General features: G+C 52.7%; 85 protein-coding genes, 2 tRNA genes and 2 pseudogenes (1 of these 89 running past the window's edge). 46 read left to right on the forward strand and 43 right to left on the reverse strand.

The window, feature by feature from the left end; translation table 11 throughout:
* Positions 1 to 1,272: 1,272 nt before the first annotated feature.
* The 4 genes from EDD53_RS00005 to EDD53_RS00020 form a co-directional block, all read right to left on the reverse strand.
* Positions 1,273 to 2,658: a phosphomannomutase gene (locus EDD53_RS00005; protein WP_123791163.1), complete on the reverse strand. Its 1,386-nt coding sequence runs from the start codon at positions 2,656 to 2,658 to the stop codon at positions 1,273 to 1,275.
* A 225-nt stretch (positions 2,659 to 2,883) separates the two neighbouring features.
* Complete coding sequence (locus EDD53_RS00010; RefSeq protein ID WP_123791164.1) at positions 2,884 to 3,894, reverse strand: GDP-mannose 4,6-dehydratase; 1,011 nt, start codon at positions 3,892 to 3,894, stop codon at positions 2,884 to 2,886.
* A 16-nt stretch (positions 3,895 to 3,910) separates the two neighbouring features.
* Positions 3,911 to 5,077 (reverse strand): nucleotide sugar dehydrogenase, encoded by a 1,167-nt coding sequence (locus EDD53_RS00015; RefSeq protein WP_123791165.1) that lies wholly within the window; start codon positions 5,075 to 5,077, stop codon positions 3,911 to 3,913.
* A gap of 292 nt (positions 5,078 to 5,369) precedes the next feature.
* Positions 5,370 to 6,815 (reverse strand): mannose-1-phosphate guanylyltransferase/mannose-6-phosphate isomerase, encoded by a 1,446-nt coding sequence (locus tag EDD53_RS00020; protein WP_123791166.1) that lies wholly within the window; start codon positions 6,813 to 6,815, stop codon positions 5,370 to 5,372.
* Positions 6,816 to 7,090: 275 nt separating this feature from the next.
* On the opposite strand from EDD53_RS00020, the pseudogene EDD53_RS15090 reads away from it, so the two are divergent.
* Positions 7,091 to 7,222 (forward strand): annotated as a pseudogene (locus EDD53_RS15090) (IS30 family transposase); the annotation flags it as partial.
* 647 nt (positions 7,223 to 7,869) lie between these two features.
* On the opposite strand, the gene EDD53_RS00025 reads toward EDD53_RS15090, so the two are convergent.
* Positions 7,870 to 8,331 (reverse strand): Lrp/AsnC family transcriptional regulator, encoded by a 462-nt coding sequence (locus tag EDD53_RS00025; protein ID WP_123791167.1) that lies wholly within the window; start codon positions 8,329 to 8,331, stop codon positions 7,870 to 7,872.
* A gap of 167 nt (positions 8,332 to 8,498) precedes the next feature.
* On the opposite strand from EDD53_RS00025, the gene EDD53_RS00030 reads away from it, so the two are divergent.
* From EDD53_RS00030 to EDD53_RS14930, 8 genes are all read left to right on the forward strand, one after another.
* The gene (locus EDD53_RS00030; RefSeq protein WP_123791168.1) at positions 8,499 to 11,942 is read left to right on the forward strand and encodes an indolepyruvate ferredoxin oxidoreductase family protein; all 3,444 of its coding nucleotides are present in this window, start codon (positions 8,499 to 8,501) and stop codon (positions 11,940 to 11,942) included.
* A 12-nt stretch (positions 11,943 to 11,954) separates the two neighbouring features.
* Positions 11,955 to 13,118: an isovaleryl-CoA dehydrogenase gene (locus EDD53_RS00035; protein WP_123791169.1), complete on the forward strand. Its 1,164-nt coding sequence runs from the start codon at positions 11,955 to 11,957 to the stop codon at positions 13,116 to 13,118.
* Positions 13,118 to 14,725, forward strand: coding sequence for a carboxyl transferase domain-containing protein (locus EDD53_RS00040; protein ID WP_123791170.1), 1,608 nt, complete (start codon positions 13,118 to 13,120; stop codon positions 14,723 to 14,725). The genes EDD53_RS00035 and EDD53_RS00040 overlap by 1 nt, the downstream gene beginning before the upstream one ends.
* 10 nt (positions 14,726 to 14,735) lie before the next feature.
* Positions 14,736 to 16,739, forward strand: a complete 2,004-nt coding sequence (locus EDD53_RS00045) for an acetyl-CoA carboxylase biotin carboxylase subunit (RefSeq protein ID WP_123791171.1) — start codon at positions 14,736 to 14,738, stop codon at positions 16,737 to 16,739.
* Positions 16,732 to 17,589 (forward strand): hydroxymethylglutaryl-CoA lyase, encoded by an 858-nt coding sequence (locus EDD53_RS00050; RefSeq protein ID WP_123791172.1) that lies wholly within the window; start codon positions 16,732 to 16,734, stop codon positions 17,587 to 17,589. The genes EDD53_RS00045 and EDD53_RS00050 overlap by 8 nt, the downstream gene beginning before the upstream one ends.
* Positions 17,586 to 18,392 carry a crotonase/enoyl-CoA hydratase family protein gene (locus EDD53_RS00055; protein WP_123791173.1) on the forward strand — a complete coding sequence of 269 codons (807 nt, stop codon included), beginning with the start codon at positions 17,586 to 17,588 and terminating at the stop codon, positions 18,390 to 18,392. Before EDD53_RS00050 ends, EDD53_RS00055 begins: the two co-directional genes overlap by 4 nt.
* A gap of 308 nt (positions 18,393 to 18,700) precedes the next feature.
* Entirely contained in the window at positions 18,701 to 18,844 is a 144-nt protein-coding gene (locus EDD53_RS15015) for an SRPBCC domain-containing protein (protein WP_281277939.1), read from the forward strand.
* Positions 18,845 to 18,853: 9 nt separating this feature from the next.
* A complete protein-coding gene (locus EDD53_RS14930) occupies positions 18,854 to 19,141 on the forward strand; it encodes an SRPBCC family protein (RefSeq protein ID WP_246002112.1) in 288 nt (95 codons plus the stop codon).
* A 299-nt stretch (positions 19,142 to 19,440) separates the two neighbouring features.
* Here the strand turns inward: EDD53_RS14930 and EDD53_RS00065 are convergent, their stop codons facing one another.
* Positions 19,441 to 21,768 (reverse strand): hybrid sensor histidine kinase/response regulator, encoded by a 2,328-nt coding sequence (locus EDD53_RS00065; RefSeq protein WP_170162645.1) that lies wholly within the window; start codon positions 21,766 to 21,768, stop codon positions 19,441 to 19,443.
* 211 nt (positions 21,769 to 21,979) lie between these two features.
* Positions 21,980 to 22,450, reverse strand: a complete 471-nt coding sequence (locus EDD53_RS00070) for a putative pterin-binding protein (protein WP_123791175.1) — start codon at positions 22,448 to 22,450, stop codon at positions 21,980 to 21,982.
* A gap of 221 nt (positions 22,451 to 22,671) precedes the next feature.
* Here EDD53_RS00070 and EDD53_RS00075 point away from each other — a divergent pair, with 221 nt between their 5' ends.
* The 17 genes from EDD53_RS00075 to EDD53_RS00160 all read left to right on the forward strand — a co-directional run bounded on the left by EDD53_RS00075 (position 22,672) and on the right by EDD53_RS00160 (position 57,477).
* Positions 22,672 to 23,292 carry a response regulator transcription factor gene (locus EDD53_RS00075; protein ID WP_123791176.1) on the forward strand — a complete coding sequence of 207 codons (621 nt, stop codon included), beginning with the start codon at positions 22,672 to 22,674 and terminating at the stop codon, positions 23,290 to 23,292.
* Positions 23,293 to 24,062: 770 nt separating this feature from the next.
* Positions 24,063 to 24,476 carry a hypothetical protein gene (locus tag EDD53_RS00080; RefSeq protein ID WP_246002113.1) on the forward strand — a complete coding sequence of 138 codons (414 nt, stop codon included), beginning with the start codon at positions 24,063 to 24,065 and terminating at the stop codon, positions 24,474 to 24,476.
* 51 nt (positions 24,477 to 24,527) lie between these two features.
* Positions 24,528 to 27,134 (forward strand): beta strand repeat-containing protein, encoded by a 2,607-nt coding sequence (locus EDD53_RS00085; protein WP_246002116.1) that lies wholly within the window; start codon positions 24,528 to 24,530, stop codon positions 27,132 to 27,134.
* A gap of 140 nt (positions 27,135 to 27,274) precedes the next feature.
* Positions 27,275 to 32,965, forward strand: coding sequence for a hypothetical protein (locus tag EDD53_RS00090; RefSeq protein ID WP_246002118.1), 5,691 nt, complete (start codon positions 27,275 to 27,277; stop codon positions 32,963 to 32,965).
* Between the two features lie 216 nt (positions 32,966 to 33,181).
* Positions 33,182 to 33,946 (forward strand): lysozyme family protein, encoded by a 765-nt coding sequence (locus tag EDD53_RS00095; RefSeq protein WP_123791179.1) that lies wholly within the window; start codon positions 33,182 to 33,184, stop codon positions 33,944 to 33,946.
* A gap of 324 nt (positions 33,947 to 34,270) precedes the next feature.
* The gene (locus EDD53_RS00100; protein ID WP_170162646.1) at positions 34,271 to 35,884 is read left to right on the forward strand and encodes a calcium-binding protein; all 1,614 of its coding nucleotides are present in this window, start codon (positions 34,271 to 34,273) and stop codon (positions 35,882 to 35,884) included.
* Positions 35,885 to 36,332: 448 nt separating this feature from the next.
* On the forward strand, positions 36,333 to 39,293 hold the full coding sequence (locus tag EDD53_RS00105) for a GEVED domain-containing protein (protein WP_123791181.1): 2,961 nt from the start codon (positions 36,333 to 36,335) through the stop codon (positions 39,291 to 39,293).
* A gap of 219 nt (positions 39,294 to 39,512) precedes the next feature.
* A complete protein-coding gene (locus EDD53_RS00110; RefSeq protein ID WP_123791182.1) occupies positions 39,513 to 45,362 on the forward strand; it encodes a DUF11 domain-containing protein in 5,850 nt (1,949 codons plus the stop codon).
* Positions 45,363 to 46,981: 1,619 nt separating this feature from the next.
* The gene (locus EDD53_RS00120) at positions 46,982 to 47,926 is read left to right on the forward strand and encodes a hydroxymethylglutaryl-CoA lyase (RefSeq protein WP_123791184.1); all 945 of its coding nucleotides are present in this window, start codon (positions 46,982 to 46,984) and stop codon (positions 47,924 to 47,926) included.
* A complete protein-coding gene (locus EDD53_RS00125; RefSeq protein ID WP_123791185.1) occupies positions 47,919 to 48,665 on the forward strand; it encodes an enoyl-CoA hydratase/isomerase family protein in 747 nt (248 codons plus the stop codon). Before EDD53_RS00120 ends, EDD53_RS00125 begins: the two co-directional genes overlap by 8 nt.
* Positions 48,662 to 49,852 carry a CaiB/BaiF CoA transferase family protein gene (locus tag EDD53_RS00130; protein WP_123791186.1) on the forward strand — a complete coding sequence of 397 codons (1,191 nt, stop codon included), beginning with the start codon at positions 48,662 to 48,664 and terminating at the stop codon, positions 49,850 to 49,852. Before EDD53_RS00125 ends, EDD53_RS00130 begins: the two co-directional genes overlap by 4 nt.
* Positions 49,849 to 50,628: an enoyl-CoA hydratase/isomerase family protein gene (locus EDD53_RS00135; protein ID WP_123791187.1), complete on the forward strand. Its 780-nt coding sequence runs from the start codon at positions 49,849 to 49,851 to the stop codon at positions 50,626 to 50,628. Before EDD53_RS00130 ends, EDD53_RS00135 begins: the two co-directional genes overlap by 4 nt.
* Positions 50,625 to 52,244 (forward strand): AMP-binding protein, encoded by a 1,620-nt coding sequence (locus EDD53_RS00140; RefSeq protein ID WP_123791188.1) that lies wholly within the window; start codon positions 50,625 to 50,627, stop codon positions 52,242 to 52,244. Before EDD53_RS00135 ends, EDD53_RS00140 begins: the two co-directional genes overlap by 4 nt.
* Complete coding sequence (locus EDD53_RS00145; RefSeq protein WP_123791189.1) at positions 52,241 to 53,242, forward strand: NAD(P)H-dependent flavin oxidoreductase; 1,002 nt, start codon at positions 52,241 to 52,243, stop codon at positions 53,240 to 53,242. Before EDD53_RS00140 ends, EDD53_RS00145 begins: the two co-directional genes overlap by 4 nt.
* A gap of 25 nt (positions 53,243 to 53,267) precedes the next feature.
* Positions 53,268 to 54,404: a TAXI family TRAP transporter solute-binding subunit gene (locus EDD53_RS00150; RefSeq protein WP_123791190.1), complete on the forward strand. Its 1,137-nt coding sequence runs from the start codon at positions 53,268 to 53,270 to the stop codon at positions 54,402 to 54,404.
* 56 nt (positions 54,405 to 54,460) lie between these two features.
* Entirely contained in the window at positions 54,461 to 56,398 is a 1,938-nt protein-coding gene (locus EDD53_RS00155) for a TRAP transporter permease (RefSeq protein ID WP_123791191.1), read from the forward strand.
* Positions 56,395 to 57,477 carry a mandelate racemase/muconate lactonizing enzyme family protein gene (locus tag EDD53_RS00160; RefSeq protein ID WP_170162647.1) on the forward strand — a complete coding sequence of 361 codons (1,083 nt, stop codon included), beginning with the start codon at positions 56,395 to 56,397 and terminating at the stop codon, positions 57,475 to 57,477. The genes EDD53_RS00155 and EDD53_RS00160 overlap by 4 nt, the downstream gene beginning before the upstream one ends.
* Positions 57,478 to 57,523: 46 nt before the next feature.
* Here the strand turns inward: EDD53_RS00160 and EDD53_RS00165 are convergent, their stop codons facing one another.
* The 15 genes from EDD53_RS00165 to EDD53_RS00235 all read right to left on the reverse strand — a co-directional run bounded on the left by EDD53_RS00165 (position 57,524) and on the right by EDD53_RS00235 (position 73,024).
* Complete coding sequence (locus EDD53_RS00165; RefSeq protein ID WP_123791193.1) at positions 57,524 to 58,069, reverse strand: MarR family winged helix-turn-helix transcriptional regulator; 546 nt, start codon at positions 58,067 to 58,069, stop codon at positions 57,524 to 57,526.
* Positions 58,070 to 58,268: 199 nt separating this feature from the next.
* Positions 58,269 to 60,455 carry a molybdopterin-dependent oxidoreductase gene (locus EDD53_RS00170; protein WP_123791194.1) on the reverse strand — a complete coding sequence of 729 codons (2,187 nt, stop codon included), beginning with the start codon at positions 60,453 to 60,455 and terminating at the stop codon, positions 58,269 to 58,271.
* A gap of 71 nt (positions 60,456 to 60,526) precedes the next feature.
* Positions 60,527 to 62,020, reverse strand: coding sequence for an ABC transporter substrate-binding protein (locus EDD53_RS00175; protein ID WP_123791195.1), 1,494 nt, complete (start codon positions 62,018 to 62,020; stop codon positions 60,527 to 60,529).
* Between the two features lie 43 nt (positions 62,021 to 62,063).
* Entirely contained in the window at positions 62,064 to 62,975 is a 912-nt protein-coding gene (locus EDD53_RS00180; protein ID WP_123791196.1) for an ABC transporter ATP-binding protein, read from the reverse strand.
* Positions 62,972 to 63,982, reverse strand: a complete 1,011-nt coding sequence (locus tag EDD53_RS00185; RefSeq protein WP_123791197.1) for an ABC transporter ATP-binding protein — start codon at positions 63,980 to 63,982, stop codon at positions 62,972 to 62,974. Before EDD53_RS00185 ends, EDD53_RS00180 begins: the two co-directional genes overlap by 4 nt.
* Position 63,983: 1 nt before the next feature.
* Positions 63,984 to 65,174 (reverse strand): M24 family metallopeptidase, encoded by a 1,191-nt coding sequence (locus tag EDD53_RS00190; protein WP_123791198.1) that lies wholly within the window; start codon positions 65,172 to 65,174, stop codon positions 63,984 to 63,986.
* On the reverse strand, positions 65,171 to 66,028 hold the full coding sequence (locus tag EDD53_RS00195) for an ABC transporter permease (protein WP_123791199.1): 858 nt from the start codon (positions 66,026 to 66,028) through the stop codon (positions 65,171 to 65,173). Before EDD53_RS00195 ends, EDD53_RS00190 begins: the two co-directional genes overlap by 4 nt.
* Positions 66,029 to 66,039: 11 nt before the next feature.
* Entirely contained in the window at positions 66,040 to 66,960 is a 921-nt protein-coding gene (locus EDD53_RS00200; RefSeq protein ID WP_123791200.1) for an ABC transporter permease, read from the reverse strand.
* A complete protein-coding gene (locus EDD53_RS00205) occupies positions 66,954 to 67,820 on the reverse strand; it encodes an alpha/beta fold hydrolase (RefSeq protein ID WP_123791201.1) in 867 nt (288 codons plus the stop codon). Before EDD53_RS00205 ends, EDD53_RS00200 begins: the two co-directional genes overlap by 7 nt.
* Positions 67,817 to 69,280, reverse strand: coding sequence for an NAD(P)-binding domain-containing protein (locus EDD53_RS00210; protein ID WP_123791202.1), 1,464 nt, complete (start codon positions 69,278 to 69,280; stop codon positions 67,817 to 67,819). Before EDD53_RS00210 ends, EDD53_RS00205 begins: the two co-directional genes overlap by 4 nt.
* Position 69,281: 1 nt before the next feature.
* A complete protein-coding gene (locus EDD53_RS00215) occupies positions 69,282 to 70,217 on the reverse strand; it encodes a LysR family transcriptional regulator (RefSeq protein ID WP_123791203.1) in 936 nt (311 codons plus the stop codon).
* A 223-nt stretch (positions 70,218 to 70,440) separates the two neighbouring features.
* Positions 70,441 to 71,574 (reverse strand): PLP-dependent cysteine synthase family protein, encoded by a 1,134-nt coding sequence (locus EDD53_RS00220; protein ID WP_123791204.1) that lies wholly within the window; start codon positions 71,572 to 71,574, stop codon positions 70,441 to 70,443.
* 1 nt (position 71,575) lies between these two features.
* On the reverse strand, positions 71,576 to 71,962 hold the full coding sequence (locus tag EDD53_RS00225; protein WP_123791205.1) for a Rid family detoxifying hydrolase: 387 nt from the start codon (positions 71,960 to 71,962) through the stop codon (positions 71,576 to 71,578).
* A 13-nt stretch (positions 71,963 to 71,975) separates the two neighbouring features.
* Positions 71,976 to 72,548, reverse strand: a complete 573-nt coding sequence (locus EDD53_RS00230) for a peroxidase-related enzyme (protein ID WP_123791206.1) — start codon at positions 72,546 to 72,548, stop codon at positions 71,976 to 71,978.
* The gene (locus EDD53_RS00235; protein ID WP_211331571.1) at positions 72,545 to 73,024 is read right to left on the reverse strand and encodes a hypothetical protein; all 480 of its coding nucleotides are present in this window, start codon (positions 73,022 to 73,024) and stop codon (positions 72,545 to 72,547) included. The genes EDD53_RS00230 and EDD53_RS00235 overlap by 4 nt, the downstream gene beginning before the upstream one ends.
* Positions 73,025 to 73,128: 104 nt before the next feature.
* On the opposite strand from EDD53_RS00235, the gene EDD53_RS00240 reads away from it, so the two are divergent.
* The gene (locus tag EDD53_RS00240; protein ID WP_170162648.1) at positions 73,129 to 74,043 is read left to right on the forward strand and encodes a LysR family transcriptional regulator; all 915 of its coding nucleotides are present in this window, start codon (positions 73,129 to 73,131) and stop codon (positions 74,041 to 74,043) included.
* Between the two features lie 121 nt (positions 74,044 to 74,164).
* Here EDD53_RS00240 and EDD53_RS00245 read toward each other — a convergent pair whose 3' ends face one another.
* The 8 genes from EDD53_RS00245 to EDD53_RS00275 form a co-directional block, all read right to left on the reverse strand.
* Positions 74,165 to 74,509, reverse strand: a complete 345-nt coding sequence (locus EDD53_RS00245) for a hypothetical protein (RefSeq protein WP_170162649.1) — start codon at positions 74,507 to 74,509, stop codon at positions 74,165 to 74,167.
* A 65-nt stretch (positions 74,510 to 74,574) separates the two neighbouring features.
* The gene (locus tag EDD53_RS00250; RefSeq protein ID WP_123791209.1) at positions 74,575 to 75,393 is read right to left on the reverse strand and encodes a MipA/OmpV family protein; all 819 of its coding nucleotides are present in this window, start codon (positions 75,391 to 75,393) and stop codon (positions 74,575 to 74,577) included.
* 355 nt (positions 75,394 to 75,748) lie between these two features.
* Positions 75,749 to 76,858, reverse strand: coding sequence for a Hint domain-containing protein (locus EDD53_RS00255; protein WP_123791210.1), 1,110 nt, complete (start codon positions 76,856 to 76,858; stop codon positions 75,749 to 75,751).
* 62 nt (positions 76,859 to 76,920) lie between these two features.
* Positions 76,921 to 77,109: a hypothetical protein gene (locus tag EDD53_RS14705; protein ID WP_148087087.1), complete on the reverse strand. Its 189-nt coding sequence runs from the start codon at positions 77,107 to 77,109 to the stop codon at positions 76,921 to 76,923.
* Between the two features lie 153 nt (positions 77,110 to 77,262).
* Entirely contained in the window at positions 77,263 to 77,868 is a 606-nt protein-coding gene (locus tag EDD53_RS00260; protein WP_123791211.1) for a protein-methionine-sulfoxide reductase heme-binding subunit MsrQ, read from the reverse strand.
* Positions 77,869 to 77,942: 74 nt separating this feature from the next.
* Positions 77,943 to 78,443 (reverse strand): cytochrome b, encoded by a 501-nt coding sequence (locus tag EDD53_RS00265; RefSeq protein ID WP_123791212.1) that lies wholly within the window; start codon positions 78,441 to 78,443, stop codon positions 77,943 to 77,945.
* A gap of 9 nt (positions 78,444 to 78,452) precedes the next feature.
* Positions 78,453 to 79,340 carry a VOC family protein gene (locus EDD53_RS00270; protein ID WP_123791213.1) on the reverse strand — a complete coding sequence of 296 codons (888 nt, stop codon included), beginning with the start codon at positions 79,338 to 79,340 and terminating at the stop codon, positions 78,453 to 78,455.
* Between the two features lie 65 nt (positions 79,341 to 79,405).
* A complete protein-coding gene (locus tag EDD53_RS00275) occupies positions 79,406 to 79,834 on the reverse strand; it encodes a DoxX family protein (protein WP_123791214.1) in 429 nt (142 codons plus the stop codon).
* 118 nt (positions 79,835 to 79,952) lie between these two features.
* Here EDD53_RS00275 and EDD53_RS00280 point away from each other — a divergent pair, with 118 nt between their 5' ends.
* The 3 genes from EDD53_RS00280 to EDD53_RS00290 all read left to right on the forward strand — a co-directional run bounded on the left by EDD53_RS00280 (position 79,953) and on the right by EDD53_RS00290 (position 85,737).
* Complete coding sequence (locus EDD53_RS00280) at positions 79,953 to 80,849, forward strand: LysR family transcriptional regulator (protein WP_123792335.1); 897 nt, start codon at positions 79,953 to 79,955, stop codon at positions 80,847 to 80,849.
* Between the two features lie 548 nt (positions 80,850 to 81,397).
* Entirely contained in the window at positions 81,398 to 82,621 is a 1,224-nt protein-coding gene (locus tag EDD53_RS00285) for an efflux RND transporter periplasmic adaptor subunit (RefSeq protein WP_123791215.1), read from the forward strand.
* Positions 82,618 to 85,737 carry an efflux RND transporter permease subunit gene (locus tag EDD53_RS00290; protein WP_123791216.1) on the forward strand — a complete coding sequence of 1,040 codons (3,120 nt, stop codon included), beginning with the start codon at positions 82,618 to 82,620 and terminating at the stop codon, positions 85,735 to 85,737. Before EDD53_RS00285 ends, EDD53_RS00290 begins: the two co-directional genes overlap by 4 nt.
* A gap of 470 nt (positions 85,738 to 86,207) precedes the next feature.
* On the opposite strand, the gene EDD53_RS00295 is transcribed toward EDD53_RS00290, so the two are convergent.
* Positions 86,208 to 86,281 (reverse strand) — tRNA-Cys (locus EDD53_RS00295).
* 330 nt (positions 86,282 to 86,611) lie between these two features.
* On the opposite strand from EDD53_RS00295, the gene EDD53_RS00300 reads away from it, so the two are divergent.
* The 3 genes from EDD53_RS00300 to EDD53_RS00310 all read left to right on the forward strand — a co-directional run bounded on the left by EDD53_RS00300 (position 86,612) and on the right by EDD53_RS00310 (position 90,079).
* Positions 86,612 to 87,265, forward strand: a complete 654-nt coding sequence (locus EDD53_RS00300; RefSeq protein WP_123791217.1) for a protein-L-isoaspartate O-methyltransferase family protein — start codon at positions 86,612 to 86,614, stop codon at positions 87,263 to 87,265.
* Between the two features lie 51 nt (positions 87,266 to 87,316).
* Complete coding sequence (locus EDD53_RS00305; protein WP_246002119.1) at positions 87,317 to 88,720, forward strand: TolC family outer membrane protein; 1,404 nt, start codon at positions 87,317 to 87,319, stop codon at positions 88,718 to 88,720.
* A gap of 117 nt (positions 88,721 to 88,837) precedes the next feature.
* On the forward strand, positions 88,838 to 90,079 hold the full coding sequence (locus tag EDD53_RS00310; protein ID WP_123791218.1) for a hypothetical protein: 1,242 nt from the start codon (positions 88,838 to 88,840) through the stop codon (positions 90,077 to 90,079).
* On the opposite strand, the gene EDD53_RS00315 is transcribed toward EDD53_RS00310, so the two are convergent.
* The 3 genes from EDD53_RS00315 to EDD53_RS00325 all read right to left on the reverse strand — a co-directional run bounded on the left by EDD53_RS00315 (position 90,080) and on the right by EDD53_RS00325 (position 92,548).
* Entirely contained in the window at positions 90,080 to 91,531 is a 1,452-nt protein-coding gene (locus EDD53_RS00315; RefSeq protein WP_123791219.1) for a cobyric acid synthase, read from the reverse strand. It lies immediately after the preceding gene.
* Positions 91,532 to 91,588: 57 nt separating this feature from the next.
* Complete coding sequence (locus EDD53_RS00320) at positions 91,589 to 92,107, reverse strand: cupin domain-containing protein (RefSeq protein ID WP_123791220.1); 519 nt, start codon at positions 92,105 to 92,107, stop codon at positions 91,589 to 91,591.
* A 120-nt stretch (positions 92,108 to 92,227) separates the two neighbouring features.
* The gene (locus EDD53_RS00325) at positions 92,228 to 92,548 is read right to left on the reverse strand and encodes a DUF6280 family protein (protein ID WP_123791221.1); all 321 of its coding nucleotides are present in this window, start codon (positions 92,546 to 92,548) and stop codon (positions 92,228 to 92,230) included.
* A 212-nt stretch (positions 92,549 to 92,760) separates the two neighbouring features.
* Here EDD53_RS00325 and efp point away from each other — a divergent pair, with 212 nt between their 5' ends.
* Together efp and EDD53_RS00335 are read left to right on the forward strand one after the other, a co-directional pair.
* Positions 92,761 to 93,324, forward strand: coding sequence for an elongation factor P (gene efp, locus EDD53_RS00330; protein WP_123791222.1), 564 nt, complete (start codon positions 92,761 to 92,763; stop codon positions 93,322 to 93,324).
* Positions 93,325 to 93,402: 78 nt separating this feature from the next.
* A complete protein-coding gene (locus EDD53_RS00335; RefSeq protein WP_123791223.1) occupies positions 93,403 to 94,023 on the forward strand; it encodes a DNA-3-methyladenine glycosylase I in 621 nt (206 codons plus the stop codon).
* Here EDD53_RS00335 and ygfZ read toward each other — a convergent pair.
* On the reverse strand, positions 94,007 to 94,753 hold the full coding sequence (ygfZ, locus tag EDD53_RS00340; protein ID WP_246002121.1) for a CAF17-like 4Fe-4S cluster assembly/insertion protein YgfZ: 747 nt from the start codon (positions 94,751 to 94,753) through the stop codon (positions 94,007 to 94,009). The genes EDD53_RS00335 and ygfZ overlap by 17 nt on opposite strands.
* A gap of 79 nt (positions 94,754 to 94,832) precedes the next feature.
* On the opposite strand from ygfZ, the gene EDD53_RS00345 reads away from it, so the two are divergent.
* Positions 94,833 to 95,522, forward strand: coding sequence for a TIGR04283 family arsenosugar biosynthesis glycosyltransferase (locus EDD53_RS00345; protein WP_123791225.1), 690 nt, complete (start codon positions 94,833 to 94,835; stop codon positions 95,520 to 95,522).
* Positions 95,523 to 95,763: 241 nt separating this feature from the next.
* Here EDD53_RS00345 and EDD53_RS00350 read toward each other — a convergent pair.
* The 3 genes and pseudogenes from EDD53_RS00350 to EDD53_RS00360 form a co-directional block, all read right to left on the reverse strand.
* Positions 95,764 to 97,290: pseudogene (locus EDD53_RS00350) on the reverse strand (ABC transporter ATP-binding protein); the annotation flags it as partial.
* Positions 97,291 to 97,389: 99 nt separating this feature from the next.
* On the reverse strand, positions 97,390 to 98,079 hold the full coding sequence (locus EDD53_RS00355; protein ID WP_170162650.1) for a tyrosine-protein phosphatase: 690 nt from the start codon (positions 98,077 to 98,079) through the stop codon (positions 97,390 to 97,392).
* Between the two features lie 127 nt (positions 98,080 to 98,206).
* Complete coding sequence (locus tag EDD53_RS00360; RefSeq protein WP_123791227.1) at positions 98,207 to 99,313, reverse strand: pyridoxal phosphate-dependent aminotransferase; 1,107 nt, start codon at positions 99,311 to 99,313, stop codon at positions 98,207 to 98,209.
* A 97-nt stretch (positions 99,314 to 99,410) separates the two neighbouring features.
* Between EDD53_RS00360 and EDD53_RS00365 the strand changes: the two genes are divergently transcribed.
* Positions 99,411 to 99,584, forward strand: coding sequence for a Tat pathway signal protein (locus tag EDD53_RS00365; RefSeq protein ID WP_123791228.1), 174 nt, complete (start codon positions 99,411 to 99,413; stop codon positions 99,582 to 99,584).
* An 86-nt stretch (positions 99,585 to 99,670) separates the two neighbouring features.
* Here EDD53_RS00365 and EDD53_RS00370 read toward each other — a convergent pair whose 3' ends face one another.
* Positions 99,671 to 102,697: a valine--tRNA ligase gene (locus EDD53_RS00370; RefSeq protein WP_123791229.1), complete on the reverse strand. Its 3,027-nt coding sequence runs from the start codon at positions 102,695 to 102,697 to the stop codon at positions 99,671 to 99,673.
* 163 nt (positions 102,698 to 102,860) lie between these two features.
* On the opposite strand from EDD53_RS00370, the gene EDD53_RS00375 reads away from it, so the two are divergent.
* A complete protein-coding gene (locus tag EDD53_RS00375; RefSeq protein ID WP_170162651.1) occupies positions 102,861 to 104,057 on the forward strand; it encodes a serine hydrolase domain-containing protein in 1,197 nt (398 codons plus the stop codon).
* 60 nt (positions 104,058 to 104,117) lie between these two features.
* On the opposite strand, the gene EDD53_RS00380 is transcribed toward EDD53_RS00375, so the two are convergent.
* Positions 104,118 to 104,549 carry an Lrp/AsnC family transcriptional regulator gene (locus EDD53_RS00380; RefSeq protein WP_123791231.1) on the reverse strand — a complete coding sequence of 144 codons (432 nt, stop codon included), beginning with the start codon at positions 104,547 to 104,549 and terminating at the stop codon, positions 104,118 to 104,120.
* Positions 104,550 to 104,827: 278 nt separating this feature from the next.
* Here EDD53_RS00380 and EDD53_RS00385 point away from each other — a divergent pair, with 278 nt between their 5' ends.
* The gene (locus EDD53_RS00385) at positions 104,828 to 106,006 is read left to right on the forward strand and encodes a type III PLP-dependent enzyme (RefSeq protein ID WP_123791232.1); all 1,179 of its coding nucleotides are present in this window, start codon (positions 104,828 to 104,830) and stop codon (positions 106,004 to 106,006) included.
* 121 nt (positions 106,007 to 106,127) lie between these two features.
* On the forward strand, positions 106,128 to 107,168 hold the full coding sequence (locus EDD53_RS00390; RefSeq protein ID WP_246002123.1) for a DUF2235 domain-containing protein: 1,041 nt from the start codon (positions 106,128 to 106,130) through the stop codon (positions 107,166 to 107,168).
* A gap of 50 nt (positions 107,169 to 107,218) precedes the next feature.
* Here EDD53_RS00390 and metF read toward each other — a convergent pair whose 3' ends face one another.
* Complete coding sequence (gene metF, locus EDD53_RS00395) at positions 107,219 to 108,061, reverse strand: methylenetetrahydrofolate reductase [NAD(P)H] (protein WP_123791233.1); 843 nt, start codon at positions 108,059 to 108,061, stop codon at positions 107,219 to 107,221.
* A gap of 95 nt (positions 108,062 to 108,156) precedes the next feature.
* On the opposite strand from metF, the gene EDD53_RS00400 reads away from it, so the two are divergent.
* The 3 genes from EDD53_RS00400 to EDD53_RS00410 all read left to right on the forward strand — a co-directional run bounded on the left by EDD53_RS00400 (position 108,157) and on the right by EDD53_RS00410 (position 110,376).
* Positions 108,157 to 109,062 carry a LysR family transcriptional regulator gene (locus tag EDD53_RS00400; RefSeq protein WP_123791234.1) on the forward strand — a complete coding sequence of 302 codons (906 nt, stop codon included), beginning with the start codon at positions 108,157 to 108,159 and terminating at the stop codon, positions 109,060 to 109,062.
* Between the two features lie 108 nt (positions 109,063 to 109,170).
* Complete coding sequence (locus EDD53_RS00405) at positions 109,171 to 109,959, forward strand: inositol monophosphatase family protein (protein WP_123791235.1); 789 nt, start codon at positions 109,171 to 109,173, stop codon at positions 109,957 to 109,959.
* A 192-nt stretch (positions 109,960 to 110,151) separates the two neighbouring features.
* Positions 110,152 to 110,376 carry a hypothetical protein gene (locus tag EDD53_RS00410; protein WP_342772274.1) on the forward strand — a complete coding sequence of 75 codons (225 nt, stop codon included), beginning with the start codon at positions 110,152 to 110,154 and terminating at the stop codon, positions 110,374 to 110,376.
* A gap of 14 nt (positions 110,377 to 110,390) precedes the next feature.
* On the opposite strand, the gene EDD53_RS00415 is transcribed toward EDD53_RS00410, so the two are convergent.
* Entirely contained in the window at positions 110,391 to 111,137 is a 747-nt protein-coding gene (locus EDD53_RS00415; RefSeq protein WP_123791236.1) for a rhomboid family intramembrane serine protease, read from the reverse strand.
* A gap of 170 nt (positions 111,138 to 111,307) precedes the next feature.
* Between EDD53_RS00415 and EDD53_RS00420 the strand changes: the two genes are divergently transcribed.
* A tRNA-Leu gene (locus EDD53_RS00420) sits at positions 111,308 to 111,393 on the forward strand.
* A gap of 303 nt (positions 111,394 to 111,696) precedes the next feature.
* Positions 111,697 to 112,989, forward strand: a complete 1,293-nt coding sequence (locus EDD53_RS00425) for an NCS2 family permease (protein ID WP_123791237.1) — start codon at positions 111,697 to 111,699, stop codon at positions 112,987 to 112,989.
* Between the two features lie 78 nt (positions 112,990 to 113,067).
* On the opposite strand, the gene metG is transcribed toward EDD53_RS00425, so the two are convergent.
* A complete protein-coding gene (gene metG, locus EDD53_RS00430; RefSeq protein ID WP_123791238.1) occupies positions 113,068 to 114,786 on the reverse strand; it encodes a methionine--tRNA ligase in 1,719 nt (572 codons plus the stop codon).
* A 216-nt stretch (positions 114,787 to 115,002) separates the two neighbouring features.
* Between metG and EDD53_RS00435 the strand changes: the two genes are divergently transcribed.
* A protein-coding gene (locus EDD53_RS00435) for an aldo/keto reductase (protein WP_123791239.1) crosses the window boundary here: on the forward strand, positions 115,003 to 115,343 show its 5' portion. Its footprint extends 700 nt past the window's final position; the window shows 341 of its 1,041 coding nt (coding positions 1–341); its start codon is at positions 115,003 to 115,005; the stop codon falls past the right edge of the window.

The following is a 115,343-nucleotide window of genomic DNA, read 5'->3' on the forward strand; positions in this document are numbered from 1 at the left end:
ACTATAAAAACTTCTTGATTACTGAACATTGCTAACGCAATGCCCCGTGCATGAAAATCATGCACTCGGGGGCGTCCAGGCAAATCATAATCCCGAATACAAACGTAACCGACACCCCGCCCGTAAAACAGCGGGTGTTCTCGTTTCTGGGGGGGGATAACTCCAAAATCTCTGCCAATTCACCAGATAACATAGCCAAGCCTTATGACCTGCGATGCCAAGCTCACAGCCAACCTTTAAGCGCAAAACGACATCACACATGTTCAGCTGCGAAATAGCTGATGTAAATTCTCACTTCGATCGTTCAGCTACCGCTCGGTGGTTGGCTGGCGTCCAGCGACCGGACGTCTCTATGCAGAGTTTTAGGACGGCAGTTTTGAAGAGGTCCGGCAAATTTGGGCAGCGTGGTAAGGTGTATCCAACACGATTGAATGAATACGGGAATGAGAAAGCAACGGAACTTGTCAGACAAGTTTAAGGCTGCTGTAGCGCTTGAAGCGTTGCGCGGTGATAAGACGGTGCAGAAGATCGAAGCGAAGCGCCAACTTCATCCTAGGCGGGTGAGCACGTGGAAACGGCAGGCGATTGCAAAGCATGGCCAATGTCTTCTCGGACAAGGTCAAGAAGGCTGAGAACAAAGACGGTGAGATCAAAGATCTTCATGCCAAGATCGGCCAACTTGCAGTGGAAAATCATTTTTGTCACAAGGGCTAAGGCGATGAGCCCATCTGAACGCCGTGAGATGATCCGGAAGGACAACACCGACCTTAGCCTGACGCGTCAGTGCAAGCTGCTCAATATCAGCCGTTCCTCACTCTATTACACGCCCGTCGGCTTTGATCAGGCCATCTACAAAGGGCCCAACTCCAACAAGACGCACCCGCAGCATAAGATCTGGTCATACTTATAGAGAAAGATTTTGATTACGCGGCCCAACCATGTTTGGTGCAGCGACATTACCTACATTTCAGTGAAAAACGGCTTCCTGTATCTGGTGGCAAACATGGATTGGGCAACACGAAAAGCGGCGTGAGCATAAACCCGATGCATCTAAGCAAAGCCGCAAACCTGTACTAAAAAGCAGGACCACTTCAGTCAAAACAAGAAGATGTAAGGTTTTAAAGTTTTAGAGCAGACAGATAAAATCCGGATTTTTTCAGCTATTTAAAAGTTGATTTTTTACAACAATTTTTATGCCTCAACAGTGATGCAGAATTATAGATAAAGTTTTTCGACACGACAGTTCTCCACAAAATTGAGCCATTCAGCGCATCAGTTAAGATTGCCACACCGTTTTTTGGTCTGCGCGACTATATCCCACACCCGCGTTTCCGAATTGGACTGCGCATAAATACGAAACTCTGGCGCGTTGCCTGAGAGGCGCAGATGCACCACATCGCCATTGGTAAAATCTGCCCGCAACCCATCGGTTAGATCGATTGAAGCAATCGCCCCAAACGGTTTAAAAAAAGCTGCACGTATAGGTTCATCTTCGATCAAACGCGACAAGAATACAGCGGCTTGCGCACGATCAATATTTTGCAGACGATCAGCCGCAGTAAAGCATGCAGGCAAATCTGCAATCAATTCAGCAAGGCTTTGACCCGACGTTTTCGCAGCGTACAACGAAGCAATCATTGGCAACATACAATCGCGCGTGGGCAGGGGGCTGAGAGAGCCTTTAATCATTGCCTCGAACCCTAAAAGAAAACCGCCATTGGCCTCGAACCCGACAACATCAGGGTGATCTGTGCGCAATTGATCCATACCCGCAATCACAAAAGGCGACCCGATCTCGGTCAATTGCACGGCTTCGAAATCAGGCAAACGCCGCACCATGTCGTTGGATGACACTGGCGTAACGACTGCTTTTGCATTCAACACCTGCGCAGTTAACACTCCTAGCACATCGCCAGCAATCACCTTGCCAGTCGCATCGGTTAGCATTGGACGGTCTGCATCACCATCAGTAGATGCAATGGCATCCAGTCCATTGTCCCGACACCAATCCGCCAGTTTGGCACGTGTATCCGCATCCACAGCTTCTGTATCAACAGGAATGAAAATATCAGAATGGGCAAGGGGAACGATTTCAGCCCCGAGGCCTGTAAAAATATGTTCCATCGTATCACGTGCGACCGAAGAATGGCGGTAGATACCAATGCGCAGGTCAGCCAAAACATCTGCGCCAAAAGCGTCAATGTAGCGCGAGATATAACGGGGTTCTGCTGTGGTGTTTTTCGTATAGCTGCCCCTTGCCCCAACAAAACGCTCACGGGCATCATAGGCTGCAGTAATCGCGGCCTCATCTGCTTTAGAAATTTCACCATCCGGTAAATAGAATTTCAGTCCGTTGCGGTCTGCTGGAATATGGCTGCCCGTGACCATGATAGCTGCAGCACTGGCCCCCATGGATGCGAGTGCCAACGCAGGTGTGCCAAGCGCGCCGCAATCGATGACATCCACCCCAGCATGTTCAGCAACGCGGCAGATAACCTTAGAAATATCAGGCGAGGAGGGACGCAGATCCCGCCCAACATACAGGGTTTCGCCTGCGTCTAAAGTCGACAGAAAGGCATGCACATAATCTGCGACAAGCTCAGGTGTTAATTCGGAGACAAGCCCACGTAATCCGCTCGTACCAAAAGAAGGAGCCATACTAAAATCTTTTCATCACAGTTATTGAAACTCTACCTCAAGCCTCATTCAGATAGGACACGGTAGGCGTTTCGCGGTTATTTCAGAAAATGTTTCGGACGCGAAACATTTTAGTGCTTAGAAAGCATTACCTCGTTTACCCCTGCCAGCCTGCATCTCGTAGCAAGGCTGCAAACCTGTACTAAAAAGCAGGACCACTTCATGACGTTGATATGGGGCGCGCACTTAGCTTTGATAATAATCTTTATACCAGTCCACGAACTTTGCGACGCCTTCTGGCACGGCGGTTTTAGGGGTGTAGCCTGTCAAGGATTTCAGCAGGTCTGCGTTGGCCCAAGTGGCGGGCACATCGCCGGCTTGCATGGGCATTAGGTTGCGTTTGGCGGTCTTGCCTGTGGCGGCCTCGATGGCTTCGATAAAATCGACCAATTGCACGGCGTCTGAGTTGCCGATGTTGACCACACGATGCGGGGCAACGGGCGACAAGCTGTCGCCATCCGCCACAACGCCATCTTCAGGGCGCACAGGCGGGGTGTCGATCAACAGGCGAATGGCATGGACAAGGTCTTCCACATAGGTGAAGTCGCGCTTCATGTCGCCGTGATTGTAGACATCGATCGGGGTGTCTTCCAAAATGGCTTTGGTGAACTTGAACAGCGCCATATCAGGCCGCCCCCATGGGCCGTAAACGGTGAAGAACCGGAACATTGTGATCGGCAGATCAAACAAATGCGCGTAGGAATGCGCCATGTTTTCGGTCGATTTCTTGGTCGCTGCATAAAACGACATCTGGTGATCAGCCTTGTCGGTTTCCGCGTAAGGCATCTGGGTGTTGGCGCCAAAAGCAGACGATGTGGACGCCAGCAACATGTGCGCGGGCGGGTAGGCGCGCGCTGCCTCGAGCAATTCAAACGTGCCGATGATGTTGCTTTCCAAATAGGATCGCGGGTTCTCGATCGAATAGCGCACGCCAGCTTGCGCTGCGAGATGCACAACGACATCAGGTTTTTCATCGGCAAACAGCGACATCAAGAGGTCAGGCGTCTCAACCTTATCTTCAACAAAGCGATAGTTTTCGGACTGCAAAAGCTGCGCATTGCGGCGCTCTTTTAGGGCCACGTCATAGTAATCAGACATGCAATCGACACCGATTACGCGAAATCCATCGTCTAGGAGGCGGCGACAAACGAAAGAGCCGATAAAGCCGGCTGAGCCCGTGACAAGTGCTGTACGCATTTGAGAAGTCCTTAGATCAGTCCGCACCAAACAGGTCGCGGGTAAAGATTTTGTTGGTGACGTCTGAAATGTCATCGGTCACGCGATTGGCGACGATCACATCGGCCTCGGCTTTAAATGCCTCCAGATCGTTCACAACCCGCGAGCCAAAGAAATCGGGATCCGTCATCACCGGTTCATAAACGATGACCTCGATGCCCTTGGCTTTGACGCGTTTCATGATGCCTTGGATTGATGATTGGCGGAAATTGTCGGAGCCCGCTTTCATCACCAAGCGGTAGACGCCCACGATTTTCGGTTTGCGGGCGATGATTTGATCGGACAGAAAATCTTTGCGGGTGCGGTTGGCGTCGACGATGGCACGGATCAAGTTTTGCGGCACTTCAGAGTAGTTCGCCAGCAATTGCTTGGTGTCTTTTGGCAGACAATAGCCACCGTAGCCAAAGCTTGGATTGTTGTAATGGTCGCCGATGCGTGGATCCAAACCGATGCCTTCGATGATCTGTTTGCTGTCCATGCCGCCCGCCATGGCGTAGCTGTCGAGTTCGTTGAAAAACGCCACACGCATCGCCAGATAGGTGTTGGCGAACAGCTTGATCGCCTCGGCTTCATCGGCGTCCGTAAACAAAATATCGACGTCTTTTTTCACCGCCCCCTGCAGCAGCAAATCCGCAAAGACCTTTGCGCGCTCAGATTGCTCGCCGACGATGATACGGCTGGGGTGCAGGTTGTCGTAAAGCGCACGGCCCTCGCGCAAAAACTCAGGGCTAAAGATCACTTGAGTGGTGTCATAGTCTTCACGAATACGATTGATAAACCCAACAGGCACGGTGGATTTCACCACGATCGTCGCCGTGTCATTGACCGAAATCACCATTTGAATTACTTGCTCCACCAAAGAAGTGTCGAAGTAATTGGTGTCGGCGTCATAGTTCGTCGGCGCAGCGACAATCACGAAATCCGCGTCTTTATACGCCGCAGCCCCGTCCAAAGTCGCGCTTAGACGCAATTCCTTTTCGGCCAAAAACTGTTCAAGCTCGGCATCTACAATCGGACTCTTGCGCGCATTGAGCATCTCAACGCGCTCAGGTGAAATATCGACAGCAACAACATCATTGTGCTGCGCCAAAAGAACAGCATTCGACAGGCCCACATAGCCAATTCCTGCAACAGCGATTTTCATGCAAGTTTCCTTTATCCTTTGGTGACACCAATCCATATAATCGGATCTGAATGGTGTTAATTCTCAAGAGGTCTTCAACACGAGCAATGTGAGTGACTATATACGGCTGTTTCGACCAACAATTGTATTATAGACCCCTATATCTAGTCTGCGGCATCCGCCCAACCTTAAAACGCGCCTGTTGCGAAAATTTCATGCAACGGCTCAATATTTAGACTCTCTGCGCTTGCTAGAATGCAGTATCGGTTTTTGGTAAATGTTGGTGAAATAAGGGGCGGTAAGGGCCAAAGGTCTACCCTTTGGGGCCTTGCCCGCGATAATAGATGTCCTCATATCGAATAATATCATCCTCCCCGACGTAAGATCCTGTTTGCACTTCGATCAAAACCATTGGCACTTTTCCAGGGTTTTCCAGACGATGAACGCAACCTAGAGGTAAATAGACAGATTGGTTTTCGGTAACGAGTTTTATTTCATCATCGACGGTGACGCGTGCCGTGCCTTCAACCACGATCCAATGTTCTGACCGGTGAAAATGGCTTTGTAGAGACAATGCCGCGCCAGGATGCACGTGAATACGCTTCACTTGGAAGCGGTCGCCGATAACAAGACTTTCAAACCACCCCCATGGACGGTGATCTTTCGGGAACATCGTTGCTTGTGCAGATCCTTTGGCCTTAAGGGCTGCAACAGCTTTTTTCACGTCTTGGGCGCGCGACATATCAGCGACAAGAACCGCATCATTCATCGCGATAGCCATCACGTTCTTTAGGCCGATGCCGACAATTTCTAGGTTTTCGCTGTCAGAGCGCAAAAGGCTGTTTTCACATTCAATTGCAGTCGCATCGCCAGAGGTCACAACCCCATCGGCATCGGGGCCAAGATCGCGCCAAACCGCGTCCCAACCACCCAGATCGGACCAGCCGCCATCAAAGGGTACAACAGCCAAATTGGCCGCACGTTCCATCACGGCGTAGTCTATGGAAATATCTTCCGCTTGGGCCCAAGCATCCGGATCAAGGCGCAAGAAACCAAGATCAATCTGCGCCGCATCAATAGCGTCTGTTACAGGCTTTGTAAGGCTGGGGGCGTGTGCCGCAAAAGCCGCAATAATGTCTTTGGCCTTGAACAAGAAAATTCCAGCGTTCCACATAAATGTGCCTGCATCCACCATTTCGGCGGCACGCGCGGTATCTGGCTTTTCAACAAACTGCTTGAGATCAACCGCAGCACCTGACGTATCTGGTTGAGCCGCCAATTCCAAATATCCGTAGGCCGTTTCGGGATGCGTTGGCTTGATGCCAAAGGTCACGAGTTTACCTGCCTCAACAGCGGCAAGACCCTTGCTGATGGCCGCATGAAAAGCTTCGGTGTCAGGCACCACATGATCCGAAGGTGCAACAATCATGATCGCTTCAGGATCCGTCGCCATCAAATGCAAGGCGGCGGCAAGAATTGCGGGCGCTGTATTGCGCCCTTCAGGCTCGATTAAAATAACCCCTGGATCAATGCCGATGGCAGCCAACTGCTCGGTCACGATGAACCTAAAATCCGATCCGGTCAAAACAGCAGGGGCAGCAAAAGATAGAGCATCAGTCGTACCGCTCAACCGTTTGGCTGAAGCCTGAAATAAAGTTTCGTCTCCAACCAAAGGAACAAACTGTTTTGGATAAGATTTGCGAGATAGAGGCCAAAGGCGCGTGCCAGAGCCGCCACACAGTATAACAGGAGTAATCATAAGTTAGTATAGCCCTTAGTTATCCGTTACCCCATATACAGACCCTAATCGTAACTTACCATGAATATCTATTTGTTGGGCAAACTCTGAATGGTCCCTTATGCAGACTTGTCGCGGTTTAGTTTTGGTTTATGTCGAACAATATCGTCTCACTATGGACAATCCGTTCGGGTTTCTACCGTTATCCCATTCCGCTAGGGCATTTTTATTTGGTGGATGGATTCATCCGGTCACTGCAACACAGTGTAGAACTTTGAATTTGAAAGATTGTATTGGTGACCAAACCAAGACCGATGGTCGAACAAAGGAAATCCGTAATTTGGCGTGAATGGAAACGCGGAACCCCGATGGTTAACGTTGCGCGGGTTATCGACGTACCGCCAGCACCTGCTTTCTCGTATTTGCAATCATCTCAGAAGCAAACGCAGATACCGTCATACATAGGGCCATAAGAGCGGACCGAGGCAACAAAGCATTGATGGCATCAAGGCCTGCTGACGTCGAAGCGCGTGCCGTTTATGGGCATTGGGGGGGCGATCTGACTATGAAGCCACAAACATCGAATGAGGCCGTCGAAAAGGTGGTCAAAACTTGGGCTATTCACTGCCGTAAATGCTTTACTCAGAACGAGCGGCTAGAGTGTCACTAAAGGTGCGATAATGTATTGTATTTATATAATTATTTAATGTTTCGACTCATCCTAAATCGCACACACAATACGAAGTAGGGAACGACGGTTGCGCCCTCCTGCAACCAAATTACTATCGTGGACCCTTTGACTGGGGTTAGTCGACCACATGGCAACAGGATTTTACGATCTTCGATCCGTCGTATGAATGTTCGTCGGCAGAGTTCTGATATCCAATCAGGCCGAACAATATTGATGTTGATGCGCGGTGTATCGTCTTATCGTGCCATCAACACGAATTTGGTGTTCGTCGGGTTATCCCCTGTTGAAATCCTTTATTTAGAATAGGTTCACCCTCTATGTGAATAGTGTAATGATTTTTTCACCATGGGACGGAAACGAGACCTGTCGTGGTTTGTGACCTTATCAAACTGGGACAAGCCTGCTGTCTTTGACAGCTTTTAGAGTAAAACTCGTGCTGATGGACTGGACGTTGGGCAGTTGCACCAGCGCGTTTTTCACGGTTTCCTCGTAATCGCGCACGCTGCGCGCGATGACTTGCAGGACGTAGTCGTGATCACCGCTCAAGGAATAGCATTGCAAGATTTCAGGCACGGCTTGTACTGCATCTTCAAATTTTTGCAGCCGATCACGCTTGTGCTCGGCGATACGCACGAAACACAGAACGCGAATTTCATAGCCGACAGCTTCGGGATCAATCGTAAAGGTTTTGTCGCCAACAATGCCTAGATCTTTGAGCCGTTGTAGGCGTCGCCAACAGGGTGAATGGCTCATACCGACAATATCACCCAGCTCACGCATGGTGATGTCTGGATCTTGTTGAATGCAATTTAAGATCTTGCGATCCGCGTCATCTATTTTGATCATTCTGTGAGTCTCCCTTACAGGTCAGCATATCACCTTTCTAAAAAGGGTACACTGTATTCCTGTTTCGCGATCATTTGGCACTATGTGACCTAACATATGAAAAACACATCAACGTTAGTGACATTGTTGCGCGCGTTGTGTGGGAAACTCCGTGCGGGAGGAGTTCAATGTCTATTACGCTCGACGACAAGTACACGGCCCGAAGTGGTCATGTTTTTCTATCGGGGACACAGGCGCTGGTGCGCCTCCCGATGACGCAAATGCGCAGAGATCGCGCCGCAGGATTGAACACGGGGGCCTTTATTTCGGGCTACCGCGGCTCGCCTTTGGGGGCCTACGATCAACAACTGGTCCGCGCCCAAAAGCATCTGGAAAAACAGGATGTGATTTTCCAGCCAGGCCTGAACGAGGACTTGGCGGCGACAGCCGTTTGGGGATCGCAGCAATTGCATCTGTCCAATGGCGCCAAGAAGGACGGCGTTCTGGGCATGTGGTACGGCAAAGGTCCGGGCGTTGATCGCTCTGGCGATGTTTTAAAACACGGCAACGCGGCTGGCAGTTCACGCCACGGCGGCGTTTTGGCGCTGGCAGGCGATGACCACACCTGCAAATCGTCGTCCATTCCGCACCAATCTGACCACGCTTTTATGTCGGCTTTGATGCCGATGCTTTACCCGTCCTCTGTGCATGAATTCATTGAAATGGGTCTTTTGGGCGTGGCGATGTCGCGCTTTTCTGGCTGTTGGGTGGGATACAAAGTGATCTCCGAGACGGTCGAGACCACCACTGTGGTCGACCTTGCCCAAGAGCAACGCCAATTCGTATTGCCGACAGATTTTGAGATGCCCCAAGGCGGGCTGAACCTGCGCTGGCCTGATGCGCCTTTGGTGCAAGATGAACGTCTGCAAGAGTTCAAAGGCTTTGCGGCTCTCGCCTTTGCGCGTGCCAACAACGTTGATGTCACCACCATCGCCGACGACAACGCCCGCTTCGGTATCGTGGCCTCTGGCAAAGCCTATGAGGACGTGCGTCAAGCTTTGGCGGAACTTGGGATCGGCCCCGACGAACAGCGCGCCATCGGCCTGCGGCTCTATAAGGTCCGCATGCCTTGGCCGCTTGAACCGCAAGGCATCCGCGCGTTTTCCGAAGGGTTGGAAGAGGTGCTGATCGTCGAAGAGCGCCGCGAAATCATCGAGAACCAAATCAAACAGCAGCTGTTCAACTGGCGCGCAGATGTGCGTCCGCGGATCGTTGGCAAGTTCGACGAACAAGACCGAGCTGTGCTGCCCCTGTCCAAAGGCTTGACCGTTGGCAGTGTCGCCGAAGCTTTGGCCGCGCGTATCTTGCGCCTTGATCTGCCCGAGGGCTTGGGCGCACATATCAGCAAGCGCGCTGAGATCATCAAAGCCGCTGAGGCCAAAGGCCGCGATGTGGTGCCGCCTGTTACTCGCTTGCCGCATTACTGCGCCGGTTGCCCGCATAACACGTCAACGCGCGTGCCCGAAGGCTCCACCGCGATGGCTGGCATTGGCTGTCACTTTATGGCGCAGTGGATGGATCGTCGCACAGATACCTTTACCCAAATGGGCGCAGAGGGCGTGCCGTGGTCAGCGATCGGGCGCTTTACGGATGAAAAACACCGTTTCGTCAACTTGGGCGATGGCACCTATTTCCACTCTGGCCATTTGGCTGTGCGCCAATCCGTGGCGGCCAAGGCCAATATCACTTACAAAATCCTCTACAATGATGCGGTCGCCATGACGGGCGGTCAACCTGTGGATGGGATGCTGACGCCGCAACAGATCACGCATCAAATGTATCACGAAGGTGTGGCGCATATCGTTTTGATGTCCGACAGACCGGATGTCTATAAACCTGCCGATCTGGCCCCCAAAACCGAAATCCGTCACCGCGATGATATCGACGCTGTGATGCTTGAGTTGCGCGAGATGGCGGGCACGACTGTGATCGTGTTCGAACAGACCTGCGCGGCCGAAAAACGCCGTCGTCGCAAGCGCGGCAAAATGGAAGATCCTGACATGCGTTTGTGGATCAACCCTGCTGTTTGTGAAGGCTGTGGTGATTGTTCAGAGAAATCAAACTGTATCGCGATTGAGCCCGAAGAAACCGAAATGGGCCGCAAGCGTCGCGTCAATCAATCCATGTGCAACAAGGACTTTTCTTGTGCCAAGGGCTTCTGTCCGTCTTTCGTCACTGTACGTGGCGGCCAGTTGAAAAAACAAAAGGCCAAGGGCGGCATGGATGCGGCCAGCTTGCCAGAGCCTCAACTGCCCGAGATTGACCGCGCATGGAACCTGTCCATCGCAGGTGTGGGCGGCACAGGCGTTTTGACTGTGGGGGCTTTGCTGGGCATGGCCGCGCATATCGAAGGCAAAGTGCCGATGATCCTCGACATGGCCGGACTGGCGCAAAAAGGCGGTGCGGTGCTCAGCCACATCCGCATTTCGCGCCCCGATCGCCCTGTTGCCGCACCGCGTATCGCGGCAGGTGGTGCGGATCTTTTGCTGGGCGCTGACTCTGTTGTTGCGGCCTCAAAAGAAAGCATTGTGCTGTGTAACCCTGAGCGCACGCAGGCGATTTTGAACGCCAAAGTGACGCCTACGTCTGACTTTGTGCGCTTGCGTGACTTTGATTTCCGCGAAACCGAAGTGGAAACGCTGGTCGAGAAAAACGTGCGCAATCGCGATCACTTTATCAACTTCACGGACTTGGCCACGCAGCTAACGGGCGACGCTATCAGCGCCAATATGATGATGCTCGGCTACGCTTGGCAGCAGGGCTTGGTGCCAATTGGACGCGACGCGATTGAGCAAGCTGTGACGCTGAACGGCGTTGCTGTTAAAGCCAATATCGCGGCCTTCAATTGGGGGCGTTTGCTGGCGCATGATCCTGAGGCTGTGACATCCGCGGCAGGTCCTGCGCAAGTCGCAGCGCGTCCGCAAAATCAGTTGTCGACAGATGAGCTCATCGCCCACCGCAGCGCGCATTTGACGAAATATCAAAATGCGCGCCTTGCCAAACGTTACACAACACGTCTGGCGCGCTTGGCTAAATCCGTCGATGCAGACACACTGCGTCAAGCGGCGATCTCTTATGCGGCGGTCTTGGCCTATAAAGACGAATACGAGGTTGCGCGCCTGTATGCCGATCCGTCTTTCCGCGATAACATGGAAAAGACCTTTGAAGGGGATTACAAAATCGCCTTCAATCTTGCGCCTCCAATGTTGCCGGGTGAGGATTCAACAGGGCGTCCGAAAAAACGCGAATTCGGCCCGTGGATTTTGCCTGTGTTTGGCGTTCTGGCGCGGTTTAAAGCGCTGCGAGGCACTTGGGCGGACCCCTTTGGTTACGGCGCTGATCGCAAGATCGAACGGGATTTGATTGCTCTGATGGAGGCGGATCTTGATCTGGCAGAATCCATGGCCGGCAAAGATGTCGATCCACAGATTTCGCGTCTTCTGGCGTTGCCGCAAGACATCCGAGGCTATGGTCCGGTTAAAGAAAAAGCATATAACGAGGCATTGGTACAACGCGATGCCCTTCGTGAAACGATCAAAAATGGGAATGGCGCAACGCGTGCTGCGGCCTGAGGAGGAAAGACTATGTTCAATGCATCAATGACATTTGATTTGGGTGAAGACGTTAACGCGCTGCGCGAGATGGTACACCGTTGGGCGCAAGATCGCGTCAAACCATTGGCCGCCAAAACGGACGAGGAAAACGAGTTTCCAGCCGAGCTCTGGGAGGAGCTGGGCGCGCTTGGGTTGTTGGGTGTTACGGTACCTGAAGCTTACGGAGGCGCAGGCATGGGCTATTTGGCGCATGTGATCGCGGTGGAAGAAATCGCGCGGGCCTCTGCGTCCATTTCTTTGTCCTACGGCGCGCATTCCAACTTGTGTGTCAATCAGATCAAACTGAACGGCACAGAAGAACAAAAGCAAAAATACCTGCCTAAACTGATCTCTGGCGAACATGTCGGTGCCTTGGCCATGTCCGAAGTGGGCGCGGGCTCTGACGTTGTGAACATGAAATTGAAAGCCGAGAAAAAGGACGATCACTTTGTTCTCAATGGCAACAAATTCTGGATCACCAATGGTGGCGAGGCCGAAACTTTGGTGGTCTACGCCAAAACTGATCCTGAGGCAGGATCGAAAGGTGTCACAGCCTTTTTGATCGAGAAATCTATGGCGGGTTTCACCCAGTCTAAGCACTTCGACAAGCTTGGGATGCGCGGGTCCAACACGGTTGAGTTGATCTTTGAAGACGTGAAGGTGCCGTTTGAAAACATCCTTGGCCAAGAGGGCAAAGGCGTGCGCGTTTTGATGTCCGGTCTTGACTATGAACGCGTTGTTTTGTCTGGCATCGGCACGGGCATCATGGCCGCTTGTTTGGACGAAATCATGCCCTATATGGCAGAGCGCAAACAGTTCGGTCAGCCGATTGGCAACTTCCAATTGATGCAAGGCAAAATCGCCGACATGTACACCAAGCTCAACTCAGCCCGCGCTTACGTGTATGAAGTGGCCAAAGCCTGTGATCGCGGCGAAGTCACCCGCCAAGACGCGGCCGCCTGTGTGCTTTACGCCAGCGAAGAAGCCATGGTCGTGGCGCACCAAGCCGTACAGGCAATGGGTGGGGCAGGGTTCATGAATGAGACCCCTGTGAGCCGTATCTTCCGCGATGCCAAGCTGATGGAAATCGGTGCTGGTACCTCTGAAATTCGCCGTATGTTGATTGGGCGCGAGTTGATGGGAGCAATGACCTAATGGCTGTTATCAAATCATCCATTTCCCCCAGATCAGACAGTTTCAAAGCCAATGTCGCAGCCCATGAGGCCGCGATGGCCCCTGTGCAAGAGGCCGCAGCAAAAGCCATCGCAGGCGGTGGTGAAAAGGCGCGGGACCGTCATTTAAGCCGAGGCAAAATTTTGCCCCGCGACCGTGTGGCACGTCTGCTGGATCCCGGTTCGCCCTTTATGGAAATCGGTATGTTTGCCGCATTCGGCATGTATGACGGAGCCTCTCCTGCGGGGGGCGCTGTGGCGGGGATCGGCCGCGTTTCTGGCCGTGACGTAATGATCGTGTGCAACGATGCCACTGTCAAAGGCGGCACCTATTTTCCAGCGACGGTGAAAAAACACCTGCGCGCGCAAGAAATTGCGATGCAAAACCGACTGCCTTGTATCTATCTCGTGGATTCAGGCGGCGCGAACCTGCCCAACCAAGACGAGGTCTTTCCAGACCGTGATCACTTTGGTCGCATTTTCTACAACCAAGCCAATATGTCCGCCATGGGCATCCCGCAAATCGCGGTGGTGATGGGGTCTTGTACCGCTGGTGGCGCCTATGTGCCTGCCATGTCGGATGTGACCATTATCGTACGCGACCAAGGGACTATCTTTTTGGCGGGGCCGCCCTTGGTCAAAGCCGCCACGGGCGAAGTTGTCACAGCCGAAGAATTGGGCGGCGGCGATGTGCACACGCGCCTGTCTGGCGTGGCTGACTATTTGGCTGATGATGATGCGCACGCCTTGGCGCTGGCGCGTCAGGCCGTTGGCAATCTGAACATGACCAAACCCAACCAGCTTGATCTCGCGCCCATCGAAGACCCGCTATATGATCCAGACGAGATTTTGGGCGTGGTGCCAGGAGATCTGCGCACGCCTTATGACATTCGCGAAGTGATCGCGCGTATCGTCGACGGCTCGCGGTTCGACGAATTCAAGGCCCGCTATGGCACCACTTTGGTCTGCGGATTTGCCCATGTTATGGGCATGCCTGTGGGCATCATCGCCAACAATGGCGTGCTGTTTTCGGAAAGCTCCGTCAAAGGCGCGCATTTCGTGGAACTGTGTTCGCAGCGCAAAATCCCGCTGGTGTTCTTGCAAAATATCACCGGCTTTATGGTCGGTCAGCGCTATGAATCTGGCGGCATCGCCAAAGACGGCGCGAAACTTGTGACAGCAGTAGCCACCACGAAAGTGCCGAAAATCACCATGCTTGTGGGCGGCTCGTTCGGGGCTGGCAACTACGGCATGTGTGGACGCGCTTTCTCGCCGCGCTTCTTGTGGAGCTGGCCGAATTCTCGGATCAGTGTTATGGGCGGGGAACAGGCAGCGGGCGTTTTGGCCACTGTGAAACGCGACCAATTGGAACGCGCAGGCCAAAGCTGGTCCACTGAGGACGAAGCCGCGTTCAAGCAGCCGACCATCGATATGTTCGAACGTCAATCTCATCCACTCTACGCCTCGGCCCGCCTTTGGGACGATGGCATTGTCGATCCACGCAAATCACGTGAGGTGCTGGCCCTGTCGCTATCCGCCGCATTGAACGCGCCGATCGAAGACACACGCTTTGGCGTGTTCCGCATGTGAGGGGAAGACCATGTTTAAGAAAATACTGATTGCCAATCGCGGTGAAATTGCTTGTCGTGTTATGGCGACGGCCCGCAGGCTTGGCGTGAAAACTGTCGCGGTCTACTCGGATGCGGATGCTCATGCCAAACATGTGCAATGCGCCGATGAGGCCGTTCACATTGGCCCAGCGGCTGTGGCGCAAAGCTATCTTTTGGGCGACAAAATCATTGAAGCTGCCCTGAAAACAGGCGCGCAAGCGATCCATCCGGGCTATGGATTTTTGTCCGAGAACCCTGACTTCGTGGAAGCGGTTGAGGCGGCCGGTCTTGTGTTTGTCGGCCCCCCTGCATCCGCGATCAAAGCCATGGGCCTCAAAGACGCGGCCAAGGATTTGATGGTCAAAGCGGGCGTGCCCGTTGTGCCCGGTTACCATGGCGGTGAACAGGACGCAGACTTTTTGGCCGCGCAGGCCGATGAAATCGGCTATCCTGTGTTGATCAAAGCCCGTGCGGGCGGGGGCGGCAAAGGCATGCGTTTGGTCGAAGATCCCGGCGATTTTAAAGCCGCCTTGGAAGGCGCGCAGCGCGAAGGCCAAGCCAGCTTTGGCGATCCGTCTTGTTTGATCGAAAAGTACATTTTGCAGCCACGCCACATCGAAATTCAAGTGTTCGGTGATGGTCATGGCAATGCCATCCACCTGTTCGAACGCGACTGTTCTTTGCAGCGCCGCCACCAAAAGGTGATCGAAGAAGCGCCAGCGCCCGACATGCCCGACACCGTGCGCGCGGCTATGGGCAAGGCGGCGGTCGAGGCGGCGAAAGCGATTTCCTATTCTGGGGCAGGCACGGTCGAGTTTATCGTCGATGGCTCAGGCGCGCTGCGTGAGGACGGCTTTTGGTTCATGGAAATGAACACCCGTTTGCAAGTAGAACACCCCGTGACCGAGGCCATCACAGGTCTTGATCTGGTCGAATTGCAACTGCGTGTGGCCGCGGGAGAGCCGCTGCCTGTGCGTCAAGAAGACCTGTCCATCAACGGCTGGTCGTTTGAAGCACGTGTCTACGCCGAAGACGTGCCCAAGGGCTTTTTGCCCGCCACCGGCACGCTCGATCACCTGCGTTTCCCTGAGGGATCAGAGTTTTCTGAAGGCGCCGTACGGATCGATTCCGGCGTGCGCCAAGGCGATACCATCAGCCCCTGGTACGACCCGATGATTGCCAAAGTCATCGTGCATGGTCCGACCCGTAAGGCGGCTCTTAATATGCTGACCTCCGCTTTGGAAAACTGTCAGGTCGCAGGCTCTGTCACCAATCTTGAATTCTTGACGGCCTTGTCACGCCACGACGGTTTCGGCAAAGGCGAGGTCGATACGGGGCTTATTGGCCGCGATTTGGACGCGCTTGTCGCCACTGCGTCGCCGAGTGCAAATGTTCTGGCTCTTGCCGCTTTGGGCGCGCTCAATCTTGTGGCGCCTGTCTCAGGCAACGACCCGTTTGAGCGCCTTTCTGGCTGGCGTCAGTGGGACGATGCGACGCAATTTGTCTCTTTGACCTACGCCGACACGCGCATTGACGCTCAGGTCACGCAGCATGGCAAAGGTCAGTTTTCGGTCACGTATGACGGCGAAACTGTGCGCCTCGGTGTGACGGCGCTGGACGGCACTGCTGTGCGGGTCGAGCTGGCGGATCGCGTTGCGACGGCTGATCTTTTGATTGAGCCTGCGCGCGTGTCGGTCTTTGCGGATGGGCGCAGTTATAGCTTTGATCTGATCGATCCTTTGGCCGGCGCTGACGCGGAACAAGAGGGCGGCGATACCATCGTGGCCCCGATGCCGGGTCTTGTCCAAGCGGTGCTCACTCAGGTCGGCGCCGATGTTGCCAAAGGCGATGCTTTGCTGGTTTTGGAAGCAATGAAAATGGAACACACGCTGACCGCGCCGCGCGATGGTGTGGTTGCCGAAATTTCTGTGGCCGCAGGTGATCAAGTCACCGATGGTAGTCTGCTATTGGCTTTGGAGCCCGCAGATGACTGATCATGTGACCCTGTTCGAAATGGGGCCTCGTGATGGGCTTCAAAACGAAAAAGCGATGATCGCCACTGCGGATAAGATCAAGCTGGTGGACATGCTCACGGATTGCGGGTTTTCCAAGATCGAGGTGACGAGCTTTGTTAGCCCGAAATGGGTGCCGCAAATGGCCGATGCCTCGGACGTCTTGGCGGGCATCACCCGTGCGGACGGCGTGTCCTATGCGGCGTTGACCCCAAACATGCGTGGCCTCGCGGGTGCGCAAGACGCCAAGGCCAATGAGGTCGCGATCTTCGGCTCTGCGTCTGAGGGCTTCAGTCAGGCCAATATCAACTGCTCGATTGATGAAAGTCTGGAACGCTTCGCGCCAGTTTTAGAGGCCGCCAAAGCGGCGGGCCTGCCTGTGCGCGGCTATGTGTCTTGCACGGTGGAATGCCCTTATGATGGGGCTACTCCGCCCGAAAACGTCTTGCGTGTGACCAAGGCGATGCTTGATATGGGCTGCTACGAAGTCAGCCTTGCCGACACCATCGGCACGGCCACACCGAGCGGCATTTCGCGGATGTTGGATGCTGTCTTGGCCGAGGTTGCCCCAGAGCTTTTGGCGGGGCACTATCACGACACGGGCGGGCGCGCGCTCGACAATATCAAGGTGAGTTTGGACAAAGGCCTGCGGGTGTTTGATGCCGCTGTGGGTGGTCTTGGGGGCTGTCCCTATGCGCCTGGCGCGCAAGGCAATGTCGCCACCGAAAGCGTTGTCGCAATGCTAGAGGCCCAAGGATATGCCACAGGAATCGATCAAGTCGCATTGGCCAAAGCCGCCGCGTTTGCGCTGAGTTTGAAGGAAACAGCATGACATATGAGACATTGGACATCCATCAAGACGACCGTGGTGTCGCCTATGTAACGCTCAATCTGCCAGACAAACGCAATGCTTTGGCGCCTGAGATGATCGCGGAATTGACGGACATGGCGCAAACACTGGGCGCTGCGCGGGATACCCGTGCGATTGTCTTGTCTGGTGCTGGCAAAGTCTTTTGCGCCGGTGGTGATTTGGGCTGGATGAAGGCGCAGATCAATGCAGACCGTGCAACCCGTATGCACGAAGCCCGCAAGCTGGCCGAAATGCTGAACGCCCTTAACACCATGCCGACGCCTTTGATCGGCCGCATCCATGGCGGCGCCTTTGGCGGTGGTGTGGGCATGGCTTGCGTTTGTGATGTGGCGATTGCCGATGAGGCTGCAAAATTCGGCCTTACTGAAACGCGTCTTGGGATCATCCCTGCGACCATCGGGCCCTATGTTGTCGCCCGTTTGGGCGAAGGCAATGCACGCCGTGTATTCATGTCTGCGCGTATTTTTTCCGCCGCCGAAGCTGCCGCGCTGGGCGTGGTCGCGCGTGCTGTGCCGTCTGACGATTTGGACGCCGCTGTCGAGGCCGAAGTCGCGCCCTACCTGTCTGTGGCGCCGGGCGCAGTTGGGGCCGCGAAAGCCTTGGTCCGCACACTTGGCCCGCGCATCGATGCAGATGTGATTGATGACACCATTCGTCAATTGGCCGACATTTGGGAAGGCGCGGAGGCAACATACGGTATCGATGCCTTCTTTGCAAAGACTCCAGCCCCATGGCAAAAGTACAATGACCGCACGAACGGTTGAAGCCACAATCAATGACGATCATGTCATGGACAAATGATCCGTCTGAAGCAGGGTCATCGTCGATGGTGCTAAGCAACTGGTGTACAATCGAATGTGAAAGTCTGCAAATGTGCAGCAATGGGAGCACCGCATGGATCGCTACGAGGCACAGCCTTAAAACATGAAGATCTAGAAGCCCAATGACTGAGAAAAAGCATTAAATCGCCTCGCCGTGGACCGCAGTACAATTGGAAAGGGAAGTGGTGATGGCCCGCGTGGTCGATGCGGATTGCGAGACTGCATTTCGCGCTTGGATCGATACCGCATAAATTGTTCAGTGGTTCGGACCGAGCGGCTTTGAAACGCACACCCATGAGATCGATATCCGCGTTGGTGGGGGTTGGCGATTCGACATGAGGGCAGCACTGGATGGGACTGCCTTCCCAAATCGCATGGAGTTTCTGCGGATCTAGCCATCCAGCATGATAGAGTTCATCCATGGGAGTGATGTAGAAAACGATGCTGACGCTTTTCGCATGCTGGTGACTTTCGACCAGCAGAACAATGGCAAGACGGCAGTCACTCTGCGTCAGATGCACCCCTCGGCTGAACGTCGCGCTATCGTCGTTGGATTTGGTGCCGTCGAATACGGGGCTCAAACCTGGGATAAATTCGCAGCGTTCGTTGCAAAGGAAAGCCCCCCGCCACGCCCAAATGCTGGGGAACTCCCTGATCAAATTTTGCAGTCGGACATTCAAAGCGCGACATGAACGGTAACTTTTTTCCGCGAAGCAGCCCTTGGTGTAGGTCGTAGCGAAAGTCCAATTCCCCGCCCGAAACATTGATTGACGCGAACGGCCCATTGCTGACGTTGATTTAATGCCATCACGCTGCGCTGCAGCTAACGGTTAACTGCCGGTCAAAGGCGTCTACAAATCTAGGGGCTATTCAATGCCTTATTGGGCTGAGGAGTAGAATATGCGACAGACAACTGGAACGCGCCAAAGCCTTGGCGCGGTCGGGGGGAGCGAGGGTCCAACACAGATATGGGGGTGGCCCTAAAGATTAATTATTCTTTTTCATATGCCGCGCGGGCAGCTTTGTATGCGCTCAGAGCTGGCTGTAGGTCATTGAGAGTGTTTTCCATCACTGATCTGTCGTCTTTTTCAGAGGCTATTTCCAGATTTTTACACAGGCTGTGTAGATAGATTGCGCCAATCATGCCGCTTGCACCTGCTATTGAATGTGAAATTGTTTTGATATCTTTGGCGTCATGCGTCGTGAGTAAGAGTGCTATATCTGCCTCGATTTGCGTCACAAACGCATCTAGACGGCTCTGCATTTTTGCAGGGCCAAGGATGTCCCGCAATTCTTGAAGTTGTTGCGTATCAATATGCTTTGAGGCGGGTGAACTGGCCGCAGTCTGAAGGTTTACACCATTGAGCGCGGCGGCAATCGTCGCACGTCTAACGGGCTTTTCAATCGTGGCCAATATGCCGACGTTTTCGAACGCCAATTTGTCCTCAGCCATGACATTTGCGGTAACGGCAAAAATTGCTGTGTTTTTGTTGGGACCGTTTCCGGCCTTGATCAATTTGGTGGCCTCGACGCCGCTGATGCCAGGCATGGAAATGTCCATCAAAATGGCATCGTAGCCCTGTATTTCACAAATATTTACGGCCTCTTGACCTGTTTCTGCCAGCGCCACTTCGTGGCCCATTTTGGTGAGCATGGCTTCGATCAGTTCACGATTAACGGCATTATCGTCCACCACCAAAAGGCGCATAGGCGCAGTGCGGGTCGACGTCTCAGGCGCGTTATTTATCTGTTGAAATGCGTTTTCTTCGCATGGTGTGAACGGCAGTGTGACAACAAAAGTAGATCCGATACCGATTTGAGACATACATTGGATGTCACCTCCTAAGCGCTCGACTTGTCGCTTTACGATGCCAAGACCAAGCCCCGTGCCACTTTTACGTTTTTCGTAACGGTCTCCAAGAGAGACAAAGTCGTCGAAAATACGGTCAATATCGTCGTTTGAAATGCCGATGCCGCTGTCAGTCACTTTAACGATCAGGTGATGCAGGTCATCGTGTGTTTCTTCTATCTGTGTCGTTAATGTGACCGATCCTTTGGGCGAAAATTTGATGCCATTGCTGAGAAGGTTGCCGAAAATTTCCCTAAGTGCGCGTGGATCAGACAGAATTGGCGCCTTGGTTTCATCTGCAAGGTGGGTGTTCAGCAAAACATCTTCGCTGTCAGCAAAAGGCTTTAGAGACTCCGCGATTGAACTGATCAAGTCGGTAAAAATGAGCGGCTCTAGCGAAAGCGTCTCGTCTGCATCCAATCTCTCAATCATCAGAACATCGTTGATGTGTTCCATAAGCACATCGCCTGATTTTGTCGCGGCCTCTAAGTATTTCTCTTGTTCTTGAGACATCTCAGTCGTGCCCAGCAAATCCAGCGCTGCGATCACACCATTCAAAGGTGTGCGCATTTCGTGGCTCATGATGGCGAAGAAACGAGATTTTTCTTTTGAATTCTTAAGTGCCTGATCCCGCATCTCAAGGATTTCAGCCTCATAGGCTTTTTGGTTCGTGATATCACGAAAATAGGTCACAAATTTATTGTCGTCGCCATCTTTGACCAACCCAGAGCGCACAGCGGCGGGGAATTCCCGACCATCTTGCGCCCGCAGTGTAAATTCTTTCTCTCCTCGGTCAGCTATGCTGGTCATTCCAGTCTGGCGAAATTTTTTGAGATTTTTCAGTAGTTCACCTTGATCTCGGCGAGGGACTAGATTTTCGATAAAGGAGTTGGAAATCAATTCTTCCGAACTTGCGGCGAATAGCTCTTGTGCAGCCTCGTTTATATCAAGGATCACGCCGCGGTCATTTATCAGCAGAACAGCATCACCAGAGGCTCGAAGCATTGTGTCTAATCTGGCTTTTTCAGCCAATGCGCTGGCACGTGATTGGCGCAGGTGTTTGGATTGCTTTGAGAGAACAAAAATAGTGAGCAATAGGGTCAATGTGATGGCGATCAGCAGGTAAAAGAGCCATGATACATATAATGTAATTTCGCTGCGTTGTTGTTCGGCGCGCTCTGCATGAATTTTAATAGAATCGATCGCGATACGGCGCGGCAATGGAGCGATATCCGCCATGAGGCCAGATATCTGAGTCCATTGCGCGCGCAGGGACGCATCGTTGCTGTCGATCAGATCAAGTGTGTTGTCGAGCTTTGCTAGCAAAGTATCGATATCTGTCGCATCATCTTGCGCATTGAGGTGAAGCGTTTGCGCCAGTTTGGTTCGGCTGTAAAATACGTTGAACTGTTTGCGGAACGCATTGAGATCTTGTGACTCATTGTTTTCAAGGCTGTGCTGAAGGTTCATAAGCTTGAGATATTCGACTTCAAGTTGGGAATAGGCCCAACCCCGTTGGTCGTTACGCGCTGTGTTCAGCTCTTCTAATCGTTCCCAAAAAGAAAATGATAGCAAAGCTATGAACGCGAACGCCAGCAGGATACTCAGTAGCCACACTCTTTGAAACCACGGGTTTTCAAACCGATTTTTGCTCTTGCTACGCATTTTCAATTAGGCCAGTTCATTCAGCAAAGGTAACACGGTCGAGTTGCCAAATTGAACGGCTATAATAAATCTCAGATTGATATTCTTCATTCTGATCAAATGGGTAAATGACCCAAAGCGGGCCGTTTTCGCGTACAGACATGGCTTCGCCATTCAAAGCATATGCGATGATTGGTCCATTTTCCACTGCGTCGGACACAGGGATTTCAACCGTATAGTCATTGATTGCAGTCGCACGCATCGTACCCTCGGTGACGTCGAAACGCGCCACGAAATCTTTTAATGAGACCCCCTTGAACACTTGCATGCCGCCTTGCGTCCACTGTGTTGTGGTTGCAAATTCGTCAAACGGCATGGATTTGAGGTCTTCCATGGTCAGTGCAACGCTTTCTTCGCCTTGATTGACTGTCAGCACAACCTCTTGGGCAAATGCTGTTACAGGCAAGCAAAGGGCGCTGACCATTAGAATAGATTTCAAAAAAGACATATTGTTTTCTCCTGACGATACGAAACTGAAGGGATAGTTGCAGTTGCCTTTGGCTTTTTCCATCGCTCATCAGCACATGGCTTATATCCTTTCGTATAGTTTTATATTCTCACACGTTTAAATTGTATATTTACTAAAGGTGCCAAAGTTCTGTTATGCTAAGGTTAGCTCCATAGGGGCAGTGAAATATACGTTCGTATCCGTTCTTGAGAGGAATATTTATGTCGCTACGCATTTTAATTGCCGACGATCACGATCTTGTCCGCGAAACGCTTGCGATGTTTCTAGATGCAGACGGGGAAAGCCAAACGGTATCCGCAAAAGATCTGCGTGAGGCTTTGGAGATGATCAAAAGCGATGGCCCTTTTGATCTGGTGCTATTGGATTTTACAATGCCAGGTATGAAAGGGCTTGAGGGGCTGACAAAGGCGATTAAGGCCAATGAAGGCAAACCCGTTGGTTTGATTTCTGGAACAGCCACACGTTTGATTGCTGAACAGGCACTTGAAGCCGGTGCAGCAGGATTTTTGCCCAAAACGCTTCCGGCTAAATCTTTGGTGAATGCGGTGAAATTCATGGCCGCAGGAGAGGTCTACGCGCCAGTCCGTTTCATGTCTGGTAAGGACGACCCCGAAGAAACCGATTTTGAAAAGGATTTGTCAGAACGTGAACGCCAAGTTTTACGAGGGCTCATGGCTGCAAAGTCCAATAAGGAAATCGCCCGCGACCTTGATCTACAAGAGGTTACGATTAAGCTGCATGTCAAAACGCTTGCCCAAAAGCTGGATGCTAAAAACCGAACTGATGCCGCGATGATCGCGCGGGATGCGGGATTCGTTTAAGCGATTTACTGACTTTATTTTCTAGGAACGCGCCTCATTTGGATGGCGCGTTTTTTTGTCTTATCAGTTTTTTGATCGTCGTGACGATGCCATCGAAAAGACGAAAAAGAATCGGCGCTTAACAGCTCCTTCCGAAACACAGTTTATGACGTTCAGCCCATGTGGTTGTGATGTGTTTTGCTCCACTGCTCCACTGCTCAACAGCGTATAGGGGCGCTTGGCGTTGATTATGGTCATCCAGTTGCGATTGCCAGACATCGCGCCAATCCCGTCTCTCACACACATGCAAATAGGCACATTCGACCAGTATCGTCCGCTGGAACCGATCGTGGGAAATGGTGTCGAGGAAACGGCCTGTTTCGCTATTGAAAGTGCCATGCGCGTATCTCTCCATAAGTTCTGGAACGCATCTAAATTGAATGCGCGAACGGCGCGGGGCACTTTCGTGAACCATGGGACATATGACGCATATTCAGACAGTCGGATACTCTGATCCAAAGACTATTCGCTACCTATCCTAAAGCATATCCACCTCCCCACAGGCATCAAAATTTAGCCCTACGCGACAATGCGAGAGGCGCGGGTTTACGCAATCATAGGTCCATCACCGCTCGGACGCTCCCGAGCAGATGCGCAACCGTCGAAAGACCTTATGATCAGGAATGTCGTTCATGACCTGCCACCAACCTAAATATTTAAAGGCGCTTTATGTCAGCGCCGTTTTCAGCGTCTCAGCGGGCTCTCTTGCCGCTGATGCTCTCGAAAGCACAATGACGTTTCACATCGTTGAGACCTCATCAGAAGGTGTAGAAATGCTTGTAGAACGCGCCTCAGTAGAGCCGCGCGAAGTCATCCACTACACGCTCACTCACGAGAATAAGACAGACAAAGAAATGCAGGGGCTGATTATCGGCGCCCCTGTTCCAGAGGGCGTGTCCCTCTCTTTGGACGGCAACAGCACCTCTGTGCCTGCCACTTTCGAGGTCCAAGCGGATCTCGATCCCGAACTGGAAGGGCTTGAATGGTCGGCCCTGCCAGCGATGCGCAAAGTCGTCGAAGCAGATGGCACCCTGCGCGAAGAAGAGCTTCCCATCGAAGAGGTGCGCGCTGTGCGCTGGTCTTTGAGTGAAGCGCTTGAAGCGGGCGAAATCGCCCTCACCACCTATCGCGTTCGCGTCAACTGATCCGTCTTTTTCGGGTCTTTCACAAACTCTTACACACAAAGGTAAATCAACGTGTCATATCATTCTAAATTCATGCGTACGGCCAGTGTCGTAGCCGTCAGTGCGCTTGTGGGGGCTGCGGCCTTCGCGGCCCCTGAGGCCGGTGTTGTCATTGGCAACCAAGCGGTTGCCACTTATCAAAACGCCGCTGGTGACACCATTACGGTGACATCAAACACAGTGGAAACTGTGGTCCAGCAGGTTGCAGGTGTCACCCTGACCTCGAACAATTCCGAAACCATTGCGCCTGGGGGCAAAGCCTTCTTACCGCATGTCATCACCAATAACGGTAACGGCCCTGATAGCTTTGCGCTGTCCGCCGTGGAAGACGACACAGGTGCGCTCGACACCACGAGACTTGTTTTCTACCCAGATGCCAACATGGATGGTGTGGCGGATAGCTCCACCCCTATCACCGAAACGCCTGTCTTGGGTAACGGCGAGCAATTCGGTGTCGTGATCGAAGCCTCTGTCGCCTCCACTGCAACGGGCACTGATGACATCACAGTGACAGCCACGTCGCTTTTGGATGGCGCTGAGACTTCGGTCAACACAGATACGCTGACCATCTCTACTGATGCGATTGTCGAGCTTGTCAAAAATATGACGGTTGATCCCGGCATCAACGGGATTGTTGATTCAGGGGATGAAGTGACCATCACACTGACCTACTCCTCGACTGGTCTTGCCGCAGCCAACGATTATTCTGTGCAAGATATTCTTGACGCCGATTTGGTGTATCAAGCGGGATCAGCGGTTTGGTCCGATTCCTCAGTCGCGTTGAATGACGATAATACAGCGACGACGACCGACGCCACGAATGGCAACGGCGAAACCATTGCTTGGGATTATGATGATGCTCAGACTGTCGGCTTTACCATCTCGTCTGTCGGCTCTGGACGCTCGGGCAGCGTAACGTTCAAAGCGACGATTGCGTCTACTGCACAAGCTGGCATTGTTCAGAACACTGCAACTCAGACTGTCAACGGTGCCGCCTTCCCACCATCCAACACGGCTCAACTCACAGTGGATAATCAGTATAACATTTCTGTTGCTGATACTGCGATTGACGCGGCGGGTGCAGCCGATGCGGCGTCGAATGCATCGGGCACGGATGACGATACGCTCAACAATGATGTCGTCACCGAAAGCACGGACGTATATCAAGGTGGTGTTGTGAAGCATGAGTTTGTGCTGACAAACAACTCCAACGTTTCGGACAGCCTGTCCTTGTCGGTTGATAATCTAGACTTTCCTGCGGGAACAACTTTCCGCTTTGTTGGGTCCGACGGTGTAACGCCTATTGTCGGTCCGGTGGGGCCACTTGCGATCGGCGAAAGCACGAAAGTGACATTGATTGCCCAGTTGCCAACGGATCTCGCTCCAACTGCGACAACTGATTACACGGCGACAGTGACCACAACCTCTGAAGGTTCTGGCATTTCCGATACATCCACTGCCGAATTTGATGGTGCGATCCTTGCGTCGGCTGTTGATCTTGAGAACGCAGTCGTTGGGTCAGAAGGCGACGGTGCTGCGCCAACAAACGGCGGCAATCCATGGATCACCACAACCACTGATCCAGGCGCTCCTGTGACCTTTGAGATGCTCGTTGAAAACAACGGCCCTGTTTCAGATACCTATGGTTTGGCGCTCAATACACCGCTTCCAGCAGGTTGGACGGTAGAGTTTCAATTGGCTGATGGAACAGTAGTTTCGAACACAGGTACGATCGCTGCTGGTAATTCTTTGCCGATTACAGTCGTTGTGACGCCTGCTGATCTTGCGCCGCCAGCTGACACGTTGATTGATATAAACGTGGCCTCAGCGGTTTCTGGTCAGTCAGACAGCATCATCAACCAAGTGACTGTGAACGAGATCTATGATGTTGAAATCATCCAAGATCAAACCGTTCAGGCCTCTCCAGGTGGGGTTGTGGATATTCTGCACACAGTGACCAACGCAGGTAACGTGACCATCATCGATGGTGCGATCACTGAGAGTGGTTTGTCGGACTTTTCGGGCGCGATTTTCTATGACATCGACAACAACGGTGTTCTAGATGCTACCGACCCTGTGATCGACAACTTCAATGATATCGCTGGTGGCCTTGCAGCAGGTGACAGCCTGTCATTGATCTACCGTGTCCAGACACCTTCGACAGCAACCGTCGGTGTGTCCGAAATCGGTACCATCACTTTGGATAGCACGCTCAACACAACTGAAACCGACGCAGATACGGCTGACAACGCCAGCTCTGACACGATCCAGATTATCTCTGGTGACGTTACGCTGACCAAGTATCAGTACATCGATGCCGCATGTGATGGCACCGTGGGTGTCTTTACGAAAAACCGTCTCGACGTAGAGCCAGGTCAATGTGTGCGCTACCTCGTGGAAGCGGAAAACACAGGTTCCTCCGCTGCGGACAACGTGCTGATCAATGACGCGGCACCTGCCTACACCACGATCACCAACTGTGGTGGGTCATGTGATGCGGTGCTTGTTCCGGGCACATCCACATCAACGATCACCGCAACAGGTGTGAGTTCCAGCCATGGTACGGTTTTGCCAGGCTCTAAAGCATCAGTCGAGTTTACCGTTCAGGTAGAAAACTGATCCCTCCGCGCCCCCCAGTTTCCCTGCTCAGTTTGGGGGGCGCATTTTTTTCTCTCATTTGACGGATAGACCAGATGCGCGGTTTTTCTAATACGTTGAATGTATGCGCCGCTTCTCTCGTCGCTGTTGTCGCATGCGTCATGTCCCTCTCACCCAATACCTTGAAGGCAGATCCAGCCCCTGCAGGCGCGATTATTCGTAATATCGCCGAGGCGCGGTTCTATAATCCTGATTTGGGTCTCACCGAAACTGTTTACTCCAACCCAGTTGAAGCCACTGTCGCGGCGGTTCCTGCTGTTGAAGTATCTGGTTTCTCCGCACTTGTTTTGTCGCGCGGAGCGATCGGCCAATATTACTTTACTGTTGAAAACGTAGGCAATTTGGATGTCTCGACCAGTGTGTCTATGGTCGATTTAGATGCGCAAGATGTCAAACGTGACGGCCAGCTTTATCTTGATGTCAATAAGAACGGTGTCGTTGATTTTGGGGATGTCAAATTAGAACCCAATGCCGAAATCTCGCTTGAGACGGGTGCAAGTTCGCAGTTGATCTATGAATTCCGTATCGCAGCAGATGCCCGTCTCGACACGATTGTCGCATCACAACTGATTGTAGATGCAAGCGCTGGCGAGAACGAGAATGTACCTGTATTAGGCATAGCTGAAGGCGTGACCGAATTGGTCGCAGCTACGTTAGAGCTTGAAAAGACACAAAGCTTTGCACGTGGTGAGGATGCGGATCGCCTGACCTACACCCTGCGCATGCGCAACAATTCAGAAGAAGCCGTTGCCGCCTACGATAGGCTTGATGGTGGAGCGCTGCGTATCGACGGCGCCCCCGTGTCGGGCGTATTGCTACGCGATGCAATCCCACTGAATACTGTATTTGAAGCGCATCTGTCTCAGGGCGCGATGCAACCGCTTTTCCATCTGCGCGATATGCCCTTGCATGACTATACAAGTGTTGCCCCAGCCGATTTGACCGAAGTGGATGCGGTCGCTTTTTTCCACGAGGGCGACTATGCATCTGGTTTCTCAAGCGATGTGGTGTTCCGCGTGCGTGTGCCCCATGCTCTTGGGCCTGTCGAGATCGACAACACAGCACAGGTCAATGTGACCGAAGAAGTCAGCCAGCCGTCAAATACAGTCGTGTATGACCGCCTTGCCCAAAGTATCGCAGCGTTGCGCTATGTCGAGCCCAGCACAGATCTGGATATGGTTTACGGGGCGTTTGGGTTAGACACATCGTTGATCCTCAGTGCAGGGGCTTGCAATCAATCGTCTGATATTGATCAGGTTAATATCACCCTTCGCTCAACGCGCACCGGCGATGTGGAAACTGTTTTGGCAACTGAAACAGGGCCCAACACCGGAGAGTTTCGCACCGCGGCCATTCCCTTGGCCGAAATGGATTTACCACGTTCCGAAGATGGCGTGATGGCCACATCCAACGGTGACCGTATCGTTGCGCGTTCAGATTGTGCGCAGGCCACGCTTGAAGATAGTCTTTGGGTGAACCCAGGTAATTTTGTGTTCAACTCCGTAACAAATGATCCAATCGAAGGCGTTTTGGTGACGCTTGTCGATGCCGCGACTGGGGCGCTGGTCGATAGCACTGTGACAGATACGCAAGGTTTCTTCAGCTTTGACACCAATGAAACTGGCGTTTTCGCCTACCGCCTTGTTGGCGCGGATGATTGGACCTATCCGTCGGTGCGTCTTGATTTTCCGGGCTATGGCCGGATCGTGACCGAGGCGAGCTATGGCGCGGATTTCGCGCATCTCAGTGGTCCACCGCAGGTTGCCGATATTCCTGTTGATCCGTTCTACGGCACGCCACTTTCCTTGGAAAAAACAGTGGATCGTGATCAGGTCGCATTTGGCGAATTTGTGACTTACACATTGGATGTGACCAATAATATGTATCAGGCGTTGATGCATACGACCTTGATGGATAGTCCTCCGCGTGGTGTGAATTTGGTCCAAGGGTCCGTGCGTTTTGACGGTGCGGTTCTCCCCGACCCGACACGGGATGCCGTCGGTGATCTGAGTTTTGATCTCGGGACGCTCAAACCGCTTTCCAGCTATGAATTGAGCTACACGATGCAGGTCAGTGCTGGGGCGCGTGAGGGTGACAATATCAACACCGCACTCTTTTCGGGATATCAGGCGGGGACAGGCACTTTGCGCAGTTCTCCCGTGGCGCGTGCCCGTGTTTCTTTGAACAATAGCGGCGGAGTCTTCGCGCGTCAGGGGACGGTGATCGGCTCTGTTTTCATGGATTGCGATGGCGACGGCATACGCGACACGTTTGATGATGAAGACCGTCTTGGCCGTCATGCAGAGCCGGGCATCCCGGGTGTGCGCATCGTGACGGATCAGGGGCTGAGCGTTGTGACAGATATCGATGGTAAATATTCGCTTTATGGTCTCTCTGCGGTGACCCACGCTTTTCTTGTGCAACCCGAAACCCTGCCAAAGGGCAGCGAAATTCAAATCACCCGTACCAATGATCTGGGCCGTGCAGGATCGCGTTTGGTCCCGCTTAAAAAAGGCGAGTTGCGTGCAGAGCATTTCGCGGTGCAAGCCTGCACGCCAGAAATTATGAACGAGATTGATGCGCGCCGCACTTGGTTCGAAACAAATGCACAGACCGAAGCCTTGAGGGCTGCCGACCTGCCACTGGTTGGGTCACGTGCAGCGACACGTTCTGCGCGGACAGAAGCAGGCGTTGCGACCACAAGCCAGCTTTCACCTGCAAAATTGCAGCGCGAGGCCGAGGCCGTGGGCGCAGAAACAATCGTTCAAAAATCCCGCAGCCAACAACGCAGCCGCCCGCTGTCGCAACTGATGAACAGTTTGGACAATACGACTGGATTTATCGGTCTTGAAGACGGACAGGTTTTGGATCGCCGTAGCGCCTCAATCCGCGTCAAATCGAATATGGATCTGTCTCTCAGCCTTATCGTAAACGGGCGCGAAGTCGATGCTGATCGTATTGGCGAACGCTCCACGTTGGACTCCAAAAATTTGCAAGCCGTTGAGTTTGTTGCGGTCAGCCTGCGCGGTGATCAAAACACTTTAACACTGGTGGGCCGTGACCCGTTTGGGATCGAACGCGAGCGTGTTGAACTGACGCTGTTTGCCCCCAGCAACCCCGCAAAGGTTGAGGTGATTGCACCTGAGGTGGTCAATGCTGATCCGACCACGCCTTTTCCTGTGGTTGTGCGTATTCTTGATACGCGTGGACGTCCTGTCTTGGCCTCTTCGGTTGTGACGCTTGAGGCGCGCCGTGCGACTTGGGATGTGGAGGATATCCGCCCCAATGTGCCTGGTGTTCAGGTGTTTATCGACAATGGGGAGGCGACATTTGATGTCATTCCTCCACAAGTCTCTGGTCCTGATCGGCTTGGTGTTCGGGCGGGGTTCGATGATGGTGCAACCATCGTTGAGTTCACACCCAACTTGGATGAACGTATTCTGATTGGCGTGATCGAAGGTGCCATCACTTTGGGTGGTGACGGGGCGGGGACGCTTTTGCCAAAGGATCAGTTCTCGCATTTTGAGGACACGACTGAAGGCCTGCGTGGATCGCTGTATCTTAAGGGCGTGATCCGTGGTGAAACGCTTTTGACCCTGCGCTATAATTCAGACCGTGACACGGAAAGCCGGTTGTTTCGCGACATACGCGGTGATGAATACTATCCAGTCTATGGTGATAATTCCGAACGCGGTTTTGATGCTCAATCCTCGTCAAACCTTTTTGTGAAGGTCGAAAAGGGGCGTTCCTATATGCTTTATGGCGATATTGATATTTCGCCTGAGGCCGAGGCCTTTAAACTGGGTGGTCTGAGCCGTGTGGTGACAGGAGCCAAGGCACATTGGAGTGACGAACGCACCTCCGTGACTGTGTTTGCGGCGCGTACCAATGCGGAACAAAAGATTATTGAAATCCGCGGTCGCGGTGTCTCTGGTCCTTATGATGTGGACCTGTCGGGCTATATTGACGGCTCTGAGCGGGTCGAGGTGCTCGTGCGCGATGAGGAGGGGGGGGATGTCATCTCGACCGAACTTTTGCGTCGCGGCACGGATTATTTGCTAGATTTTTTCAGTAACACAATCACCTTCGATCGCCCTTTGCGCCAGTTCGATCTGGATGGCAATCCGATTTCTGTGCGTATGACTTTCGAAATCGAAGCTGAGAACGCTGAGAAATATTGGATCTATGGCGGCGAGATCAATCACACGCTCAATGAGCGGACAATGGTTGGTGCGCGCCTTGTTCATGCGGATGCAGAACGTGGTCATGATGCACGCACTCGAGTGGTTTCTGGCTATGTTGCGCATGAGGCTCGCAATGGTGGTGACTGGGAGGCAGAAATCGCACGCAGCGAGGACAAGGACGGCACAGCTGGAATGGGCGCACGTCTGGCCTATGAAATATCCACTGAGAACAGCCGTTTTTCCGCCGAAGCAATCTACACTAACAATAGTTTTGCGGCTCCGGGGGCCTTGGCGAATGCAGGAACCACGCAGATGCGTTTTTCCTATGGTCGCACTCTGAGCCGTAAAGCTGAGTTGGAACTCAACGGTGAATATGTTGAAGATCGGATCACTGACGCCAAACTGACTCGCTTGGACCTGTTGTATCGCTATCAAATGGAACCGCATCTGGGTTGGGAAATCGGCGCGGAAATCGCACAACGCACAGCAGCAGGCGAGAGTAAAACGCAATCTGCGCTGATCGCCGGAGTGAATTGGGTGCCACAGGACCGCGACAATACCCGTGTGGATGCGCGCCTGCGTTTTCCTGTATCGGGCGATGGCGCAACAGAACTCACTCTTGGCTTAACAAGTGAGCCAGAAAAAGGTTGGACGGTCTATTCCGAAACAGAGCTGCGTTTTAATAAAGGTGCGACGATCACCCGCTTTGCTATGGGCTTCGACTATCAGATGACCGACTGGCTTACTGGGACGTTTGATCTTAGCCGTGGCGCTGGGGATCTGGCGACCACCTATACCCAAGGCGTGGATGCTGTTTGGGATTATAACGACTTCACAAGCTTTACGTTGGGCATTGAGCATTCGCGCGAAATGGAAACGTCACGCTCCAAGCTCACCTCTGTGGCGTTGGGTGCCAAATGGAGTTCTGCTGATGACACTTGGGTTGGGGATGCCGATCTTGAGGCAACGTTCGAACCGACGGGTGAAACCTATTATGCCAGCTTGGGTATGGCGGGTAAGTTAAACGACGATTGGACTGTTTTGGGGCGCTCACGCATCGCGCTCGACAATCGCGATGGTGACGACAGCATGCGGATTAGGACTCGCATAGGGGCCGCATATCGCCCTTTGAATGATCCGCGCATGGAAGTGCTTGCGTGGTATGAACATCGCCTTGAGGAAAAGCATGGCACGACCCAAACGCATATGTGGTCCGTTGATGCGACCTATGAAGCCAGCGCGGATTTGCGCCTGAACGCCAAATATGCAGGTCAGCACCAAAACTACCGCTTGCCGGGCCATGCTGATGCCGCGTCGCTCACCCAACTGGTGCAAGCCGGTGTGAATCAGGAATTCTCGGACGATCGTTTTCAAGTTGGTGCAAATATAAGCCATCTTTGGGACGATGCCGGAAATCGTTCTGTGGGGCTTGGGGCTGAGCTGGGCTTTGTCCCTGCAAAAGGTACCCAAATTGCCATCGGCTATAACCACAGCCGCGGGCAGGTCGCAGGCCAATCTGATCTATACCAGGATGGCCTCTACCTTCGATTTAATCTTCTTCTTGATAATTCCCTTTGGAATCATCTGGACCAGTTTCTTGGCAATTGAGCGACACGGTTGCCAAGAAGGCCGCCCCCAAGCGCATCTGGGGGCGGCCACTTTTTTATCCACCAGCACAGGTCACTGCCCGTAAGGAAACGGCATCTGCTCGTAAGTAGAGTGGAGCCTATCCTTTTGAGGTCTGCACAGGCCTGATGCGCAAAAGAATTTCGATCCCATAAAGCGCATCATGAAACACGATTTCATGTCGCAATGGAGATCCTAATGAAAACTTTAACTTACACGCGTCCCGTCCATGAGCGGGCATCTTTTCTAACGGCTAACTTTTTGGCCTCTCTCGCAATGAGCGTCGCCCTGTCTGGTGAGGCTCAGGCCGAACAGACCAGCTTTGATTTGAATTACAATGCGCTTCAAATTATGCCAACCTCCCTGCCTTCGAGGCTGGATTTGCCGTTTGATACACAGGTTACAACAGCTGAAATCTTGCGTACATACATGCCCTCATTTGAAAGCACTGCAACGGACCATTTGAAATCCCTGATTGCCTCTGTGGAGGCGGCAAGCGCAGGTTATGACGCAGTGGTTCACAGTGCTTGGATTAAACCTGCGGCACGCCCAACCGAGATGACGATCGCGCAGATTTACGATTGGATCGATGCAACTCCTAATCAAAATCACGCGATAGGTCGCTATCAAATCATTCCGGCGACACTCAAGCGGCTGGTCAGAAAAAGTGGTCTTCCTCTCTCTTCTAAATATTCGGAAATCACCCAAGATTTTCTCGCGGATATGTTGTTGGAAGAAGCAGGCTACAGACGCTTTTTGAGCGGCAGTTTAAGCCAAGGTGAATTCATGAACAAACTGGCGCGTATCTGGGCGGGTCTACCGTCATCGAACGGGCGATCTTACTACCATGGCATTTCAGGCAACCGCGCGGTGATGTCCAGAAAGCGCTTTGACCAGACAATGACCGCGATATTTTCAAGCGGGGCTCAAAGCAAACAGGTGTCGGAATTGTTGAGATTCTAAAGAGGGCACCCCTCCTTCTTTAGATACCCAGAGGTCTGCGTGCTTGCCGCAGCCTAACTTGATGCCGCCTTCGGGCGGCATTTTTTTGTTTCCTACTCCACAGTATAGCGCGTCCTTACTTTTGCTTTTCTTGTAGTCGTAAGTCTATTTTAAAGTCTTTAAGTCAGTATGTTATGTTCTTTTTGGGGGCGCAAATGAGCGCCTGAATGAAAGACGTCATACACAGTTTCGGCCATTCTAAATCTGCGTTTTCGGACGTGTCGCAAAAAGATTTGGATGCGCGGAACAATCCCCCGATTGGCCGCATAAAATATGGAGGCCAATATGCAGGGCCATATGATGGATCGGTTCAACGGAACTTATAGAGACGATACTTTGACCTTAGATGGGCAAAGCGCCTCCGTACATGGTTGGGCGGGAAATGATGTCATTTCAGTTCTAGACAGTGCGGGCATGAGTGAACTTTGGGGCGGGCGTGGCGATGACACGTTGATAGCCTCTGTTCCAGGTTCAGGACAGATTCACATGGGCGGCGGTGACGGAAACGATACGATTGTCATGGATGTGACCAATCAAAGCGGTGCTCAAGGTCACCATGTGTATGGTGGAAAAGGCGCCGACAAATTTGTGTTTACAAATGTCGATCAGGCCGATGTCCCGACGATTGGGCGCATTGATGATTTTGACGCCTCACAAGATAGCCTGTGGATCGAGGACAGCGAAATCGATCTTTACAACCTTCCAGACGGGGTCGAATTGGTGATGTACCAAGATCAATATTGGCTCAAGATAGGTGACAACGTTGTTTATGCCCTTGAAGGGGCGCGAGATGGCGGCGAAGAGCGTCACTTTTCCGATTTTCCCAGCTCCGTTGACGATCTTGAACGTGTCACATGGCAAGACAATGTAAACTACGTGCCTATCGAATTGTACGAAGATGAAGTGGCGGAGCTGAATGCGCTTTATGCGACTTACGCAGGGACAGCCGAGGGCACAGAAGAAGATGACTGGATTTACGACGATAACCTTGATCGGTTCGCTGCTGATGGTGATCAAATTGTAACCGCCGACAGTACAATCCGTGCAGGTGCCGGCGATGATGTCATCGATGCAGGCAAAGGTGATGACAGGGTTTATGGTCAAGATGGCGATGATTTGATCGCCGGTGGTCAAGACAGTGACATGCTTTTCGGCGGCAGGGGGAACGACCACCTTTGGGGTGGGTCTGAAAACGACCAGCTCTATGGCGGACAGGGCGATGACACCTTGTTTGGCGGTAGCGGCAATGACGTGCTGGACGGTAGCATAGGTGCAGATACGCTTTACGCAGATCGCGGTGATGACCGGCTCTACGGTGGGGGCGGTAACGATGAAATGCATGGCGGAACTGGCAATGATCGTTTAATCGCAGGCCGCGGCAATGACGTGCTTCACGGCGGTGAGGGTATGGATCAGCTTTATGGCAATCGCGGTTCAGATATACTGTACGGTGATGGTGGCAATGATAGACTTTGTGGTGCCGACGGCAACGACGCGCTGTTTGGTGGCAATGGTGCTGACATCTTGAATGGTGGTTCTGGGGATGATGTTTTAGTTGGCGGCGCAGGTCGCGATCTCATGTGGGGAGGGCAAGGTCAGGATGTTTTCGCGTTCGGCGAAAATGATCTTGCGTCCTGGGGCGGTCTCAGCGGAACTCGGTCAGAAAAGATGGCTGAGCTTGACCTAGTCAAAGATTTCAAACTTGGTGAGGACCGTATTTCTTTCGAAGCGATGGAAGGGGTGAAATCGATGCAAGATATTAAAGTTTGGGCAACCAAAGAAGACGAAAACCTCATGTATACTTTGCAAATCAAAGACACAAATGAACGTTTTCTGATCGACGTCGAAGACGATACCAAGTGGTCAGATATGATGTCAGAGGATAACTTTGACTTTTGATTAAAAGCGTCTTGCGCGTGAAATTTCGTTTAAACCTATCCGCATGTATAGGGGGCTATACGTAAAATATTGGTTTGTCCCCTTTGCTAGGGGCACCTGTTCCCCCGTCGATGGTATTCCTAATTGCTAGATGCGCAAAAAAGGAAAGTATCATGCAGCAGGATGTAACCAAACCTCCAGTTCATTTGGCGGGTGAGATCACGCAGTGGGTGGGGGACACAACCTGCGCGATCTCTCATTTTAGCATGAAACTTGCTCTTTGAATGCCACGCGTTGGCGCAAATTTCAGCCCTCTCAGCGGATAGGCTGGAGCTTTCGTCTAAGCGCGCCTCGCCGCTTAGCTCATCTACATGTTTATCAGCGGTTATGTATCGGCATGCTGCTCACCTCAATTCTGAGTGTCTTTTTTAGGTCCGATAGCCATCTCTGTATACTTCAGGTGTGTCGCATGAAGTCGCTTTGGAACATTCTAATCAAAGGGATCATTGCATCTGTGCTTTTGATCCTATCGCAGGCCGCACAGGCTGGTGAAAACTGCGGAGCGGCATGCGTTTTCGCAGGTCCACGCATGGCCAGTGTGCAGTCCAGTGACTCTGAGTTGCTTGGGCCTATCCTTGGTGGCTTGCTTGGTACAGACGTGGGGGTGAGCGTTCTGGATTGGAACGCCATAGCGGGAGCTGATCTAAACCTTCTAGATGTGATTGGTTCGGGCGATGTCGCCGTTTCCAATCCTGGACAGTTGATCGATGCTGATATTACGCTGCTCGAATTGGTCGACGCTTCGATTGCTGCGGCCGAAGCGGACAATGACACAGCCTTGGTCTCAGCGCTCGGTGCGCTGCGCATTCCTGTCGGGGAATTAAGTGGGACAATCAATCTGGTGGATTTGATTACCGTTGATTTGCCTCAAGGGGCCTTGGCCAATCTTGAACTCAATGCCCTTGATCTCATTGGTGGGGCCATTCAACTTTATAACTATGAAAATGTTGTCACGACGACGGAACCTGTCGCACTAAACAATGAGATTTTGCAACAATTTGGCATTGGCGGCGCAGAGGTGTTGCTTCAAGTCGTTGAACCGCCTCATTTCGAATGCGGTGGTGCTGGCACCCAGTTTCACACCTCAACCGTGCGTGCGAAAGTCTCTCTTGATCTTGCGGATTTGACCTTGGACACGAGCGCACTTGATGGGCTTTTGGGGCCATTGGTTGGCGGGTTGACGTCAACGGATCTCACTTTGGGCGATCTGGATCTTTATTTCGAATTTGGCCGTGTGGATGGCGAGATCCTCAGTGCGGACCCTGAAAGCAAAACAGCCAGTGTGATCCTTGCCCCCAGTGCGATTGATCTCTTTCTCGGCAGCATTGATGACGCAATCTTTTTCAATCGTGACCGTGCGATTGTGCCCTCAGATATCGCTTTCGGAACCGTTGGAGAGCTAGAGGTCGCGCTTTTGGGCGGTCTCATTCGTGAACGGGCCTCTATCGAGGTCAAATCCTTTGCCCAAAGCGCGCCGGGGACATCACAGACACTGTTTTTTTCACCGCCCTATCCACAAAGACAGGCCATCGGGGACGGGGCATCATCTTTCAGTGACTTGATCGGCACCTTGGCGCAAAATTTGGATATTCGCGTCGAAGATACTCTTGGCAATCTCGTTGGACCCCTCATTGATACGGTCGTGGAACCCGTTTTGGGAAATCTGGTTGGGGGGCTGCTCGTTGACGCGATCTCGCCAGTTCTTGACCTGACGCTTGACCCACTTTTGGGTTTTTTCGGCGTCGGTATCGGAGAGGCGGAGGCCTCAATTTCGGGTGTCACATCCATATGCGTTGAAAGATCCGACTGCCCCGTTTCTGGCCCAGCCCCCAACGGCAGTGCATCTGCGCGCTACGGAAGTCCCACACATCTGATCTATGACACGCTGTTCATGGGCTTTGCCCCGCCTGACGAAGATACGTCATCACGCGCAAGTGGCGATGCGCTGGGCGATGACGCGAGCGGCTTGGATGACGAAGATGGGGTCGCGCTGCCGATATTCTCGGCAGGGCAGACGAGCGAGATCGAGATCACTTTGTCAGAAACCGGAGGCGCAACAGGATATTTGCAAGGCTGGATCGATTGGAACGGAGACGGCGTGTTTTCCGATACCGAACAAATTGCCCGTGACCTTATGCTTGCGGGCGGCGGCGTTTTATCGCTGTCTGTGACGGTGCCAGATACGGCATATGTGGGCGGGAGTTTTGCCCGTTTTCGCTGGTCTACGCTTGCGGGCTTAAATGCGACGGATCCTGCGCCTGATGGCGAGGTTGAAGACTATTCCGTCACCGTCAATAATCGGCCCACGGCGGCTGTATCAGGGCGCATTTTGGCTGATACTGGGATCGGCGGCGGCGTTGCGCATGATGCTGTTCTCAATGGCGCTGAAGCAGGCATTGATGGCGTGACGGTCCAGTTTGAGACGACTGAAGGTCAAATCATAGGCGTCGCGCAAAGTGATGCACAGGGCAATTGGCACGTCGATCTGCCGCCAGAATTTAGTGGCAACGCGATTGTACGGGTTATACCACCTGAAGGATATCTGACAGTTTCACAAACCAGTCCGTTGTTAGGCGGGGGAAGCGATGGACGCATTCTCCTGACGGTTGCAGCGGGCGAAAACGTTTCTGGGTTGAATTTCGGCCTCGTCCCAGCGCCACGGTTCTATCAGGATGGACAAGCCTTTGTGCAGGCAGGCCAAGTCGCCACGATTTATCACGATTATGTGGCGGGAACGGCAGGTGATGTCTCGTTTTCGATTGTGAATGGTGATTCAGATCTGGCCAATATTGCTCTGTTCGAAGACCTCGATTGTGACGGAAGTCTAGATCAACTCGTTTCTTTGTCCCGAACTGTCGTAGCGGAGGAACGCATATGTCTTGGCGCGCGCACGTCGACAAGTTCCAGCCTCTCATCGGGGCAACAAATCCGTTATGAGATTAACGCGGTGACACTTTTGGCGAATGACGCCGGAGACGTGACGCTCATCAACCGTGATGTGGTGTTCATCGGGCAAAACAGCGGTGGATTGGTTATCGAAAAGACCGTTGAAAATATCACGCAAGGCACAGGTGAATTGCGCTCCAATTCTGGAGAAGTGGGCGACGAACTTTTGTATCGTCTTAAGGTCCGCCATCAAGGTCTCGCGCCGATCACGAATGTGGCTGTCTATGATAAAACACCACCATACACCGAGCTGTCGAATACGATTACCCAGTCTTTTTTGTTAGGGGAGGGGGTAAGCTGTGTTCTGGAACTGCCAGAGGTCGCCAGCATTGGCTATCAGGGCAACCTGCGTTGGCAGTGTGACGGTCCAGTGAATCCCGGCGCACAAAGCGCAATTGAATTTTTGGTGCGGATCGCGCCGTAAGTGATGCGCCTGATTTCTCGTATATGTTGACTATCCTAAAGCATAGAGACTTGGCTAAATGCACTCAGCGAGCACCAAAGGGGAAGAGGCGGCACCCGCAATTTTCTGAGAAACTAGAGCTCAGTGTCGCAGCCCTCAGTATGCGCGCGGGTCATTCTCATCCCAAAGGAATGTCTCGTCCTGAGGTCTATACTTTCTGGGAAACTCTGAGGTGCCCCCGTGAATAAGCCTTTGTCGCGGCTTTCCAAGTCTGCCATAAATATCAGCCTTTCCATATTTTTGACGGGCTTCGCCCCTGTCAGCCCTGTGGCCGCGGGGGAATTTCAGGTCGACTGGGGCACGTTTGATTGGCCTGCAGGCTTTACAGGGCCGGTGACGCGGACTTGGTCCGATCAATACGGGTTCGAAATTGATGTCGAAGCAGAATTGTCAGGGACCTTCCAAAGTTACGTCGACGGTACTGGCGCGGTCGTGCCATCGCCAGATGATGTTGATTTCTTTGGCGGAAATGTTGAATCTCTTGTCGTTGTTGGGGACGCTCGTGCCAATGAGGGCGCGTTCGGAGATAACAGAATAACAGCAACAGTGCGCGCGCAATCAGGCGGCGTGGCTTTTCCCGTCGACAGTCTCGAGATTGACGTGCTCGATATCGATAGCACCGACAACAACTCTCGAGAGGACAGATGCGATTTTGTGACGGGGTTTGGTAACAATGGCAATCCGACCTTTTCCACACTCTCTGCAACGCCATCGGTTCTTGTTGGGCCAGGACCAGGGTCAGGGCTCACAGGGACAATAGGCGCGAACCAAGCACAATGTATCTACATCGAAGGAGCGACCGTGTCGCCAACTTCGCCCAATGACTCTACGGGGTCGGTGCGCGCGACGTTTCCAAACGGCACGTCAGAGGCGACATTTTGGTACGATGAATCGATCCAAAATGTACGCAATTACAGTGTGTTCTCCAGTTATAACCCAGGCGCGCGCGGCATTGGTATGTTTGGGAATGTCGGATTTACCGTCGATCAAAGCATCAATCTGACGCGGTCGGTTTCGCCGAATTCAGCGATTGAAGCGGATACCATCACCTATACCTACGTTGTTGAAAACACAGGCGCCTTGCCGTTTAATCCCAATCAAGACATGATCATCGAGGACAGTTTACTCGGCACGGTGACGTGTCCAGCTATTACGGCCCCGATTGCGCCCGGAGGCACTGTCACCTGTACAGGCAGTTACACCGTGACCGCAGCGGATGTGCTTGCGGGGGCCGTCGATAGCACTGCCACGGCGGGTATTGGCGCGATTGGCCAGCCTTTTGTGTCGCGGCTTCAGTCAAATACTGAAAATGCAAGTTTGGTCACCAGTAGCCTCCTTGGCACCACCGACCCACAGATTTGTACCCCCGAGAATGTTTTTGCCAAACCGCGCACACAGCTTGCAGGGTCTGGAAACAGCTTCGATGTGCAAGTGGGCGACATATATTTGTTTGACAATGTCACCACCGACACCAATGGGAATGCGCTGGATATGGTTGTTGAATTCACCGAAGTCAGCAATGCAACGTCTATCGTATTGGATACTGCGCTTGATGCGCGGATGACCCCAAGTGAGAACGGTTATGTCATTTACAACGTGCGCCTTGTTCAAGATGGTTCTGCGGTGCCAAGTGCGCCACTGGGTACCTTGGTTGAACAAAGCAGGATCTCGGGCGTTATCGCGCAGCACTTGGATGTAGACAGCCGCGGCAGCGCACAAGATTCCACTGATGTTGTTGGATTTCTCGATGGAAACCCCGTGGTTTCGCTGTTCAACACGGCTCCCTTAGCATCATACCCATCTGGCGGTAGCCTATATACGATGGATCCCGCCAAGGTGGGGAACCCATTGGATTGGCTCGAGGAAGCAAACGAAAGTGCCTTTGATAACTATGTGACTTATGAATATTCTACCTTCACTCAGGAACGTTTTATTCATGGTTACACGGGCACATCAACAACGGCTGCGACACGTGGAACGAGTTTTACCTTTTGCGCTATCAGCAACACTTCCGCCACTGTTGTCGCCGAAGATGACGACTACACAGCCACGCCTGTGAATACCTTGCTGGGCGGTACGGCAGGTGAGGTGCTGGCAAATGATACAGTGAATGGTTTGCCTGCGACCTCGGGGAACGTCACTCTCGAGGTTTTGACCGCAGCCCAGCCCGTGAATTCAGACGATCCTGTGCCCTATCTGGTTGAGACAGGCCTTGATGCAGGGCGCGTTATCGTTCCTGAAAACGTTCCGTCAGGCACCTACCAGATCGACTATGAAATTTGTGATGTTCTTGACCCACTGCAATGTGACCGTGCCAAAGTTTTGGTTGCTGTTTTCGATGGGCTTGGCGTGGATTTCAGCGATGCGCCAATATCATATCTCGTGGCCGCACACGGTGTTGACACTGTCCCAAGTGTATATCTGGGATCAGTTCCCCCTGATATCGAAGCGATCGCCCAATCAGACGCCACTGCAACAGCAGATGACCTTTTGGGGACAGACGATGAAGACAGCGTGATGTTTCCAATCCTCACGCAGGGGACAATCAGTACCGTGGATGTCGGCGTGACTGGCAATGGGTTTTTGCAAGCATGGATCGATTTCAACGGTGATGGGCTGTTCGAAGAAACCTTGGGGGAACGGATCGCGATCGACCTGCAAGATAACGGCACCGGTGCCGACAATCTGGCTGGTGATGGTGTCATCCAGATCACCGTGACCGTCCCATCTGATGCAACCACTTCGACAACATTCGCCCGTTTTAGATATTCAAGTGAAACTGGCTTACCTGTGTCCAGTTTCGCCGTGGATGGGGAAGTTGAGGACTATTCTTTGGTGATCGCTGAAACTGATTTGGTCGACCGTGGTGATGCGCCTGCAAGCTACGGTGACCCACGTCATATTGTTGTGCCCTCCATCTACCTTGGTGCGGGCCTGCCTGATACCGAGGTTCTCACGCAGCATAGCTCAGGGGCGGATGCAGACGACCTATCGGGTTTGGATGACGAAGATTCCATCGCTGTCTTTCCAGTGCTTGAAGCTGGAACCACCGTCTCCTTAACGGTTCAGACCCATGAAACATTGTCGAACCTATATGACGCAGGGCTACCAGTATTAAGCCCAGGGGTAACAAATTTGCAGCTGTGGATCGATTGGGACCAAAGCGGCACATTTGAAACCAGTGAACAGGTCGCCATTGATTACCGCGATGGCGGAGCAGGAGACGCTGACGGCGTGTTTAACAACCAAATTACCATGAATATCGCGGTACCAAATACCATTGTCAGCGGCCTCACCTTTGCCCGTGTGCGCTGGTCCACATCCAGCGCTGTGGCGACAGATCCTTTTGATGGATTGAATTTTGATGGCGAGGTTGAGGACTATCAGGTCCGTCTATCCGCAGGAGCTGTGCCGTTTCTATGTGATGGCACGCTCTACCGCGTGGCTGGGATCAGTTCGCAATTGCAAGAGCTCGTGTTCACTGAAAATGGCGCTGGAGGATACACCATTGCCGATGCGACTGTGGGCACTCCTGCAGGGGTCGATTACAATGCCGCTTGGGGATACAACGCCCTAGACGGTTTGTTTTATGGCGTCGTCAACGGAACGCGCGATTTGGTGCGGGTCGATTCCTCGGGGAACTTTACTGTCATTTCGACGATCCCCACCACGGCGGCTATTGGCGACGGTGCGGGCGACATTATGGAAAACGGCATCATGGTTTACCGCGTGAATTCTGGGAATGCTTTCCAGCTGCTTGACCTGTCAAATCCATTCGCGCCTTTAGATTTGGGTCAACTGACCTTTTCGGCCCCTTTGAGTGTGGCGGACATAGCCTATAACCCGAATGATGGGTTCTTTTATGGGATAAATGCTACAACAAATCGTCTGTTCTATTTTGACCCGCTCGCAGGGACCGCAGGTGCGACGTCCATCGTTGAGTTCGGGCCCGCGACTTTTACGGCAGATTATGGTGCTGTCTGGTTCGATTACTACGGACGCTTTTACATCAACCAAAACAACACCAACGAAGTGTTCCAAGTCGATGTGGGCTTTGAAGGCGACGGCGATGGCGCAGCGACCGTGATTGATACCCTGACCTTACCGAGCGAAAACCGCGTCAACGCAGCATCCTGTCCATCGCGTTTCGGCCCTTTGCCACCCGAAGGGTCCGTTCAAGGCCTAGTGTACAATGACAGCAATCTTTCAGGGACGCCAGATAGCCCCTCTGAGACTGGTATCGCAGGTATCACCGTATCGGCTTATGATAACAATTCCACACCAGAGAACCTATCAGATGATACTTTGGTCGCCGCAACGCAAACCGATTCTTTAGGGCAGTTTACTCTGGAAGGATTATCGGCTCTGCGTGTCTACCGAATTGAAGTGGATGAAGCCGATGAAGATTTGCCCATCGGCGCGCAAATCACGTCAGAAAACCCTTATCCCAATGTGCGTGTCACAGCAGGAAGCCGATCAAGCGGATATGATTTTGGATTTGCATCCACGGCTGACTTATCGATCACAAAAGTGGCTCTTGATACCAATGGAGTGCCCCTCACAGAGGCGCAAGAAGGAACTGAAATCGATTTCAATCTCACGGTCACCAACGATGGCACAAATGCCGTGACAGGTGTGAAAGTGCGAGATTTGTTGCCAAATGGATTTTCCTATGTCTCTGACACGGCCGCGGCCTCTGGCGATACCTATGATCTTGGTACTGGGGTTTGGGACATTGGCGATTTGGCTGCTGGCAGCAGCATCAGTTTGACCATTCGTGCAACCATGAATGCAACAGGTGAGCATACCAATGTGGCTGAAATCATCGCCTCGTCATTGAATGATCCAGACAGTGACCCTGCTGTTGGACCTTTGACGGATGATTTGTCGGACGGGATTGCCGATGACGATGAAGCCAGTGTCACTGTGACCTTTGTCGGCGGCGGCTCTGTTCTTTCGGGAACCGTGTTCCAAGACAACGGCGCAGGCAGTGGCACGGCGTTTGATGGCGTTCAAAATGGCCTTGAGGTCGGGACACCAGCAGCCAAAGTAGAGGTCTTTAATGGGGCTGGAACCTTGATAGATAGTCCTGAAGTTGCCGCCGATGGCACTTGGTCATTGACCTTACCCGATAGCTTTGCTGGTCCTGTAACCCTTCAGGTCACAGCTGCGGCAACCCATCTGGTGATTTCCGAAACACCTGCGGCACTGCCCTTTGGGGTCAACACCGACCCACGCGATGGGCGGTTCACCTTTACCCCTGATCCTGATGAGGATTATGCGGGGCTTGATGTCGGGGTGTTAAAACAGGCACGCCTGCGCGAAGATCAATCTGGCGTCATCGGGGCTGGTCAAGTCGCTGAGCTACGTCATGAATTTATTGTGGACGCCGAGGGCAGTGTCGCGTTTTCTGTGACGCCTCTTTCTGAAACCCCCGCAGGTGGGTATTCGCACGCCTTGTTTGAGGATACCAATTGCGATGGTACGGCTGATACCGTGATTTCGGGCGCTTTGACGACATCTCCGGATCAACTGATCTGTTTGGTGCTGCGCGTTTCTGCGTCGTCCTCGATCGGCCCGAACGCCAGCTATGTGGTGCAACTCGATGCGATAACGACCTATGGCGCGACCGGTGTTAGCGAGTTGGATCGCAACACGGACCGCCTGACCACGGAGGCCTCTACAGGCGCTTTACGATTGTACAAAACTGTACGCAATATCACCCAAGGTGGCGCAGAAGGGGTGCGCAATGGCGGGGCCGTTGGCGATGTATTGGAGTATAGTATTACGGTTGAAAACCCCTCTGCCGCGCCTGCGAGTGAGATTACAATCTATGATCGCACGCCGCCCTACACAGAGTTGTTTGCACCGATTGTCTCACCATCTGCTCTTGGCGATATGATCTGTACGCTTATCACACCTTCTGGCAATTCTGCCGGATATGCAGGCAATCTGGAATGGGATTGTGTCGGGGCTTTCTTGCCAGGGTCACGTGGGAATGTCGCGTTCCAAGTGCAAATTGCGCCGTAATGCAAATTTGGTTGGATGCAGGCGTCTTTCTGATGGGTGCATCCTCCCCAAACATATTGAGTGCAAACGAATTTGGGGGGGGCTGTCCACTCTGCCCCCGCCACAGTTTCATGCGTTTGAATACTGCTGTTATCGGAAAGGCGAGATGGATCGGTATGGTGCGGAAGTTTCCACTTTGCTCACTGGGGGATACCAACCGATGGAGTTGGCTTTTGGGGGCAGGTTCAGCGCGTCGGAAAGGTAGAACAAGACCGCCTCAGATAACGGCATCGTCACTTGGGGGCACAAAATATTGCCGCGACTAATTAAGCGATATGAGGCAACGTTGTGCAGTCAATTGTTTGGGACGTGAAACTCACCAATCGACGGGTCTCGGGAGGTGGCTCCGTAGATCGGTATTTCTTCTGATGTCGACCTGAAACCTCAAACACCCTCCGCATTGCAGAGGGTGTTTGAGGTTTCAGGGCATTACTTTTTCACTATGCAACGCGTTGTCTCGCTGTGACGACGAGGGGGACAGTGTCACAAGTTTTCTATGCCACCCGTTCGCGCCAGTTTGTCTCGCAAGATCATGGGGCTCGCTGAACTGCTCCCCACTTTGGACCAAGATTGGTAGGGGTCTATTGCCCGTATCGCGTCGAATTACCTTGATGAAATCGAAACCATCCAGTCTAGGCACGTGAACGTCAGCGATAATAATATCGGGGAAGAGTGCCGTGACTAAATCGAAGCTCTCTACATCATTTCGGGCGACATGAAATGTGAATAATATCTGAGGCATCGACCCTCAGAATGCTCACAGTCATTTTACAAAGCTTCTTTGGGCTGTTCTGATACGCGTTCCAACGCGGACCTCTGAACAATGCCGGATGCACGCGATATTCCCCTGTTCCCAGAGTAACTCTCCTTGGATCTGGCTGTACTTACCAAGGCTAATACAGGCAAATTCTTTGTGAGTGGCCGCTCTAGAGCGGGACATAGTTTTTCCAATGGCATCAATCATAAGAAATATCCTTTATTCTTCGACTAAAACTATATCGCAAAAGCGTGCGAGGGCTTCGTCTCTGAGGGATATTGCCTGTAGTCTAAAGGATATATTGCTCTGGACCTGTCACGCTTTAGGCAGATTGCTTTGCCATCGCTTGCGGGCAGTGAATGGTGGGTCTGCTTTGGTGCAGGAAATGCGATCAAAGGAGCGGCATCAAACCGCGACAGGTCCTCTCGTTTAAATTCAGGATGATGACTTTGAGGCTGTGGGCAAAGGGCAAGCCTTGCTTTCGACTGTCTGGATTTAAAGCGAAGTAAGCCCATAGGCACAGCGTGCTCACCTCGTATTTCAAAGCAATCAGGATCATGATTCGGGCCTATATAACGATAGGCTTGGCGCCAGCTGACTGATGCTGTGGCATGATTTCTGCTCACCGCAAGGTGCTAGGACGGGATTTTTGATCTAGCGGATGCCCATAATATTAGTTGACTTAATTAACTAAAGTTAAGCGTTGTCTTGGGGTTAGTCTATTGGATTTGCCGCGTTGACGTCGCCAAAGTCTCTACAAGTTCGCATTATAGTTGACTCACATTACAAATTAGTTGATGTTAGCAACTAATGGAGGCGCAACATGATCAACCCGATTACTATATGTGAATGCTTTGCTCGCGACGGGCTGCAACATGAACCGCAAGTTCCTGACACAGCGGGTAAGATCGCGCTGATCGAGATGTTTCAAAGCGCAGGCTTTCGTCGCATCGAAGCGACCAGCTATGCGCATCCCAAGCATGTGCCATGCTTTGCGGATGCCTCTGATCTTTTGGCGAAACTGCCAAGGCGCTTGGGCATCGACCATAAGGCAACCTGTCCAAATCCGCGCGCGGTTGAACGCGCTTTGGCGGATCTCGATGCAGGACATGGGGCGCAAGAACTAAGCTTTCTTGTCTCAGCGACTGAAAGCCACACAGCGAAAAACCTACGCACAAACCGTGCAGACCAATGGCAAAAAGTCGAAAAAATGGCCGATCTTGCTCGGGGCAAATTTCGCATGGTTGGCGTGATTTCAATGGCTCTAGGTTGCCCGTTTGAGGGCGCAGTCGACCCCAGTCAGGTCGTAGAAGATGCGGCACGCTTTGCAGCGCTTGGTTGCGAATTGGTCACGATTGGCGACACCATTGGAACAGGCATGCCGACAACTGTGAATGCATTGTTCAAACGGCTGCTCAATGAGGTGCCAGATATAATTCCTGTGGCGCATATGCATGACACACGTGGCACAGGCATCGCCAATTGCTATGCCGCGCTTGATGCTGGTGTGTCACATTTTGACAGCGCTATGGGCGGCGTCGGGGGGCACCCTACAAAGATATCTTACGGATCAGGCGATACAGGCAATGTCGCAACAGAAGATTTAGTCACATTGTTTGACGCAGAGGGCTTGCAGCACGGGTTAGACCTTGATGCCGTCATGCGCGCCTCTGAGGCTTGCGAAATAGCCCTTGGTCGCAAACTCTTATCGCGGGTCGCCCGCACAGGGCTTTGGCGGTCTGAAGATTTAGAAAAAATGGATGTTTGACGTGAACAAAGACACATTAATTTTGACCGAAAACCGTGGTGCTATACGCATTTTGACCATGAACCGTCCAGATAAACTGAACGCGTTGAATACGGGTTTGACCCAAGCGCTGCTGGATGCTTTGCAGGATGCTGACGCTGATGACACTGTGCGCGCTGTTGTTCTGACGGGCGCGGGGCGCGGCTTTTGCGCGGGCGCTGATCTATCAGAATTTAAAACCCTGACACCTCTGCACGCTGAAGCCGTTGAGGCACGGGCCGATCTGACATGCCACACGCAAATGGCGATGCAGAACATGAGCAAACCTGTTGTGGCCGCCGTACAAGGGGCCGCCGTTGGTGGCGGGGCAGGACTTGCCATCGGCTGTGATATGGTTGTGGCCTCACGTAGCTTGAAATTTGGCTATCCCGAATTGAAACATTCTATTTTGCCAGCCTTGGTCATGACAGGGATTGTGCGTGCTCTAGGGCGCAAGCAAGCCTTTGAAATGATTTCACTTGGTCGTCTTATCAATGCCGATGAAGCCCTGTCTATGGGGTTGATAAACCGCGTTGTTGATGGCGATCCGCTGCCTGCGGCGGTTGAGATCGCAGAAATTTGGGCAGGCTATGAACCGCGTGCGATGACAGCGGCAAAGTCTTTGTTCTATAAGGTCGAAGACTTGCCCCTTGAGGCTGCGATGCGGGAAGGTCGTGACGTAAACGCAGTGATGCGGTCCTTTCGGGAGCCACAGTCATGAGGCCCCTTGATGGCATACGCATTATCGATTTTTCGCGGGTTTTGGCGGGGCCAATGGCAACCCAAATCCTTGCCGAATTTGGTGCTGAGGTCACTAAAATCGAACGCCCAGGCATAGGGGATGAAAGCCGTAGTTTCGAACCGATGTTCGATGGTGGGCAAAGCGCTTATTATTCCGCGTTCAACCGCTCGAAACGCTCTATCGCTGTCGATTTGAAAACAGACGCAGGGCGACAGTTGGCCTTTGATCTTGCGGCCCAAGCCGATGTGCTTGTCGAAAACTTTTTGCCTGGCGGCATGGAAAAACACGGTCTGAGCTATGAAGCCCTGTCAGCTGTCAATCCGCGGCTGATCTATATTTCGAATACAGGGTTTGGCCAAACGGGCCCCTATAAAGACCGCAAGGGCTATGACACGATTTTTCAGGCCTTGTCAGGGGTGATTGACCTAACGGGGCATCCCGATGGGCCGCCTGCAAAAGTGGGGCTTCCCTTTGCGGATCTGACATCTGGGCTATGGATCGCCATAGCTGCGCTCACAGGGCTGGTGGGGCGTGCGGGGTCTGGGAAAGGCTGCCATGTGGATTTGGCGATGATGGATGTTCAGGTGGCTATGCTCACATTGCCAGCCGCGCGTCACTTTGCCTTGGGGGAAACACCCAAACGGGTAGGCACCGAACATCTGGGGCGCGTGCCCTCTGCTGCCTATCAATGCGATGGCGGGGCGTGGTTGTTTATCTCTGCATCAGATCAGCATTGGCCACTCTTATGCGATGTCTTGGGGCTCACTGAATTGGCCAAAGATAGCAGCCTTGCGCACAACCGTCAGCGCGTTGAGCGGCGCGATGAAGTGACGGCGGCCCTGTCTGCGGCCATCGCACAGCGCGACCGTTTTGAGCTGGCCGAAAGTTTGCGCGCAGCAGGAGTACCAGCAGGCGAAGTCAACACTGTGCCTGATATCTTGAAAGACCCGCATATCACAGCACGCGGTATGGTGGATCACTTCGATGATCCCGAACGCGGCCCGACCCTTGGCCTGCGCACGCCAGCGCGTTTTTCGGGGTATGATCCGCACCGCTTTGAAGCGCCGCCCAAACTTGGTGCCGACACACATAAAATTCTAAGCGATGAATTGGGGCTCACAGAAGACCAGATCACCGCCCTCTACGACAAAGGAATCGTCGCATGACCCAGAATGGAACAGTCCAACTCGAGATCACAGGCAAGCGTGCTGATGTCATTTTGACCCGCCCGCAGGCCCGCAATGCTGTCAATCTGCCGATGTGCGAAGACTTGATCGAAGCCTTTGAGCAGATCGCGACACAGCCAGAGGTCGGTGTGGTTGTTCTGCGCTCACAAGGGCCCGTGTTTTGTGCGGGTGCCGATATGAAAGAACGCAAAGGCCATGATGAAGCTTGGGTGATGATGCGCCGACGCACCGCCTTTCGCGCCTATGAAATGATTGGCGCTTGTACGCGCCCCGTTATCGCACAAGTGCAAGGGGCTTTGGTGGGGTCTGGTGGAGAAATCGCGATGAGTTGTGATTTCATCGTCGCCTCACAGGATGCTACTTTTCGGTTTCCAGAACCCCAATGGGGCACTGTGGGGGCGACCCAACGTTTGCAACGTGTGGTGGGTGTCGCCCGCGCAAAAGAGTTGTTGTACACAGGTCGCATCATGGACGCCCAAGAAGCATCGCGCATTGGCCTTATCACAACGCTGACCGAAGCCGATAAGCTGGCGCAAACTGTCGATGATACCGCCGCGCAAATTTTAAACGCGCCACCGCTGTGTGTCCAATTGACCAAGCATTGTATTGATGCAGGATACCGTACAGACTTGAATTCTGGGATCACGATTGAATTGGCCGCCATTGACCGGATGCTGTCAGAAAGTGATTGGCGCGGAACGATTGAGCGCTTTGATGCACGGATCGGTTCAGGCCAAAAGGCTGCGCGATCATGAGTTTTGTCATCGACACAATATGTCCCGTTACCGTGCAAGGGGCCTTGGCGCGTGCGGTAGCACTGGCCCCCGACATAGAAGCATTGGTTGCCCCAGACGGACGCTTGAGCTTTGCAGAATTGGCCCAACGTGTTGCCACGACGCGCGCTGCATTGGCTGCAAGCGGAGTGCAAAAAGGCGACCATGTGGGCCTGTGTCTTGGCAATAGCATTGCCTTTGAGGCGCTCTTTTTGGCGCTTGGATCTTTGGGTGCTGTCTGTGTGCCTGTGAACACGCGGCTAAAGGCTGATGAGATCGCCTATGCTTTGCGCCAATCGCGGGTCTCGCGCCTGTTTACTGCAGACAAACTGTTGAATGCAGATTTCATCGCAACCCTGCGCAGCATTGCACCCAGTATCGACACGCAGTTGCCTGACGCGACCTTGCCAGATCTGCAAGATATTATTGTCTTAGGCGACACTGTGCCTGCGGCCTGCCGTTCTTATGCAGATTTCATGACGGCAGCCGCGACTGATCCAGGCCCACAGGCCTGCGCTGATGATACTCTGCTGATTCAATACACCTCTGGCACCACGGCCTTTCCAAAAGGTGTTGTGTTGACCCATCGCAACATGCTGGGCAACGGTTTTGTATCGGGACAAAGGATCGGCCTGCGCGCGGGGGATCGCTTTCATTCGGCCCGCCCGTTCTTTCATGTCGCAGGCACCACGCTGTCAATCCTCGCCTGTCTGCAAAACCTGAGCACGCTGGTCACAATGCTGCGGTTCGAACCAGAACAGGCCTTGGATATGTTAGAACAAGAACGCTGCACGCATTTTTCTGGCAATGACACAATGGCTTTGATGTTGCTGAACCACCCGACACGCGCGGCGCGTAAGCTGCATCTGCGTGGGGGATGGGTCGCAGGATCGCAGGTCGTATTACAACGGGTCGCGCGTGAAATGGGCGCACAAGAAATCGTGTCAGGCTACGGTCTGTCAGAAGCCTCGCCCAATATCGCGCAATCTTGCTGGTGGGAGGCCGAAGACATTCGCACAGGCGGTCGCATGCGTCCTCAACCGGGCTTAGATGTTCGCATTATTGATCCGACATCAGGCGCTGAGAAGCCCCTCGGTGATATCGGCGAAATCCGCGTGCGGGGCTGGTCTGTGATGCAAGGCTACTATGATATGCCAGAGATCACGGCGCAGACCCTATCGGCTGACGGTTGGTTGGCCACGGGTGATTTGGGCCGCATGGGGGCCGATGGGCGCCTTGAATTTGTGGGCCGTTTGAAAAACATCGTGCGCGTTGGCGGTGAAAATGTGTCACCCGAAGAAGTAGAAGACCGCCTGCACATGCATCCCAGCATCAAACAGGCGCAAGTGGTCGGCGTACCAGATGACAGATTGGTCGAGGTCTGCGCGGCCTTCGTGATTTTGAACGAAGGTGCAGATCTGACGCCCGAGGCATTGATGGATTGGTCACGCGCAAACATGGCGGGTTTCAAAGTTCCGCGCCATGTTTGGATCGTAGATGGGTTCGACAAGATCGGCATGACCGCATCGTCCAAAATCCAAAAGAACAAACTGGCCAACTATGCGTTGCAGCTCTTGGGCAAGGAACATGTGTCATGAAGATCGAAACAGATGTCACCAGATTGCTGAATATCGATCTGCCGATCTTGCAGGCAGGCATGTCATGGGCCTCGTCAAATGCAAGCCTTCCACTGGCCGTGTCGCGCGCGGGTGGGCTTGGTGTGATTGCGGCAGGGCCAATGCGACTGCAAGATCTTGCTGACACGATAGATGCAGTTCGTGCAGGCACAGACAAACCCTTTGCTGTGAACATGCCACTTTACCGTAATGGCGCACAGGAGGTTCTGGACCTGCTGGAAGCCAAGCGCATTCCTATTCTCATTGCCTCACAAGGCGGGCCGCAAACATATCTTGAACGTTTCAAGGCCATTGGCACCACCTGCTTGCATGTCGTGGCGCGCGAAACGCATGCGCTCAAAGCCATAGCGCAGGGTGTCGACGGGCTGATCATCGTCGGCGGCGAAGCAGGGGGGCACCCCCCCGCGGATTTGGTTTCAACACTGGTTTTGGTTCGCGCTATCGCCAAAGCAACGGGCAATAAAATTCCGCTGATTGCATCTGGCGGATTGGTCGATGGCCAAGGTCTTGCTGCGGCAATGGCATTGGGGGCAGGGGCCGCCAATTTTGGGACGCGCTTTATCGCCACGCCAGAAGCAGGGGTTAGTCCCGCTTATAAACAGGCCATAATCAGCGCAGGCGTTGCCGATACGCTCACCGTTGGGCAAGGGCTTGGCATGATCCGCACATTGTCCAATGCGTTTTCAGAACAAATGGCCGCACTCGAACGCGCCGCAGCCCCAGAAGACCAACGCCGAGACTTGTTTTTTGCCAGCACACTTAAAATGGCAGCGCATGACGGCGACATCGCGCATGGCAAGGTCGAAGCGGGACAAAGCGCGGGGTTGGTCGATGCCATATTGCCCGCAGCACAAGTCGTGGCCCAGATCGCGACCGAATATGCTCACTGCATTTCCAGATTACCACAACTGACCCACGGGGCTGAAACGCCCTGTAAAACCCAGCGGGTAGGGGAGTGACCCGCATAACGGAGGAGAGAGGACTATGATTAGCGACCTAACAAGACGGGCGTTTTTGAAACGCTCAACAATGGCGGCAGGGGCAACGATGATTTTGCCAGGCTCACTACACGCCGAACTTGCCAGCAAAATGCAATGGACCGCCGCAGATGTCGGATCATCGGGCTATATCGAAGCCACAGCAATCGCCAATGCTTTGATTGAAGAACATGGATCACGGATCAGGGTTGTGCCCTCAGGCACATCGGTCGGCCGCATGATGATGCTGAAATCTGGGCGTGTCTCGCTGGGCTATATGGCGAATGAAGCTTATTTCGCTACAGAAGCTTTATTTGACTTTTCCACCCGTGAATGGGGCCCTCAAGAAATTCGGACTTTGATGGGACGTGAGGCATTATTTGGTATTGTCACATCAGGTGATGGTCCAAAATCAATCGCCGATCTCAAAGGCAAACGCGTGGCTCGCATTCAGGCACACCCGTCGACCAACTTCAAAATTGCAGGCGTCTTGGCCTTCGCAGGACTGACATGGGATGATGTCGAGGCCGTCGAAGTCCCCGGGTATTCGCAAGGTCTACAAGCGGTTCTGGATGGCACTGTTGATGCAGCGGGGGCTGTTGTCGGCGCATCGATCTTGCGTGAAATCGAAGCAAGTTCAAAGGGGATCGGCTGGTTGCCAGTGCCCGCAGATGACACAGAAGGTTGGGATCGGATCAATTCAACCGCCCCCTTATTTGCCCCTGCGACCATGCTGCAAGGACCGGGTGCGACACCTGATGCACCTGTGTCTTTGGTCGGCTACCGCTACCCTATTTTGTCGGTGCTCACGGACACGTCTGATGACGAAGTCTATGAAATCACTAAGGCCATCGTCGAAAGTTACCCGAACTACAAAGACGCAGCCCCTGTCATGGTGAATTACGATCCGAACAAGGCAGGACACCCACCCTATGATGCGCCCTGTCATGATGGGGCCAAACGCTATTTCCAAGAAATCGGCGTTTGGACAGAAGAAGACGAAGCGTGGAACACCAAGCGCATTGCGCGTATGGCCGCAGTGAAAAACGCTTGGGATGCCGCCAGCGAAGCGGCAGATGATCAAGGTCTTGCGGATAAGGATTGGCCTGCCTTTTGGGCCGAATACCGCGCCACGCATCTTTGACAAAGCTGCGGTCGGGGATTTCCTCGACCGCAAACACTTATCCAGATAGGTTCATCATGGCTGACCAAGTAACGACCGAAACAGATATCGCTCTTGCGACTGACCTGCCCGTAACATCGCGGTTGCACCAAGCCCGTTGGGTGGTCTTTCCTATCACAGCCCTCGCGCTGTTGCTTGTCGCCAATCAGGTTTTTTTGTTGCGCATTGCAGGGTTTCAATTGCCCTCAACAGGGTTTTATTACGCCCTAATCGGGATGTTCTTTTGTGTGCTTTTCCTGACCTTTCCAATGCGCCATTCCGAAGCCCTGCGCGTGCCCGTACATGACTGGGTCTTTTCTGCCATATCCTTGGGCACTGGGATATATTTCGCCTCTATCGCGGGTGATATCATCAACCGCGGTTGGGATTTTGAAGCGCCTATATTGCCCACTTTGGCGGCTTTGGCGTTATTTGTACTTATCCTTGAGGGGCTTAGACGCACTGGCGGCACAGTGTTATTCTATATCTGTCTCGTTTTTGCTGTTTTTCCGATTGTGGCCGACTACATGCCAGGCCTGCTGTGGGGCAGTCAGTATACACCGCGAGAAACCCTATCGGCCTTTGTCATGGGGTCAGGGGCGATCGTTGGTGTCCCTGTGCAAGTCGTCAGTGAACTGGTCATTGGCTATCTGCTGTTTGGCGCGGCCTTGACAGTCACGGGCGGGGGCAAGTTCTTTATGGATTTTGCATCAGCTTTATTGGGTCAAGCGCGGGGCGGGCCTGCGAAAGTGTCGATCATTTCATCAGGCCTGTTTGGATCGCTCTCTGGGTCCGTCGTGTCCAATGTCATTTCAACGGGCGCCTTTACCATCCCGACGATGAAGCGCTGTGGATACCCCCCGCATTATGCAGGCGCGGTTGAGGCCTGTGCGTCAACAGGTGGCTCGATCATGCCCCCAGTCATGGGGGCCGCTGGTTTCATCATGGCCTCATTTTTAAATGTGCCATATGCCACGGTTGTCTCGGCCGCGATTTTGCCCGCTGTGCTGTTTTATGCGGCATTGTTGCTGCAAGTCGATGCCTATGCTGCACGCAATGGCTTAGCTGGATTGCCCAAAGAAGAATTGCCTGATCTTGGCAAAACACTGCGCAAGGGGTGGCCGCATCTGGTCGGCGTTCTCATGTTGGTCGGCTTGATCCTATTTGCACAAATGGAACGCAGCGCGCCTTTTATTAGCGCAGGCTTCATGCTGACATTTGCCATTTTGCGCAGCCCCAAACAGACATGGACACTGCTGGCAGAAACTGTACTCGAAGCAGGTCGCTCATCAGCCTACCTCTACGGCATTCTTGCAGGGATTGGACTGATTGTCGGGTCTTTGTCGATCACAGGTGTTGGCAGTTCCGTATCGCGTGAATTGGTCTTCGCTGCGGGTGACAATGTGTATCTGCTGCTGGTTTTTGGCGCGATCACAAGCTTTGTTTTGGGCATGGGGATGACAGCATCCGCTTGCTATATTTTCCTCGCCATCATCCTCGGGCCCGCTTTAACGCAGCAAGGCCTTGATATCGTCGCAAGCCATCTGTTTATCCTGTACTGGGGTATGTTGTCTTACATCACGCCGCCCGTGGCTCTTGCTGCTGTCGTGGCCGCAGGTATAGCTGGCAGCGGCAACCTGCGCACAGGTATGAAAGCGATGCGCCTTGGGTCAATCTTGTTCATTTTACCATTCGCCTTTGTGCTCAACCCAGCCCTTATTCTGCGCGGGGATCTGTGGGAAATCTTGCAATCTGTGGGCACAGCAGGCGTGGCTATTTGGCTGATCGCTTGCGCTTTTGAGGGCTACCTTCACTTCATCGGCCGCCTGCCTCAGCTGGTGCGCGTCCTGTCGGGGGGCGCTGGGCTATGCCTGCTGGTTCCAGAGGCGCGCACAGATATTCTGGGCCTTGGGTTGTGTTTGTGCGTGGTGATCTTTGGTGTGATCTCGCGGAAACGAACAGCCTTGGCACAATGAAAATAAACGCTTGGTCGGTGATGCCTGTTCAGCACCGCAATCTAGATCCCGAATGGCATTATGCAGGGCGCGATGTGCCTAACTTACAAGGTGTCAGAGTGGCCTTGTCTGCGGGACAAGTAATGGGGGAAGGATACGCGCCGTTCTTACCTCACCTCAATACCACGCCAAAGGAACTTATGGCTGAAGCGCGCAAAATTGCAGCTGCACTTCTGGGCGCCAAGACCTCAGACCTTGCAGCCTGTTTGATGCGCCTTGGCCCCTGTTCACAGGTTAGCAATGCGGCACGCTCTGCCGTGGAAATGGCCCTGCTCGATCTTTGCGCGCGCGGCGCAGACATATCTGTCGCGACCTTGCTGGGCGGAACTCACCGCCCTGTTAAAGTGCTGCGCATTATCCCCGTGAAATCCCCTGCCTGTATGGCTGAAATTGCCACCAGTTTGGTCGGCGAAGGCTATACCGCATTGAAGCTGAAAGCGACTGGCGAGATGGAGGTGGATGTCGCCAGAGTTGCAGCCGTGCGTGCCGCTGTTGGTTTTGATGTGTCGCTGATTGTTGACGCCAATCAGGCCTATGATCGAGTGACGGCTGTTGGATTTGAGGCTGCGTTAAAATCCTACAAAGTTTGGGCGATCGAACAGCCTGTTCCGGCTGATGATCCTGCCGTGCTTGCTTACCTTCGGCACCATGCCACCACCCGACTAGAAGCAGATGAGGGTCTGTTTCACGCTTCGGATGTGGACAGGCTTTTATCGGCAAATGCGGCAGATGGCCTGTGCCTGAAACTGGCGCGCGGTGGTGGCATACTGCCTGCACGCGATATGGCGATTACTGCCGCCAACCGTAACGTATATGCGCGTATAGGAACGGCCTTTGGCGGCCCCTTGGTGGCGATTGCCACCGCGACATTGGCGGCAGTTTGCCCTGTTTTGGGCGCAGCCGAATGCGCTGAGTTCACGCATTTTGACGACGAAGACCACCTTTGGCCTGTCATCGAAAACGGGGTGCTTATGCCCCCTGATGGGGTGGGTTTTGGTCAGTATCGCCTCACGCCATGGGCCGGGGACTGGCATAAATAAAGAGGCCGGGGACTGGCAGGACTAAAGGTACCGAGGACTGGCAGGATTACAGAATTTCGGTTTCGAAAATCGTTGCAGGTGGTGGGGGCCGATTGGGGGTGCTTTCACCTTTCAAAGCACGCAGATAATCCAGCGATCCCACTGTGATCTTTTCCATGAGCCGCATAAGTTCGCAGCGCTCTTCGTCAGATAGGTTTTGCAACATTTGGCGGTTGCGATCGCGTGAGGCTGCTAGAATTTTAGCCACCAGATCGCGTCCTGTTTGCGTAAGGCGCAGATGAACGCTGCGCTTGTCTTCTGGGTTGATGTCTCTTTCGATAAAACCGCGATCTTCTAAGGCAGAAACAGTACGGCTCATCTGACTTTTTTGCACGCCTGCGCGCTTGGCAAGTGTTTGCAATGGTGCGATTTCTAAGAAATCCAAAACCGCCATCGCCCGCCAATCATGGATATTGATTCCAAAATCTTGCTTGATGTCCAGCAAAGCAATGCGCGATGAAAGCGATGCCAGCCGTTGCAGATTATACGAAAACAAGTAACGGATATCGTCATCTTGATCGCCGATCCCATCGATCTTTCCACCAACAGCCATTCTGGCCTCCCATTCAACATCAAACTAGTTTGTTGTTATTGTATACCTTATAGTAACAATCGCAAGCATGTTGAGTTCAAGGATAGTTTCAACCCCCAGTTCTTTTCCGCACATCCGCACTGACACCTTTGGTTTCTGCTACATTCTGCGCCGTACTTTATGGATCGAAACTCTTATACGGGCACCGTTGGATGCGGTGTTACCACGTGGAGGGACGCAAATCGACCCAAGCTCCGCCTGCGCTGGCGCCTTGGGACAAAGCGGATGATCCAAGATCCGCAGTCAATGTGTTTGGATTTCCGCCCAAATCCACCTGATGCGCCTCGCGTTTCACGGGATTGTACCATCCCCCCGTGACCAAGGTGACATGACCTTCCATGACATTTATATCGGCCTCAATCACGATCTGCACTGTGCCGTTTTGGTTTGAAAGCAGACAAATTTCGCCACTCTTTACACCTGCGCGCTCTAACTCTTTGGGGTGTGCGCGCGCGATTTCACATCCGTGTTTGCGTGCGGCCTGCGCAGTGGGCGACATGTTGAGTTGGCTGTGAAGACGTTGTGCGGGTTGCGGCGACAGCAACCTGAGTGAAGCCCTTGTAGAGTCGGGTTCAAAGCTGGATAAAAGTCCAGTTTTTTGCATCAATTTTGGCATGAGTTCGATTTTACCGCTCGGGGTCGACAACGGCCAAGTTTGCGGCGCGGCGACGAATTTTTCTAGCGGTTGTTCGACGTCTTCAGGGGCTGGAGGTGCCAGATGCGCGAAACCGTCTTGGCAGAATTGTTCCCAATTTGGCAGCTCAGGGAAAGCCGTTTGATACCCTTTGTAAAGGCGCGCGATCCAGTCATCTGCGCTGAGGCCTTCGTGGAATTTATCTGCAAAACCAAGATGTTTAGAGATGCGAGACAACACACTGTGATCGGTCTCAACACCTTGTGGCGGCTCCATGACCTGCGTACTTAAGAACAGCCAGTCATCGCGTGATCCCGCAGCAATATCTTGACGCTCAAATGAGGTGGCGGATGGAAAAACCAGATCAGCGTGACGGGCGGTGGCTGTCCAAACACTGTCATGGACGATGACCGTCTCAGGGCGGCGCCACGCTTTTGCCAAACGGTTCAGGTCTTGGTGGTGGTGAAACGGATTTCCACCCGCCCACCAAATCAGCCGAATATCAGGCAGGGTTAGCTTGTCTCCGTTATAGGCGATCTGCTGACCTGGTTGTTCCAACATCTGTGTAATCCTCGCCACAGGGATATAGTCAGATACAGGGTTGGGGCCTTGTTCAAATGCAGGACCTTTGAGACGGCGCAACGGAACGCCAACAGATGAAACAGCGCCAAGACCATAGGCAATGCCACAGCCTGACCGCCCAATTTGCCCCGAAATCGTAGCAAGCGCGAGGGCCGCCCAATAGGGTTGTTCCCCCTTCACTGCGCGCTGAAGGGACCATGCAAGATTTATCAATGCAGGCCCGTGTGACAAGCGCCGCGCAATGTCGCGCAGTGTTTTTGCGTCGATGCCTGTGATCGGCGCGGCCCACTCTGGCGATTTTTCAAAACCATCATCCACGCCGCGCAACAGATCGCAAAATGCATCTAGCCCCGTGGATATTTTGTGAACTGCGCTGTGATCTATAGCATTTTCGACCAGCAATACATGGGCCATGGCCAGCATGGCCGCCGCGTCAGCGCCTGCATTTATCGCAAGGTGTTCACCAGCAGGCGCGTCACGCGCATCGGGCGATAGGGTCAGCATTTCGCCGCCGTTCTTGATGAAACTCTCTAAATATGCGGGCATCCGATGCGCGCCTGTTCCACCTGCTTCCACCTGTGCGTTTGACAGGCGCATCCCGCCAAAAGACAAAATAAATGGTTGTGCGTCGATGATGCGATCCCATGTCGGGTTCAAGCCGCCGGGATCGGCATATTGGTCGCCGACAAGATGGGGGATAAGAACTTTTGCCGTGCCGTAACTATAAGTGTTGCGTGCAGAGACAAAACCACCCGCCATGTTCAAGAACCGTTTTAATTGGCTTTGTGGGTGGTGAAATCGGCCTGCGCTGCCCCAGCCATAGGATCCGCCAAAAATGGCGCGGTTGCCATAGGCCTTCCGCACCCTGTCCAGTTCATGTGCGGCCAATTGCGTCGCTTGGTCCATGTCAATGGGAACAAAATCATCTTGTCCACGTTTGGCCCCTGCATCGCCCTCTAACCAGCCACGGCGCGCCATGGGGGATAAAATGCGTTCTGGGTCATCGGCGAGCGATAGAAAATCCTGCCCCAAAGGAGAGGGACAGGGATCGTGTCTGAAGGGGCGCAACGTTGGAGTGCCTGTTGTTCGGTCAACTTCATAGGCTCCAAAGTGACTGGCAAAAAGTTCCAACGTTTCGTCCTCCTGAATTGGAAAGCACCCCGATTTTCGGGATGCTTGGTGGTGTAGCTTGGGCCAAAAACCTATTCAGCGGGCATCATGTCAAATGCACGCATCCAGTCGTCACCGCGGGGTTGGTAGGTCACACGCGAGGACACGCCGTAGGTTGCGGGCTGCGCATATAAAAAGACAACAGGCGCTTCGTCACACATAACTTCAGTTGCTGCTTTATAGGCGGCGAGACGGCTGTCTTGATCCGTGGTAGAGCCGCCTGCAATCAAATGTTGGTCAAAGGTTGCATCATTCCAGTAGGAATATTGATTACCTGGTTTGAACAAGGTCAATAGACCGTCTGCATCGATTGTCGCCCATGCTTGGCCTAGCAATGACAGCCGCCCAAGATCGTGAGCTTTACGGTATTTATCAAGATATGCACCGAATTCCATCGATTGAATTTCGGTTTTGACACCGACATCTTCGAACATCTGTGCCACAGCCTGAGTCACTTCGGCGCCTTGCAAATATTGACCAGAAGGCAATTCAAATTCAATAGGTTGGCTGAGGTCAACGCCAGACTCTTCTAAGAGTTGCTTGGCCTTTTCTGGGTCGTATTCATAAGCCGTCAAATCGGGGTTAAAGCCGAAATAATCTGGCGTCATCACTTGGCAAGCAGACACGTTGGCGCGCCCGTCAAACAGGGCTTCTGCGATCAGATCTTTGTCCACGGCATAGTTTAAAGCTTGGCGAAACAGCTTGTTGTCCAGCGGTGCCTTTTCCGTATTGAATTTAATGAAAACGGAGCGCGTGCTGTCAACCGCGCCTGCGGATGCCATGTCACTTGCATCAATCCGCGCCAATTCAGAGGCTGGCACGCTGTTGATCATGTCAACTTCACCCGCCAAAAGCGAAGCGATGCGGCTGGCGGTTTCGGGGATCACGCGGAAGGTCACACTGTCGAATTTCGCAGATTCATCGCCCCAGTAGCTTTCATTCGGTTTCAGTGTAATATGATCACCCGGTACGTATTCTGAGATTTCATAGAGAAATCCCGAGATCGTTTCAGAGGTCGGGTCATTAGCTTCAGCCCATTCGGGCGGAAGCAGCATAAACATCGACAATTGATCTGCCAAAGCAGGGTAGGGCGAAGATGTTTTGATCTGGAATTCGGTTGGAGAAATCACATTGACGCTTTCAACCTGTGAAAACCATGATGAAATGCGTTTTGGATTATCGGCATCTGTCACGCGGTTGATATTCCAAGCGACAGTCTGGGCATCGAGTTTTTCGCCATTGGCAAAGGTCGCATCAGGCGTCAGCGTGAACTGCCATGTCAAATCGTCGATGGCTTTCCATTCGGTGGCAAGCGAAGGTTGCAGGCTGTAATCTGGCGCGCGCAGCAACAATGTTGGGTAAATATGGCTGAGCACTGACAGATCAAGACCCACTGAAGCGGATGCATGGGGATCCAATGTGTTGACCGCTGAGGTCTGTGCAATCGTGATATCCAGAGCAAAAGCAGAGGTGGTCATACAAGCGGCAACCGCCGTCGCACTCAGAAGTTTTTGAAGATTTTTCATGTCGTTCCCTTGTGTTGGAGTTGGTGAGTTGGGCCTTGAGCCTCTATTGGATCTCTTGATCAAGAACATAATGACCGGGTGAAACTTCGATCATCGGGGCATCACGTGGCGGGATATTGCGCGCCACATTGAATGGGATACGGGGGCGATGTTTGCGGTCAGGGTCTGGCACAGGAATCGCCGCCAGCAAGGACTGCGTATAGGGATGTCGCGGGTCCGCAAAAATCTGTTCGGTGGGGGCCAGTTCTACAATCCTGCCGCGCAGCATGACGGCCACGCGCGAACAAAGATAGCGCACCATACTTAAGTCATGCGCGATGAAAAGATAGGCCAACCCCAATTGGTCTTGCAGATCTTGGAACAGGTTCACAATCTGTGCTTGGATCGAAACGTCCAAAGCTGTGATCGGCTCATCGGCCACAATAAACGCAGGATTAAGCGCGATGGCGCGGGCGATGTTGATCCTTTGTCGTTGTCCGCCTGAAAACTCATGCGGGTAGCGCGACATAAATGAAGGGTCCAAACCGACGGTTTGAAACAACTCTGCCACGCGGTCGGTCAGCGCTGAGCCGCTTTCCACTTGATGCACCACCAGCGGTTCTGCGACAAAATTGCCCACTTTCATGCGGGGGTTCAGCGCAGAATAAGGATCTTGGAAAATCATCTGCATGTGCTTGCGGTAGGGTTTAAGCTGCGGCGGGGAGAGCGTCGTCAATTCTGTTCCACGAAATTTTACAGACCCTGAATCAGGCTTTTCCAATTGCAAAACAGCGCGTCCAATGGTGGATTTTCCAGACCCACTTTCGCCGACCAACCCCAGAGTCTCGCCCTCGGCAATCTCGAAAGAAACACCGTTGATGGCATGGATCACGGGTTTGTTGCGATCAAAAAATCCAGTGCCGCCGCCAAAACTGCGCATCAGGTTTTTAGCTTCTAAAACATTTGGTTGCGTCATTTCGCGACCTCATTTTCTTGTGCAAGCAGGGCTGGCAAATCATACCAAGCGGCCACTTTATGACCGGGCACATCGCCCACATCGCGCAGCGGGGGAACTTCGTTCAGACAGCGTTCGGTTGCATAGGGATTGCGCGGGGCGAATGGGTCGCCCTTTGGCGGATTGGCCATATTGGGCGGGGATCCGTTGATTTGGTACAGCCGCCGTTGAGCGCGCGCCCCCTCATCTGGCAAGGATTTTAAGAGGCCATGTGTATAGGCAGAATGCGGGGTGCGGAAAACAGGGCTGACAGGGCCGCGTTCCATAATACGCCCACCGTACATGACCTGAATAGTGTCTGCCAATTCTGCAACGACCCCCATATCGTGGGTGATCCATAAAACTGTGGTGCCGAAATCCTGTTTCAATTGGCGGACCAGATCAAGGATCTGCGCTTGCACAGTGACATCCAAAGCTGTGGTGGCTTCGTCCGCGACCAAAAGCCGAGGATTACAGGCCATGCCAATGGCAATCATCACGCGCTGGCGCATACCGCCTGAAAATTCATGTGGATACTGGTCGAGCCGTGCTTCTGGGTGGGGGATGCCGACAATTTCTAGCAGTTCAATCATCCGCGCCCGCAGTTTAGTACCCGTCAAATCGGTATGGCGCACCAACACTTCGCGCAGCTGCCGCCCGACAGTTAGAACAGGATTGAGCGAGGACATAGGATCTTGAAACACCATTCCGATTTGACCACCACGCACGGCGCGCAATTCGCGGTCACTCATGTCCATCAGGTTCTGCCCGTCGAACCATGCCTCGCCAGAGACGATCCGACCGGGCGGCATGGGCAGCAAGCCCATCATCGCGAGGATATGCACGGACTTTCCCGAACCAGACTCGCCCACGATGCCTAATGTTTCGCCCGCTTCGACCGAATAGCTGAGCGAATTCACCGCATGGACGGTTCCTTCAGGCGTGTCGAATTCGACCGTGAGGTTTCGTATGTCCAAAAGCGGTGCCATTTTAAACCTCGATCAAGCCGCCAAGCGACTTGGTTAGAAACTCATGACCGTCTTCTGTGATCAGAATTGTGTCTGAGATCTGGGTGGAAACATTTTGATCGGGGACGCGCAGGTTTGGCTCAAGTGTGAACATCATCCCAGGCTCCATGATCACGTCGGTCACCCCGTCGAGTGAATAATGTTCATGCGCACCGATCCCGATCGTGTGGCCGATACGGCCAGGGATATTTTTTTCGTATCCTGCTTCGATCAAGCGGCGTTTCGTGATGTGATAGAGCTCTGCCAGTGGCACGCCTGGTTTCATCATCGGAATGATTTCTTCGCGGATATCTAGAATTGTTTTGAGCGCTGCGCGGTTTGCCTCGGGTACATCAGAAAAGATCACAGTTCTTTCGTTTTCAGCATGGATCCCATTGGCAATTGCCCAGATGAAAATAGCGCAGGCATCATGACTTTCAGGTTTGCGGATAATGGAATTATCGCAGTTGCGGAACATCCTTTCACCTGACAAAACCCATGTATAAAGCCCACTGACTGCACCGCCCTCTAGCCCGCCAAAATCGGCGACTTCGATATCAGGCAAATGCTTGCGCCAGTGATCATTCATGGCCTTGGTAGAGGCGGCAACAGCATCGCGTTCTGTACCGCCTGCGGCCAATTCTGCCACCGCAGCATTCATACCACGGTCTGCTAGATCAGCAGCGATGCGGGCATTTGCAATTTCGTCGGGATCTTTGATCAGGCGGCATCGATCAATAAGTTTCGAACTGTCGGCAAGCGTCGCCGAAGGGACCAAACTCTCAACAGTTTTCCAACGCGCGACAGGTGTCGCATCAGCTTCGACGCCGATCGTTTTGCTGTCCAATCCCTTTTCGATCAGGATTTGTTGCAAAGCGTCTTCCCATTTGGGTCCCATTGTTTGCGTCGTTGACCAAACGCCGTAAGCACGCAAATCATCCACAAAGCCCTCATCACGCCCATGGGCAACCCGCAGGGCATGCACCAGCAAAGTGGGCGCGCCTTTTGCAGGTAAAATGACAATCACAGGATGTGAATAAAGAACTGGGTTAAAGCCAGACATGTAAAACGTATGCTCGGGCTTGAATGAGACAAGTGCATCTATGCCCTCAGCAGCCATTGCAGCTTGTAGGCGTGAAATGCGGGGGCGAAGTGCGGTCGCGTCGATGCTCATTTTTTGTTCCTTGTCTTTGGGTCAAAGTAGTCACGCAGCCAGTCGCCAAATAGGTTCACTGACAAAACGGTCAAAACGATAGCGAGGCCAGGAAAGGTGACTGTCCACCACGCTGATGAAATATATACCCGCCCATCGGCCAGCATCCGTCCCCAGGAAGGCGTCGGGGGTTGTACGCCAAGGCCAAGGAACGACAGCGCGGAATCCATGATGATAATCCGAGCCAGTTCCAAAGTGCCGACAACCAAGGCAGGCGTTAAAACATTGGGCAGAATATGAAAAAACATGATGCGCATGGTCGAGGCGCCAATCGCATGCGCTGATTGGACGAATTCACGTTCGCGCAAGCTGAGAACCTGTGCACGAATGATGCGGGCGTATCTGATCCAAGATGTCAAAGCGAGCACCAAAACCACATTGCGCAGAGATGGCCCCAAAGCCGCCACAACAAGCAGCGCCAATAGCATCAGCGGAATGGCCAACTGGATGTCTACAAGGCGCATAAGCACGCGGTCCACCAGCCCGCCTTTATAGCCCGCCCAAATGCCCAAAGCTGTGCCAACGATCCCGCCAAGCACCACAGCCGTTGTCGCAACAAGCAAGGTCACTCGCGATCCGTGGATCATGCGAGACAGGATATCACGGCCAACTTCATCAGTCCCCAGCGGATGGGCTCCGGGTGAAAACAATCCGTCCCATGTAGGGCCAGCCAATCGGGCACGCAGATCGCCGCGTGTGGGATCTGGAAGATCCAAAAACGGAGCGAAAACAGCCACGAAGACAATGAGCAACAGCAATATTGCACCGATAAGGCCAGCTTTTGATCGCATTAAATCTTTTATAAGGTTTTTCATTGTTTTGCGCCTCAGCGAGCCGAACGGATACGAGGGTCAAGCACCCCGTACAACAGGTCGACTAAAAAGTTTATCAGTACAAAAATCACAGCAATCAGGGTGATACCGGCTTGGATGACAGGGAAATCTTTCGCCTCGATCGCTTGGATGATCAGCCGCCCGATACCGGGCCATGAAAAGACGGTTTCTGTCACAACCGACCCGCCCAAAAGTTCTCCTGTCAGGATGGCAGTCATCGTGACAACAGGGATCAAAGCATTGCGCGCGACATGCCAAACGAAGACCGTATGACGCAGCAGCCCTTTTGCTTTGGCGGTGCGAATGTAATCTTCTTGCAAGATTTCAAGCATTGAAGATCGTAAGAGGCGCGCGATTGACGCTGAAACAAAAACCGCAAGCGTAAAGGCGGGTAAGATAAGGTGAGATAGCGTTCCATAGCCACCTGTTGGCAACCAGCCCAAGTTCACGCCGAAAAATAAGATGAGCATAATACCAAGCCAGAAGACGGGGGTCGCTTGGCCCAAGAGGGCAAAGGTCATCACGATGAATTCTATGGTCTTGCCGCGTTTTAGCGCTGCGATAGATCCCGCGATCCCGCCGATTACAAGACCAAGCGCAATCGCTGTCAGGGCAAGAGTTGCTGTCGCGGGCAGGCGCTCCAACACGACTTGCATCGCATCGCGCCCGTGTTGAAAAGATGTTCCAAAGTCGCCTTGAACGGCTTTCACAAGGAACTGAACGTATTGCAGCATCAAGGGTTGATCCAACCCAAGCTGGGCACGCAGGGCATCAATATCTTGCGCTGATGCCCCAATCGGCAAAAGCAAAGCGGCAGGATCGCCAAGGATGCGGGTTACGAAAAAGACGATGGTGACAACGCCCCAGACAGCCAGCAAGGATTCACCAAGACGGCGAAGAACAAAACCTAACATGGTGCGCCTCTCTTTAAAAAATTGCGGATATGCTCGACAACCAGCGCATTCTTTTCCTGATGGCAGGAATGATTTGCATCTGGCACATGCCAACTTTCGGCATTTGGACAAAGGTCAGCGATCAGGTCTGTTTGGCTGGGGGGGCAAATCCAGTCGTTTGCGCCACAAAAGGCCAGTGTTGGCACGGTGATGTTCGGCAAGTCATCGCGCAGATCGTGTTCTTTGATTTTGAATAAAGCATTATGGGTTTCGGCATGCAAATGCATCGTGCGTGTGCGTTCCAATGCGGCATCGGGGTCAAAGTTTTCGAAATAAAGCGGCTGAAGCGCCAACCAGATCAGCCGCAACTCGGTGTCATCAATGATCTGATCTGAAAACAATTTGTCGATCATGGCGGGAGAAGCAGATGGCACTTTGGCAATCTGATCTTTGAAAATCTTAATCGCTTCAGCTTCGTGATGGTGACTGGGGGCTGTGCCGCGCAAAATGAGATGCGACAGGTGCTGTTGATAAGACACAGCATAGGTTAAGGCGATCATGCCGCCAAATGAGCCACCCTGCAAAATGATCTTGTCATCGTCACCACAAAAATGGCGTCGAAATGCATCAAGGTCATCGGCATATTGCGAAAACGTCAGCGGATAGGCGATGTCTGATCGGCCGCAACCGCGTTGGTCATAGGCAATGACACGGTACTGATCGCTTAACGCCTGATAGGCTGTGAATTCACCAATGTGATCCCCGATCCCGCGCCCGCCATGCAACAAAAAGATCGTTTCTGAGTTGTCTTCACCAGCTATACGGTAGCGAAAACGACAGTTGTTGAGGGTTATGAAATCTTCTTGTCCTAAAAGGTTCATCCTGTGGCCTCGCGAATGTCTTCACTGGCATCAACCCATTCATCGCCTTGTAGTTCTGACACATCATAGGCCTGTAACTTTTCAAAATGGGTTTCTACATCGGCGGCAAAAAGCGCGGCAATGATCCCGCGGGTGAGGCGTTCTGCGCCCGCAGAAACTGCAGGAATATCACCCGAAAGTTTGCCGTGGCTCAGCATCGCCGCGTCATTGAAACAATGAATACGCGCCAGCATCGGACAGCTTTCCTTTTCTTTTTCTAAAAACTGAAAGGCCTCTCCCAGATAGGGGGCGTCATTCATAAAAGCCGAACCGCGGCCCATCTCTGGGCTGTAGATACCGTCTTTCCAAGTTTTGATATGTTCCGAAAAGGCGGAAAATTCTTCGCGCCCTGTGAAGTCATTTCGAAATCCTGTGGCGGCGATCATAAAATCGACGACGAATGTTTTATGGGGTGTTGTCACCTCAAGCGCCGCGTCACGAACCCGCACCTTTTCAACAGGGCAGCCCATAAAGAAACGCGAATTCGGGTGTGTCGAGACCCGCAAGGTCGAGGATCGCGGTGGGGGCACTTGCTGCGCATTTACGTAGTCAAAAAACCTGTATTTCCATGCGTCTGGCAAGTAGCGCATGCCATGCACAACGCCTTGGCTGCTGATACCTGTCATTTTGTTCACCCGCGGCATGTTTTTGCGACGGATCAGCATATCAACCTGTGCAGCGCCTGCTTCTAACACCGTTGCGGCATTGTCCATTGCTGACGCGCCCGCGCCAATAACAACAACACGCTTGTCTTTGAGCGCTGCAAAATCGATGTCATCTGCGCTATGCGCCCAAAAACGGCGATCAATACCCTCCAAGAAATCAGGCACAGCCCCACCACCCAAGCCTGAGCGCCCAGTTGCTAAAACCAGATGACGACAATAGGTCTGCTGCGTGCCATTTGCATCGGTAATTTTCACCGCGATCAGCCCGTCTGGGCCGTCTTGAATGTCACTCACACGGGTTTCATTGGTGACAGGCAAGCGCAAAACATCACGATACCAACGCAGGTAGTCCATCCACATCCCTTTTGGGATTTTATCCATCTCGTCAAACGCATCGGTGCCCCATTGGGCTTCAAACCATGCGCGAAATGTCAGGGCAGGCAGCCCAAGCGCGGGTCCCGCCAAAGTTTTGGGCGAGCGCAGGGTCTGCATGCGTGCAAAGGTGGACCACGGCCCCTCAAGCCCTTTTGGTGCCGCATCATATAAAACGATATTTTGCACACCTGACAGGGTCAGTTTGGCAGCCGCTGCAAGGCCACACATTCCTGCACCAACGATGATAACATCACGAACCAATTGTCCGTTGTGATGTCGGCTGGGAACCCATGATTTGGCGGGCAATTCCAACATCGACATGTCTTTGGCAAGGCGGGCTTCAAGCGCGTGGAGAGTTTGAACTGTGTCTTGCGGTGTCATGTTAAGTCCTCAGATTTTCGGGGCGGTCTATGCGTTTGACCTGTGGAATCAGGTCAAAAAGCGCGGCTTCGCAGGCATCGAAAAACGTCGTAGTTTCAGTCGATACCGTGCCGCCCTCCGTGCTAAACAAGCCGAAGGTAAAATCGATTTGATCTGCGATCGGGCGCAAAATTATGTCGGGTGGGGTTGCCCCAAATGCGGTCACAGGTTCGACAATCGCAGGGACAGCCAAGAGGCGCGCAAGCTGTAGGGCTGCGGCCGATGAGTTCGCACGCATAACCCTTGGCGGTGTAACACCCGTTGCATCCAACGCACTTTGGATGCGCCCTTGAAGTCGCGCTTGATCCAACATTGTAATCAGCGTGTCATTCATTACGTCTTGCAATGCGACAGGGACGCCTTTTGGGAATTGCTCTGCCTGCGCCGCGGGCAGGGCGATCACCAGCGGTGCGCTGTAACGTCTGTGACAAATCACGCCTGGCACATCTAAAGGCAAAGAGGCCAATCCGATACGCGCATTGCCTGACAGCAGATCCTGTGCCACGCCATTTGGAGTGCTTTGTATCATCCGTATTTCACGGGGCTGCTGCGCGGATGACCAGCGCGCGATGGCGTGCGGCACCAGCCCTGTTCCCAGCGCGTAAGTCGATGAGATCGTGAGCGGAAATTGCATCGCACTGGCCCGCGCTCGCGTGCGTTCGGGCAGCTCTCGCATCAATTGCAACAGGCGGCGGGACTCTTCTTCGAAGGCCACCCCTTCTGCGGTCAAGCTGATCCGGCGTCCAACGCGCGTGAACAACGCAAATCCTAAGGTCGCTTCGAGATCTTGCAAACAACGCGTCACAGAAGGTTGGGATCTGCCCAGCGCGTCGGCTGATTGGGTGACCGATCCTGTTTCTGCGACCTTTAGGAAGGTTATGATGTCTTTCTGATTCATACCTATAGTGTTGGTGAATTAATTCCATCAATCAATGCAATTTTTGAATTGATTGCCAATTATAATGCTAAATTTGAATAGTGAGAGCGTATTGATGCAAAAATAGGCAGGTAGCATTGGGCATTAGAACCGGACGCCAGTAACGGCAAAGAGCATATGAAAATGGCCCTCATAAAGAGAGCCATTTCAAATCGTATGAAGGGGGAGGGCACCTATAGGTTTTTCACGAGACCGTCGGAAGAATGAGATCGTCGCCTTGCAGGAAATTTTCTATCGCCTCTATCCATGGTCCCAGTTCGAAACCTTGGCTTTGTAACCACTCATCGTTGTAGTAAGTATCTTGGTAGCGTGCGCCGCTGTCACAGATCACAGAAACGAGTGATCCAGTTTGCCCTTTTTTTCGCATTTGAGCAGCGACCCAACACAGTCCAAAGAAATTTGTCCCCGTTGATCCCCCAACGCGGCGGAAAATTCGGTCTGACAAAACCTGCATTGCGGCAAAGGAAGCGACATCGGGGATGCGGATCATATGATCAATGACATTGGGCAAGAAAGAGGGTTCAACCCGCGGGCGTCCAATCCCTTCGATGCGAGATCCCTGATCACAGGTTTTGTCGCGATCCCCCGAACAATAGCTGTCATAGAATGCCGAGTTTTCAACATCGACAACACAAAGCCGCGTGGCAAAGTTACGATAACGAATATAGCGACCGATCGTTGCGGACGTGCCGCCTGTTCCTGCGCTCATCACCACCCATTCGGGCACAGGGTGGGCTTCGCCTTCCATCTGGGCAAAAATACTTTCCGCAATATTATTGTTCCCGCGCCAATCGGTCGCGCGTTCTGCATTGGTAAACTGATCCAGATAGTGGCCGCTGACCTCATTGGCGATTGTCTGCGCGGCGGTGTAGACTTCGGAAGATTTTTCAACAAAGTGACAGCGTCCACCAAAGCGTTCAATTTCTTTCACTTTTTGCATCGAGGTGCTGCGCGGCATCACCGCCACGAAAGGTAGATTCAGCAAACGGGCAAAATAGGCTTCGGAAACGGCAGTGGACCCTGATGACGCTTCGACCAAAGTGGTGTTCTGGCCGATGTGGCCATTGCATATCCCGTATAAAATAAGCGACCGAGCAAGGCGGTGCTTGAGAGATCCTGTGGGATGTGTACTTTCGTCTTTCAGATAAATATCAATGCCCTGTAGGTCTGGAAATACGGGCTTTATCAGATGGGTGTCCGCTGATCTGCGCGCGTCGCCTTGCAGCAAAGCAATGGCCCGCCTTGCCCATTCACGTTCTGCGCCATCGGGCAGGGGCAACAGATCACAGCAGTCCTTGGGGTTTTGTAAAATGCCCATGTTACAACGCAATCACAGCTTCAACTTCGACCTGTGCGCCCTTGGGCAAGGCCGAGACTTCGTAACAGGCCCGCGCAGGAAACGGCGCGGATAAAGCGGCACCATAGGCGGCGTTTATATCGGCAAATTGCGCAAGATCGGTCACAAGGATTGTCGTTTTCACGATGCGCGACATATCCGTGCCAGCGGCTTTGGCGATGGTTGCAATATTCGCCATACATTGCGTCATTTGTTCCACAGGAGATTCTGAATTGAATGCGCCAGTCTTGGGGTCGATGGGCAATTGACCCGAAACGAACAACAGATCGCCAACCTGTGTGGCTTGAGAATATGGACCGATAGCGGCAGGCGCTGCATCGGTTGTGATGTGTTTAAGGGGGGCTGTCATGGTGTCTTGCCTTTCAGGTGGAGTGACCAAGTGGATGCATCAGCCGGTTTGCCCAGCCAAAAATTGCGACCGCATGAATGAGGTCGATGATTTCTTTTGTGTCCAAACCCGCTTGGCGTAATGTTTCTACATGCTCTGCATCGGCTGATGGGGGCGTGGTTGTCAGCGCTTTTGAGAATGCCAAGATGGCTGACTCTCTGTCAGAAAGGGCATCAGGGCGTGCTGCATAAAGCGCGGAAACCATGGCAGAAGATCCAGAAAGTTTCGCGTGCTGGCGGGCATGTACATTGGCGCAATATCTGCACCCGTTTGCGATGGAGGCCACAAGCGCGCCCATTTCGCGATCTTCGCGTGGCAAACCTTCTTTGACATACATAATCGCATTGAAAAGTTCGGTGCGTGCCACATAGCTATCAGGATCATGGGCTAAGGTGCGCACATAGGGCGACACTTTTTTAGCCGAAGGCGTAACCTTCATCGCAGCCAATTGGCGTGGTGTTGCATCCTCCATTTCGACGGGGGGCAGATGAGGTTCCCATTTTAGTGCTTTGAGGGTGATTTGCGGGATGCCGGATCGGGTGCTCATAACGTGCCCTCCAGCAAGCGCAGACCATGAGCCACGCGCATTTGAAAGCAAACATATGCCAAGAGTTCTGATAGGGCTATGATTTGCGGGACCGAATACCCCGCGCTTTGCAGGGCTGCGAGATGCGCAGCACTCGCCTTTGCGGGCGTGGCGGCAATCATATCTGCATGCGATGCAAGCGCAGCTAAGGCTGGATCTGTGACTGGCTTTCCTGTTGCAAGGTCGCTGAAGTCAGGGTTTTCTGGCATCGGGTACTCTGCCAGAAAAGTAGAGTTGTTCGCGCCTAAGGCGACCCTGCGTGCAATCGCTGCCCGCAGGTCTTGACTGAGCCCAAGATCATCCTCTGGTGTCAGAACCGCTAGACGACAGGCTTCGCTGCCTTCAACAAATTCGGGCCGAAAGGCGCGAAAGCTCCGCAGGGGGCTGTCGGCTGATAGTCCCGCTGCTCGGTCCATAGCGTCCAATTTTTGTGTCACGAAAGCCTCACTGTTCTTTGCTTAAGGAATCGGGGTGCGCTGGTATGCTGTATATGCATAATAGGCGATATATAATTCCCTTAGACAATCATGAAGTGTTGATTATGTCAAACAAGAATAATGGACAACCCGATATGCGCGGGATCGAAGCTTTCGTCGCAGTCATGGCATCAGGCTCGATGACGGCTGCAGCAAAGCGTTTGGACCTCGGCCAACCCGCGATCACAAGACTGATACGGGACCTTGAAGCAGCACTGGGTTTCACTGTTTTCGAACGCAATGGGCCGCGCATTTCCCCCACCCAAAAAGGTGTCTTGTTTCACGAGGACGCGTTGAGATTGTTGACCAGCTATACGCAGGTGGCGCAACGGGCGGCAACCTTGCGCGGGGAGCGGGCAAAGTCTTTAACCATTGGTGCGACACCCACCATGGCTGCTGGGATTTTGCCTGAGCTTCTAAAAGACATTGAGGATGCGCTGCCTGAATTGGTGACTGTGACGACAATGGATGCCGAACATCTGGCGCTTGCATTGCAGTCGGGCGAAGTGGAATACGGGTTTTCAGCTTTGCCACTGTCCCATGCGGGGTTGGATTGCTTGGCGGTCGCGCGCAGCGAATTAAAGGCCGTTGTACGTGAAGACTATGCAGAAATGCATGTTTCACTGACACAGCTACGCGACACACGCCTTTTGACTTTGGGAAATAGCTATAGGATTCGACATCGCATTGATGCGGCTTTGGCGCAGGCCTCTGTTGTGCCGCAAGCCGAATTGGTGTCCAACAGTTCGCTCAATGCAATGTTGGCAGCAGGCGCTGGGCTGGGCATTGCTTTGGTAGACCCAGTTTCAGCCAATGGCATTAAGATGGCTGGTGTTAAGGCCATTCCGCTGGATGTGAGTATTGAATATGAATGGGGCCTTTTCAGGCGCACCCAGTCTGAAACACCTCAACTAGATGCCTCATTACGCGCTGGTTTCAAAAAGATTTCCGAACAGCTTGATGGCAAAGTGATCGACTGATGCTCTTTGGAGCTTCTCGGTTTGATGCCGCTGCTATGATAGCATTTACTGCTACAAAGGCGACGGAAGAATGCTGTGGATCTTTCCAAACGGAACACATGTGCAGCCTGTAGATATGCCGTTACGCGCAAGACGTTTCCGTTAATCTGGCAGACTTTGGAAGACGGAGATGTCCATGAACAAGGATCACCGCAAAAAGCCAAACTGCTGGCTTGCGGCGCAGCAAAAGAAATGGCACCGCCAAGAACCCAGTGACATAGGTCAGGTTCGCGGCAAACAGTTCCCAGATTGGCCGGATTTCGATGAAATGCCGATACTCATCCGTCAAATTCATCGCTGCAACGGGATCCATTTGTTCGCGGACCAAAAAATAGACCATGCTATTGAAGGCCAAGGCGGTGAGCGCAACGCCGCAGATAAGCACAGTTGGATGTCGCAAAATGAACAGCAATGGAAACGTCTCCATTGACTACATGAGGGCCGCGACACGAACAGCGACCTGAGGCCCAGATCGCTGCACGCATTGCAGGTTTAGAATGTATAATTCAGAAAGACGCCTGCTCTGACCTGATCTTGCGACCCGCGTTCCTGCACGATTGATGAATTGCCGACATCGCCTGTCAGTTGTTCGTAATCCACAAAACCAATGAGCGATGTTTGAGCGCTAAGTGGTACCATCACATTTGCGCCTAAACCGTAGGAATTTATCCCGCCACCAGCGTCGTATTCACTGATGCCCGAGGCGGCAGACTGCGCGGCAGAGACGTCAAAGTAAGCGCTGTTATAAGCGTCGTCGCCAAAGCTAATCTTTGGCCCCACCCCGAAAAACACAGGCAGTGCCATCGCGTCAAACCTGCCGCGGTATTGCGCACGCGCTTCACCATGCAACCCATCATGGCCACCGTCGACACCTTGGCGCAGTTCGAAATGAGCAGCAAACGGGCCAGCCTCATAGGCGACAAAGCCGCCGATTTCGATTGTTCCGTCAACATCTCCTAAACCAATCAGGTCTGTAGAGGCCTCACCTGAAATCATAAAATCGCTTGCGTCTGGGGCTTCTTCGCGTCCGAAATCGTACCCCAATATGCCGCCCGCTTTCCATCCATCACCAATGATCGCGGTGTATTCAATGCCGCGTAACGATGCCTCAAGTCGGTCACCGTAGCGCAAGGTGACGTTTGGGAAAATACTTGTCTGGTAGTCGTCATCGCCAACAAAAGAAGGCGCGCTGACGATCCCGCCGCTGATGGTAACCTGAAGGCCGCTGTCTTGATCTGCGTGACCTTGGGCAAGTGCTGCGCTCGGCAGGCCTATGAAAGCGATAATTGGCAATATTGATCGTGACTTCATCTACTGTCTCCTTTTGATGCCGACCTAATGACCGCAACATCTTGCATCTATGCGGCATTAGATAGGGATCTCCCTTGGGTGCATCATCGGGAAGATAGTTGAAGCTACATTTCCCACGAGGAAACGATGAGGCCGCCACAGGCCTGTGGTCACGCCTGCGCAATTTCATTGAGAAACCTCAGCGCGCCATCATGACCCTCAACCCGGTTTCACGTGTGGACGTCCCTGATGCAGCCCCGCGAATTCGGGCGAGGGTACTGCCAATTCAACGGACTGACGAGCGAGGCGTTGCGGGTTGTCTTCTCTTACGTTGGTATGAAAAAGCCACCCCAGATTTGGGTTTGAAGGCCCTAGATCAAATGATGGCAGGGGCTAGGTCTCGAATGCGGCGGGAATAGTGTTGAGCGACTTGTCTTTCAATCACCGAGTGACTGTTTTTCGCCAACCTGCACATGAACTGCCGTTGCTTGTGCCCTGACGGAACAGGATATCGTAGCGCATGAGCATCTTGTTCCACAGTCATGTTTCGCAGAACCCTTGGAAGACTTTGCACAGCGACAGGGCCCAGCAGACAGCTTTCAGCAAAAGCCCCGTTTGCGCAGATGACGGAATGGATCTCTAGCTGCAGATGAAAGAATTCCAATTGCGATGAGGCGCTGCAAGTGTCCACGCCGCAAAGGCCCACAAACCGTATTGCTGGGATTAACACCTCTGTCTTACCAAACATCCGAAAGGTCAGTCGCGATGCGCAAAGCATGCGGTGGTTGGCTGTGACCGTCAGGGGCTTGCTTGGCATGTTGTGGCCCAAAGAACCGCTTTCGAAACGGACAGGTGGGTTTGTGCCCGCCGAGTCGGCTGGCACTCGATAAACTGCGATGACTTTCTGCGCTTTGCCGTCGGTCGTCAGCACTTCATTTCCGGGGCGGAAATCCTCGACCAGGCGAAGGCCGTCAGGTGTCAGGATTTCAGTGCCCCGCGCAAAGCAAACCGTAGTGTTGTCGACGGATTCGCTGGTGGCGGTACGACTGAAGTACGCATTTTTGACGGCCGTTGGCGTTATCGACTGGATGTCGAGATTGTCGAGTGACGTCGAAAATTCGTTCAGAAACGTCTCACCACTCGGCGTCTGGAAAATGAGGGCGTTTGTCGAAAAGGTGCTGCCATCCCCCAACAGGATATCGATGTCATACCAGACTCCTTGATCCATCGTTTCAGAGACAGGGCCGCCTCCAAAGTCGTAAATGATATAATCGCCACCCGAGCCGACTGTACCATCGTAGTCGATGAACCCGTCATTGTCGCCATCGGAGTAAGTGATCGTTTCGACAGACATCGTCGCGCCGGTAAAGGTCTGGTTCACCAAGGCAGCGGCGTTTTCCGCACTTCCGGTCCCGTCCGGATCAATATCGGCAATACCGTCCGAGAAATTTCCCAGTCGTATGACTGTGCGTGTTACGTCGACCATTGTTCTGCCGTGTCCTGCCTTGTGCTTGCGCAATTTTCACTTCAGTGGATACCCTATGAAGTTTAAAGAACACTAAATTTACCAAAGCAGGGCAATTTGTTGGAAAACATATTGGTTCTTTTCTCCAACAACACCTTCACCTTCCCAAGTCGGGCATGATGATCCGCGGCAAAGGCGCGTACTGCCGCATGCTTGGATATTGGCTTCACGGACCGCAGCATTTCCTTCGCATCTGCAGCGATCGCCTGCATTTCCGACAGCACTTCATTTTAGCGCCAGTATGGCATTTGAAAATGCAGTCATTGGCGATGGAGTGAGCAAGGGTAATTTTTTCGCAAAGCTGTCATCAGGCGATCCATTGATTTCGCAAGTGCGACGACTGGCCGAAAGGCAGCCTGCGGTCGCTATGCCGCCGTGGGTCGTGGTCGCAAATACCAATACCAGACACGGTAGGCCTCAAGCGCGATTAGGGGGCCAAAGTGGACAAGGGCGGGTGCGGCGCCACCCCAATCATGCAAAGCGGCCCAATGCACCAGTGTCAGCACGGCGGCGGCGTAGGTCCAGCGTTGCAGCCATTTCCACCATGTGCCCATCTTGCGCAGGAGGTAGTCCATAGATGTCAGCGCCAAGGGTATGAAAATGATAAACGCGATCCAGCCGGTCCAGATGTAAAGGCGTGGCAGTTCACCGACAACAGTGGTCAGTGACGCCTTATCCAGCAGGTAAAACATCGTGTGTAGCGCCGCATAGCCAAACGACGCCACGCCCAGATAACGACGATTGCGTTTCAACCATTGCGGTCCGCGCCATCCCTTTAGCAGCATCGCCAAAGGGGTCGCGATCAGTGTCACAATCAACAATCTTGCGGAAGTTTCTCCCGATGGGTGCACAAGTTGATGAAAGACCTTCGGATCCGTAGAGGTCAGCGCCGAATAGGTCATCATGATGCCAAGGGAAGCCAGCACTGCCCATGTGAAAAAAGGTGAGGTCGCGGCGAAGAACCGTTGCATATCAGGGCCCAAGTCTGTGTGTATTTGTGTGATACGCCCGAGCCACGGTTTTCCGTCACGGCTTGGGCGATATTTTATTTCTTGAGGGCGGGGATCATCCGCGCCAGCGTGCCGTCCTTACGAACGAATTGGTTGAAAATGGCCGCTGCGGCATGGGCTGTAATCAGGCCAAACAGCACAATGTTCAAAAGCGAGTGCATATAGCCCAGATCAGCGACACCGTTCCATGTCATCCCACCCGTGAGCACCATGGCAATCAGCGTGCCATAAAGTGACCAGTGAACCGCTGTGGCAATTTTGGCCTGCATCGGGGATGTGCCGGGGGCGTGGCCGGGTGTTCCATAGCGAAACCGCAGATAAATCCGCGCAAGCACCGCCAGCAGGATCGTTGACCCAAAGCCCACATGAACCAACGCCATCGTGGCGTCGTTGCCTTCGGGTGTTGCGCCTCTCTGCATGGCCTCAATGGTGCGTTTCATCGGCTCGTTGAAAAGCCATTGCACCCAGATGGCGGCGAAGACGACCCAGTGCAAAATGATCTGCGCAGAGCGGTAGGTTGTCGGGGTATCTGTCATAATTCTCTCCTATTTTGCTGGGCGCAGGGTTACTGAGACGCCAGCGGGATCGGTCCCACGCAAGACATCGCCGTCTTTGTGTAGATGAGGGGAGGTGACGACCTCGCCATGGGTGAACAATTCGTAGTGCACCAATCCAGCCATATCTTGCGGCATAGGCGGGTTGTTGTGACCAGCCCAGATATTCATGGCCAACCGGTGCGTGTTGGGGGCGCCAGCGCCCATATCGGCAAAACCCCATGCGTCCAGCGTTAGGTGGCGTTCAAATCCAAGGGTTTCGAACCAGTCCAATGCGGGTTCCAGTGCTGGCACTTTGAAGTGCAGATGCGCGAGGTAACTGTCGTCCGCCAAGGGGGCCAAGGGGTCTGCGCCCGTCGCATGGGCCAACTCGGCCCTCACATCCAGCGGTCCGCGTCCCGAATGGGGGTGTCCGTCAACATCATAGAGTGTCAGCCCTCGAGACATATCGCCAAAATGACCAAAGCGTTCTGGCGTCTCAAAGGTGATTTCAATTTCAAGACCGTCGGGGTCATGCAAGTACAGCGACTTCGCCATGAGGTGATCCGTCGGCGCGACCTGCACATTCAGATGGATCAAACGGGCAAGTATGCGTGAAAACTCGACCTGACTGCGCACACCGATTGCGACGTGATACATACCTGAAAAGGGCGCTTTGACAGCGGTTTGTGCACCGGGGTGAAGGACGATCAGCGTGCGATCTTTTGTTCCAAGGGCAACGCCGGGCGCTGATTGATCGCGTTCGATCAACCCCAAGGCCATGGTCCAAAAGGCAACAGCGCGATCCAGATCTGTCACCTGAAGTTCAACCTTCCCCCAAGATAGGCGGTCAGTTTGCGGGGAAAGGTTTGTGTTGGCGGCAAGCACAGAATTGAACATGGGAAGGAGCCTCTTGCAAAGGAGAGCGCGCCCCGGCGGGAGACACCGGAGCGCATTGGTTTGGATTAAGCGCGCGGTGCGATCGGCGCCTTATTCGTGCGTCCCCAGACCACAAAAGCGGCCAGTGCAAACAAAACTAGGTTAACCGGCACCACTGCGAATTCACCGCGAAGGATGTGGACGCCTGCGGCCAAAACCATGATGACGCAGAGTCCAGCCGCGGCCAGTTTCGTCAAATGTGGCATAATGCGTGTTGCGGCTGGCAGGATCAGACCAAGGGCGCCCGCGACCTCGGCCAAGCCAATAAATTTGATCAGCAAGAAGGGCGCATTTTCAGCCCAACCCATGCCCATCGCGACCAATTCAGCCGATCCGGACGCCAGCTTGGTGGCACCTGCCATCATGAACATCGCGGCCAAAAGACCTTGGGCGACCCAAAGGCCAATATTCCAGCCCTTGCCAGTTTGTGCGGCATTTGTTTCAATCGTTGTCATCTCGTTCTCTTTCCAAAAATTCGCTTTTGCAGCGTGTTGTGATGAGAATAGAAATAAACCATTCCCCTGAATGCATCATTAGGCTATTCATTGATCCAATGTTTACTGAGAGTTGATGATGGATACACTTTTAAGCCTGCGTGTTTTTGCCGAAGTTGCAGAGCAAAAGAACTTTTCTGCCGTAGCGGAACGGCTTGGCCTGTCGCCTGCGATGACCAGCAAACACGTTAAACACGTCGAGGCGCGCGTCGGTTCGCGTCTGCTCAATCGAAACAGTCGGAACGTGAGCCTGACCGAGGCTGGCGCGCAGTATTTGCAAACGGTCCGCCCGTTGCTTGACGGGCTGTTTGAGGCTGAAGCGCAATTGACCACTGACACACTCTCGCCGCGCGGAACACTCAAAGTGTCGATGCCCGTCTGGATGTCCAATCCGACCTTTGCGAAAATCTTGACCGCCTATCATCAGCAAAATCCGCATGTGACTTTTGATATCGACCTAAGTGGCCGCAAGATAAACATGGTGGAAGAAGGCATTGATTTGGCGCTGCGTGTCGCCTTCAAGTTGGATGAAGGGCTCATAGCCCGCAAATTGGGAGAGGTGACGTTCCAATTGGTCGCGGCCCCAGCCTTTTTGGACAGCTTTGGACGCCCTGAGACCTCGGCAGATCTGAACAACGCACCACTGCTTGCCTATTCGCAGGTTGCCGCAGACGGGCGGGTCAAATTTGGTGGGGCACATGGGTTGGATGTTAAGTTCAAATCTGTGTTGGTCAGCGGCAACGAAAGTATTCTGTATCAGGCAGCAATGGCTGGAATGGGCTTTGCAATGGTGCCAAGCTGGTCTGTACGAAATGATATCAACGAAGGCCGTTTGGAGGTCGTTTTACCCAAGGTTGATTGGCCAAAACTGCAATTGCAGGCGATCTATTCAGACCGCAGCTATTTGCCCGCCAAAACGCGCAGCTTTTTGGACTTTTTGGCTGGGCCAGAAGGGTTCAGCGCCGTTTTGAAGTAATGCAATGACAATCAAAAATATGTCCTAGGCGGTCAAGTCTTTTGGCTTCACAAGATAATGTTGCACATGACAAACCACCGCGATGATCCTATTTTCGCCGTTGGTGTTCAGGCGGAACGCGAAAGGCGCGAATACCAGCCATTCCATCTAAAAGTATCGAAGTCAGCTTTGTCCCGCACTTTGTGAGTTCGGGCATGTGGCAGCGCAGGTCATCATTTACCACAACTTCAACGACGCTTCATCTCAGCAAGTTCACTTGCAGCATGAATGCGCATCGACACGCGTGGCCCAGAGCCGCCCTCACAGAGTAGGGGATGAGACCGACTTTGGGTGACATTCAACGAATGAATACTATTTGGGCTACATAGGCATTGCGAGAGGTTTTAATGGCAAGTGGACACACCTATATTTATTTGCCGCTTGAATTTACTGACATCATAAACTCAGAGTAAACGCTGACTTGGCAAAATCGCTAATGACGTTTCATCTTGACGAACATATCTAAAGCTTCGAAGGGCCATTGCGCTTCATTTTAAAGGACAAAACCAATGTCAAAGACCGCGATTGACACCCCTTCTGTTGGAGACGACCAAGTGCTAGACGAGGCGCCGCAGATCCCCGCTCAGACGACCGATGACCCGATCGCGTCCGAACAAAGTGATGCGATCCAAACGCCCACAGCTTTGGCGTTTCGTGCGGACAGTGGCGCATCGCGTTCGACATGGATTGCGGCTGCCCTTGTTTTTGGCATCGTGGCTTGGATGGGAAGCGGGTTTGTGTTTCCTTCACAAGAGGCCGCAGTCGTTGTCACGCGCGAGGCGCCAAGGCCTGTGGCCGTCGCCGTGGAAACTGTGACGTCAGAAAAGGTGACACAATATTATCAGGCCGAGGGTCAGGCGCTGCCGGATCGGGATACGATCTTGCGCAGCGAGACCTCTGGTGATGTCGCTGAAGTCTTGGTGCGTAAAGGTCAGGACGTGGCAATGGGCGATGTCATCGCACGCCTTGATCCGACGCGTAACATTGCCGATGTAAGCCGCGCTGCGGAAGAACTTGCCCGTGCCCAGCGTGAGTTTGATAATGCGCAAACGCTTCTCGAACGCGGGGTTTCGACGGCGGATCGCGTCTCTGTGGCGCGCGCTGCCCTTGCCGCGGCGCAAGCGCAGGTGGCTGCGGCGGCAGACGAAGCGCAATCTCTTACGATTACCGCCCCGTTTGCGGGGAGGGTCGAAATGCTTGATATTGACCAAGGCGAATATGTCGCCGCGGGAACCGAAGTCGGCCGCTTGGTCGATATCACGCCATTAACCGTTGCCATTCAGGCGTCACAGCAATCCTTGAATGCCTTGTCCGTCGGTCAAATCGCCAGCGTGAACTTTATCACCGGCGAAGAACGGGAAGGGGTCGTCAGTTTTGTTGGCACATCCGCGGCCGCCGAGACACGCACCTTTTTGGTTGAGGTCGAAGTGCCCAATGATGACGGGGCAATACCTGCAGGTATTTCCGCCGAGGTCATCATTCCCACTGGCGAAGTCAGCGCGCATTTCCTGTCTCCGTCGATTGTATCGCTTGATAGCCAAGGCCAGCTTGGGGTGAAGACGGTGGATTCGAATAATGTCGTGCAATTCTATCCGACCGAACTTGTGCGGGCCCAGATTGATGGTGTTTGGGTTGCGGGCCTGCCAGAGGAGGTTGATCTGATCACAGTGGGCCAAGGCTATGTCAACGCGGGCGAAACCGTCGCCCCGATGCCGGGTGAGGACGCGCAATGAACAGTATCATTGATGCGGCCTTCTCGCGGTCGCGGGTTGTGATGATGGCTTTGATAACGCTGCTCACCGTCGGAGCCTATGCCTACAGCGCGATCCCCAAGGAATCCAATCCCGAAGTGCCGCTGCCCTTGTTCTATGTCTCGACGGACTTGGACGGGATCAGCCCCAGTGATGCGGAACGGCTGTTGCTGGAACCGATGGAGGCCGAGTTTGCATCGATCGAGGGTCTGGACAGCATGAACTCGGATGCGACCGAAGGGTTTGCAAGCATCCAGTTGGAATTCCTGCCGGGTGGTGACAATGACGAAGCATTGGATAAGGTTCGCGAAGCGGCGGACCGTGTCCAAGGGGATCTGCCCGAAGATGCCGGCGACATCACCATAACAGAAATCAATACCGCCCTTTTTCCGATCATCACAACGGTTTTGTCCGGCCCAGTGCCAGAGCGTACGTTGAATGCCCTTGCCGAACAGTTGCAAGAAGAGATCGAAGCACTGGAAGGTGTTCTTGAGGCCGAAATTGGCGGACAACGATTTGAATTCCTTGAGGTCTTGATCGATCCCACAGTATTCGAAACCTACAATTTGTCCTTTGATGAGCTGATCGGGCAAATCCAGCGCAACAACCGTTTGATTGCGGCGGGCGCGATTGAAACAGGATCGGGGCGCATCGTTCTGAAGGTGCCGGGCTTGATCGAGGATCTGGACGATGTGATGGCGATGCCCGTCAAGGTACGAGGCAATGCGGTTGTGACCTTTGGTGATGTGGCGACGATCCGGCGCACGTTTGAAGACCCGAGTTCCTTTGCCCGTATCAACGGCCAATCGGCTTTGGCGCTTGAGGTCACAAAGCGGTCTGGCGCGAATATCATCGCCACTGTGGCAGAGGTCAAAGCCGTGGTCGAACAGCTGCGGGTGGATTGGCCGGATAGTATCGAGATCACGTTTTTGCAAGATCAGTCCAAGCAGGTGGAGGACATGCTTAACGATCTGGAGGCCAATGTAATTGCCGCCGTGATCCTTGTGATGATTGTGATCGTTTTGGCGCTTGGTTTTCGCTCTGCCATTCTTGTAGGGCTGGCCATTCCGGGTGCGTTTCTGGCTGGCGTGACTGCGCTTTGGCTGATGGGCTATACGATGAACATCGTTGTGCTGTTCTCGTTGATCCTTGTTGTGGGAATGCTCGTGGATGGGGCAATCGTCACCACAGAACTCGCGGATCGCAAGTTGCAAGAAGGGTCAAAGCCAAAGGCCGCTTATGCCTTTGCCGCCAAACGGATGGCTTGGCCGATCATCGCCTCTACGGCCACCACCCTTTGCGTGTTTTTGCCTCTTCTGTTCTGGCAGGGCATGATTGGTGAGTTTATGAAATTTTTGCCAATCACAGTGATCCTGACCCTTTTCGCATCCTTGTTTATGGCCCTGATTTTCATTCCGGTTGTTGGCGGCGTCATCGGCAAGCGCCAGCCACAAACCGCCGCACAAAAAGCGGCCCTTCACGCGGCGGAAATCGGTGATCCACGTGACATGCGCGGCTTGACGGGCGGATATGTGCGCCTGTTGGAATGGTCCATCCTGCGGCCCGGTGCGACGGTGCTGCTTGCGCTGGCGCTGCTGCTCGGGGGCTTTGGGGCTTATGGACAGTTCGGCAAAGGGGTGACCTTTTTCCCATCTTCTGAGCCTGATTTTATGCAGGTTCAGGTCCGTGCCCGTGACAATTTCTCGATCTTCGAGCGTGACGCATTGGTGCGCGCCGTCGAGGATCGCCTGTTGGATTATGACGAAATCGCCAGCATCTATGCACGGTCCATGATGTCTGCAGGGCAGGGCGATGAAGAAACGATTGGCACTTTGCAGCTGGAACTCACCCCGTGGGATACGCGTCGCACCGCCGCAGAAATCGGCGTCGATATCCGCAAAAGTGTTGCCGACATTGCGGGCATCGATGTGCAGGTGGAAACGGAAAGCGGCGGCCCGACTGGCGGCAAGCCCGTGAACCTCCAACTCACGACGCAAGATCCCGCAAGTATCGGGCCAGCGGTGCAGAAAATCCGCGACATTATGGATGGCATTGGCGGCTTCACCGATGTGACGGATACGCTGCCTGTTCCCGGTGTGGAGGTCTCCATTCTGGTTGATCGGGCCGAAGCCGCGCGCTTTGGGGCTGATGTCAGCCTATTGGGACAAGCGGTTCAATTGCTGACCCAAGGGATAACCGTGGCTGGCTACCGCCCCGATGATGTTGACGGATCGCTTGATATTCGGGTCCGGTTCCCGCGCGAAGAACGCACGCTCGCCGAACTGGGTGGGTTGCGTGTTCCAACGACTGTTGGGCTGGTGCCGATTGCAAACTTTGTGACTTTTGCCCCCACAGAGCGCACCGGCATTATCCGCCGGATTGACGAAAAGCGCGTCACGACGATCGAGGCCAATGTCACAGCAGATGTCTTGGTAAATGATCAGGTGATTGCCCTGACCGCCGCCCTAGAGCAGGCGGGGCTGCCCGAGGGTGTCAGCTTTTCTTTCGCGGGTGAGGCAGAGGATCAGCAGGACAGCATGATCTTTCTTATCGGCGCTTTCGTATCGGCGATCTTGTTGATGTTTGTGATCCTCGTGTTGCAATTCAATCGGTTCTATCAGGCCTTTGTGGTCATGAGCGCGATCGTCTTTTCCATCGCGGGCGTTCTCTTGGGGCTTTTGATCATGGGCCGCCCCTTCGGCATCGTGATGGGCGGGATCGGTGTGATCGCTTTGGCGGGCATCGTCGTGAACAACAATATTGTTTTGATCGACACCTATAATGATCTTCGCAAATCTGGTCAGCCGCCGCTTGACGCAGCCCTGCGCACAGGGGCGCAACGTCTGCGGCCCGTGTTCTTGACGTCTGTGACAACGGCACTGGGGCTGATGCCTATGGTGATCGGGTTGAATATCAACTTCTTTACCCGCGACATCGTCTATGGTGCGCCATCCACCCAGCTTTGGACAGACCTGTCTTCGGCGATTGCAGGCGGGCTGGTTATCGCCACGATACTGACCCTGATCGTGACACCGGCGATGCTGATGCTCGGCGAAAAAAGGGCCAGCCGAACGCCCAGCAAACCTTTCGATGAATAACTGCATGGCGAATTTTGAAAGCGAACGAAACGGCGTTAGCTTGCGTTTTGGTGATCTTTCAGCGGACGAACTTCGCTGCCAACTTTCAAAATTTGTCGAAAAAGTTCGGGTATACTGAAATTTCGCGATCGCAAGAAATGGCTCCATTCGCCCAAGCAGCACGATATGGCAGGCATCCATGCGACACGCGTTCTGAATTGTGCGGTGGAAGAGGGGAAGCTGAAAGAGCTTGGCAGGCCTTTGACGGCCCGCTGGGCATCGAAGCAGATCACAGTTCTGATGAGCTGATCGGTTCGCTACGCGGCGCAAGTTATCGAGCATTATGCGCTGGTTTGCCCCGACGAAAGCGATGCGGTTTTGCGCAAGCTCAATCGAGCAAAATCACTGGCTCAAAACACAAAAATGTAAACACCCCTGTAAACGCGGGGCCTCAAACACAGCAAGGAGTGATGTAAGTGATTGTTTTTTAATGGAGGCGAGTACCGGAATCGAACCGGTGTACACGGATTTGCAATCCGCTGCGTAACCACTCCGCCAACTCGCCTCTTTGTTAACCCTAAATTTGCACGGGTTAATATTCGAACATAGGCCCATCAAAATGTGGTTGTTGAAGGCCCTTCGATTGTTCGTGAGGCTTATTACTTTTTTCCCAAGGCTTGTCCAGCACCTAATCTTTATGAAATGCGCCAATTTTACGATTGCTTTTTGTCTATGAAAATTTGCGCTTGCGCTAAAGTTGTGTGGATGATGGAAAATTGTGCTGTCACCAAAATGTGTTGATATGGCGCAGGTCGTGTTAGCTAATCGCGTGTTGCCGTGCGGGTTGTGATATGGCAATAACACGCAGACACTTCTGAACGAGAGAGTTCAATTTATGACAGATTTTGCCAAATTGCGCACAATGATGGTCGACACGCAGGTGCGCCCCTCTGATGTGACTAAATTCCCCATTATCGAAGCGATGCTAACAGTGGCGCGCGAAAATTTTGTACCCGCAGCGCAGCGTGAAGCCGCATATGTTGGTGACGATATTGCCTTAGGCAATGGACGCGTTGTTTTGGATGCGCGTGTTTTTGCGAAAATGCTAGATTCTTTGGATATTCAAAACGACGAACTGGTCTTGGATATCGGCACTGGTCTTGGATATTCATCAGCTGTGATGGCGCGCATGGCGCAGGCTGTTATCGCAGTCGAACAAGATGCGGATCTGGCCAAAGATGCCACAGCCGCTTTGGCAGCCGCTGGCGCAGATAATGTGGTTGTCGAAGTTGCTGGTCTTGCGGCGGGTGCTCCACAGCACGGACCTTATGACGTTGTGATCTTGCAAGGGGCTGCACAAGAGATTCCTGCTGCAATTTTAGACCAAGTCAAAGAAGGTGGTCGCATTTGTTCAATTTTTCTCGACGGAAGCCTTGGAATTGTACGTATCGGTTACAAGATAAAGGGTAAGTTGACTTGGCGCATGGTATTTAACGCGACTGCGCCAGTTCTTCCTGGATACGAAGCACAAAACGAGTTTGTGCTTTAACAGAACATTTGTGACGTGAATGTCATAATTTAGAAAAGTTAGGGCATTGATATGCGTTTAAAATTTGGGGCAGGGCGGTCGCTGGCTGCAAGTATGTTTGCTATGGTTGTGGCGCTTAGTCCCGCGGCTTTGAGTGCAGAAAGCCTTGGCGATGCTTTAGCCTCTGCATATAAAAACTCTGGTTTACTTGAACAAAACCGCGCCAATCTACGTGCAACAGATGAAGGCGTCGCGGCCGCTGTCTCTGCTATGCGTCCAACGCTTGGTTACACTGCGAGCGCTGGATATGACGCGGTCGGCGGTGGCGCTGGCGCTTGGGCAAAGTCTCTTGAATTTTCGGCCAGTATGACCCTGTTTACATTTGGTAAAAACAAGTTGAGCGTTGATGCCGCAAAAGAAACGGTACTGGCGACACGTGCAAGTTTGGTGGCAATCGAACAAGACGTGTTGGGCGCTGCGATCTCAGCCTATATGGATGTGCGTTATTACGAAGCCCAAGCCAATGTACGTGCCAACTCCGTGCGGTTGAATCAACAAAATCTGCGTGCTGCCCAAGATCGCTTTGAAGTGGGGGAAATCACGCGCACTGAAGTCAGCCAAGTCGAAGCACAGCTTGCATCAGCCAGATCTCTAAATGCCGCAGCGCAGGGCCAAGTTTTATCCGCGCGCGAAGCATATAAAGTTGCCGTTGGTAATTACCCGTCAAACCTATCGACGCCACCCTCAGTGAAAGTGCCTGCGAGCACTGTAGACGAAGCTGTGCGTTTGGCCGTTCAGTCGCATCCCGCGATTAAAGCTTTGCAACATAGGATTTCGGCCCTCGATTTGGCAGTGCAAATTGCTGAGCGCGGCCTGCTTCCTACGGTGTCTGCCTCAGCTTCTCGGACTTACGGCAGTGACTGGAATGACAATGCTTTGACGGTAGAAAATTCGCGTGACAGTTTTGGGATCGTTGCACGCGGCAACATTTATGCTGGCGGCAACGGGGCATCGGCGATTCGTAAAGCCCAAGCGAACCTAGACGCAGCGCGTGCTGAATTGCACACATCTGCGCGTCAGGTTGAACAAAATGTTCGGACCGCTTGGTCGATGTTGTCTGTCACTGCAGCCTCATCCAAAGCGACAGCCGCGTCTGTTCAAGCTCAGCGTGTTGCCTATCAAGGCGTGAAAGAAGAAGCTGACCTTGGCGCTTCAACCACATTAGACGTGTTGGAAGCGGAACAAGATTTGCTTGATGCACAGGTTCTTGCAATTCAAGCGCGGATCAATAGCGAAAGTGCAGTCTTTTCACTGTTAAGTGCTATGGGTCTTTTGACAGTCAGCCATTTGAACTTGGATGTGCCAGTTTATGATCCTGCCGCTTATTATAACGCTGTGAAAACGGCTCCGACCTCAAATATAAGTGCTCAGGGCGAAAAGTTGGATCGCGTTTTGCAATCTTTGGGTCGCAACTAAGCAAAAAATGTATTTTGTGAAATTAAATCCGCTCAATTTTGTTGGGCGGATTTTCTATTTGTTGTGTGTCGTACAGAAGATGGCTACCATAGAGCGTATAAAACTGGGGGAGTCGGGATGTCTGATCCAATGACAAATATCGATGCGGATGATGTTTTGGCATCCATTCGCAGATTGGTTTCGGAAACCTATGATCCAATGGCGCGCAAGGCCAAGCCTACTCCTGTGACTGACCGTTTGGTTTTGTCCCCTGATTTGCGTGTGGTCGAAGGCAAAAAACCTTCCGAAAATGATCGTGACACGACAGCACAATCGTCAGTCGAGAGGTCGCAAGCCCCCGCAACGACCGTGACCTCAGGTAAAGATATCCAGCCTTTGATCCTTGAAGCGCAGGATGCCGTTACCCCTGTTGCTGATGCAAGTGATGAAACGCATGCTGCGCCAATTGCTACCGATGACGATAGCGGTGCCGATGTCAGCGAGCCCTCAGATAACCAAAATCCGCTGGAAGTGGCGGATGTTGTCAATGAAGATCTGCAGGGTGATGCAGTGCAGTCCGAACGCGGAGAAACGGTCGAAGATGCCGTCTTAGCCGCCCAAGCTTTGATGCGCGATGTGCCACAACCTGTCAGCGCTGATACGCCACCGGAGCCGCAAGAAACGACAACGCAGGCAGAGCCGCATCATGCCCCGTCCACATCGATGAGCATTGAAGAACGCATTGCGGAATTGGAGGCCGCGGTTGAAGAACAACCCGTTGAGGCTGCATTCGAAGATTGGCAAGCGGATGAAACCGCAGGCTATGATGGCTATGAAGAAGACTATGACGCAGACGAACCAACTGCATTTTCGCCTGCTTGGGCTAATCCGTCCGCACGGGTTTTGGACTTTCAATCCGCCTCTGCGGCAAAATTCACTCATGCGCAACATACAGATGTTGCGGAAGCACCAGAGCCTGAAGTTGTAGATCAGACAGCAGATGTTGCAACAGATCACGCGGATCAAGATCATGACCTAGAAGGCCCAAGTGATTTTGAAGCCTTCGAACATGATGTGCAAAAGGACAAGATGTCTGAGGAGGCAGAGGCCGCCGAAGCCTCCCCCTTTGAAACCACAGCCGAAGCCCTGCAAGAAAGTGATCATGTCGCCTATAGTGGATCAGAAGACGACGATGATGATTTAGCTTTGGCGGGCTATTCGGATCAAGAACTTTTGGACGAAGGCGCATTGCGCGATATGATTGCCGAAGTGATCCGCGAAGAGTTGCAAGGCAGCTTAGGCGAACGCATTACCAGCAACGTCCGCCGATTGGTGCGCCGCGAAGTGCAACGTGCCTTGACCTTGCGTGACTTCGAATAGTTACACAGTCTTAGCCAAAGCGATCAGGTGATCTATATCCATATGAGTTTCAATATGGGTGGCCAGGGCGTCGAGCGTATCGTCCACGCCTGCTTCGAAATTGACATGCGGGTCGGTCAATCCGAATTGTGACAGGTAGCTGTGACGGAAATCGTCAGCAGCGAAGAGCCCATGCAGGTAACAGCCTTTGATCCGCCCGTTTTGTGCTGAAGCCCCTTCGGGACGTCCATCAATATCAAGCCAAGCCTGTACAGAATCTGGCCCTTGGGTGCGGCCGATGTGAATTTCATAGGCCGATAGTCGTGTGCCCGTATCTTTGTCGATAGCGGTGACTTCGGCCAGCCGTTTGGTGGGGCTCATCACCGTTGTCACATCAAGCAGGCCAAGACCCGCGTGCCGTCCTGCGCGGCCTTCGATGCCCTGTGGATCTTCAATCCATTTGCCAAGCATTTGATATCCGCCGCAAATTCCTAAAATATGCCCGCCACGGCGCAGGTGGGCTTGTATGTCGATGTCCCAACCTTGGGCGCGCAGGTCGGCCAAATCGCTGATCGTCGATTTGGTGCCAAGCAGTAAAATCAGATCGCCATCTAGCGGTAAAGGGCGCCCTGCTTCGATAATTTCAATCCGCACATTCGGCTCTGCGGCCAAAGGATCAAGGTCATCAAAATTTGCGATGCGCGATAGGCGTGGCACGATGATTTTGATCGGACCATCGCCACTAGAAGCGATATCCATGATGTCTTCTGCTGGCAAACGATGCGCGGCGCTAAACCATGGAATGGTGCCCAGATCGGCCCAGCCTGTCATATCGGAAATGGCGCTGGCACCGTCTTGAAACAGGCTGACATCGCCGCGAAATTTATTGACGGCAAAGGCTTTAATGCGATCACGATCCTCAACGGGTAACACCGTATGCGTGCCCACCAGTTGTGCGATCACGCCGCCACGGTCTATATCGCCGATCAGTACGACGGGCACATTTGCGGCCTCTGCAAAGCCCATATTGGCGATATCTCCGCTACGCAGATTGATTTCGGCGGGGCTACCTGCGCCTTCGATAATGATGAAATCGACATCCTGCGCCAAGCGATGAAAACTTTGCAAAACGGCAGGCATCAAGGTGGCTTTCATCTTGCCGTAGTCACGCGCTTTCAGGGTTGCGATGCGTTTGCCCTGCACCACAACCTGCGCGCCGATATCTGTTTCGGGTTTGAGCAAAACAGGGTTCATATCCGTATGGGGGGGCAAACCGCAGGCGCGTGCTTGCAAAGCTTGCGCGCGGCCTATTTCGCCACCGTCCGCTGATACGGCTGCATTGTTTGACATGTTTTGCGGTTTAAATGGCGCGACCTTATATCCGCGCGCGGTAAGCGCTCGCGCGATCCCAGCGACCAACATGGATTTACCGACATTGCTGCCCGCCCCTTGAATCATAATCGCTTTTGCCATTGCCGCCTCATCTACATCTTTGGAATGTTCTAGTGTGATTGCGGCTTAAGGCAAAGCTTAGTCATCGTCAGGTCCGCGCCTTTTCACATCTTTATAAGCTGTGCCATCAAGGTGATGATAAAAATTGGCGGATGAGGTATCCACCATCAGATCCAAACCGGGATAAAAGGCGCGTTCGCCTGTGATCCGTGACCCGACTTCCAAGATCACAACATCCTTATCGGTCCTATTTTGCAGACAATGGCCGATCTCAACGCCCGCCTTGAATCCCGCGCAATCGCCTGGCGCAAGCTCTTGTTCCGTGTCGCCGTAGACCAATGTTGGGTTGCCTTCGACCACATAGACAAATTCGTCTTCGCTTTCGTGCCAGTGGGGCAGGGCGGACCATGTGTTTGGTGCGAGGCGCGTTAGGTTCACCCCGAATTGGTCCAATCCCACGGCATCGCCGAGCGCCTGCTTTTCGCGGGCCTTGGTATTTTTATGAAAAGGCGGTGGATAGAGTGTACCAATCTTTTTGGGGGTCGCAGTGATATCAATCTTGCCGCCTTTGGGGGTGTCTGAATTTGTTGTGCTCATCGTGCGGTTCCTCATCTGTTTGACCAGTATGCGGCATAGAGAGGCGCGGACAAAACAAAAGACGCGCCAAGGTTTCCCGTGGCGCGTCTTTTCATAAGAAATGGCAGTTTCTTTAAGGGGTTATGCCGCTTCAGCTTCTTGCTGTGCATTGCGACGTTCGCTTTCTTCGCGAGACAAAGCAACAGAAGTGCGGACACCCTTAGATACGAATTCCATCAAGCCAGACACAACCCGTTCGTTTGGGTCGATACCAGAACATGACAATACTTCGCGCCCATCACGTGACCGCGCCCAACGCGCAATCTGTTCAGGGCCATTGCCGTATTTCTTGTTATCGGCGATCGCATCATCCAAAGCAGCAAGTACAACAGCGGCAAAAAGTTTGCGCGCACGCTGGCCTTGTTCATAATTGAATGCGGAGCCGTCAACGAAATCAGCCATGATTTTTCCTTGTTTTATTGGTCTTGTCTTTTCGGCGTGAGGTGCCTTATGGCAGGTTCGCGTCGATTCGGATACAGTGTATTTGCATACCTGTCATGCGCTAGATGCATGACCAAAACGTAAACGAGACCCATATCCGCGACTTGCGCCAAACGGACTGTCCAGATATAGGGTGTGGCAAGTTTTATTCAACCATTAGCGCGGGTATATACATGCCAAAAATCAACGGTAACGAAATCCGTCCAGGAAATACGCTTGAACATGAGAACGGTTTGTGGGTCGCCGTAAAGGTTGATCACGTGAAGCCAGGCAAGGGGGGGGCTTTTGCTCAGGTTGAGCTGAAGAACCTACGCGACGGCCGTAAATTGAACGAACGTTTTCGCTCTGCGGATAAAGTTGAACGTGTGCGCCTAGAGCAAAAAGACCAACAATTCTTGTACGAATCCGATGGGATGTTGGTTTTCATGGACATGGATACCTATGAGCAAGTCGAACTGCCTGCGGATCTGTTGGGCGATCGTCGTCCTTTCTTGCAAGACGGTATGACAGTTGTGATCGAATACTATGATGTCGAGGCGCTTAACGTCACGGTGCCCCAAAAAGTGACCTGCAAAGTTGTTGAGACTGAGCCAGTGGTCAAAGGTCAAACAGCCGCCAATTCATTCAAACCAGCGATTTTGGACAATGGCGTAAAAGTCATGGTGCCGCCTTTCGTGGCCCAAGATGAAGACATCGTGGTTAACACAGAAAGCATGGAATATTCAGAGCGCGCTTAATCGCGTCGTTATGCAAAAGAAAAAGGTCGCCTTCGGGCGGCCTTTTTTATTTACTGTCCACATCAAAAGGAGACAGACATGCAGCATTCTAAGCCAAGTGATGACGGTCGCATCAGATGCAATTGGGCGCATATGGCACCTGATTTTCCGCTGTATCAGATCTATCACGACACAGAATGGGGCATGCCGCAAGATGATGACCAATGCTTGTTCGAAAAGCTGTGTTTGGAAAGTTTTCAATCAGGTCTAAGTTGGCGAACGATATTGGCCAAACGCGATAATTTTCGCGCAGCCTTTGATGATTTCGATTTTCATAAGATCGCGCAGTATGATGAAGCAGATGTCGAGCGTTTGTTGCAAAATGCGGGCATCATTCGCCATCGCGGTAAAATAACCGCAACGATCAATAATGCACAACGCGCGCTCGATCTAATCGCCAGCCAAGGGTCTCTTGGCGCTTATATCTGGCAGTTTGAACCCAGCCTGCAAGAAGTGTTGGGTTTAGAGTATCCCGCTGCAACATCGGCGTCTTCTGTGGCCCTGTCCAAAGATCTCAAAAAACGAGGCTGGAAGTTTGTTGGCCCGACAACCATCTACGCATTCATGCAGTCTATGGGGCTGGTCAATGATCACGCAAGCGATTGCATTTGCCATGCCACATGCGAGGCTGCGCGTGCGGGATTTATCCGTCCCAAGTGACGCTGGCATCCCCCGCAGTCATCTCGGATTTGGCACGATCAAACCGCAGAAAGGCAATCGCTTGGTTATGCGATTGGGTGAATAGGGTACCCGCCTCTTTGCCGTCTTTGGAAATCAGTTTGGTGCCAATAGGCGCCTCACCCGTGATGTTGACAGTGGCCAAGCCTTTGCGCAATTCGGTTTTATGTTTCATGCGTGCGGTGATTTCTTGGCCGACATAGCAGCCCTTGCGGAAATCCACACCGTTTAGCCGCTCAAAACCGACCTCTAACAAATAGCTGTCAGGCGTAAGCTCAATCCCAGTTTCGGGAATGCAATAGGCCACACGAATGGCATCCCAATCCACATCTTCACTAGGGCGACCATCATAGGCACGCCAGCCTAACGCATCGTGGCGCGGGTCTGCAAAGGCGCCGTCTTCGGGCGTACCTAATCCGCGTGACACAGTGATATCAGTCATCTCAAGCGTCACATTTGATCGCATTTTATACATCGTCAATCGCTTGAGCAAAGCAGGAGCTTCTTGGGTTTTGACGTCAATCCAAATGGTGTCGCCTTGTGGGACCAAAAAGAAATCGACCATGAACTTACCTTGTGGCGTCAAAAGGGCTGCATAGACAGATTTCTCGCTGAGTTTACTCACGTCATTTGACACCAGACCTTGCAAGAATTTGACGCGGTCTGGTCCTGTGACGGCGATAACGCTGCGATGGGCTGCATTTTGGGTCATGATCATTCCTTTGTTCCTGCAAAACATATAGGATCTTTTCAACGAGACACCAGTGGCCCGAGCACAAAGAAAGTTCACAATGCGCGCACCTATTTCTGTCATCATCCCGACTTTGAATGTGGCTGCCAATCTGCCCGATTGTTTAGCCCGAACGATGGAAGGCCTTAACGCAGGGGCTTTGCGCGAATTGGTGATTTCAGATGGCGGGTCAAGTGATGACATCAGTACATTGGCGCATGCTGTGGGGGCAGAACTGGTAACAGGTGAAGCGGGGCGCGGGGGGCAACTCATCCGTGGCGCTCAGGCTGCGCATGGTGAATGGCTGTTGTTCTTACACGCTGACACTTGGTTGCCCGAAGGGTGGTCAGAGGCGGCTTTAGATCATATCCAAGCCCATCAATCTGGGGCGCATAAGGCAATGGCGTTTTCTTTGTCTTTTCGGTCCACTGCACTTATGGCACGGATCACAGCAGGCTGGGCCAATCTGCGCAGTCGCAGGTTTGGCTTGCCCTACGGGGATCAAGCTTTGCTTATTTCGCGCGCGCTTTACGATCAGATCGGCGGCTATCCCGATCTGCCTTTGATGGAAGATGTTGCGATCGCGCGCAAACTGAAAGGCCAGATTGTGATCAATCCGCTTTGCGTCCAAACAGACCCAGCGCGCTACCAATCCAACGGCTGGCTGCGCCAAGGGGGCCAGAACCTGTGGCGGCTGTTTCGGTATTTGATCGGCGTCGATCCCGCGCAGCTACACCGCGATTATCGGTGATGGTTTTGCCCTCGGAATACTGCAATCTATAGAGATCGGCATAAAGCCCGCCACGCGACAAAAGTTCATCATGGCTACCTTGGTCCACGACACGGCCTTGATCCATCACCACGATTTTATCTGCGCTGCGGATGGTCGAAAGACGGTGTGCGATGACCAAAGTTGTGCGATTTTGCGAGAGCTTCTCAAGGGCCTCTTGGACAACCTTTTCTGACTGTGCGTCCAATGCTGATGTCGCTTCATCCAACAGTAGAATCGGTCTGTTGCGCAAAATAGCACGCGCGATTGCAACCCTTTGGCGTTGGCCTCCTGATAAAGCCGACCCGCGCGGGCCCGCCATCGTGTCCAAACCTTTGTCCAGATCGTTGATGAAATCGGTGACATGGGCGGCATCCATCGCAGCTTTCAAGTCGGCATCGCTGACCTTTTGCCCCATGGTAATATTGTCGCGCAGGGTTTCGTCAAACAGAAGTGAATCCTGTGAAACCACAGAATAGAGCCCCCGCAATTCCGCCAAATCCAGATCGGTATTTTGGACATCGCCCAAGGTAATAGATCCAGATTGTGCATCAGCCAAGCGTGTTAAAAGGCTGAAAATGGTGGATTTCCCAGCACCTGACGCGCCGACAAGCGCTGTGGTTTGCCCTGCTTTTGCTGTGAACGTGGTGCCTTGCAACACAGGGGAGTCTGTGTAGGAAAACACAATGTCTTTCAGCACAATATCAGCTTGGCCTGCTGGCATATCGAGTTGTTTTGGCACCGCTGGGCTTATGATTGTGGGCCTGTGCATGAATATCTCGTACAAGCGTTCCACAGGGGCCATAGCTTGCTGCCACGTGCCCAATGCAGTCCCTAAACGGCGTGCGGGATCAATGACCAAACCTATAGCGGTGAAAAAGGACATAAATTCGCCAATGGTTTTTTCACCGCTGATGATCTGCCCACCCCCATAGTAAAGCACTGCGCAAAATCCGATGCCCGCAACAATATCAACCAAAGACGGAATAGCCGCTTGTCCACGTACTGAGCGCAATTCTGAGCGCACGAAAGACGAAATGGTCGATTCAAAACGACCTGTCTCGCGCTCCTCGGTGCCTGAGAATTTAATCGAGGTTGTGCCGTGAAACACTTCGTCCAAGCGGTTGGAAACCTGTGAGGAAAATTCGCGCGCTTGATAGGACGTTCGGCGCACCACGTTTTGCAAGGCCGCGATGGGCATCACCAGCAAAGGTGCCGCCGATAAAACGATCAAAGTCCATAGCCAGTCGGTGTATAGGGCCACGGCCAAAAGCGAAATAACGCCAACCAGATCGCGCCCTAGGCTGGTAAACAAATTGCCCCAAAGTTGTGAAATCTGCTGACTATCGCCACGTGTACGTTCGATCAAAATGCCCGGAGGGTATTGATGGAAAAAAGGCCCATCTAATGTCAGAATATGTTTCACCAATGATGTTTGCACGCGTGCCGATGTATGTTGCTGCGCCATTGTGATCAAAACGCGCTGCACAAATGATGACAGGGCGCGCACAACAAAAACCCCCATGATAGCAAAGGCGACCCAAGTGATCGACGATGTGCTGCCACTGGTCAAAATAGTGTCGAACATCGGCTTGATCATATAGCTGAGCGCCCCCAATGTGAGGCCCTCTAACACCATAAAGACCATCGCACCCAAAAGTGTTGGCGTGGATTGACGCAGATACCCGCCCCAAAACCAATTCATCAAAACGCGCGACGTCATGGGTTTTCTAGGCTCGGAATTGGTCATTTGAAATCCTTTGCTAGGCCCTGTGATCTGGCCAAAAGTGCGATCCGTTCAAAACTGCTGTTGAGTATCTTTTCGCCGCTTTGGACGACTTTCGTGGAGTTAGGAATGTTTCCAAAGCGGATTGAACGTGCTGGTGATGGCTGCGCGATCATAATGGGATTCAAACCATGTGCGGATCGGCATATCTCCAAGCCGTTTGGTATCGGCCTCGTAGCAATCCAGCATATGATCTAAAACGCCAGTTTTGGTACTTTTTAGGTGCATATAACGCCAATTCAATTGCTTGCGCGCCTCGTCGATTGAGGCCCCTTCGATGTGCAACAAATAAAGTGCTGACACCAATCCAGCGCGGTCTGCGCCAGATTTACAGTGAAACAAAAACGGCTTTTTAAGGGTTTCAAGCAGATCCAACAGGTCCAAATATGTCTCTTTTTGCGCCAAGCTGCGCGCGCTGAGGGAGGTGGTGATCAATTCGATCCCCAATTCTTCGCAGGCTTGTTTTTCAAGCAACATAAAGCTGATCCGTTTATTCGGATCTCCGCGCAATGACAAAACGGTTTCAATGCCCATACGTTTGTATTTTTTCAATCGTTTGGGCGAAGGCTGGTTCGACCGCCACACGCCCGGTGCAATTTCCCATAGGTTTTGCCACAGGTCGCGCAAAAATGCGTGATCAAACAGGTAGAAATGCCACATTGCCAAACGGCGGGTCCGTGGGGTCGATACGTCATTGCCGAAATTGCCGACTCGCGCGTATTCAATATCCTTGAACCGTTGCTTAAGTGTCATGTTCCAACTGCCTCGTTTGGGTGATTTAATCACAGGTATGTAGCGGCTTACGTGCCTCGTCGCAAGGTTTGGCTGACGATGATGCATGACAGGCGCGGGCGTTGCGCGAGACCAAAAAGAATGCGTTTTACGCGCCACAGTCTTGCAACGCTAAAGGCAGCGCTGCGGCAAACATTTCCACCTCTGCGGGCAGGCCGATGGACACGCGAATGCACCGATCGAGCGGCGCCGCCGCGGGCATGCGGATAAAGATACCTCGTTGCGCCAAGGCTGCCACCAAACTGCGGGCAAAGGCGCCATCTTTACCGCAATCTATGGTGACAAAGTTTGTGGCCGAGGGCAGGGGGATCAAACCATTGTCTTGTGCGATCTGTGCAATTCTCGCGCGTGCCTTACCCACATGAACAAGCGTTTCATTGAGATAAGTTTGGTCCGCCAAAGCCGCATGCGCGCCTGCTTGTCCAACACGATTGACGCCAAAATGATTGCGAATTTTATCGAAGCCGCTGACAATTTCAGGGTGAGAAATGCCATAGCCGATGCGTGCGCCAGCAAGGCCGTAAGCCTTTGAAAATGTACGAAAACGTATCACGCGCTTGTCGGCCGTGTTCAAGGCGGGGCGGGTGCTTTGGTCGGCAAATTCACAATAAGCTTCATCCAAGACCATTAAGCAGCCATGGGGCACAGCGTCGATCATGTCTTGCACTGTTTGCGCGCTATGGGTGCTGCCCATCGGATTGTTCGGATTGGATAAGTATACCAATTTTGCACCGACCTCTTTCGCCTTGGCGATGAGCGCTTTCGGGTCTTCAAAATCCCCCATGTAAGGAACTTTGTGCAAGGCGCCGCCAGCGGCGGCCACATGGTAGTTAAATGTGGGATAAGACCCATCGGAGGTCACAACCGCGTCGCCTGCGCCAACATAAAGTCGTACCAAAATACCAAGCAAACCGTCGATGCCTTCGCCGATGGTGATGGCCTCAGCTTCGATTTGGTGGTGCTCCGCTAGAGCTGATCGTAGCGGTTCGTTTTCAGGCACGCCGTATTTCCAGATGCCGCTCAGCGACTCTTGCATGGCTTTTGTGGCTTTGGGAGACGGGCCAAAGGACATTTCATTGGCGCCCAAACGCGCTTTAAACGGTGCGCCGCGCTGGGCTTCCATCGTTTCTGGGGCGATGAAAGGAATTGTGCTGGGCAGGCTGGCTGCGATGGGTGTGAGGCGTTTATCTGTCATGGATATCATTTGCCCGATTGGCAAATCTGCTGCAACCCCTTGAAAAAGGTCAGCACTGTTACCATATATGTAGAGTAAGCCGAGAGGAGGGCCATAAATGACCCAGCTGAACCGACGTACATTTCTAATGACTGCTGCTGCGGCGACAACTGCGCGTGCAGTGCCACCTGTGGCAGGATTGATGAAATCGCCACCTGCGAAACGCATTTTGACGCTTGTCTACGACAAATCAATCGGCGCGATGCGGGCGATTGATCGCTTGGTGCATTGATTTGGATGTTCCATAGTCAAAGATGCACAGAAAAACGGGCGCGAGATGTCCCTCGCGCCCGTTTGTGATTTTGACGACTGAAATGCTTATCCGATTTCAGCCAAGCGATTCAAAGCCGCTTGCAGTTTGGCTTCTTCCTCTTCGCGGGCTGCCAAATTGGCTTGGGCTTCGGCCACCACGTCAGCTGGAGCAGAGGCTGCGAATTTCGGGTTTTTCAACCGTCCACGCAGACCGCCCAGTTCTTTGGCCAGTTTTTGCATAGATTTCTCAAGCCGCGCTTTTTCTTCCGCGATATCAATCACGCCTTCAAGGGGCAGGGCGAATGTGCCGCCCTCAACAGGGATGGTGATCGCACCTTTTGGCATGGCGCCCACAGTCAGGCTATCAACGCGGGCCAGTTTCATGATCAGCGCCTCATTGTTGGTCCAAGCTGTTTTGCCAGCCTCATCCAAGTCGACCTGCACCATCGGGATTTTCAGACCCGCAGGCACATGCACTTCGGCGCGCGATGATCGGATGCGTTCAATCAGATTGATCACCCAGTTCATTTCACGATCCGCATCGGCATCGATCAATTCGGCGCCATATGTCGGCCAATCGGTGACAGCCAAAAGCCCGCGATCTGTTTGAACCGTGCCCCAAAGCTCTTCGGTGATGAAGGGCATAAACGGGTGCAACATGATCAGCGCTTGATCCAAAGCCCAACCCATGGTTTGGCGCGTTTCGGCCAGCACCGCTTCGTCTTCGGCAAAGAGCAATGGTTTCGCGAGTTCCACATACCAGTCGCAGAATTTACCCCAAACAAAGGCGTAAAGCGCGTTTGCTGCATCGTTGAAACGGTAGGCTTCAATCGCGGCATCGACTTCGGCGCGGGTTTTTGCGACCTCGCCGATGATCCATTTGTTCACCGTGGCCTCAGGCGTTGGCATCACGGAGGGGTCATAAACCTCGAACACTTGGTTCATTTCGGCAAAACGCGCGGCGTTCCAGATTTTGGTGCCAAAGTTGCGGTAGCCTTTGATGCTGTCCTCGGACAGTTTCAAAACACCACCGATGGCCGCCATAGAGGCATTAGTGAACCGCAGCGCATCAGCGCCGTATTCGTCAATGATTTCCAGCGGATCAATGACATTGCCCGTGGTCTTGGACATCTTCTTGCCCTTCTCGTCACGCACGAGCTGGTGCAGGTAAATGGTGTGGAACGGCACTTCGTCGACCACAGCCAATTGCATCATCATCATCCGCGCAACCCAGAAGAATAGAATGTCTTGCCCAGTGACCAATACGTCTGTCGAAAAGTATTTCGATGTTTCTTCAGTCCATTCAGGCCAGCCGAGCGTGCCGATAGGCCAAAGGCCAGAGGAGAACCAAGTGTCCAAAACATCAGGGTCGCGGAACATTGGCACTTCCATCGGACCCTCAAAGGATCTGATTTCACCTTCGTTCTTGGTGTCCATCAGCTTGATCTGTTCGGCCAAAAGCGCTGCGGCTTCTTGTTCATCTGCAACGATTCGGAAATCTGTGCCGTCAGCAGATTGCAGTTTGGCCTTTTCGATTGCCTCTGCTTCCGTCGCCGCACAAATAGGGTACCAATCTTCTTGGCCTGGAACATACCAAACCGGAATCTGATGCCCCCACCACAATTGACGCGAGATACACCACGGTTCGATATTCTCAAGCCAGTGGTTGTACACTTTGCGCCCTGAATCTGGGATGATCTGGGTTTTGCCGTCACGAACAGCATCCAGCGCAGGGCCAACGATTTTTTCAGCGTCAACAAACCACTGATCCGTCAGCATAGGCTCGATCACCACTTTGGAACGGTCGCCAAAGGGCTGCATCACAGGTTTGTTTTCAACGTAAGGCACGACTTCGGAGACCTCAGTTTCGACGCCCTCATCGTCTTTCACCTTTTTGGTGACTGTGTGCATCACGGCCAAACCAGCATCGGTGATGTCAGCAATCACAGCTTTGCGCGCCTCAAAACGATCCATGCCACGGTATTTTTCTGGCACAAGGTTCAGCGCGTCGATCTCAGATTCCGTGGCCTCAGCCCCCGCCGCGATTTCACGCGCGCGGTCCACACACACATCATAAGCCTCGCCATCATCACGCATCGCGCCTTTGCGATCCATCAAGCGGTACATCGGCAATTTGCAGCGTTTGGCGACTTGGTAGTCGTTGAAATCATGCGCGCCAGTGATTTTCACAGCCCCAGAGCCGAAGTCTTTGTCAGGGTATTCATCAGTGACAATCGGGATCAAACGATCACAAAGCGGCAGATGCACCATTTTGCCAACAATAGGCGCGTAACGCTCGTCACTTGGGTGAACGGCCACAGCGCCATCGCCCAACATGGTTTCGGGGCGTGTGGTTGCGATGGAAATGTAGTCGCGGGTCTCGCGCAGCGTCACATTGCCGTCTTCGTCTTTTTCCACGTATTCGTAAGTGTCACCACCCGCGAGCTTGTATTTGAAGTGCCACATGTGGCCTGCAACTTCGATGTTTTCCACCTCGAGATCAGAAATCGCGGTTTCGAAATGCGGGTCCCAGTTGGTCAAGCGTTTGCCGCGATAGATCAGGCCCTGTTTGTGCATCTCGACAAAGACTTTGATCACGGCGTCATGGAAATTGCCCTCTTCGCCAGTAGGGGCGTTTGGCGCGCCAGACATGGTAAAGGCGTTGCGCGACCAGTCACAGGAATTGCCCAAGCGTTTCATTTGCTCAACGATGGTAGTGCCGTATTGGCCTTTCCAATCCCAAACGCGAGACAGAAAATCATCGCGCGACAATTCAGAGCGTTTCTTGCCCTCATCGGCCATGAGTTTCTTTTCGACCTGAAGCTGCGTCGCGATACCTGCGTGGTCTTGGCCAGGTTGCCACAGGGTGTCAAAGCCGCGCATACGGTGCCAACGCACCATGATGTCTTGCAATGTATGGTTAAAGGCGTGGCCCACGTGCAAAGCGCCTGTCACATTTGGCGGGGGTAACATGATGGTAAAGGTGTCATCGCGTTGAGCATTGGCCCCCGCTTTAAAGGCGCCTGCCTTTTCCCAGTCGTCATAAATCCGCTTTTCTGCCGCTTTTGCGTCAAAAATTTTGTCCATGGTCATGTTAAACCGCCTAATACGTCATTCCTGTTGCTGCGTTATGTACCGCGCAGACGCACTGAGGGAAAGGGTGAAACCCGTTGATGTAGATCTCCTGAAGGACCACGACCGCCACGTTTTTCGCCAATTACGGTGTTTAAGCGTCTTGGCCCTAGGAGAAATGCTTATGCGACAGTCGAATTCTGGTATCCAAAACAAGCTTGATAGCCTTGTCGCACGGCGGGGGCATCACGGCGCCGCTTTTTCGGCTTACCGTGAAAATGATGGGGCAGAGTTTCATTTCAAAAGCGGAAATCTGACAGCTCGCAAGGCATATTTTGGTATGAGCACAACGCATTTATATGTCACTGCGATCATTTTACAGATGTGTGCCGAGGGAAAGCTGGCGCTCGATACGCCTTTTACCGCCTATTTGACGGGGCACAGATACTGCGAAAATCTGCATGTCCTAGCGGGGGAGGATTACACCGAAAACGTGACTTTGCGTCATTTGATGCAGCATCGTTCTGGCCTACAGGGGCGGCCTTTGTTTGATCAGGCTGTCTACGGCAGGGGCAAGGATCTTGATGCTGCATGGACTGTTGAAGATGTCGTGGCGCGGGTGCGCAGCCACGGGGCCATTTGCGCGCCAGGTGGGCGTCGCCGTGCCCTCTATAGTGATGCGCATTTTCACCTGTTGGGTAAGGTGATCGAAGAAATTGATGGCATGTCATTTGCAAAAGCTGTGCAGTGCCGCATCACGCAGCCGCTGGGGTTGACGTCGACCTATGTTTATTGTGATCCCTCTGATCGGCGCCCAGCGACTTTGATCGGCCGCCGCGGACCGCTTCATGTGCCTTTGGCGATGGCATCCTTGCAAGCAGAAAGCGGAATTGTCACCACATCGCGCGAAGCATTGCTGTTTTGTCGGGCCTTTTTTGAAGGCTATCTTTTTGATCGCAAGTACCTGAAATATATCGAAGAATTTTCACCAATGCGGGCAGGTATTTCATACGGATTGGGGTTTATGCAAGCAAAGCTGCCGTGGATCGCAAGGTTGCCTGCTGCGCTGGGCGCGCCGACAGGGATATTGCAGCAAGCGCCACGATTTTCGGGGTATCTCGCCGGAAACAATTCATTCTTATTTTTTGCACCTGAGGAAAGAATATATATCGCGGGCACTTTGAATAAGATGGCTTCGCCCAATAGTTGCCTGCGCTTGTTGACCGAATGTGTGGAGGCGATTGCGCAGCATAAAATCGCGCCTGTTCAACCGCCAGCTGCCCCGCGTGTTGCGCGTTCATTTGGTGCGAATGGGGTGGGCAGCACGCCGTCGCAGCCCGTGAAGGCGCGTTGGTCTTTGAGGCAGGTTGTCCAAAGCTGACCTATCTATTGGCCTCGCGTTGTGGTGGTGAATGTGCCGCGCCTTTTGGGCGCGCACTGTTTAAATCGAGCGGTCGAATTTAACGCTGAGGTGAATCAGACTTTCGATATCCTGCACCTCTGTAATGGCTGTGATTTGATCGAGTGTTTGATCAATTTCTTCAGTGCTGGCGCAGGCGATTTGTGCAATTAAATCAACACGCCCCGTCGAGGTCGCGACCATTTCTACTTCTGGGATGCTTTTAAGTTTGGCAACGACGCTGACAGAGGCGCGCGATTCGCAATATATCAAAACAGTGGCTTTGATACGCCGCGCTAAGGCGACATCCCCAAGCTTGATCGTGTAGCCTGCAATTGTGCCGTTGGTTTCAAGTTTTTCAAGACGGGCCTGAACCGTGGAGCGCGCCACTTTAAAACGGCGCGCCAATCGTGACACCGAAGTTGATGAATCAGTTGCCATCGCCGTCAGGATTTTTTGGTCGAGATCGTCCATATTTTAACCTTATCAGTGTTGCCACGGGGATGTTTCCGTGGGGGCAGCCTATCAGAGCTTACAATTTGACTTCAATACCTAACAATTTAACTGACATTATGTACATTTCAACTCTTTTTATCGGTGAAATGACGATGCATATATCCGGAACTTGTTTTCAGGATCAAAGGGCAGCGGCGACGCTCGTACCTGGCCTGGTTTGGATTAACGCGTAAGCGCATTCCCAACCGGACACCCCGGGTAAGATAGTGGCTGCAACTGTTGGTGAGGACACGCTAATGGGGCTTTCGAAAACACTTTGGGCATCGCCCGCAGACTTTCTTCGTACACATTCACCTGAGCATCCGGTGATGTTGTTTTCGCCTGAAACACTTCAGGCCTGCGCGCAAGAATTCTTGCAAGGTTTCCCTGGACTTGTGACCTATGCGGTCAAAGCCAATCCTGAGGAAGAAGTGTTGATCAACTTGATCAATGCTGGGATCAGTGGTTTCGATGTGGCTTCTCCTGTCGAGATGGACACCATCAAACGTTTGGCCCCTCATGCAGCTTTGCACTACAACAACCCAGTGCGTTCACGCACCGAGATCAAACATGCTGTGGCGCTGGGCGTTAAATCATACTCAGTTGATAGTCACTCTGAGCTGGTCAAGCTGGGCGAATTGGTGCCTGCGGATGGCGTAGAAATGGCTGTGCGGTTCAAATTGCCTGTGGATGGGGCGGCTTATAACTTTGGTGCCAAATTTGGTGCGACTGTTGAAAAGGCTATAGAATTGGTCACTTTGGCCGATCAGCTGGGCTATGACGTGTCACTCAACTTTCACCCTGGTACACAGTGTACAGATCCGAAAGCTTGGGAAACCTACATTCAAACAGCAGCTAAGATCGCTGAAGCCACTGGCGTGCGTATTCATCGTTTGAATGTTGGTGGCGGCTTCCCCTCCCACCGTTTGAATGAAGTTTTGCCGCAGCTCGCGCAGACATTCGCCTTGATCGAACGTGTCACCCATGAAGCTTTTGGTGTCGAAGCAGCGCCAGCTTTGATCTGTGAACCTGGTCGGTCGCTGGTGGCGGAAAGCTACACTTTGATCACCCGTGTGAAATCCATCCGCGACGATGCGCATGTGTTTTTGAACGATGGTGTTTACGGTGGCCTGTCTGAACTGCACCTTGTGGGTGTGATTGATCGCATTAAGGTTTATGGCCCTTACGGCAATCTGCGCCAAGGCGATCTAGTATCACGCACTGTTTTCGGACCGACTTGTGACAGCACCGATAAATTGCCATCAGAATTGGGTTTCCCTGCTGATATGGAAGAAGAAGATCACGTGGTCTTCTCAGGCCTTGGGGCATATTCTTTGGCCACTGCCACACGGTTTAACGGCTTTGGCAATATCTCAATCGAGACAATGCAGGCACTTGTGAAACCTGAGACAGACAAAGAAGTCCTTTACGCATAAGTGATTTCCTACACAGTTTCTTGCCTTTACACGGCCCCATGACGCGTTAGTTTACCGTCATGGGGCCGTTTTCGGTTTCGGGTTGCTTAAGTTTCGAGATGCTTCAAAGGACACGCAAACCTTGCCAATTAAATCTGTTGTGCGCCGTCTTTGGCATCTTTTAGATTTTAAAAAACAAGTCACCACATCAGGCGGCGTGCATGGGCGCGGGCCGATTAGCCATGTCATTATTATGGATGGCACCCTGTCGTCTTTGGAACCTGGGTTTGAAACCAATGCGGGGCTGACCTATAAGTTATGCGCCGAGGCCGCTGATATCGGCGGAGAGGGCAGCAATATGTTAGTGCGCTATGAGGCTGGCATCCAGTGGCGCACATGGCGCGACACAATGAGTGTTATCGAAGGGCGCGGCATCAACAAACAAATCATGCGGGTCTACGGTGGTTTGGCATCGCGCTATCGGGCAGGGGATAAGATCTATCTGTTTGGCTATTCGCGGGGCGGCTATGCCGTGCGATCTTTGGCAGGATTTATTGATAAGGTCGGGCTTTTAGAAGCGGATAAAGCGACTGAGCGCAATATCCGCACTGCCTATCGCCATTATCAAAAAGACCCCCTATCGGACAGCGCACGACAATTTGCCAAGGCCAATTGCCACGAAACCATTTCTATCGATATGTTAGGCATCTGGGATACCGTGGCAGCTGTGGGGATGCATTTTCCTGTGATCTGGCGCTTTTCCAAAGTGTTCCATGAATTCTATGACAATAAGCCACCCTTATGCGCCAAACGGGTCTATCATGCCTTGGCCTACCACGAACGCCGCCGCGCCTATCAGCCTGTGATGTTTGAAACGAATCCTGAGGCGCATCAGGTCTTAGAACAAATGTGGTTTCGCGGGTCGCATTCCGATGTGGGGGGGCAATTATCTGGCCACAACCCAGAACGCAAATTGTCGAATGCGACGATGGTCTGGATGTTGGAAAAAGCCGTCCACGCAGGGCTAACCTTGCCCGCGGACTGGCGCAGTCGCTATTTGGCTGACCCGAATGGGCGTTCGATTGGAATGAGCAAGGGGTGGGGCAAATTCTTTTGGCTCAGACGCAAGCGGATCGTGGGGCGTGATCCATCCGAAACGTTGCATCCCACATTGAAACAATAAGTAAAATGCCCCGCATGACTGCGGGGCGTTCGTTTTCGGGCATGCTGAGATTACGCTGGGTTAATGCCCAAATTGGCACAAACAGCTTTTGACAGATGCGGTTTGTTCAGCGTGTAAAAGTGCAGATCTTCAACGCCGCCTGCGATCAGTTTTTCACACATCTCGGTGGCCAGATCGATAGAGAGTTGTTCTGCATTTTCTCCCGCTTTGGCGTAGAGGTCGTCCAAATGCGTTGGCACAGGCGTGCCACAGCTTTGGGCAAATTTCTTAACACCGTTCCAGCTGCCAATCGGTAAAATACCTGGCAAGATTTTACCAGTGATGCCAGCGGCCTCTGCGCGGTCGCGAAAGCGGAAAAACGTATCAGGATCAAAAAAGAACTGGGTGATCGCGCTATCCGCACCCGCATCGAATTTGCGTTTCAAAAACTGCACATCGGCGTTTTCATCAGCCGCCTCTGGATGCGGATCAGGATAGGCGCCTACGCGCAATTTGAATTTACCCGTTTGAGCTAAAGCTTCGATCAACTCGATGGAATTGGCAAAGCCGTCAGGGTGTGGTTTGAACCCGCCAGCCCCTTGGGGCGCATCGCCGCGCAAGGCCACAAGTTCGGTGACGCCTGCATCATAATATGCATCGGCAATCGCCAAGGTTTCTTCGCGGGTCGCATCAACGCATGTCAAATGCGCGGCAACGTTTAGGCCGAATTTTTTGTGTAGCAATTCAACGGCTTCATGGGTCAAAGTCCGCGTTGTGCCACCTGCGCCGTAGGTGACAGATACAAAGCCAGGATTCAAATCATGCAGGGCGTTTACGGTTTCAAACAGACCAAAAGTGGCCGCCATGTTCTTCGGTGGGAAGAATTCAAATGAGATATTTGGCGTTTTGGTCATAATGGTCGTCCTCGTTGCGTGTTGGCGTCTTGTGTCATGTTCCGCCATGTGAGACAAATTCATAGTTCTCACTATTATTATGAATGGCACTCACAATGCATTTGGAATTTCGTCACCTGCGCACCATAAAGGCGATCTTTGAAGAAGGTGGATTGGCCCGCGCAGCAGATCGGTTAAACATCACGCAGTCTGCCCTCTCACATCAGGTCAAAGGCCTAGAGGATCAAGCTGGCGTGGAACTGTTTGTGCGTCGCTCAAAACCATTAAAACTTTCTGCAGCAGGCATGAAATTGCTGCGCTTGGCCGAAGATGTATTGCCCCGTATCGAAGAGATAGAAGCAGAGTTTCGCGGCATAGAAGACGGCACAAAAGGGCGTTTGCATATCGCGATTGAATGTCACGCCTGTTTTGATTGGCTGCTGCCTGTGCTGAATCAATTTCGCAAGGCTTGGCCCGATGTCGATGTGGATATTCGCCTGCGTCTGGCCTTTGGCGCGATGACAGCATTGGAAAAAGAACAAGTGGATTTGGTGATCTCCAGCGATCCCGATGTGCCAACAGGCGTGACATATATTCCGTTGTTTGACTACGCGCCTATGTTTGTCTGTTCGTCTAAAAATCCACTGGCAGAGCAAAAATATGTCGAGGCCAGCGATTTCGAAGATCAAACACTGTTCACCTATCCGATGGATCACGCGCGCCTTGATGTGTTCAAGGAATTGCTGATCCCTGCGGGTGTGACGCCCGCCCATGTGCGCCAAGTGGAATTGACAGATGTGATCATGATGCTTGTCGCGTCAAATCGCGGCGTAGCGGTTTTGCCAGACTGGGTGATGCGCGATGCCAAAACCAATCCCGAATATGCTGTGCTTCCTTTGACAGAACAAGGCAAGACCCGCCGTTTATATGCGGCCGTGCGCGATGATGATGTCTCGAAACCCTACATGGCGCATGTCATTCGCATTGCAAAAACCGAGGCTGTGAAACTTCAACGGGGGTAACTGGGGCATTTAGGCATAAACTTGCAATAAAACTAGGCCCCAGACCCTTGGCAGCAGGGGTCCATATGCGTATACGCAGCACTTGAACATCTTCGGAGCCGTATACCCATGCAAGGCAGTGCAAATCTAAACGTTATGATCAAGGCCGCGCGCGCGGCTGGTCGTTCTCTTGTCAAAGACTTCCGCGAAGTCGAAAATCTTCAGGTCTCGTCAAAAGGCGCGGGGGATTTTGTGACGAAGGCCGATATCAGCGCCGAGGAAATTATCCGCGAAGCTTTGATGGAAGCGCGTCCAACCTACGGCTGGCTTGCTGAAGAAAGCGACCCAATCGAAGGCGCTGATCCCACACGCCGCTGGATTGTTGATCCGCTTGACGGCACAACCAACTTTTTGCACGGTTTGCCACATTGGGCAGTGTCCATCGCGCTTGAACATAAAGGCGAAATCGTTTCCGCTGTGGTCTTTGATCCAGCCAAAGGCGAATTGTTCTGGGCGGAAAAAGGCGCAGGCGCTTGGATGAATGATCAACGCATTCGTGTTTCTGGCCGTACCAAGATGATCGAATCTCTTTATGCAACGGGTCTGCCCTTTGGTGGCAAATCTGATTTGCCTGACACATTGAAAGACCTCGCACGTATTTTGCCAGCCTGTTCTGGCGTGCGCCGTTGGGGTGCTGCCTCATTGGATCTCGCATTCGTGGCAGCTGGTCGTTTTGATGGCTACTGGGAACGCCGTTTGAAACCTTGGGATATTGCCGCAGGTTTGCTTTTGGTCAAAGAAGCGGGCGGTTTTGTAGAACCTCTCGTTGCGGGCCGTAGCATTGTTGATGATGGTGAAATCATCTGTGCCAATGAAGCTTTGTTTGAGCGTTTTGCAAAAGTTATTCGCGCAGAGTAAGCTTTCAAAAATTGAGAATTTTAAAACGCGTCTTGGAAAACCAAGGCGCGTTTTTTCATTTTGGTCTGCTTCAGGCGATAAAAACGCTATCATGGACGACTTTTCCACGATGTGACCGTAAAAACCTAGTTTTGGCCGCATTCTTGTCGATATTGCGTGTGATATCGGGGTATCCAAACGGAGGACAAACCTGTGTTAAAAACGCTTGCCCAAAAGGTGAAAAGCCATAGTGCGCTTGAAGATGGCGCGATCACTGTGGACTGGGTGGTTATTTCAGCTGCGGTCATAGGGCTTGCAATTGCCGTGATTGCCAGCATTTCTGGTGGTGCGATCACCTATGCAACATATCTCAACGAAGATGTCGTGGATATTGCATATGAGGCAGGATATTCTGGAAAAACGGGCGTGCCAGATTAAGCGCGCCAAAGGCGTTACTTTCGGCGTTTGACCACAGGCACTGACGTTTTTACGAATGTATAGACCGCTTCAGGATGGGCTGGGTGGCCAAATGTGCGATCCCAATAGCGGCGCCCTCCAAGAGCCAGAAAACGCGGGTACACCACCACAATCCCCGCGATGAATCCCCCCAGATGCGCCCAATAGGCCGTGCCTCCGCCCTCTGTGACCGTGGAGAACCCGCCAAAGATTTGCATCACGCCCCAAAGGCCCAGCATGAGCCAAGCGGGGACTTGGAAAACTCTGAAGAAAATTAACAAAATCAATAGGATGTCTATTTTTGCTTTCGGGTAAAGCAATAAGTAGCCGCCCATCACCCCCGCGATCGCACCTGATGCGCCAACCATCGGAACAAGTGAGTTTGTGCCCGTCAAATATTGCGCTAAGCCCGCAATGACTCCGCAAAACACATAGAAGCCTAGAAATTTCCCATGCCCCATTTCGTCTTCTAAATTATCGCCAAAAATCCATAAAAACAGCATGTTACCCAATAGGTGCATAAAACCTGCATGCATAAACATGGAGCTGATAAAGGTATAAGACCCTTCTCCCGATGACACCCGCGCAGGCACCAAAGCCCATTTCGCATAGATGTCATACAAAGCGGCATCTGAACTGCTGGCTGGCAGCATCGCCAGAAACACAGCAATATTGAGCGCTATAAGTGTGTAGGTCACATAGGCGGGGCGCAGGGATGGGTTGTGGTCACGAATTGGAAACATAGACCCACATTGGCCGCAATAAGGCGAAGGTCAAGAGGCAAGCGAAATCACCGTGAGAGAATTGGGGAAAAGTTGCGAAAACTGCTTGGCTCTGCTGCTGTATCGGCTTAAACAACTCAATGTTGCACGCTGTGTTCGGTGAAAATCGGATGCGGCACTGCAGCACGGTTGCGGACGTGGTGGAATGGTAGACACACCAGACTTAAAATCTGTTGGGCGTATGCCCGTGGGGGTTCGAGTCCCCCCGTCCGCACCAAAGTCTTATACATTCTCGATCTGTACCGATCCAATGTGATCAATCTTGCGCTCTTGCGTCTGATGGGATTCGAGCGGTCTGGCTTATGCGTTCGCGTATGAAGCGGCATTTGTGCTAGATTTTGCATCAACTGCGAATTTTTACCAAAAAGAAAAAGCTCTTCAGATTGTTTTTTGCTATGGGAGCAAAGTCACACGATGTAACAGTCGCGTTACGATAAGCGTGCGGCGCTAGAACGTCGCGCCACTCAGACAACTGACAGTTCGAACGACGGACAAAACAGACAGAGCAATGGAGACACTCATGTTAGAAAAGCTCTTTAAGCTAAGCGCATCAGGGACAAGCCTGCGTAAAGAAGTGATGGCAGGTTTCGCGACCTTCCTGACGATGGCCTATATCATGGTCATCAACCCTAGTATTTTATCAACAGAAGGCACGGGCATGAGCTTTGGTGCCGTGTTCACAGCCACTATTCTGGCTGCAGCTATCGGCACACTCATCATGGGGCTCTACGCCAATTGGCCTGTGGCCTTGGCACCCGGCATGGGCCTGAACGCCTTTTTCACTTTTGGCGTGATCTTCGGCATGGGCTATACCTACCAACAAGCGCTCGCCGCGGTGTTTGTTGCTGGTGTCGTATTTATCATTTTGTCTGTTACACCTGCGCGCAAATATCTAATCAATGCCATCCCGCGTTCGATGAAGCTGGGAATCGGGGCAGGGATCGGTTTGTTTTTGGCCATTATCGGCTTTATCGGCTCGGGCCTTGTGGTTGATAACCCCGCGACTTTGCTCAGCATTGGTGACGTCTCCTCTGCACCTGTTCTACTGGCGGGGCTTGGCCTCGTGATCATGACCGTTTTGGACCGTCTTGGCGTGCCTGGCGCTGTGATTATCGGTATTTTGGTGGTCTCTGTGATTGCTTGGGTGACGGGTGTCTCAAGTATCGGTGGTATCGTGAGCGCGCCGCCTGCGCCATCTCACATGTTCGAATTGGATTTCAGCCTGATCGCAACGGGTGGCTTTATCGGCGTGGCTTTTGCATTCTTGTTCGTTGATTTCTTGGACACTGCGGGCACATTGACTTCGGTCGCCAATTTGACATCTCGTGTGAATGAAAATGGCGAAGTGGAAGACGTTGAGCGTGCTCTTTTGGCTGACAGTGCGGCGACTACAGTGGGCGCGGTTCTAGGGACATCTAACACCACATCATATATTGAATCAGCTGCTGGTATCCGCGAAGGCGGCAAAACTGGTTTGGTTGCTGTGACTGTGGCTGCGTTGTTCTTGGTTTGCTTGTTCTTTGCCCCACTGGCGCAAAGCATTCCTGCCTTCGCGACAGCGCCTGCATTGGTCTTTGTTGCGACCTTGTTCTTGAAGAATCTCAAAGATATCGACTGGGATGATGTGACAGAATATGTGCCTGCGGTGCTGGCAGCTTTGTTGATGCCGTTCACCTATTCGATCTCTCACGGGATCGCTGTCGGCTTTATCACATATGTGCTGGTCAAAGTTCTATCAGGCCGATTCTCTGATCTGAATTTGGGATCTATTGTGATTGCAGCTGTTTCAGTGCTCTACTTCGTGGCGATCTAAATTAAGGTCCAGTCACCAAAAAGAAAGCGCCCTTACATCAAGGGCGCTTTTTTCATTTTCGAACTTTGTGCTGCGCGTTTAGTCGCGCTTGCCTGAGAATTGTTCTTGCCACAAAGCGCGTTGATCATCATCAATTTTGACGAACAGGTTTTCAGGCACTGTAAAGGCATGGCCTTCTTTAAATTCGCTCAATGTGGTGGCGATATCTGTAGGCCAATCAAGATTGTCCATGTTCAGGGCGTCTTTGATTTTTTCAGCTGTGTCAGGAATGAAAGGCGCAGACAGTCGCGCGTAAAGTCCAATCAAATTCAGCCCCAGACGTACTTGTGCTGCGGCCTGCTCTGGATCGGTTTTAAACGTGGCCCAAGGGGCTGTGTTTTGCAGATATTCGTTACCAGCGACCCAAATGGCGCGCAACGCCGTGGCAGATTTTCGTATATCTATATCTGCCAGATTGGTTTCGTAAGTCTTTAATTTTTCGGACAAATCGGCAATCAAAGCAGTCTCGATCTCGCCATATGCGCCGCCTGCGGGGACTTCTTGTGAGAATTTCGACCGACAGAATTTGGTGATCCGCGATACAAAGTTACCCAAGACATCAGAAAGGTCTTTGTTCACAGACTGTTGGAAATTTTCCCACGTAAATTCGGAATCTGAACTTTCGGGTGCATGGGACAATAGCCACCAACGCCAGTAATCCGCAGGTAAGATAGACAGCGCCTGATCCATGAACACGCCGCGTCCACGTGAGGTCGAGAATTGCCCGCCATCATAATTTAGATAGTTAAAGGATTTGATGTAATCGACCATCTTCCATGGCTCGTTTGATCCAAGCATGGTGACAGGGAAAGATAGGGTGTGGAACGGCACATTGTCTTTGCCCATAAATTGTACATATCGAACATCGTCGGCACCTTTGTCAGTGCGCCACCAGCGCTCCCAATCGGCATCCGGCAGCCCGTTTTTATCGGTCCATTCATTGGCACAAGCGATATATTCAACGGGGGCATCAAACCACACGTAGAACACTTTGCCTTCCATGCCCTCCCAAGGCTCATCGCCTTTTTGCACAGGCACGCCCCATTTTAGATCGCGGGTGATGCCGCGGTCTTGCAATCCATCACCGTCATTGAGCCATTTCTTAGCAATTGATGTGGTCAGGATCGGCCAGTCTTTTTTCTCATCAATCCAAGTGTTCAATGCATCGCGCATCTTGGATTGACGCAGATACAAATGCTTTGTTTCGCGTTCTTCCAGATCGGTTGCACCTGAAATTGTAGAGCGCGGATTGATCAGGTCGGTGGGGTCAAGTTGCTTGGTGCAATCGTCACATTGATCACCGCGCGCAGACTCGTAGCCACAGTTGGGGCAGGTGCCTTCTATGTAGCGGTCAGGCAGAAAACGCCCGTCAGTTTCTGAATAAACTTGGGTTTCGGAAACTTCTTCGATCAAACCTTCGTCAAACAGACGCTTGGCAAAGTGCTGTGTGAGCTTACGGTTTTGCAGCGATGAGGAGCGCCCGAAGTGATCAAAAGACAGTCGAAACCCATTGGCAATCTCGGCCTGCACGTCATGTAATTCCGCGCAGTATTCATCAACAGGCTTACCCGCTTTTTGCGCTGCGATTTCCGCAGGTGTGCCATGCTCATCTGTGGCGCATAAAAACAAAACTTCATCACCTTTTGCGCGGCAGTAACGCGCATAAAGATCAGCGGGCAATTGTGAGCCCACGAGGTTTCCAAGGTGTTTGATGCCATTGATATAGGGCAGGGCGGAAGTGATAAGTGTACGTGCCATGAAGTATCCCTTGCGGTGGGTCATGTGAAAACTGTTTCCCTGTCCTAACGCGCCTTTTGGCAAAGAGCCAGAGGACATAGAACACAGGCGCAGTGCTTGATGTGCTTCTCCTTGTTTTTTTGCGCACAAGGGGCAGGTGCAAAGGCACACTTGAGTTCCGCCAACTTCCCAATAGGATAGCGCTAACTGTTTATTTTAAGAGAAAATGGATCGCACATGCGCTATCGTACACTTGGCAAAACTGACATCGAAGTTTCCGAAATCTGTTTAGGCACAATGACATGGGGGACACAAAACACCCAAGAGGAAGGCCACGCGCAAATAGATCGTGCTTTGGCTGATGGTGTGAACTTTATGGATACCGCCGAAATGTATCCTGTGAATCCTGTGCGCAAAGAAACCGCAGGCGACACGGAAAGCATCATTGGTGAATATTTCGCCCGCACAGGCAAACGCAACGATTGGATCGTTGCCACGAAAATCGCGGGCCCAGGCCCTTTGGGTGCAGAGGGCATTACGGCCAAAACCATGGTCAGCCAACTTGAGGCCTCCTTGAA

Origin of the sequence: Pacificibacter maritimus, from assembly GCF_003814915.1 — a bacterium.
Classification (GTDB): domain Bacteria; phylum Pseudomonadota; class Alphaproteobacteria; order Rhodobacterales; family Rhodobacteraceae; genus Celeribacter; species Celeribacter maritimus.

What these genes read in the sequence shown, in the direction of transcription:
- EDD53_RS00005 (WP_123791163.1), bottom strand. Translation starts at nt 2,658, where the DNA reads ATGGCTCCTTCTTTTGGTACGAGCGGATTACGTGGGCTTGTCTCCGAA.
- EDD53_RS00010 (WP_123791164.1), bottom strand. Translation starts at nt 3,894, where the DNA reads ATGCGTACAGCACTTGTCACGGGCTCAGCCGGCTTTATCGGCTCTTTC.
- EDD53_RS00015 (WP_123791165.1), bottom strand. Translation starts at nt 5,077, where the DNA reads ATGAAAATCGCTGTTGCAGGAATTGGCTATGTGGGCCTGTCGAATGCT.
- EDD53_RS00020 (WP_123791166.1), bottom strand. Translation starts at nt 6,815, where the DNA reads ATGATTACTCCTGTTATACTGTGTGGCGGCTCTGGCACGCGCCTTTGG.
- EDD53_RS00025 (WP_123791167.1), bottom strand. Translation starts at nt 8,331, where the DNA reads ATGATCAAAATAGATGACGCGGATCGCAAGATCTTAAATTGCATTCAA.
- EDD53_RS00030 (WP_123791168.1), top strand. Translation starts at nt 8,499, where the DNA reads ATGTCTATTACGCTCGACGACAAGTACACGGCCCGAAGTGGTCATGTT.
- EDD53_RS00035 (WP_123791169.1), top strand. Translation starts at nt 11,955, where the DNA reads ATGTTCAATGCATCAATGACATTTGATTTGGGTGAAGACGTTAACGCG.
- EDD53_RS00040 (WP_123791170.1), top strand. Translation starts at nt 13,118, where the DNA reads ATGGCTGTTATCAAATCATCCATTTCCCCCAGATCAGACAGTTTCAAA.
- EDD53_RS00045 (WP_123791171.1), top strand. Translation starts at nt 14,736, where the DNA reads ATGTTTAAGAAAATACTGATTGCCAATCGCGGTGAAATTGCTTGTCGT.
- EDD53_RS00050 (WP_123791172.1), top strand. Translation starts at nt 16,732, where the DNA reads ATGACTGATCATGTGACCCTGTTCGAAATGGGGCCTCGTGATGGGCTT.
- EDD53_RS00055 (WP_123791173.1), top strand. Translation starts at nt 17,586, where the DNA reads ATGACATATGAGACATTGGACATCCATCAAGACGACCGTGGTGTCGCC.
- EDD53_RS14930 (WP_246002112.1), top strand. Translation starts at nt 18,854, where the DNA reads ATGATAGAGTTCATCCATGGGAGTGATGTAGAAAACGATGCTGACGCT.
- EDD53_RS00065 (WP_170162645.1), bottom strand. Translation starts at nt 21,768, where the DNA reads ATGAACCTTCAGCACAGCCTTGAAAACAATGAGTCACAAGATCTCAAT.
- EDD53_RS00070 (WP_123791175.1), bottom strand. Translation starts at nt 22,450, where the DNA reads ATGTCTTTTTTGAAATCTATTCTAATGGTCAGCGCCCTTTGCTTGCCT.
- EDD53_RS00075 (WP_123791176.1), top strand. Translation starts at nt 22,672, where the DNA reads ATGTCGCTACGCATTTTAATTGCCGACGATCACGATCTTGTCCGCGAA.
- EDD53_RS00080 (WP_246002113.1), top strand. Translation starts at nt 24,063, where the DNA reads ATGACGTTTCACATCGTTGAGACCTCATCAGAAGGTGTAGAAATGCTT.
- EDD53_RS00090 (WP_246002118.1), top strand. Translation starts at nt 27,275, where the DNA reads ATGTCCCTCTCACCCAATACCTTGAAGGCAGATCCAGCCCCTGCAGGC.
- EDD53_RS00095 (WP_123791179.1), top strand. Translation starts at nt 33,182, where the DNA reads ATGAAAACTTTAACTTACACGCGTCCCGTCCATGAGCGGGCATCTTTT.
- EDD53_RS00100 (WP_170162646.1), top strand. Translation starts at nt 34,271, where the DNA reads ATGCAGGGCCATATGATGGATCGGTTCAACGGAACTTATAGAGACGAT.
- EDD53_RS00105 (WP_123791181.1), top strand. Translation starts at nt 36,333, where the DNA reads ATGAAGTCGCTTTGGAACATTCTAATCAAAGGGATCATTGCATCTGTG.
- EDD53_RS00120 (WP_123791184.1), top strand. Translation starts at nt 46,982, where the DNA reads ATGATCAACCCGATTACTATATGTGAATGCTTTGCTCGCGACGGGCTG.
- EDD53_RS00125 (WP_123791185.1), top strand. Translation starts at nt 47,919, where the DNA reads ATGTTTGACGTGAACAAAGACACATTAATTTTGACCGAAAACCGTGGT.
- EDD53_RS00130 (WP_123791186.1), top strand. Translation starts at nt 48,662, where the DNA reads ATGAGGCCCCTTGATGGCATACGCATTATCGATTTTTCGCGGGTTTTG.
- EDD53_RS00135 (WP_123791187.1), top strand. Translation starts at nt 49,849, where the DNA reads ATGACCCAGAATGGAACAGTCCAACTCGAGATCACAGGCAAGCGTGCT.
- EDD53_RS00140 (WP_123791188.1), top strand. Translation starts at nt 50,625, where the DNA reads ATGAGTTTTGTCATCGACACAATATGTCCCGTTACCGTGCAAGGGGCC.
- EDD53_RS00145 (WP_123791189.1), top strand. Translation starts at nt 52,241, where the DNA reads ATGAAGATCGAAACAGATGTCACCAGATTGCTGAATATCGATCTGCCG.
- EDD53_RS00150 (WP_123791190.1), top strand. Translation starts at nt 53,268, where the DNA reads ATGATTAGCGACCTAACAAGACGGGCGTTTTTGAAACGCTCAACAATG.
- EDD53_RS00155 (WP_123791191.1), top strand. Translation starts at nt 54,461, where the DNA reads ATGGCTGACCAAGTAACGACCGAAACAGATATCGCTCTTGCGACTGAC.
- EDD53_RS00160 (WP_170162647.1), top strand. Translation starts at nt 56,395, where the DNA reads ATGAAAATAAACGCTTGGTCGGTGATGCCTGTTCAGCACCGCAATCTA.
- EDD53_RS00165 (WP_123791193.1), bottom strand. Translation starts at nt 58,069, where the DNA reads ATGGCTGTTGGTGGAAAGATCGATGGGATCGGCGATCAAGATGACGAT.
- EDD53_RS00175 (WP_123791195.1), bottom strand. Translation starts at nt 62,020, where the DNA reads ATGAAAAATCTTCAAAAACTTCTGAGTGCGACGGCGGTTGCCGCTTGT.
- EDD53_RS00180 (WP_123791196.1), bottom strand. Translation starts at nt 62,975, where the DNA reads ATGACGCAACCAAATGTTTTAGAAGCTAAAAACCTGATGCGCAGTTTT.
- EDD53_RS00185 (WP_123791197.1), bottom strand. Translation starts at nt 63,982, where the DNA reads ATGGCACCGCTTTTGGACATACGAAACCTCACGGTCGAATTCGACACG.
- EDD53_RS00190 (WP_123791198.1), bottom strand. Translation starts at nt 65,174, where the DNA reads ATGAGCATCGACGCGACCGCACTTCGCCCCCGCATTTCACGCCTACAA.
- EDD53_RS00195 (WP_123791199.1), bottom strand. Translation starts at nt 66,028, where the DNA reads ATGAAAAACCTTATAAAAGATTTAATGCGATCAAAAGCTGGCCTTATC.
- EDD53_RS00200 (WP_123791200.1), bottom strand. Translation starts at nt 66,960, where the DNA reads ATGTTAGGTTTTGTTCTTCGCCGTCTTGGTGAATCCTTGCTGGCTGTC.
- EDD53_RS00205 (WP_123791201.1), bottom strand. Translation starts at nt 67,820, where the DNA reads ATGAACCTTTTAGGACAAGAAGATTTCATAACCCTCAACAACTGTCGT.
- EDD53_RS00210 (WP_123791202.1), bottom strand. Translation starts at nt 69,280, where the DNA reads ATGACACCGCAAGACACAGTTCAAACTCTCCACGCGCTTGAAGCCCGC.
- EDD53_RS00215 (WP_123791203.1), bottom strand. Translation starts at nt 70,217, where the DNA reads ATGAATCAGAAAGACATCATAACCTTCCTAAAGGTCGCAGAAACAGGA.
- EDD53_RS00220 (WP_123791204.1), bottom strand. Translation starts at nt 71,574, where the DNA reads ATGGGCATTTTACAAAACCCCAAGGACTGCTGTGATCTGTTGCCCCTG.
- EDD53_RS00225 (WP_123791205.1), bottom strand. Translation starts at nt 71,962, where the DNA reads ATGACAGCCCCCCTTAAACACATCACAACCGATGCAGCGCCTGCCGCT.
- EDD53_RS00230 (WP_123791206.1), bottom strand. Translation starts at nt 72,548, where the DNA reads ATGAGCACCCGATCCGGCATCCCGCAAATCACCCTCAAAGCACTAAAA.
- EDD53_RS00240 (WP_170162648.1), top strand. Translation starts at nt 73,129, where the DNA reads ATGTCAAACAAGAATAATGGACAACCCGATATGCGCGGGATCGAAGCT.
- EDD53_RS00245 (WP_170162649.1), bottom strand. Translation starts at nt 74,509, where the DNA reads ATGGAGACGTTTCCATTGCTGTTCATTTTGCGACATCCAACTGTGCTT.
- EDD53_RS00250 (WP_123791209.1), bottom strand. Translation starts at nt 75,393, where the DNA reads ATGAAGTCACGATCAATATTGCCAATTATCGCTTTCATAGGCCTGCCG.
- EDD53_RS00255 (WP_123791210.1), bottom strand. Translation starts at nt 76,858, where the DNA reads ATGGTCGACGTAACACGCACAGTCATACGACTGGGAAATTTCTCGGAC.
- EDD53_RS14705 (WP_148087087.1), bottom strand. Translation starts at nt 77,109, where the DNA reads ATGCAGGCGATCGCTGCAGATGCGAAGGAAATGCTGCGGTCCGTGAAG.
- EDD53_RS00260 (WP_123791211.1), bottom strand. Translation starts at nt 77,868, where the DNA reads ATGCAACGGTTCTTCGCCGCGACCTCACCTTTTTTCACATGGGCAGTG.
- EDD53_RS00265 (WP_123791212.1), bottom strand. Translation starts at nt 78,443, where the DNA reads ATGACAGATACCCCGACAACCTACCGCTCTGCGCAGATCATTTTGCAC.
- EDD53_RS00270 (WP_123791213.1), bottom strand. Translation starts at nt 79,340, where the DNA reads ATGTTCAATTCTGTGCTTGCCGCCAACACAAACCTTTCCCCGCAAACT.
- EDD53_RS00275 (WP_123791214.1), bottom strand. Translation starts at nt 79,834, where the DNA reads ATGACAACGATTGAAACAAATGCCGCACAAACTGGCAAGGGCTGGAAT.
- EDD53_RS00280 (WP_123792335.1), top strand. Translation starts at nt 79,953, where the DNA reads ATGGATACACTTTTAAGCCTGCGTGTTTTTGCCGAAGTTGCAGAGCAA.
- EDD53_RS00285 (WP_123791215.1), top strand. Translation starts at nt 81,398, where the DNA reads ATGTCAAAGACCGCGATTGACACCCCTTCTGTTGGAGACGACCAAGTG.
- EDD53_RS00290 (WP_123791216.1), top strand. Translation starts at nt 82,618, where the DNA reads ATGAACAGTATCATTGATGCGGCCTTCTCGCGGTCGCGGGTTGTGATG.
- EDD53_RS00300 (WP_123791217.1), top strand. Translation starts at nt 86,612, where the DNA reads ATGACAGATTTTGCCAAATTGCGCACAATGATGGTCGACACGCAGGTG.
- EDD53_RS00305 (WP_246002119.1), top strand. Translation starts at nt 87,317, where the DNA reads ATGCGTTTAAAATTTGGGGCAGGGCGGTCGCTGGCTGCAAGTATGTTT.
- EDD53_RS00310 (WP_123791218.1), top strand. Translation starts at nt 88,838, where the DNA reads ATGTCTGATCCAATGACAAATATCGATGCGGATGATGTTTTGGCATCC.
- EDD53_RS00315 (WP_123791219.1), bottom strand. Translation starts at nt 91,531, where the DNA reads ATGGCAAAAGCGATTATGATTCAAGGGGCGGGCAGCAATGTCGGTAAA.
- EDD53_RS00320 (WP_123791220.1), bottom strand. Translation starts at nt 92,107, where the DNA reads ATGAGCACAACAAATTCAGACACCCCCAAAGGCGGCAAGATTGATATC.
- EDD53_RS00325 (WP_123791221.1), bottom strand. Translation starts at nt 92,548, where the DNA reads ATGGCTGATTTCGTTGACGGCTCCGCATTCAATTATGAACAAGGCCAG.
- efp (WP_123791222.1), top strand. Translation starts at nt 92,761, where the DNA reads ATGCCAAAAATCAACGGTAACGAAATCCGTCCAGGAAATACGCTTGAA.
- EDD53_RS00335 (WP_123791223.1), top strand. Translation starts at nt 93,403, where the DNA reads ATGCAGCATTCTAAGCCAAGTGATGACGGTCGCATCAGATGCAATTGG.
- ygfZ (WP_246002121.1), bottom strand. Translation starts at nt 94,753, where the DNA reads ATGACCCAAAATGCAGCCCATCGCAGCGTTATCGCCGTCACAGGACCA.
- EDD53_RS00345 (WP_123791225.1), top strand. Translation starts at nt 94,833, where the DNA reads ATGCGCGCACCTATTTCTGTCATCATCCCGACTTTGAATGTGGCTGCC.
- EDD53_RS00355 (WP_170162650.1), bottom strand. Translation starts at nt 98,079, where the DNA reads ATGACACTTAAGCAACGGTTCAAGGATATTGAATACGCGCGAGTCGGC.
- EDD53_RS00360 (WP_123791227.1), bottom strand. Translation starts at nt 99,313, where the DNA reads ATGACAGATAAACGCCTCACACCCATCGCAGCCAGCCTGCCCAGCACA.
- EDD53_RS00365 (WP_123791228.1), top strand. Translation starts at nt 99,411, where the DNA reads ATGACCCAGCTGAACCGACGTACATTTCTAATGACTGCTGCTGCGGCG.
- EDD53_RS00370 (WP_123791229.1), bottom strand. Translation starts at nt 102,697, where the DNA reads ATGACCATGGACAAAATTTTTGACGCAAAAGCGGCAGAAAAGCGGATT.
- EDD53_RS00375 (WP_170162651.1), top strand. Translation starts at nt 102,861, where the DNA reads ATGCGACAGTCGAATTCTGGTATCCAAAACAAGCTTGATAGCCTTGTC.
- EDD53_RS00380 (WP_123791231.1), bottom strand. Translation starts at nt 104,549, where the DNA reads ATGGACGATCTCGACCAAAAAATCCTGACGGCGATGGCAACTGATTCA.
- EDD53_RS00385 (WP_123791232.1), top strand. Translation starts at nt 104,828, where the DNA reads ATGGGGCTTTCGAAAACACTTTGGGCATCGCCCGCAGACTTTCTTCGT.
- metF (WP_123791233.1), bottom strand. Translation starts at nt 108,061, where the DNA reads ATGACCAAAACGCCAAATATCTCATTTGAATTCTTCCCACCGAAGAAC.
- EDD53_RS00400 (WP_123791234.1), top strand. Translation starts at nt 108,157, where the DNA reads ATGCATTTGGAATTTCGTCACCTGCGCACCATAAAGGCGATCTTTGAA.
- EDD53_RS00405 (WP_123791235.1), top strand. Translation starts at nt 109,171, where the DNA reads ATGCAAGGCAGTGCAAATCTAAACGTTATGATCAAGGCCGCGCGCGCG.
- EDD53_RS00415 (WP_123791236.1), bottom strand. Translation starts at nt 111,137, where the DNA reads ATGTTTCCAATTCGTGACCACAACCCATCCCTGCGCCCCGCCTATGTG.
- EDD53_RS00425 (WP_123791237.1), top strand. Translation starts at nt 111,697, where the DNA reads ATGTTAGAAAAGCTCTTTAAGCTAAGCGCATCAGGGACAAGCCTGCGT.
- metG (WP_123791238.1), bottom strand. Translation starts at nt 114,786, where the DNA reads ATGGCACGTACACTTATCACTTCCGCCCTGCCCTATATCAATGGCATC.